Below are 114,481 nucleotides of genomic sequence, written 5' to 3' on the forward strand. Positions count from 1 at the left end.
CTTGGCGTCATCGGGCTTGGTCGCGGGTTCATGCTGACATTGCCAAGCATCAATGCAGATGATCGGGTGCAACTTGTTGCGGCATGCGCACCGCGGGAATCTTCACGTGCGGCGTTCGAGCAGGAGTTTGGCGGGCGCACCTATCAGAACGTCGAGGATATTTGCGCCGATCCGGACGTCGAAGCCGTCTATATCGCCACACCGCATCAAATGCATGTCGATCACGTGGAAATTGCTGCGAAAGCCGGAAAGCATGTTTTGGTTGAGAAGCCACTTGCGATCCATCTTGAAGACGGCATCAAAATGGTCGAAGCCTGTGAGAAAGCGGGCGTGCAACTGATTGTGGGCCCCAGCCACAGCTTTGATGGGGCTGTAATGTTGGCCCATAAGATCATTCAGTCTGGCGATGTCGGCAACGTCCGCATGATTCATGCAATGAACTATACCGACTTCCTATATCGTCCGCGTCGACCGGAGGAACTCGTCACAGAAGAAGGCGGCGGAGTGATTTTCAGTCAGGCTGTCCACCAGCTTGATATTGTTAGGCTTCTGGGTGGCGGCATGATGAAAACCATCACTGCGGCCACCGGGAACTGGGATCCGGCCCGCCCGACTGAAGGCGCATATAGCGCATTGGCTACATTTGAAGGCGGTGCCTTTGCCTCTTTGACCTATTCGGGCTACGCGCATTTTGATTCCGATGTATGGCAAGGCTGGGTTGGCGAACTTGGCTATCCGAAGGACCCTGAAAGCTACGGTCAAGCCCGCAAAGCCTTGACCAAGGTTTCAAGCCCGGAAGAAGAATCCGCCCTGAAATCCGGTCGAACATATGGCGAAACCCCGGCACGACCACCCGCGCCAAACCACGAACATTTTGGCCCGATCATTGTCTCGTGTGACGGCGGCGATCTGCGGATTACGCCCAACGGGGTTTGGCTGCACGGCCATTTCGAACAGAAATACATTCCTGCACCGCTGGAGATGGGCCCACGCGCCGGCGTTAACTCCGCCTTGATTAAAGCTGTCCGCTTTAACGCTCCGCCATCACAAACCGGGCGCTGGGGCCTTGCCACGCTTGAAGCGTGCCACGCGATTTTGCAATCCGCAGAAGCGGCAGCACCGGTCAAGCTGCTTCATCAAATACAGACACAAAAAACAAATATTGGAGGAAACTCGTGAGTAATCTGACACTTTCACTTGCCTACGGAGACTATGATCGCACCAGGCCGATTTTTGATGGACGCGTCAAAATTGATGGCGTAGATCCCGTATCAATGCTGCTGTCCCCGGAAGAAATGTTCTTCCGGGCATTCCGTAACGAAGATTTCGATGTCAGCGAGCTTTCATTTTCGTCCTACTGCGTAAAACTCGCACGAGAAGAATCTCACTATGTGGCAATTCCGGTCTTCCTGTCGCGCGCCTTCCGCCACACGTCGGTTTACATCCGGACGGACAAAGGCATCAATAGCCCCGAAGACCTCAAAGGACGCCGCATCGGTATTGCGGAATATCAGCTGACGGCAAATGTCTGGGTGAGAGGCATTCTTGAGGATGACTATGGGGTAAAACCATCCGACATCCATTGGGTACGTGGTGGCATGGACACGCCGGGTCGGCCGGAAAAGATCAAGGTTGATCTGCCCGATGATGTCAAAATGACCCAGGCGCCAGACGGTGCGACGCTTAATCAGATGCTGATGGACGGTGAGATTGATGGTTTCATTGGTCCGCGTTGGCCAAAATGCTTTAACGAAGGTCACCCGCATGTCGGGCGCCTGTTCACTGACAGCATTTCAGCGGCAGAAGACCACTATAAACGTACATCGATCTTCCCGATCATGCATGTGTTGGGTGTCCGCAAAAGCTTGGCTGAGCAGCATCCATGGCTTCCCGGGGCGCTGCTTAAGGCGTTCTCGCAATCAAAGAAGATGGCGCTTGATGCGCTGAGCGACACGTCCGCGACGAAGGTCACGATGCCGTTTGTCGAAGACACGCTTGATCGCGCGAAAAACCTTCTGGGTGATGATCTTTGGCCCTATGGCGTTGCGCCAAACCGCAAAGTCATCGAGACGTTCCTTGACTATCACTACCGCCAAGGACTTTCACCGCGCAAACTTTCGATCGACGAGCTTTTCCACCCCTCCACGCGTGAGGTCTTCAGCCTATGACCAATACCATCGCAAAAACATCTGCAGTCATGCCCTCCTTGCCGCACATTCTGATCGAGGAAGGCGTTCGCGCCGCCCTTAAGGAGGATCTTGGACGCGCCGGCGACCTGACCACGGATGCAACAATTGGTCCTGATCTCAGTGCAAAAGTATCTTTGGTCTCGCGTGAAGCCGGGCGTTTATGTGGTGTCGATTTCGCACGAAGTTCCTTTGCACTTGCCGGTGCGGGGCTGGCGTTTGAGGCATTCAAGAAGGATGGAGATGTTCTGGCCCCGGGTGATGAAATCGCCCGGGTGACCGGCAATGCACGTGCCATACTGTCATCGGAACGCGTTGCGCTAAACTACCTGTGCCATCTGTCAGGCATCGCAACGACAACCGCAAAGTTCGCAGATCTAATTGCTCATACAAAGGCACGCATTTGCTGTACGCGGAAAACCACACCGGGCCTGCGCGCATTTGAAAAGTATGCGGTGCGCTGTGGGGGCGGTGCCAACCATCGCTTTGGTCTTGATGATGCCGTCCTGATCAAAGACAACCACATTGCCGTTTGCGGATCTATCACCAACGCAATTGAAGCTGCCCGCAATTATGTCGGCCATCTTGTCGTAATCGAGATCGAAGTCGACACGCTGATACAGCTTGAAGAAGCCCTTGCAGCGGGCGCATCAACGGTGCTGGTTGATAATTTCGGCATCAACGGTCTGAAAGAGGCGGTTGCCCTTAATGCCGGCCGTGCGCGGATCGAAGCATCCGGTGGCATCAATATCGACACCATCAAGGACGTTGCTGAAACCGGGGTTGATTATATCTCAAGCTCGAAAATCACGATCTCGGCACCAACCCTTGATATTGGCCTCGACGTAACACTGGGATAGGAAAATGAAACAGTTTCAGCCAGGCGATGTGATTGAGGTCAAACTTCCGGGTGGTTTTGCCTATGTACAGATCACACATAATCACCCGGCCTATCCAGAAGTCATTCGTGCATTGCCGGGTTACTACAAAAAACCTCCGGAAAACATTCTCGAACTCGCATCAGGTCAATCAGTCTTCACGGTTATGCTGCCGTTATTTTCCGCAATCGAGCGAGGCATGCTTGAAGGGCGAAAAGTGACAAGCACGAAGGTCCCCTCCAGTGACAGCACCTTCCCGACATTCCGTATTCCCATCAGGGACCGACAAGGAAATGTTGTCTATTGGTGGTTCTGGGATGGTGAAGGACTGAATTATGATGCAAATCCAGATGCCGGAAGCGAAAACATGCCGCTTCGCGAAATAACCACGACCGATACCTTTATCGAGAGGCTTTCTGCGACCGCGCCGTGTTAAATACCTGAAAAAAACTTAAGTCGGAATGCGGGTAGGAGGGACCTTTCGCCCCTCTTCACCTGCTTTTCGCTCATCCTCTTCAAGATTATCCAGAATCAGAAGCATCCCCTTACGGATTATATCCAACTCGGAAGATGACAATCCTGCCAGCGCAACCTCGTTCACCTCTACGGCAAGCGGTTCAAGTTCGATGCGCAGTTCTTTGCCACGCTTGGTCAGAAACACATGCTGTTTTCGCTTGTTTCCGGCTAGCGTTCTTTTTTCAAGAAAACCAAGCGCTTCAAGCCGCTGCAGAGCCGTGTGGGTTGTGGGTTCAGTTAATCCGGCTTCTTCACTCAACTCACGTTGTGTCAGACCTTCCTGCTCCCACAGGATGCGTAAAAATATCCACTGCCCGAACGTAACATGATGAGAGGCCAAACGTATTTGCAAAGACCGGTTAAAACCCCGAGTTGCCAACCGGATAATATGAGCAAGACGCTCTCGCGAATTGGGAACTCTGTTTTCTTTATCGGTCATGAACAAAACGACGCCCTTAAAGCCAACTGAAATATTTTGCGTTTGACTGATACAGTCGTCGTATAGAGGAGTCAAACATGCTTGATACACAGCATATCAAGCATGGTTGACACATGCCATATTTACTCTGCTGTTTCATCCGCCGTGCGGGTCATTCCCGCAGACATTGCTTTGCTGTAACCCGGGGTGATGCGTGCATCGATAACGACAGCATTGCCCTGTCTGACATCCTCGAGTGCCACCTCAATTGCCGATTTCAAATCACGCGCATTGGTCACGGGACCAATGGCCTTTACCCCTTGCGCGCGGGCCATGGCGGCAAGATCGATATCAGGTCCTCCAATATGCTGACCGATCCATTTGTTTTCAACTGGACGTTCACGGCTGACGGCAACTTTTTCCTGATGGATTTCGTCATTATAGAAAGATCGATTATTGGCAATGATCGCGAGGAAAGGGATACCGTAACGGGCCGCGGTCCAGAAGGCCGAAACACCCATAAGGTAATCGCCATCCCCCAACACGGCAACGGGTAGCCGATCTGTACCCTTCAGTGCCAGTGCTGCCCCGACCAGCATACCCGGCCCTGAGGCAATACCTGCGCCACCGTCATAGCCAAGATAGTCAAGTGGATGACGGAAATGCCACAAATCCCCGCCCCAACTCAATGGCAGACGAACAAGAGACACAACCTCGTTTTTAAGCCCATCGCCGAGGGCCGCAGCAAGGGTATCTACATCCATAGGTCCCAAATCATCTGTCAACTTTCCGGTACTGAAAGCCGGCAAGTTCTGCGGTTTCAATTGGGGTGTTAAACCGACCTCTTTACATAGTGTACGTATGACGATGTCGGGCTCAGCCGCAATATGCAGATCAGCTCGAACCGCGGCCTGATGATCAAGGCTCCAGCCATTGTGAAGTTGGTGATCAACCGATAGCTGAACGAGTGGTGCATTCTCGGCCTGAGCGCCAGCCTGTTTGAGTGTGCCCGCAACGTCTACCCAGTCAAAACTGACAATCAAATCAGCTTCGTTGAGGACTTTTGCACCATCAGGGGAAAGGAAAAATCCTGGCGTTCCGGAATGAAGAGAATGGTCTGTCGGAAAGGCCGCACCCAGTTTGATATCGGTGAGAACGCGAGCATTGAAATGCTCTGCCAAAGCCACTCGGTATGCCCAGTCATCTGCAGACCGAGAAACTCGGCCCATAAGAAATACTGGGGACCGGGACTCTTTTAGCCGCGTGTGAAGTTCCGCAAGCGCGTCGGGCAATAATCCCTGTGACATAGGCAACTTAAAACGCCTTGGATCGGGTGTCTTGATCGGGGCTGTGACAGCCTCTTCCTGTACTGCAACATCAAAACAAATATACACAGGAGCCATGGGTGCTGTTTTTGCAATTAAAGCGCCGCGAATCATGGCCTCAAGCGAAGCAGATAACGATGCAGGTTGATCATCCCATTTGACATATGGCCGAACAATCGCCGCCTGATCGCGCGACGTGTGGATCCAATCTATCCAAGGTCGTCGTTCCGTCGCATCGACAGGACCGGTTGCCCCAAAGACCATAACAGGGACTCGGTCACACCAGGCATTGTAGATAGACATTGTCGCATGCATTAAACCGACATTTGCATGCACAATCGCGGCCATAGGCCGTCCGGTTACCTTCGCCCAGCCATGTGCAATTGCGACGGTATGTTCTTCATGAAGGCACAACAGCATTTGAGGATTTTCGTTGCCCAGATGATTAACAAGGCTGTCATGCAGCCCACGAAAACTGGAACCGGGATTAAGCGCTACATATTCGACATCGAGAGCACGCAGCATCTCCGCGATCAGATCGCTCCCCCACAAGCCTGTTGTCTCGGATATGACAGGCCGCTCGACCTTTTCCATCTCTTCCTCCCGATTTTTTACTTTAGTTGGTGTTCTTTATAGTCTCCCATTTAAGTACTTCGATATCTAATATCATGTCAAACGGGTTTTCCGATGCTATCTGCGGCTCTGATCCTCGTGACGGAGCAATCTGCTTCTGTTTTTCCGTCTGGGTAGCTAAGCGGGACTTCCTGCTTGTTTGGGAGCGGATGGTGAGGCCGTCGCCGGGCACTTGAATGTGCACTGGAAAGAGGTGGTCGATAAATGCGCGGTTCGTGATGTCACTGCGACGTGCTGCCCTAGACGATAAACAGACCTGCTCTTACACGCCGCAAAACCCTGTCCCTTTACTGGACCAATGGCGGCTCCACCCTTGACCAAACTCCGTATCCGCAATCGTGCTCAATGCTACGAATGCGTGGCACTGTTTGAGGAATAAACTCTAAGAGCAGTCTGACATGCAGGAGAGGGAGTCGACCAGCCAGTATCTCGGTTCGGAGAGTCATTTCGCCTCGATGGCAGATGACTCACCTTGGTCAACAGTTTCAAAGCAATCTTGGCTATTGCCGGTATCTGATCTGAAACCGATACGCGCTATCACTGTCCGTCCAGACAGTTGTCTAGATATTGCCGGGTTGTAAGCAGAGCTGGCAATCCATCTGCGATCATGACATCAAGGGGTTTCGCCCCAAGAAACAGCGGCCCCTGATTGGGCAGCAATATCCAGGAGCGGGCGATCGGCGTGTTAAAATACAGCTCAAGGCTGCGATAGATGCCGATCAGTGCGCTCAGCCTGAGCATCTGATCGACATTGATCCGGCCGCGATAATTCGGGCGGCGCGCGCCGCGCCATTTGCCCGGGGACATATCGGCAAGGGCTGCCGCCTGACGGGCGGACAATGCCCAGTTGTGTGCAATATTGCGATAGGCCTTGAGCGCGACCGCAGTCGCTCTGGGGTTCTGGCTGAAGTGCGCTGCCGTGGTCCGTGCCTCCCGTTTTATCTCTTCTGCCCGTCAACAAGCTGGAAATGTCGTCCCGTTTCGCCCATCATACAAGGGTGACATGGGTCGAGAGTTGGATGCATGACAAGGGAGGTCCCTATGGATTCCACCAGCATCAATCTTTTTCTCTTCGGCACCGGGGCCTTTTTCGTCCTGCTGCTCATTGGCATAAAGATCGGCGAATATCTGGAAAAGCACCCGAAGCCGGACTGACCCTTTTCCCTGGGCGAAAGATAGGCGGCGCGGTGCGGCCTGGCCTCTCGGCGAGCCGATCGTTTCGGAGAAGCCAAAGCCCGCCGGAGATTGGCGAGCTTTGGCCATTGTCTGTCGGGGGAGGCTTAGAGCCAAACGGTGCCGACAGCCCAGAATTGAGATGTTGGGTGGAGAGGATACCCTGTCAAGCAGGCGGGCAATCGTTTCGGCTGTGAATTTGTCCGTTAAGGTCTTTTAACGGACAAATTCATCTACTGTTCGGCCAAGAAGAAAAGGCAGATGGCAGGGCCCTGTTTCGATCATCGGTGGCGCAAATAGGTGAATAGTGTCTTTTGGTTGATTATTTTTAAGTGAAGATTCGCTGAAGTTGTTTTATTCTGTGCTTTCAGTAGATTTCCAAGGAGCTTGATGATGACCAAGATCAAAGGAAAGAACGACGGTCCCGGTGGGCGCAACGAGCACTACGACGTTGGACCTCGTAAGAATGTTCCGCGTAAGCAAATAGTGAACGAGATTAAAAAAGGTCAGCATCCTGACGCCCATGTTGTGAAGATCAATGGTCGGGAATACGCGCGCGACAATCCTGATCGCTCGAAAAAAGACAATGTGAACCGTTAAGTCTCATTGCACATTCTGACACGAGTACTAAAGGCGAAATTGCTGCCGTTTAAACTCTGCTATTCTTCCGAGATGTTGGCCGAATTGAGGGCAGGAGTGCTACCCATGACAAAATATGTAGTGGGATAACCCAGTTGAAGCGGATTTTGTGATACCAATAGTTTTGGCACTTTCCAGCAAACCATTAACCACCTTTGCATAGCCCCCCTACTCTTAATTGGGGCGTGGTTGATCAAGCATTGACGTTTGCTTCTGGTCTAGAATGGCTCCCATCAAATTGCACAAATCGATCTGGAAGGTTTTTTCATACCTTCTGATTGGGACGTTCCTTTGGCAAATGGGGGGAGAGATGAGATCAAAACTAGTAAGTATTTCCGTAAAGAATGTCGGATGTATTGGCAGCGAGACATTGACCGTTAAGCTGGACAATATTCTTTGCCTGGTTGGTGCAAACAACGCCGGAAAGACTACAATCCTGAGAGCCTACGAGCTGGCGCACACGCCGAGTTCATTCGATTATGCCAAGGATCGTTGCAATTGGGCTCCCGAAGGTGAAGCGTCGGAAATTCAACTTGATGTGCATATCCCTGAGGGTATGGGCAATGTTGACGAGAAATGGAAATTTGATGACGGCAACGGTCTGCGCATCGTACGAAGTCGCTGGATATGGCCTGCAGATCGTGAAGGCATTACGCGTGAGACTTGGGATCCAGAGGTCGAGGACTGGGCAAGTGATGGTAAGGCCGGCGGGGCCGACAATGTATTCAAGTCTCGTTTACCAAAGCCAATGCGTGTCGGTTCTCTAGATGACGCGATCAAAACGGAAGAAGTGCTCCTCACTTTGGCTTTGAGCCCCATCGTGACCGAGTTAAAGGCGTCCGCGAAGGACGAGAATTCGGATCTGTTTAAAGCAAGACTGGCACTTGCCGATACAGTGAATAAAGTGGCTGTACCGCACGAAGCACGGATAAATGAAATCTCAGAAAAAGTGATGGGGAGCTTGCAAGCTGTATTTCCTGATCTCGGGGTAAAGCTGCAAGTGGAAATGCCACCACCAGATTTGAAAATTGAGACCTTACTTAAACAGGGATCAGGAATAAGGATCGAGGAGGCAAGTGGAAAGTCTCAGCTTACCCAGCAAGGCACGGGAGCGCGCCGAGCACTTTTTTGGTCGATGCTACAGGTCCATAACGAGATGGAGCGTGACAAGGAGCGTCGTACCGCTGTTGAGAAGGCTTTGATCAGCGAAGAAAAGAAGAAAACAAGAGATGAGGCCAAAATAGAACAGTTAGCTGCGACACTTGCTGCCTTAGACGGTACCGGAGATTTTCCTGCCGACGCGGAAGACCCTGCATTGCCCGGCTATATATTGCTCATGGACGAGCCGGAAAATGCGTTGCATCCGATGGCGGCCCGTTTGGCTCAAACGCATCTCTATGCACTCGCCAATCATCCAGATTGGCAAGTGCTTATCACAACGCACTCGCCTTATTTCATCAACCCGTTGGAAGATCACACGACGATCGCAAGATTGGAGCGGTCTGTCGACGGAAAATCGATCTCGCCGCTTATCTATGTAGCAGACCAGGTGTCGTTCTCCCCTGATGAGAAAGAAAACCTGAAGGCACTGCAATTGACGGATGTCAGTTTGGCTGAAGTTTTTTTTGGCAGTTATCCTATCCTGGTGGAGGGAGATACCGAACAGGCTGCGTTCCTTGGCTCTGTTCAGAATGAAGACTCCAATTTGAAGCGGAGTGCCAGCATCATTCGAGCACGAGGCAAAGCGATACTGATACCGCTCATGAAGATCTTGCATCATTTCAAGACAGACTTTGGGATTGTTCATGATGTTGATTGGCCTTTCTCCAAGTCTGGCGAGAGCCACAACCCCATGTGGACAATTAACAACTCTATTCGCGAAGCTGTTATCGCGTGTCGTCAAGACGGTATCAATGTTCGACATCGTTGGAGTATTCCCGACTTTGAACGGTTTCTTGGTGGAGAGGAGCTTGGCAAAGACAAACCCTATGAAGCCTACAAGGCTGTGACATCTGACAAAGCAGTTGGCGAAATGGTTCTTGACCGAATGATTGAGTTATACGTTGAAGGCTCACCGGATCCAGATGGTTACGATTCGCAGAAACCACATCTTGACCAGTTGCTCGAGCAGTTGTCGGAGTGGGCAGCGCAACATGGGGAAGATGGGAATGTGAGATTAACGGGGAGTCCCCAAGCTCAATCAGCAGGGTGACACGATCAACAACTCTTCTAGTTTCTTGCAAACAAAATTGGTGACGACACAAGCCTTAGAGGCAATCTGATGACCGAAAATGATACGGAGAAAATGGGGGGCTTCATTGCCCGCGAGCATCATAAGCTCCGCTTTACCGAACTTTGTGAGACCTTCTTTGCACGGCTCGTTTTGATGAAATGCCCAGACCCTAAACTTGAGCGAACAATAACTGTTCAGCTATCTCTCTGCGATTTCTTTCGAAAGGTCAGCAAAGAAGCGTTGGTGTCTAGTCTCGCAGCTGAAACGATTAGGCATACGCATAAAATGTCAGAACTTGTCGGTGATGCTCTGTCAGCTCTGACTGGAGTTGAAATGAGCCCCACAGGAGAAGAGAAAACCCTTCTTGAGCATTACCAAGATCATATCGCAACTCGACTCAAATGGCTGGAAACAGGTAGCGAGGTTGATGAGCTTGCTCCGTGTGTAGAGCGTGTTTCATGTGCGGAAGTTGATGGACTGCAAGTCTTTGACATAGCGGTCTGCCCGAAAGTTCTATGTGAAGAGGTTTCCAAACGTATCCCTTTTGCTTTGGAGCTTTCTTCAAAACTCCTCATGCTCCTTGCGACAGCCCAGAATCGACCCGGAGATTCTGGGCCGCGTATAGATTTCAGAAAGCAGGTGGAGCTTCTCGTAAATCAATTAGACGAACGGTTTGATACGACGGGAGAAACGGAATTCACCCTGCTGTCTAATAGAATTCCCTTTAGGTGGGCGATCCAAGTTTTTGACAACATGGATTTAACAATGCTTGGAATTGGCACTTCGGGGTTAGAGGATAAAATTCTTCTACCATTGTTCCTAGAAGTGAACGGTTATCTTGATCTGATTGACCTTGATTTGGAGAGTGATCCCCGCGAGCGAAACGATGTTGTTGTTCGCTATTTTGTTCGGCGGCCAGCAAAACAAAATATCTTTGGTGCTGTGGATGCGGGACTTAGTCCCCAAACGAGATCTTTGCTGAATGAAACTGAGCTCGTTCTGTATCATCGTTTACATCAGCACGTACGTCAGGGATTAGTGTTTGGTGGGAAAGCCGAACTTGAGCAGTCGTTTGGTGCAATATGCTCAGGGCTTCTTCGAAGAGCCTCGTTTTGTATCGAAGAACCGAGTCTCATGAGAGAGCTAGCCGAAGTTTGGCTGGAGCAGCATAAAGACGAAAAAACTCTTCAGATTGAAGACAAGTTTTTTCTACCATTTATCTATGAGCGCCTGCGGAGTGAATTTGGCGCACGCGTCGTCAAAAAGCCGGAACGCTTCGGTGGAGAGGCAGACATACTGTTTGATGATTCAATCCCCATTGAACTGAAAGTACGTCGCGGACGCAAAAAACCAATAGATTTGGCCGATATTGAGAAAGCTTTCCCTCCAGGTGGGCAAGCTGCATCTTATGCCGCCATCTCGCGTTTGGGATTCGTCTTGGTTCTTGATCTCCCTGAGGAGGATGCATCGGTGGTAAGTTTGGAGAACTGCGTGACCACTCTTGAACGTCGATATCCCGAAGACGCTATGTATCCAACGTGTATCGTAGTGATTGTGTTTCGGTGTGTTGCACGAAGCCCGAGTAAATCACGTTAAAGAAGCCAACTGCTTAAATTGCGCGATCTCAAGGGATGCTGCAGAATGGCCGCGAGGACTCATGGCACCGACAGTCTTGGGATTATTCACGGGCCTTCCGCCTTTTCAATAACGTATGAAGCAGGCCAATTTCTTGGGCGTTCCTTTTCATTGTCTTTGAAGCGCTCGATGGCGGATATATGTATGAGGCTATCTGGTGGAATATGGCGGGGCTCCCCCCTAGGAAAATAAAACCGTTTCCACCAGATTTTTCGTTCATGCCATTCTTGGCGATGTGCGTTCTTGGGCAGAAATTCCAGAAGTCTCCAGCCGGTCGTGAGGGATGTGTGTAAAAGGCCATCAGCCGATGGTTTGGTGTATTGGCGCGCATTGACCCTTGGGTGGCCAAGTACGATATGGTTGACCATTTGTGTGCGAATTCTCAGGCCCCTGTTTCGTGCTTGCGCTAGCATCCATCGTAACGGGAACTTGGACAGCGCACTTTCTTCTTCGACAAAGCCGCCGCCGATATCTGAATGACAACCGTTGAACCAGACCTCGCGCAGGTCTTGCTTTGTGTGATTAGTGGCCTGTGAATATCGGTTCGGTTGGAACTTCTGACTGTTCGCCCAGTTTTTCAGGCGGAACATCCGGCGGTATTCATGAATAGCCACGGCATGGCGAACCACCTTGACTGCCGGATTTATCGAGGCGAATGGTAGTTCTTCAAGGTGGAACTTTGGAAAGATGCTGAGCCATACCGGAACGATGACTGAGGACACCGTATCCCAAACGCCAAGAAACTCGATCGGAACCTGAGCATAGGGACGCACGATCTCGCGAAACTCATGGGCGGTAGCATAATTACTATCCTCTTTGGCATTTTTGTAGGCTTTAAGCGCATAGCCTGCAAAATTAGCCTGATGTTGGCGTAACAAACCTACAAGATAGATCATGCCAGCCAATACGCGAACCGTATATGCGCCTCTGCTAAAGCCAAACAGATATATTCGGTCGCCCTCACGGTAGTTTTCTACCAGAAAGCGGTATGCTGCCAATACGTCGCGATCCAGACCTTTCCCGGTCGCCATTTCAAAAGTGGCATGGGCCTTTTGCCGCCACTTTCCCCAACTGTCTGGCATTGCAACAGTGCCAATTCCCGGTTGGTAAAAGACCAGCTGCTGTTCACTCTTTTCTGCGATCCGATAGAGCTTAAGCACATTGGAAAGCTGCTTGCCAATTTCGTTGGTGGTGCCATCGCAACAGACAACAAGATTCCTGCCTGGGCCGACGCTGGAGCGCGACATGCGCGTTTTGGATGGGGTATCTGTCATGGCCTAACCTGACGCTGTGGCGATTTTTCTGAAACGTGGGAGCTCCGATAGGATCTCGAACAGTTTCAAGTTGTTCCTATGTGTTAATTATGAAAGTATATTCTATCTTTGGTTGCAACTATTTATACTTCGGAATTCACATAAAACTTGCACTGAGCTGTGAAGATGCCGCACGACCTCTCGCAGAATTCTGACCACGAGATTCCCGAAGACCTAGAGTGGTTGTTGGGCGCATTCCGGTTGGTAGACTTGCATGACTCAGCGCATGCTGTGGGAGTACCTGCGCAAGATGTCGTACTAGCACGCCCTGGCCGTGAGTTGCGCGGACTTTGGCTTGATGTCGCATTAGAGCTCTTTAACTATTTAACCGTTTCAGATTTTGAATCGCCAGGGGCATTTATTCCGATAGATCCCTTCATTGATCAAATCCAGCAGCGCCATCCTGAACTCGGCGTGACGGATGTGCAGTATGTCGTAAGGGTCTTGGCACGACCGACAGAGGTGCATTTCCTCTCGGGGCGAGAGGAAGAAATCAATCCAAAATCATTCGTTACCAAAGATACCGCACTGTTGGAGCGTTCGAGGTCTGGCGGGCTCGTGAGGCTCAGTGCGCGAGGGCATCAAACTGTTCAGATCGCTAAGTCCGCCAAAGAATGGATTTATACTGGAGATCTTAGTGATGGTGTCGTCAAAGCGTTGAGGTTGGGCGATTTTGGTAAAATGATCGCCCTTTGCGGCCAGATGGTCCGTAGTATTAATCGTGAAGCTGAACAGCTGGTTGCAGCAACCGAGCAACCGGGTTTTGGGCAACTGCGGCGTTACTATCTTGAGAACCGAGGTGCCTATCAGGAAACCATAGAAGGAGCACTCAAGACGCTTCTTGAGGTGCGCGAACACCTTGCCACGACATCCTGCGCAGAACGATTTCAACAATATACCGAAAAATATGGCGAGGGTGCTGTGCTGTGGGACCAGATCCGTCGTGCACCGCGTGAACTGGCGCAGTCACTCGAGGGGTTCTTGAAGCGCTTTCTTGAATGTATTGACAGAATGCAAGACCGCGGCGCGGTTATTGCACGCCACGTTGACTTTTCAAGGCTGGCACTACGTTTTGCGTATGACCCTTTAAGCGAAGCAGAAATGATGGGCATGGTTGATTTGCTGATGCCGCAATTGCCGCGGACGGTTGCACCTCATCCGGTGGATTTTAGAAACTTTATCATCAGCCGGACAACCAAGACTGAATCCAACCGAGTTCTCCTACCGCCCGCAGACGAAAATCTCTCACTTAAAGAACTCAAGTGTATCGATGCTTATGCCAAGCGCTTCGAACAGCGACTTGCAGAAGGACCTCTGCCGTTATCCGAGATTATTATGAATGGTTGGGTTGAAGAGAGCTCGATACGCTTAGTTGAGGAGTTGATATCAGATTTTAGTGCTCCACCCTTCTTTCAAATTGGACAAGTTCGTGTAGCGGTAGCGCTTCATGATCAAGTGAAGTTGTCGCTCGTCGATGGTGATTTCAGAGGTAACGATATCGTTCTTGTAAAGTGCGAAGAGGTGCCGAGTGATCGATGATAACCTCGGGCATTTGCTGACATTTATGTTGCGTCACAGAGAGGCGCGTCTTGGCTCAGGAACACGGAAAAGCCACCCGGGGGAGCTGGATGTTGCAAAGGCGTTAGACGATCTGGACATTCAGCAATGGGATGTTCTTGGAAAACTCGCTGAGGCATTTGGGTTTAAACTTGAAATTGTTGAAGGTGGTCCGGGACGCCCGGAAATCGGCGAGCGTACATTCCTGTTCTTGCGCAACCCGCAATCAGGAATGCCGGAGTTTGGTGGGAGCCATAGCGCGCTGGAGGCGATGAAGCGTCAAAAGAACGAAACCCAACAGACGGCGAGGACGTGGTGGATATTCATTTGGTCGCATCACATGGCCCTACTTTATGATGGAAGATCTCTAACTGAGGTTTCCCGCTTTACCGGGGCGGATTTTAGAAGAGAGCATCTGGTTGGATTGGTTATGTCAGGCATTGACACTTTGTCGAGAATTGACGTCGCCCCGGACAAACGGGCGATCTTTGCACAAATACTCCTTGAGGTGGATCCGCATCGAGAAGTTCAGATCAGGGTCGACTCATTTTTAATGACCATGACGGAAGCGGGATTGCTAGAGCAAGTTGGTGATGATGTTTTTCGGCAAACTCTCCTTGCGGCTAAAGAAGCCGCACATTCTGTCGAAATCGGTTTGGGTGACTTGTTTGAAATCCCGCTAGAAGACCCAGTTGAAGGAACCCTGAACCTTGCGACAGTGCAGGATCCAAATGCCAATATTGTGGGCCAATCGGATTCCGAGGAGTTTGATTGATGGCTTTGATTGGTGCGTTTGAGACGTCAAATTTCCTGAATATCAAAAAGGCCGGGAAGCCATGGAGGCCAAGGTTTCGCGCAACGCGTTTTCGATTTGGAGGATTTAACACAGCCGTCCAGATGACAAACGGGAAAGGCAAGACCTCTATCGTGTCAAGTGTGCTGGGTATTCTCTCTTTGGACGCTCGTCTATGCAAACGCATGAAGGAACGGATGGCACCGGAAAGTGCGGGTGTCTGGAGCCATGTTCGTGTTGAATTCATTGAGGTGGATATTCATCAGCCGGTCTATATGCATCGCGCATTTGGAGAGGATTTACCGGGAAAAAGAGTCACATTTGGCGCGTGCGGGTATGCCAACGGAGACGTCATATACTACTACTACCCCCGTGATTTGGATGCGGTACCGATTTCTCGCCTGTTAGACGATGGGGCAGAAGAGCTATATGCAAATTCTGAAGTCGAGGCTGCGATAAAAGCTATCCCTGGCAGTAAATGGAATGTGCGCCCAAGGAAGGATCGCATTGAGTGGCGATCCCTAGTTTACGCTTATATGCCCAAAAATGTTCTCGAGCGAAACGTCAATCATATTTTGCGTGGAGCTGGCGATCATTCCGAGCCGTTATTTAAAACGGAAAGAGTTAAGGGCAGGGACTTTGGCACCAGCTTCTTCTGGCAAAATATAGCGCCCGAGCTCATGGCGGGTCCGCGCATTCGAGAAATCATCAATGGGGCAGACGGGGATTGGAGCCAAGAAAGCCCATACTTCGAAGATAACGTCAGTGCCTCGGGTAGAAAGCTCAGCCGTACAAAGCGACAGCAGCGGTTGCGCGAGACGGAACTAAAGGAGCAAGAGGCAACGCTCAAAGACTTACAGCCTCTGGCTGATATGGGGGACGCTCTACAAAAAGCGGAAAGACAGCTGAATGAACGTATGTCTGTTGTGGCGCAAACTGTAGTCTTGCTACGTGATCTCGTTGACGAAAATCCGCTGCCAGGTTTGTTGCGTTCACCAACAACGACTATTGAGAATGAACTGGTGCGAGAGGTACTCGCCAATGTCGTCTGGGTACCAGCCCTTGAGGGCTCAAATACCGAAGGTGCACCCGCCCTATGGGGAGCATATCTGTTTAAAAAGTTCGCCACCGATCCCGAATTTAATTATAGACGATTCCTAGAAAATGTGCTTGGCGTGAATTATGGGAAGAAGGCGCGGCAAGTTATTGAAAGTACACTGTACATTGGGGTCAACTCGGGAAAACCTGTCAAACATAGTGGCGGTAAAGAGCCGACATGGTTGGTTTTAGGTGATCTGCTCAAAGTGATAGAGCGACATGATAGCTGGAGCATTTCAAAAGCCGCACTGATCGAGGCGATCAATCATGCGTTTGATATTCTTTCCAGCCAGATGGACTCCAACCCTCTACGCAAACACAGATCTGAAATCGAAGCAGATGCACATCATCTGTCGGAAAAATCAATTCTGCTCGCGCAAGAGTTGGCAGACACCCAGCAGCGTCTCGATCGCCGAAAACTCGAACATAAAGAATCTGAGGATTTACGCCGGTCTTACAATGACATGGTTGAGCGAGGATTCTCTGCTGAAGAACTGTCTGCGCCGATCCGGACTGAAGAGAAAATCCTGAACGAAAATGATCGCCTGGACGCTGAAGTCGAAGATAAGGTCGGCAGAAAAGCAGAACTGTCCAAGTCTTTTGAGGCATTCCATCAGTTTGGAAGAAAACACGAAAAAGGTCTCTCTTGGTCTCCAATTGAACATGCGGATCAGATTCAAAAGAACTGTGATGCGGAGGGGAAAAGACTGGAGCAGTGCAAGCGCGATCTCAGCGAAAGCGAACAGTTGCTTAAGTCGAGCGAGGACAAATTAAATGCCTATAGGAAGCAGATCGACCAGCTTCATACTGAGTTGAAGAGGCTTGAAACTTTTGCGTCAGAAGACAGCGAATACACAGCTCTGTTTGGCGACCTTGAGCCCAATGACTCGTTTGAAGATCAACTACTTGACGCTTCGTTCAAGAGTAACAAAGCACTAGATGACGCACGGCGAAACCATCATGACCTTTCTGGTCTTAAACAATCGAGTTCGCTCTTTGAGATAGAATGCCCAGAGGCAGAGCCAGATACCTGGTTGGAATGGGCCCGTAACCAACGTGGCCAGTTGATCGTCGATATCGGTCACGAACAGGAAACTCAGACCACTTTACATCTCCAACTCAGAAGCCTCGAACACGCATGTGTGTCCCCATCTGGCGACGTTTTACGTGCGTTCTCGCTTCTAACTGAGGATCAAAGCTACAAATCGGTGAGCGATGTGATCCTTGAATGTATCTCCAGTGACACGGAACGCAAAAAGCTCGCGAGCCAATTCGGGGCGTTCCTTGCTGTTCCCGTTTTCAAGAATCCTAAAGATGCATTGGCTATGCGCCAGGCATTGGATAGAGAAGATTTGCAGGTTCCTGTTTTTCTTGAGGAAGGCCTCAAAGACTTTCTGAACAGGGAAACAAACGGGATATCCTGGGAAGGCGGTGTCTCGTCAGGTTTGATGTTGGGAGAGTATAACGATGTGATCGCAGCGCTCGTTGAACCGGAAGCACTTGAGCGTCGGAAAAAGCAATTGCGTGCAGACATTAAGTCAAGTGAAGCAAGGCTTGAGCATACTAGAGAAGAGCTTGAGCGCATAGGTGAGCAAAGCTCATTATCTTTGTCAGCAGTTGCTTTATCAGGTTTTAAAAACGCCGGTGGTGATCAAGCGATGGCCTCACTTGAGAGTTCCATCGTCGGTTTGGAAGAGGCGTCCGCTCTGGCAAAGCAGCGGATCACAAGACGAGCATTTACACTTATCTCCAATCGACGGGAATTCCTCAAAGCGGGCGGAGCTGAAAACCTGACGATCTTGAAGAGAGATTACCTATCACTTACGAATCAGATTGAAGAGTTAGAAGCCCAGCGTGAGCACCTGGGTGAAACCGTCGAACACAGGTCTGTCCAAAAGACTGCCGCTGAAGAGAAACTGTTAGGATTCACCTCACAGTTGGCAATGATTGAAGTTCTGAAAGAATGGCAGCGTTTACTTGATCAAGGGGAATTTGAGTGGCTCAAGCATGCTGAGGCTGAAATTGCAGCGCAAAAGGCGATTCTAAAGGAAAACCGAGATCGGTTGCGTGGCATTAATTTCGAAAAAGCCCAGAAATATGTAGATTGTCAACAGGACATTGAAAACATCAAGGACGAGCTTGAGGCAACGCAGGCAAAACACGAAGAACTGAGTGGTGCAGTTTCTCAGGCAAAAGGAGATGTAAACCTCCTGCGGGCAAAGATTGAGCGCGCGCTAGTTTTGGAAGGGCGGCTCGATCAGCTGGTGTCCGCAATCTGCTACCGTTATGTGGACGCCTATGGCTTCGTGCAGAATTTCAAGGACAAAGAAGGTGCATCAGATGGGAGGCTGGCACAGGACCCCTTGTTCCAGAGGTTCGAATTCATAAGAAGATACCTTGTTGATAAAGATAGATATTTTATCGAAGAAGAGGGCTTTATTGAGCATGTCAGCATGATTTGCGACGAGCTTGGAACTAAACGAAGTGAGGCCGAGCGTTTGGCTAGAGACGCGTTAAAGGCCGTGGAATCGGCACGTAAGGCTTTCATGACGGAAAAGGAAAAGCTCTCCAACACTGGTGAAGCAGATGACGATATCAAAGGTCCTATTTTTAGACGTATCGCACGCGCCGAACCATCTGATGTAAGGACTCTGGTTGACGAGATAAAGGGGAAAATCGATGATCAAAGGGAGCTTCTCGAAGCAATCCAGCGGGACGTCAAAAAGAATAAAGACAGCTTGATGAAGGTGTGGAAAACGCTTCTTGATGACGGCGTAAATGTACATCTTGGATATCTCAAAGAAGTCCTCGCAAAAACGCCAGATGCAACGTTCAAGATCGAGATTGAAACCGCTGCTCCCGAGCTATGGGAGAGTATTCTTGAGCAGGTTCTTGAAGAGATTGAGATAACCGAAGAGCGGGAAGCTAATACCAAGAGCGAACCAACTTCCGCGGAATTGACACGTAACAGAGCTCAAGCACGTGATCGAATTGCAAAAATCATTTATCCGCGGCTGTTTCCAGAAGCAAAAATTGCGGTGCAACACAACTCGATTGGGGGAAGGCCCTTTCCTTTTGACCGGGAGGGTGTGAGTGAAGGTCAATATGCGGCGTTGGAATTGTTGTGGACTGTAAAGCTCGCTGAATTTGCCTTTAAGAGAGACGCGTTAGAAAAGGGCTCGGCGCTAGGGCTGTCACCGATTTTAAGAAGGAAAGCTGAAAATGCGGCGCAGGGCATTTTGATAATTGATGGTCTGTTCTCCAATTTGTCAGATGAAAGCTTAATTGATCTGTCTCTCGGAGGTAGTCTGGAACTCCAAAGTAACCTTCAGATTATCGGCTTTATTCACCCTCCTCACTACCGGAACAATTTCGACATTTTCCCTCGTTTTATCGTTGGTAAGCCGGCAGGTGGCATCGGCGAGGACGGTGAGCACGTATGGACGAATGTCGATATTGAGCTCGGAAACGGGGCCAAATTGAAAATCAGGCCAGGGGAAGTGGTGATGGCAAATATGCAGGGCCAACGAAGACAGAAAGACGCTACGCAAAACAGGAATCAGGTTATCGACGACCTTTTCGATGATCAATCGGCAACGCATTAAACTCAATTCTTTGGGGCTTTAGGGCTGATATGAGTATTCTGTTGCAAGATGGTGATCTCGATATTGTGCGTGCCGCACTGCGATCAGGCACAAGAACCGGAACTATAAGGAAGTCGAGATTGTGGGTACTTCTCGAAGAGAGGTTACCTGAGCGCTTTGATACACCAATGATCATAAAGTCATTGCGAGAGCTCCAAGCGTTGGGTGAGCTTCGGGGCGTGTTCAGCCATGGTATGAGGCCCCTGCGCAACGTCCAACTTGATCTCAAACGAGAAGACATCCCTGCCGAGTATGCCCGATGGCAAGAGGTTATTGCGAAGTACCAAGATAAACTGAATGTTCCACAAAAAGCGGCACTACAGCGTGTCTCATCCTCAGTGTTGGAACTGTCCGAAGCTGATCAAATATCAATACTCGAAGGCTTGATTGCAATTTTCAACGATAAAGGGGTAAGTCACCGAGATCCATATATCACTTCGGCGAAACACTTGCTTGGCTCGTCCAAGGCTTTGGACACACTGGGTGCGCCAGTGGCTGAGGCCTTTGGGGTTGCCAAAGACGCCGGATATAATCGGGTTCAATATGTCCTGACAGCAGGTCCAAGACTAGAAGATGCAGATGCTATCGTTTTCATAGAAAATATGGCCGCATTTACTGCCTTTTCTCAGTCTCCGTCTAAACGTTCGATCATTGGAATCTGTTCATTCGGGTACGGCATCTCGTTGGAAAATCTTGGCGAGAGATTGCTGATGGGTAAGGTCGTGTCTTGTCCTGTGGACAATACGCGCCAAGAGTTGTCCACCCTCATCAAAAGCGATAAGACCAAACTATTCTGGGGGGACTTGGATCGAGAAGCGCTCAGAATCTTTGAGAAGCTTAGATACAGGATTCCCGAGCTGAGATTGTCTGCTGCTTACGGCTATATGATCGAGGAATTTGAGCGCCGTGGTGGTCACCCCTATGGAGCGTTCTCAGGAAAAAGCGGCCAGCAGCGGACCGCATCAGATGCCTCAGATAAGCTCCGTTTGATTATGGACCTTGTTAGATCTCGCGCATTTGATCAAGAAGCCGTGTGTGATCCTTGGTTAGGGGACATTGTTGGTGACGTTTGGGAATGAGCCGACAGGTTTCCGAGAAAAGAATTTATCCTTCAACAAGATCTAGTTGGCAGTTGCCCCCGCATGGAGGAAACAGTCTTGTGTTTGGCACATAGCTATTATCAAATGTCAGTAGCAAATGCCCAAGTTGAGTGGGAGAGCGTTTACGCGCTTCAGCAGTCTCCAGCTTGTGATCCCAATCTTCATCTTTATGGCGGTCGATAGTGATTTGTCGCGGATGATAAAAAGTGTTTTGGGGACCATAAGAATAAACAATGCGATTAAAGCCGCAGTAGTCTGGGCCTGGAACTCGCCTAAATCGCATATCTGCACCGTGATGTGGTGCTACAAGTGCAGTAAAAGCTGTAATAGCTCTACTCAGACAATTGGGTATAACGTTGTATCTGGCATCGCCCGGGAGCAATATACGCCTATCCAGAATTTGATGAGTTGCGATCAAAGCTAGCCCAGAATGATTCCGTCCTCGCCCCTGGCATTTGATCAATTCTACAGAACCTACACGTATGCTTCCTATATTATTTGGATAAATCAGTAATTTTCCTTTGCTGTCTATGTTGGCGGCTAATGTGCGATGCACAGCTCCTAATGTTTGGCGTGGTACAATCCAAGTATGTTGAAGAATGCCTGAGTCTCTCTGAGCCGATGACCAGTGATCCCAATCCCAGTGAGATAGAATTACTGGCTGCTTAAGTGATTTGCAGAAGTGACGCAGTTTGGTCGGAAAGGTCGATTGGTTAGCCAGAGCTCCTCCTCCAAAGTCAAAGTACAATGTTGGAGCTGGGGAATACACGTTTCTAAGCAGTGCATTACAGTTACCCTGACCAACATCGTAGACCGCTACACCTTCAACCGAGTTGCACGAGGGATTGAGGGTCTTCTTTATATCACTCACCGTCGCATCTTTAATGTCATCGAGGTCAAAGCAGTCTCCGAGACTTTTTTCAAACTCAGCAGATACTCTTTGAGGTGACGCTATCACCCTTGAAACTGGAGGAGAGAACAGGCCAAAATATTGATCAACAGGGATGCCATCGTTCGCAAATTCTAGAAGATACCAGTTACCTCTCTCCTCTATTTCATCTGTTGGGGCATCTATTTCATGTCTCAGTGAATCTAGCTCATCTGTTGAGACATATTTTCCAAAGAGCAGGCTTCTTTTTCCCACAATGATCGATATGGGCGCTACCTTAAACCAGTTTATTGAAGCATCTTGGTGTTTTCGTTCAGAACGATATTTTTTCCAAGTACGGTTGAACCAGTCTGCGTCAACAGTATCAAAATATACATATGAGTCGGATTGTGAGCCTACCCCGTCGAGAGACTCAATTTTATCGAGTTTTGCGTAAACGGCTCTCGGTTTTTCAATAACCGGATCCCCTGAAAAAAAGTTGTTGAACACGGTTAGCCTCCCAACCTTGGATACGGTTGTTAATTTGATGCATCTAATTTAATTATGCAACTATTGGTGTATATTTTGTAACAGGATAATAGATCAATGAGGACATAAAGTCTGACGTCATTGGTCAGAGTTCATAAACAGATTATCGTTTCATTTTCCCATTGAAGTTTTGATTTTAGGTCAAAAATTATCAATTGTTCTTGGTTTGTTTTTTCTGTTACCGTCTTTTTCTAACGATTTGCTCTTAATACAGGATTCGGAACGATCGAATCAGGTAACTCCTTTCTCGAACTCGCCAACCGGGCGGGACGCATTATGGATCAGGCGCTGGCACCTTCAACGCGCACACGGTATCTCGCATCCTGGCGACGATACGAAGCCTGGTGTGCGGCCAAGGGCATTGAAAAGCCAAATTCCGACCCTAAGACGATTACGCTCTTTCTGACAGAGCGCTCAGCCAAAGTGGGACAAAGTGCTCTCGAACAAGATCTCGCGGCCATCCACTTTATGTGTGCGATGAACGGTCTGGAGTTTAAGGATCCTCGAAACTATTTGCGTCGTTTCATGCGAGGTATTCGCCGGGAGCGAGGTCATGATCCCAAACGCAAACGCATGATCGCTCCCGTGTTATTGGGGCAAATGCTGGATCATTTGCCAGAGAACGGTCCAAAGGCGTCCCGGGATAGGGCCGCTTTGCTGATCGGATTCTCTCTGGCATTAAGGCGCTCCGAGATTGTTGCAATCGGTTGGGATGACATTGTTTTTGAAGATGCTCACCTGATCGTACGTCTGAAGCCATCAAAGAACCACAGCGATGCCGTCTTCCAGTGGATACCCAAAGTGCCGTCGTCGCTTTGCGCCTTTAATGCGATGGAACACTGGTACCAGTTGAGTAACAGACCCATTGATGGTCCCTGTTTTCCTGCAATCCGCGATGGAAAAATTCAAAAAAGAGCGGTTTCTGACCGCTACATAAATCGTCTGGTAAAGCGATTGCTGTTGTTGTGTGACAAGGTTCCCCAAGAGTTCGGCGCACACTCACTACGAAGCGGAATAGCAACAACTGCGCATTGGGAGGGTCTCTCGGATGCGGATATCCGCAAGATTACCCGCCACAAAAGTACCGGTGGCCTTTTACCTTATCTGCAGCCCAAAGATGGCCTGTTGCATGAACAGATTTTTCGATCTTTCGATAATGAAGGAGGACGCGCAGGATCGAGAAAATAGTTTGTTAAGCGCACAATATATTCTGTCGTCTGGTGTTGCTTTCAGACACGGGACACCTGATGAATTTGGTAAAACACACATGTTGGGGGTCCATGTCTGATCGCATCCCGTCTATTGAAACACCGCAACTGCGTACTGCTCCTTTTAGAACCCCCCACATTCTTCTCGATGTCGTCGGTTTCACACATGATCCCATAGAATCTCCAAATCTTGGCTATCGTGCAGACCAGATTTGGGGTCTCGCCAAATTTGCGCCTTGTGAGGACGTTTTTCCGACATCGAAGAATAAATCGGGAATTGATGTTGTTACGTATCTGGCTGCTCGGGCGCAAACCGAGAGCTGGGTTTACCGCAAGTTTCCAGTGCGAGAATTCGGATTGATGAGAGAGGGGCGTGTTTGGAATAATCGCATTCACTCACCTATTCCTGATCTGGAAGTCTTCCATGCGACTCTTGATCCCAAGACTGCGCGGCTTGAGTGGCTCACCCATAGTATAGACCACTATCAGTGGATCAATATTCCAGACAATCTGGAGAAGTTTGGTCCATTAGAACTTCCCTCTCCCCGATTACTCGTTTCCGGTCGGCTAAAGGGGGCAGATCACCAAACACAATTCATTATGAGTTGTGCAGATTTTCTCTGGTATCTGACTGGATATTGTTCTGAGCTGTTAGTTGGCCTGATGAACGGGAAAACGCAGCCCGTTGTCGAACGGTTTTACCGTGAGCCATTTGAGCTTGAGCATGGGCATATTCGAATCTATCCAAAAAACTACAACGCTGGCGCCAAATTTGCGGCGGCGATTGAGTTGGCTAACATTTTATCAATGGGAAAGAATGCGGAAGCATTTTTGGGGCAATGTGGTTCGCTGATTTTGAAGGGGTTAAGCCCGTATCGTTGGCCAATTTGTCCACCAAGATTGATTTTGCCATTTAGCGATCCGTTTGAAATCAAGTTCGCGGGCTTCTCAGCAGGCCTTACATCTGACATTCGCCTACCTCTGGAATATGACATCACCGAAAGCTCCCATGCGATTAACGTTCTTCAAATTCAGAGAATTAGAGCGTTGCGCTTGGCATCTACGATTCAGGTCGTTGTTCCGGCAAAGCCTGAGAAAATGGCGTTTGAAACGGAAGATGGAGTATTTTCAGTCACGAGAGCCGGTGGGCAAGAGATCATCGGTGTAACGTCCGAGCCGGCTGATCTGGGGTTTGATGGGGAAACTCTGAATCTGGAAGCCAGTGACTTTGTTCCGCCAAACGCAGACATTCGCATTGAAAAGCACTTGGAAGAGCTGGAGCAAAACCAGATAGGTCCAAAATACCAGTTTGTTGAGGGTGATGTTGCAAGCGGGTCATTTGCGGAGCCCTTCTCGAGCGGGACTTTGCACTCAACACTGGAGTTTTCTCCAGATGTAGACATCGAAATAGCGCAGCAGTTACGCAAACGAAAAGCGACGGTCGCGCGTGACCTGTTCGGTTGTTCACCGAAAATCCCTTTACCTTTTCACCTCGTTGAATTGGTGGACGATGGTCAAAGTGAAGAGCTGCGGCCAGAGCCAGGTGGGGATCCGATCGATTACCCGTTACCTGATTTGGCAAGAGCTTTGGCAACTCTCCAGAGAAAAACCGGAAATCGAATCGCAACACTCGGAGATGATTGGATTCCTGTAGCTGACGGTAAATTTGCTGTAATTGAGTTTCCGAGTACACGCGAATGGCCGGGATGTATTCCACTCAGAAAGGCTGGCAACGGCCGAAATTTACTGGTGATGGTCTGTCGGGTGCCCAACCGCGGAAAATTTAGTTATTTGATGTTTATTGAGCGAAGATTGCGCAACGGCCTCTATGAAGGACGCCCAGCATTTGTCGCTCATCCAGTCACTTTGTTGAAGCTTCCTGTCCGTTTGATTAGGGATATTCTGTATTTCACGATGCGGGCGGACCACGAAGTAGACGGGATGAACGGTTGGCCTACCACGTTAGATTTGTTGAGTACCGTGAACTGCTACGCCAAAAGATTGGAACGTGACGATCCCAAGCCTGAAAACATGCCCCTGATCATTGAAGAACTTTTGCAGCTATCCTAGTTTGGAGAAAATGTCAGGTAACGTGTGGCGGTTTCGCTAAGTGCCGGATGCGGATTTTTTAAATCTTTAAGCAGGAACGAATGCCAGCAATCTGCACGCATCGCATATGCAATAAGCCGCCATGGCCAGTCTTGAAGTGCCCGGCCGACGATGGCCATGAGTTTGTGTCTATCTTCACAACTGAGGCTCTCCAGCCTTTGCGATTTTTGTTCCCCTTCAAAGCTAAATTCGGGGCCGCCTGACATTTCTCGTATGACTTCCCGTAACCTTGCGACACGAGGTGCTCGATGATGCAATATGCTCATGAGGTCATAAACGAGTTTGGCATACGATTGAGGGGATGGCATCGGTACATCCCAGAAAAGTGTTCCTGTACGAAAACCCTGTTCGAGCCTTTTCTGCAGTCTTTCTGCATGACTGTCTATTGGTAAAGCTTCAGCTTCCCGGCGATCAAACCCGCAAGAATGACAGGTATGCCAAGGACTGCGATGAAGACATACAGGCTCGCCGCACTGCCAACATCGATCATGCAGTCTTTGAGAATGGATTGTGCATTGAGTAATGAACACAAGCCGCCACGACAATCGGTAGTAACCCTCATCAGCCAAACATTGAGGGCAGAAGGCTTGGCCATATTTACGATGGGTTCTGTGATAAACTCCCAGAACTGTAATCATCTGCTGCACATTGTTCGGCTTCAGCATGGGAAACACGCGTCGTTCCAAAAGATGGATGGTTGTTTCGGCGGCCGCTGAAATTGGCGTGCCTGTCAGACGGGCAAGGTCGCAGACAATCTGTTTATCTGTTGGTCGGTCAGTATCCCGTGTAAAAAAATGCTGATGCTTTGACAGGAAATGGCAGAAGGTACCGACAGGTATGCCGTTTGCGTTCGCGACGCGGATCAGCCAGCTTGTGAAAGACTCATCGACTTGAGGCTTTGGGCGAACCGGTAACATGGTCATTTACCCGGCAATTTGTTCGGCTTCTGCTTTGCGGCGTGAAGGTGATGTATAGTCCGCAATTTCAAAATGATGTGGTTTGAGATGAGCGGAACTTTCATCAAGCGCAATGAAAGTCGCTTCTTTCACATACGAAACCATCTCTCCAACGGTCCGTTCTGAAATTGTTAGAATGGTCCTCGCCAGTTCAGATTTATGCAGGTTCGATGGCTCTGGAAGTGGCAAAGTAGATTCGAGAAAATAGAGAAACCTTCGATAATCCTTTCCGTCTTTCCATTCAGGAAGGTTATATGGCTTGAAGCGATTAGCCAGCTGATCATCGGTTTGGATGGTCCGGATGGCTTTCTTGGTGCCGGCACAGATAAAGGAAAGCCTAAGCTCATTGCTCAGAAAGCGCAGCATATTGAGGAACTGACGCTGCTGGGTAAATTTGCCCTCCGAGATGTTATGAAGTTCATCAATAATGATGAGGCGCGTACCGACGCCCTTAAGAACGTGCAGTACCTGGCTTTCGAGATTTGCTGTTGTATCGCTGGGTCGGTGAACAGCTCCAACTTTATCGAGGACCTGTTTGTAGAATCGTCGAAGTTCAGGCCCTGGTGGCATCGTGATAAAAATAACCGGGATTTGGTCAGCTTCTTCCTCTGGAATTGAGCGACGCGGATGACGGCTCAGAGCTTCCTCCAAAATCATGGTTTTCCCATTATTGGTTTCGCCGACCAGCATCATGGATGGCATGCGGTGCGTTGGCGGGTGCTTGATCATTGCTTCGATCTTTTCAAGCATTCGATTGCCAGTATCGTAAGGGAACCATTTAGGGGTGTTCAGCCAATGAATCTGTTCGTCCCGTGATGCCTCCAGATATTTTGCCGCTTCACTATGAAGGTGCTCAGTCATCGAATTTTGATCTCCGATTCAATCATTGAGGGATCGAATTCAAATTCCAGATCGTCATCGGATAGCGTCTCCCGAGGCTCGGTCGGAGCAGGCTTGGCCGCGTGCGTTTGCGACGCATGAGGATTCATGCGGCGCTTTTCGGTTCTACGCTGCTTTTTTGCCTTCTGAGTGGAAGCCACTGACTCTGCGATGCGGTTCTGCATAGCTTCATAACCGGCAAAAATACGCCCTTCATCGACCTGGTCTTTACCCTCTCGCCGCATCCTATCCTTGATATGTCTGAGCTCCCAAATGCTCATGGGAGGCTGGCTCGGGTCGCGATAGGGAAGCTCATAGTATGTCTTGTCTTCTGGGTGATAGAGATACAGCGTCGAAATATCTCTAGGGTCGCGTCGAAGTTCAAACTTCCGCTTGTCCCCATCAAACAATATCTGTCCCAGAATGTCAGAATAGTAGTTGATGCCGTCAACACGTACGCCATATCGCTGAACGGTGCGTGTCATGACAGGTAGAAAATCGATCAGGAATGTTTTTTGATTGCTGGGCAAACGTGGGCGCCGGACAATTGAACGGGGATCATTTTCACCAAAACCCTGTTCGAACTTTGCAGCGGGAGGCATGCCAATACCTTGGTGGAGCCTCTGATTGTAGACGTTAACAATAAACTCCAGAAGGTAACCTTCCAACTCCTTGAGGGTCATACAGGCTCGTCCCTGGGAGTCGTACTCGCCCCGATGATGACTGCTGGAGAAAGTCGTACCGGGAATATTATGGGATCTATGGTTCAGCGTTTTGATGAAACGCTCAATCACAGCACCAAATTGCGGTGCTCCTTTAGGACGATAGTCAAGGGAAATACCGTGTTGATCGCAGCCTCGTTTGAAGGCTGCGCTATGGAAATCTGAGCCGTTATCGACGAAAATTTTCTCCGGAAGTCCCTGCATTGACCAATTGCCCGAGATTTTATGTTCACGCAGCAGTTGCTCTTTGGGTAGGACAGCTTGTGTCAGACAGAGGGCGGTAGATAGTGAGCTTGGCGCTCCGAAAGAAAGATAAAAGCCCGTGCAGGCGCGGCTGTATGAATCGACGGCCGACGTGATCCAGGCTCTATCAATTCCTTCGCGTTCATTAGGGTCAACAAGAGTAATATCGGTCGGGGTGTGGTCGATTTGGGCTTGTTCGAGAGGACGAGTTGCCGTGGTTGCAGAACCCTTGTGTGGCTCAAAAAGATGTTTCGCTTTCTTTTTAGAATAGCGATGTTCTGTCGCTATGAAAGCCGGGACGTCTGCAATTCGACGATAAATGGTAGGTTTTGAAGGAGGTGAAAGTTTGGCTTTGAAACACTGCAACTCGACTTCTTCGACAACACGTGCCCGTATCGGACGCTCTTTTGTCAGATAAAGGTTTTTAATTACATCAGAGATAATTTTTTCGACGTCGGGATGGAGGCGTTGTTTGGTCTTGTTGCCTCTGTTAAGGCCAACCACAAGACTCGAAGTCTGATGATCCTTCCTGAAATTTTTTACCCAGCGGTAAAACGTCGGGACACTGCAATTCAATTTAGCAGCAAAATCTGCAGCCAGTTCTTTGGTCGGGCTGGCAATTTCAAGCCATCGTTCAATAACTTGCCGACGTTCGAGCGCGCTATCCCAACGCTCGTCGTCAATTTTGTCTGGCTGAGTGTTTTGGAATGTCAAATTCCTAGCCTACGCAAAAGAAACATAACGATATCGAAACTATAATAAATAGATCGATAAATCAGCATCTAATCTACTTTCATCATCGGCAAAAAGCTGATGTGTCGCAAGCATCTTGAGAACTTCTGTGTGAACTTGTTCCTCAGAAAAATTGTGAAGAGCATCTGTGATTTGCCGGATTGTCGCAACTTTGTGCTGCTGGACAAACAGGTCAATTGCAGATTCTACCGGAGTATCAGAATCCAGAAAGCGATAGGGCAGGAGCTCACGAGCACGTTCAAGTTCTGATGTTCGGATTTCTTTTTCGGTGAAGACGCTAAAGGACCAGCCTTTGAACTCGGTCCATTGTTTTGCGTGCTTGAATTTTTGCAAAAGGGTTGGCTGATTTTTACCATCAAGGTCGGAAGTGTATTTGATTTCCACCAGCATGGTGTGCAGGCCAGATTCCGGCCGCTCCAACTCATGACGATAACGCGTGATTAGAAAGTCGGGCGTGTAGGTTCGTTCTTTGCCCAGGTCATCCAGATATCTGATGGTGACCGGCTGAGCTTCGATTGAAAAAACACCCCTTCTTCCGGTCATCAAGATAGCAAAATCGCGTTCCAGTGACGATTCGAAGGGTATTTGTGGTTGGTCAGGGGCTACTTTTAGTAAACCCGTTATTGATCGGTCGGTTGGCCGAATTTCACGTGCGCCGCGTGTTTCAGCGGAGATGTCATCAAGGATTTCAAAAAGACTCTCAGCAAGGCTGTAATTTTTGCCGAGTCTCATATTTTGTGTTTCAGTCTCATATTTAGTGAGCCAATCCACCCATAAGCCTTTGTTTTTACTCATACCTGTAAGTCTCATATTTTATGTTTCTTTACAGGTGGCCATCGGGTCAAGCCGGGTGAGATTTCATTGGCCCATAATGGTGTGTTGTTTTTGGATGAATTGCCGGAATTTCAGCGCAATGTGCTTGATGCCCTGCGTCAGCCGCTTGAAACCGGGCAGGTATCGGTTGCGCGCGCCAATGCCCATGTGACGTATCCCGCACGTGTACAACTGGTCGCGGCGATGAACCCCTGTCGTTGCGGGTATCTTGGCGATAACGAACTTGCCTGCACCCGCGCCCCGCGCTGTGGCGAGGATTATCAGGCAAGGCTTTCCGGCCCGCTTCTGGATCGGTTTGACATTCAGATCGATGTGCCGGCCGTCAAACCCGAAGAACTGGACCTTCCGGCCAATGGTGAGACCAGCAGCGTGATCCGCGAACGTGTCTTTCTGGCCCGCGAGTTACAAATGTTGCGATATAAAAATGAACGTATTTCAACGAATGCCCTGGCCGATGGCGAAGTTCTTCAGGATGCGGCTGCCCTTGATGCGGATGGTCGTGGCTTGCTTCAGGATGCCGCCCGGCAGATGAAGCTTTCCGCACGCGGCTATCACCGGATCCTGCGCGTTGCGCGCACCATTGCCGATCTGGCCGGAAGTGGCGGCGTTAAACGTGCCCATATCGCCGAGGCATTGAACTACCGGCAGATGGTTTATCGCCGCTAGTTGGTGTGCTGTTTGACTTCGACCATCCCTGAAAGGTTGATGATCTGGTCTGCACCAGAAATCGCATGGCCAAGCTCATAAAGACCCGATGCCGATCCAAAGCCCTTGTAAAACATCACGACATCGCCCCAAGGCGCGTAATAGGCAAGCGTGCCCATATTGGCCTTTTTGACCAGCGGCGTATCATCGGTGGCGAGTTTGTTTGGCGGATAGAAGATCTTCTCAAGCCCGCCATAATCCTCAACCTCAAGGGTCATGGGCAGCTGAGCATAAAGCGCTTTGGCGGCCGTGCTGTCATTGAGCGCATAGGTGACAATTCGGCCATCTGCCGTGACAGTAATCTGCATTGTTGCTTCTTTCATGGGTGTTTCATCGGCTTGCGCTGGTTCGGATAGCCAAACAAGGCAGGTCATCAGAACGATAAGCTTTTGGCAGATGCGCGTAATTGACGTCATGGTCGGGCTTCCAAGCTGTGGCGATATGGCAAATCCCGGAAGTTCCCCCGGCTCATGCTGGGTTTCCACCGGGATTTGCGGTTCTGAGCGGACTTATTGGCTGCGTGCGCCAAGGACCTCGTTCAGAAGATCAGATGCGTCACTGGCAACAGATGATCCGACTTCTGATCCAAGAACCAGGATGAAGTCACGCATCTGCGCTTCGGTGAGCCCAGTATTCATTGCGGCACCGAGATGATATCGCAACTGACCTGCCGTACCGGGCATATTGGCAAGGGCCGCGATGGTTGCCAATTCGCGTTGCTGATGATCAAGCACATCGCGCACAAAGATATCGGCAAACAGATGTTCTTTGAGGAAGACATCAATGATTGGCGAAAACTCCTGCCATGCGGCTGGCGGCGGGATATCTTCAAGTCCCGACAGATCGGCGCGTATGCGAGCGCCATAAGCATCACGGTCGAAGTTTTCCGGAGCCGGGCTGGCATCGCGGCCTTCGGCATCGACAATGCCCTTTGCCTTGCGGTCTTCAAGGATGCCCATCAGGGCAAACATTGCATTCAGGCTGCGCGGGAAGCCGGCATAGGCATACATCTGGACCAGCACTTCCTTGACCTCATTGACGGTCAAACCGGCATCAAGCCCGGTGTTGAGTGCCGGTGTCAGGCGATCCATATCACCACTGGCGGTGAAGGCGGCGATGGTAATGATGCTTTGCTGTTGGGCATCAAGCGATTTGACGTCACTTATTGCCTTGGCATCTGGTGCGGTCAGAAAACCGGTTATCACGGCAAACATGCCAAGCAATCTGGTCATGGTTTTGATCATGGCCTTACTCCGTATGGTACTGATCGTCAGAAACATGCTCTTCCCAGACGACGTTGCTGCCATCCTTCGAACCGGTAACGACCAAATGGGTCATTGCGGTTTCCGGGGCGGCGCCATGCCAGTGTTTGACGCCGGGCGGGCACCAGATCACGTCGCCTGCCTTGATGACCTCGACCTCACCGTCCCATGTGCCGGTTAAGCCAACGCCGGATGTCACGATGATGTGCTGACCGGCCGGATGTTGATGCCATGCCGAACGTGCGCCCGGCTCAAAGGTCACATAGGCACCGGAATAGCTTGTGATGTCGTTTTCCGGGAAAAGCGGGTCAATGCGGGCATCACCGGTAAAGAAATCCGATGGTCCCTTGATCGATGCCTGGCTTCCGGCCGGAGCGATGTTTTGATCGGGTTTGGCGCCCTCGGCAAGGGCGGCTTCGCCAGCCAACATACCGGTCAGCGCGAGTGCCGTCAGGGAAGGAAGACGGGGGGATAACTTCTTCATAACCTGTTCCTTTTAAGACTTTGGGGGATCGTCTGGTGAACGTGGCCGTGGCCAAAAAGCGCGATGCCCCGTTCACCATCTTTGCCAGGCTGGGCCGATTGGGCCTGCCTCAATGCCCGCGAATTGCGAGTGAGTTGTTTATTCGCGAAAGCCGGTTATTGGGCCTGAACCGTCGGGCGGAACAGGATTTCGTTTATGGCAAGGTCTTCGGGTTGCGAAATCGCGAAGGCGACCATGCGCGACATGGTGCTTGCCGGAACGCCGATATCATTCACGATGTCGGTAACTGCTTCGCCAAGACCCGGTTCAGTGATGTGGCTGGTAAGTTCTGTGGCAACTGCGCCGGGCGAGATCGTCGTGACACGGATAATGTAATCCTTCACTTCCTGACGCAGTCCTTCGGAGATCGAGCGCACGGCATGTTTGGTCGCGCAATAGACTGCACCGGTCGCAACCGTGATATGGCCATAGACCGAAGACACATTGATGATCTGGCCCGATTTCTGTTCCTTCATGTAAGGCAGGGCGGCGGCGATGCCATAGAGCGTGCCCTTCATGTTCACATCAATCATCTGATCCCATTCATCAACCCGAAGGCTTTCGAGGGGGGATAGAGGCATCAGACCGGCATTGTTAAACAGCACATCAATCCGGCCAAAGGTTTCAACGGCCTTATCGACCAGATTTTGCACATCAGCGCGTTTGGTAACATCGGTTGCAACGGCAATGGCTTCGCCACCGGAATCGGTGATTTCCTTGACCAGTGCATCAAGACGATCGGCGCGACGCGCACCCAAAACCACCTTTGCGCCCTGGGCTGCCAGATCACGCGCGGTGGCGGCACCCATGCCGCTTGATGCGCCGGTAATGACAAGAACCTTGCCTGCGATATTGTTGCTCATTTTACGACTCCATGTATTGGAATGTGCCAGCGCAACGCATTGATGATCCGTTGGTGGCAGTTCCGAAAATTGGCGGTAAATACCCCGCGTTCCATGGGGTCGGATTGTATGGGCATTTGCAAAACCGCGTTAAACCGATCCTGCGTGATTCTTGCCTAATCCTGTTTGAAGGCGTAGTTTTGTATTGCCGTTTTATGAAGCGCTGCGATAGATGAGCAGACCAGCGATAAACGGAAATGGCGTCAGGTAGCCTAGGAAAACCAATGAATATCAACGCATCTGTTCAGGAAAAGACCGGATCGACCGGCGGCTTTACACAATCCGCATTGGCAAGCCGAATTGCCAAATGGACCACAGGTGTGAATGCGGTCAGCGATCTGGTGCCGGGTTTGACACTTCATCGCTGGGAAACGCCAACGGAACAGACCAGCTATATGCTGGCACCGAGCATTTGCCTGATTGGTCAGGGGCGCAAACGGGTGATGCTGGGCGAGGACATCTTTGAATATGATGCGCACCGGTTCCTGATCACATCGATTGACCTTCCGGTGGTGTCCAACATCATCGAAGCAACGCCTGATCAGCCCTATCTTGGCCTGACGCTTGATCTTGATATCCGATCAATGGCGCAGATGATCCTTAATACCGAAATGCCATCACCGCGTCCGCTAAGTGACCGGCGTGGCATTGCGGTCAGCCAGGTTACCGATCCGTTGCTTGATGCCTTCAAGCGATTGCTTGATCTGATTGACAGCCCAAATGACGTGGCGGCGTTAACACCCCTGATCAAACAGGAAATCCTTTATCGGCTTTTGATGGGGGAACAGGGACCGCGCCTGCGTCAGATCACCTCGTCTGAAAGTCACAGCTACCAGATTGCCAAGGCAATTGACTGGCTCAAGAACAATTTCCAGCAACCCTGTAAGGTCGAAGACCTCGCCAAGCGCGCCGGGCTGAGCAGTTCAGCCTTTCACAATCATTTCCGCAACATGACAGCAATGAGCCCGCTTCAATTCCAAAAACGCATGCGCCTGAACGAAGCCAGACGGTTGATGCTGATCGAACGCATGGATGCAGGATCGGCGGCCTTTGAAGTCGGCTATGAAAGCCCGTCACAGTTCAGCCGCGAATATGCTCGCCATTTTGGTATGCCACCAGCGCGCGATATCAAGGGCTTGCAAAAGGCTGGGTAAGCAACGCGCTGCTTACCCGTTACAACGCCTTCGATGGTCACGCCGCATCCTGCTGCTGCAGGCCGGTGATCATGCCGATAATTTCGTTTTTGTCGGTCTTGGCGGTTTCGCGGATGCCGATCTGCTGGCCGCGGCGCAGCACGCAGATGCGATCAGCCAGGCGGAAGACCTGATCAAGGCTGTGACTGATGATCAAAACACCGATATTGCGGGCTTTGAGCGATTCAACGATTTCCTCGACCTTGGCGGTTTCGGCCACACCGAGGGCGGCGGTCGGTTCATCAAGCAGGATGACCTTCTTGGCCCAGCGCGTTGCACGTGCAATGGCGACACCCTGACGCTGACCACCGGAAAGATCGCGGATGGTGGCGTGCGGGCTTGGAATGCGCACATCAAGCTCATCGACCAGTTTCTGGGTCTCAGAGATCATGGTCTTGCGATCCAGAAGCCCGAAACGATTGGTGATCTCGCGGCCCAGAAACATGTTCATATAAACACTTTGCTGATCGGCAAGGGCAAGATCCTGATAGACAACTTCAATCCCGTGGGCACGGGCGATTTCCGCACTGGCCATGGAAACGGTTTCATCCTCGATGGTGATGGTGCCCGAACTTGGTGCGTAAACGCCCGAGATGATCTTGATCAGGGTCGATTTGCCCGCACCATTATCCCCGACAAGAGCGACGATCTCGCCCGGGTGAATGTCCAATGAGAAATTCTCGATTGCCGTTACGGCACCGAAATGCTTTTGAATGTCTTTGAGGCTCAGGACCGGTTTTTGGCTGCTCATCATCAAACTCCTATACCGGCCAGGCGGCTGTTTCGCCAAAGCTGTTTTCGATGGTTTCAACAACCGGGTTTCCAGTCGAAATGCCTGAAACACCAACAACATAGGCGCGCGTTACAAAGGCTTGCCCACGGAAGCCAAACACGGCCGTATCGCCCGGTTTGGGGGCCTTTGGCCCGGTCGCATCAATCATCGCGTAGTAATCGATCATGGAGGGCGGCGGGACTTCAACTGAACGAAGCGCGCTGCTTGCGGTGGTTGGTTCATCGCCAACAAGTGCCTGTACGTCATAATCAGGGAAGATCGGATCAATATAGAACCCGCCGCCAAAGCAATAAGCCTTGCCACCCGACAGGTGGGAAACCTCGGTCAGATACAAGACTGCTGGCAGTTCCGGCAAATCTTCCACCACATGAAGGGCGGTGGTGCCATGAATGCCATTGCCTGGTTCGCATTGGGTTGCCCCGGCTTCGGCAAGGCCTGCCAGCAGCACCGATGATGTGGTGCCCGGTGCATTAATTTCGATATCAGAACGACCATGCTTTGCCAAAATCTCGGCTGCCTTGGCAAGGGTGCCGAGGTTCTGGGTCGGAAGGACCTTACGGCTGTCATGTTCAAACAGAAGGGCCGGGAATGTGGTGATTCCGGCAAAGCGACTGCCATCCAATCCATCAAGGAAATCAGCAACTTCGGCGATGTTTGCGGCATCAAAGCCGCCTTCATGACCACGATAGAATGTATCCCCCTCGGCATGGATGCGGGCCAGAAGGTTTTGAACATAGCCTGCCTTTTTGGCCGCAGTCGCTGCCTCGGTGGCCTTGGTATCGTTAAAGACGGTCCAGTAATCGGGTTGGAAACGTGCGGCTGCGGCGTCTGCCTCGAACTTTGCGACCTGCTGGAGATGACCCAGATGACCCACGCGAAGTCCGGCATTATGGGTTGCGCGTGCGCAGGCCATGTCGACCGCGACCGATCGATCAATCCCGCCGCGCATGACAGCATGGGAGAACGAGCTTGCCCGGCCGACCTGCTTGGTCATGGCAAAGATTTTAAGGCCATGTTTGTCGGCCTCGCTCTTAAGCGTGCGTGCATTGGCCTCAACCGCATCAAGATCAAGGATATAGGCATTGGCTGGCACCTTGCCTTCGCGGTGAAGCGCCATGGCGGCTTCGATGAATTTCGGATTACGACGGCGCAAGACATCAAGAAACATGTGACGGGTTCCTTCTTAGCGGGCTTTTTCGCGCAATGAGACGGCAACAGCGGCAAGAATGATCAGGCCACGGACAATCATCTGATCAGACACTGAAAGCCCCATCAGGATCAGTCCGTTATTAAGCATTCCCATCATCAGAGACCCGATCAGCGCACCAATGATGGTGCCCTTGCCGCCATGAAGCAGCGTGCCACCGACAATGACAGCGGCAATCACAGTCATCAGATCAGACTCACCAAGGGTGTATTTCGCGGCCTGCAAACGTCCGGCATATAAAAGCCCGGCAAGGCCCGCCAACGCACCTGAAAGGGTCAGAACATAAAGGCGAATGCGCGCAACCTTGATCCCGGAAACGCTTGCCGCACGCGGGTTATCGCCCGTCGCCAGCACATGGGCGCCAAAGCGTGTTTCGCGGTAAATGAAATGGCCAACCGCCGCAGCCAGAACCGTCCACCAGATTAGCGACGGAATGCCGAGAAAACTGCCCGATCCAAAGAACCCGGCAAACTCCAGATCAAGCACCGGGATCGAGCGCAGATCGGTCATGGAACGTGCAATACCAGCAAACAGCCCCATGGTGGCAAGGGTAACAAGGAAGGACGGCAAACGAATGAAGGCAACAACCGCACCATTAAGCGCACCGGCCAGAATGCCAGCCCCCATTCCGGCAAGAATACCGGCCGTCATGCCATATTCATTCATGACAACCGCCGCCGAAAGCGCGGAAATGGCAACGATGGAGCCAAAGGAAAGATCAATCTCGCCCGCGGAAAGAACAAACACCAAACCAATGGCAAGGATGGTTGCCGGGGCAGTTTGCAGCACGATATTTGATAGGTTTCTGACCGACAGGAACCCGTTATCGCCAAGGGTGATGGCAAAGAACAGGAAGATCGCAAGAAAGCCAAAATAAACGACATATTGCTGCAGGTTCATCTTGCCCATGATCTGGCCAATTGGGTTGCCTGCGGCGGGTTTGGCCGATGGCACGGTGCCGGTTTTTGATTGGGACATATCAGTCACTTCCTTGGGCGGAGCGGCAAAGCAAAGTTCGAAACGCGGTGGTGCGAGGCGGATCGATGCGGGGCGATCAAGCCGCCCCGCATGATGGATGTTAGTTCAGTGTCTTGATGACAGAGGCCGGGGCTTCGCGGTTAAGCGACTCTTTCCAGCCTTCAAGAACGTTGGCCTTTTCCACGGTCAGCGCCGGGGCAACGATGAATGCAGGGGTTTCTTCGCCCAGAAGGGCTTTCAAGCCGGTCGCTGCCATTGCACGGCCCAGCTCATAAGCCTTATCGGCGACGATGGCGGTGACATTGCCATCGCGCACCATGTCGAGTGCGACCGGTTCAGACAGATCAAGGGTCACGATCTTGGTGTGTTTGTTGCCACTTGCACGAAGGGCGGCCAAAACGCCATCGGCCGGTTCGGCCCAGGTGACGTAAATGCCATCAAGATCGGGGTTTTGAAGCAGCATGGCAGATGCCAGTTCTTCGGCGCGCGCCGGATCGGTAATGCCCTGTTCGGCAACGATTTCGATGTCCGGATAGCTGTTTTCAATCGTGGTTTTGAAGGCATTGTCACGCTGATTGGTGACGTAATAGGTCGCATCATGGAAGATCCAGCCGACCTTGCCCTTGCCACCGATATCAGCAGCCAGCGCATCGGCCGCCTGCTTGCCCATTTCAAACAGATCGTCGGTAACGATGGCGGCATAGTCACTGCCATGTTTGTAATCGGATGGTAGGTTCGACAGGAAGACAAGCTTGGTGTCATTGGCGACCGCTTCGCGGAAGGCCGCCGCCGAGGTGACCGGATCAAGCGGCAGGGCCAGAATGACATCAGGCTCGGCCGTCAGGGTTGTTTCAATATCGCTGCGCTGGCGCGCCGCATCAAAACCGGCATCGGTGGTCACCGCAATCGAAACGCCTGCCTTGGCAAACTCGTCGGTGGCACCGGCAGATACCGCATTGATGAAGTCAGACGAGGTATGCCAAAGAAGTGCTGCCTTCAGGCCCTTTTCCTTCAGGCTGGCGAATTCGGCATCCGACAGGGTGATTTCCGCACTTGGTGTTGCGGTTTCGCCATTCGGGCCAACGGTCTGGGCATGGGCGAGTGCGCTACTCATCATGATACCGGCGACCAGGCCGGTTTTAAGCAATCCCTTGATCAACATGAGCCATTCCTCTGATAGATGATGTGTTTTTGTTGTGTTGTTTTGGTCTTGGTTTTGGTGGTTTTAAGCTGTCGCCCGTGGGTTAGTCTGCGATCCCGCAATAGCGGGCCATAAAGCAGGCAAAGGCGACGATGCCTGCAAAATATTCTTCGATATCAACGCGTTCTTCGAATGTGTGGCAGTTACGGATATCGCCCGGCGCGCAATAGACCGCCGGTGTGCCAAGCTCGTTTACAAAGAACGGCGTTTCCGACCAGAAAGGCGCACCCTCAATCGCGCCACGTCCGGCCATCGCACCGGAAACGGCATCCGAAAGGGCGCGAACTTCTGGCAATTCCGGGTCAATTTCGGCTGCTGATCCGCCAAGCGCATGATCGCGCCCGGCCGGATAGGTGATCGAAACGCTGATATCGGGATCTGCTATCGCGCCGCGAATGACTTCTTCCATCTCACGTGCTGCTTCATCAAGGCTTTCGCCTGGCAGAAGCTTTCGGATCAGCGATAAATTACATTCTTCCGGAACCGCAATGAACCCGCCACCGGTCAGGCCCGTGATCAGCAAGAACCCCTCGCCGATCAGATCGTGCGATCCACGCGATTTCAAATCATCGGAATGGGCCCAAAGGGCGGACATCACAGAATGTGCTGCTTTGAGCGCATCCTTGCCCAGTTCCGGCACGCCGAAATAGGCCGATTTTCCAGTGATTTTGATATCTGCAATGTAAAAGCCGATCTGGGCCGGATAGACCGCCAGGCGGGTCGGTTCGACATAAACCGTGAAATCGGGTCTGGCGATGTCGCCGGCCTGAATGCGTCTGGTGTAATCCTTGATCCCCGCAGAAATGCCAGAGCCTGGCTGACCGCTTTCCTCATCGCCGACATAGGCAAAGCCAAGATCGCCCTTAAGCTTGATCCCGGCGGCATCCAGAAGGCTGAGGGCGGCGAGTGATGCGCAAATTCCGGCCTTAAGGTCGCCGGACCCACGACCCCAGATTTCGCCATCAATCAACGGGGCTGCAAATGGGTTTTCGCGCTCCGTGCCCTTCCAATGGTCTTCCCAGCCATCGACATGGACTGTGTCGGTATGGCCGATAAAAAGAAGTCGTTTCGATTTCGAACTATTGCCGTTTTCCGATCCCTTGCGTTCCCCCCAGATGTTGGGGCGACCCGGTTCGAATTCCGCTGTTTCGATGGACTCAACGCCGCGCTTTTCCATCTGTTTGGCGAGATAGGCGACGAAATTGGCCTCATTGCCGGTGATGCTGTGTGCGCCAATCGCACCACGAAACAGATCAAGCGCATCTTCGCGATCAAGAAGGGCAGCCAATTTGGCATGAAGATCGTTGGAATTGGTCATTTTCCAGCCCCTTGCAGCGAAACACTGCTGGCCGGTGGCAAGGAAATGCGACCATCGGGCGCATCCGCGCCAAAGAAGGTATTGTGCAAATGGCCAAGGCCGATGGCAGCTGCGCCGACGATGGCAGCACGCTGATGCAGGCTGCTTGGGACGATATCAACCGATTGCGGCATGATCTGCGGTAGGAAACGTTTGGTGCGTTCGATCATTTCCGGGCGATCGCCAATTGATCCGCCAATAATGATCTTTTCCGGGTTGGCGATCGCCGCAATGGCCCCAACGCCAAAGGCCAGATAGCGCGCGGTTTCATCCAAAACCTGGCTTGCGGCTTCTTCACCGCCATTTGCCGCGTCAAAGATCGCAGGTACTTCAACGTCACGACCAGTTAACGCCTTATAGCGCTGGGCCATGCCGACCGAGGCAACCACGCGTTCATAGGCACCCGCGCGAATGGATTCCGTATCAAACGGATCGGCGCCAAAGGGCAAGAAGCCAAGTTCGCCTGCGGCATTGCCGGCCCCACGGACCAGCTCGCCATTGACCATCAACCCACTGCCGATCCCGGTGCCAAGGGCGATGAAGGCAAGGTTATCGATCCCCTGACCTTCGCCAAGCCAGTTTTCACCCAGCACCGCCAGATTGACGTCATTTTCAAGCATAACATCAAAGCCGAATGTCTTTTCGAACGCGGCAAAGACGTTCATCTCGGCAAAACCGGCAATATTGGGTGCAAGTAGAACTTTGCCGGTTTTGGGATCGGGTGCGCCAGGTACACCGATCACGGCGATGCGGATGCGGTTGCGATCAATCTTCTGATTTTTCGCAGCCTGCCAGCACAGTTCGACAATCTGATCAATCAGGTGCTGCCCGCCACGCGGGTCGGTGGCAGCGACTTCTTCGGCAAAGACCTGACAGGCGAGATCGGCAATCGCGACACGGACCTTGGTTCCGCCCAGGTCAACAGCGGCGATATAGGCCGCATCGGGGATCAGCTCATAGGTCACAGCGGTACGGCCAATATGGCCCGCCGTGCGGCCGGTTTCCTGTACCCATCTGGCTTCTTCAAGCTGGCGGACGATTTCGGAAATCGTTTGTTTGGACAGTCCGGTTTGCTTGGCAATCGATGCGCGCGAAATCGGGCCATTCTGGACTATGGCCTCCATCACTGCACGTTGGGAAAACTTCCGGGAAATGCGCAAAGTTTCGCTCACCGGCCTCTCCTGATGATCTGATTTTTGTCGGTTTATTTAATTCGTTCAGTTACCGAACTATCTATATCAGAAGAAACTATGTCAAGCGCCATATGCACGCCAAATGCGCGAAGATGGGATATCTACGCGTTTAGAAGGTGTTGGAAACGCTGGTTAAGATATTGAAATATAATGTTTATGCAGGCTTACGGTCCGTTGCGCGATTTTGTCGTTCGATCTTGTAGACCGACGAAGGTGGCATGTTGCGCACTGTGGTTCCGATGCGGGTGGCCCGCAAATCAAGACGCGACAGGATGGCTGATGGCACCGGGCAGCGCGGGCCATAGGTGAACTGATAAAACGCCCCGTCTTCGCGCAAATAGCCAAAGGTTCCGCGCAGGATTCCGATGATTTTACGCGGGCTCATGGATAAAAGCGGCAGGCCACTAATGGCATTTGACAGGGATCCGGGCTGGAAAAGTTGGGCGTTTCCCAATCGGCTGGCATCCATTTCAACGATTCGCACGCCAGGATAACGATCGGCCAGAAGTTTGGAAAATTGCGGGCCGGCTTCAATCAGTGTCAGGTCATCCGGGCGAACACCACGATCAAGAAGCGCACGGGTAAACACACCCGTTCCCGGACCCAGTTCAAGAACCGGAGTTTGGTTGGCGGTGACTTCAGAAGTGATCAGGCGTGCTAAGGCCGGGCTTGAGGGCGAAATCGCCGAGACCTTTTTGGGGTCGGTGACCCAAGCGCGAAAAAACGGCAAAAGATCCGACATGAATGAGATGCCTCATGTTGCGAAGGATATCGGAACAAGGTGCCTGCCTTTTATGTCGCTACAGGTGCATGTTTGTGTTCATTTTACGAATTTCCAGCCAACAGCCGGGGCGATTGTGGGCGGTGTCACATCAGAGAAAACGTTCATTTCCCTAGGATGCCGCGCGGTTACGACGCAGTTCGTCAATGATGCGGGCCTTGTGCGGGTCGGCATGAAAGGCATCGGCAATGATCATCACACCCTTGGTGCCGTCATTGGCCTCGATCATGAAAAGGGTGGCGTCATCGCCGGGATCCGTCCCGTGATCGGTGCTGTTGGAATGGACCAGGCGCAATTCATCCGGCGTGTAAAGATGACCTGTCCCGTCACTGCGCACACCATCCTTTTCACACATGAAGTGATGATCAAAGCCGTGTTGCTTTGCGTTTGCCTGAAGATCAGCCAAGGTCATGTTCCATCTCCGAGGTGATTGTACTCGGATATAAAACGTCTGCCTGACGGCTTTGTTCCAGAAAGTGTCCCCGCCAATGAACCAGAAGATCGACCGCTGATCAGTCTAGGCGCATTTTCATGCCTTCGTGGCTGGCCTCGAAACCGAGCCGTTCATAGAAGCGATGGGCATCCTTGCGGGTCTTGTCGGTGGTGAATTGCACAAGCACTGCGCCAAGTGATTTCGAAATCGAAATGGAGTGGGTGATCAGCTTTTCACCGATCTTCTGACCGCGCACCTTGCTTGATACCCGAACCCCTTCGATTTGTGCGCGAAGCTGACCGCGCCTTGATAGCCCGGCAATCAGGGTCAGCTGCAAACAGCCGACAATATCAGCATCTTGGACGGCCAGAAGGTACTTGTTCGGCAATGCTTCGGTCGATTGGGATTGCATCGCATCAAACGCCTGATAATAGGCATCCGGCAACGGATCGGTGAATTCTTCGCGTGTTTTGCCCTTCTCGTCATCGGCCAGAAGGGCAACGATAGAAGGCAAATCTTCGCGGGTGGCATAGCGAAACGTGATCTCGGTGGTCGTTGGCATGTGGCATCCTTTTGGTGGGGCGAAGCCAGGTTCGGAGTGCCAGTTAAAGTGCCAGCGTCCAGTTTTGTCCAATCAAATCATGGCCAAAGCTGTGATGGGGCTCCTCGTGCACCAAAACAAATCCACCCTTTTGATAAATCTTGCGCGCCGCATGCAGGTTGGCATTGGTCCAAAGCGTGATTTCGCCATATCCGGCCCGTCTGGCAAAGGCGATGCAATGATCAACCAGATGTTTGCCAATACCAAGACCGCGCGCATCGGGTTCAACAAACAGAATACGAAGCTTTGCCACACTATCACTTTCACGCACCAGCATGATTGATCCAACCGGTTTGCCATCATGTTCGGCAATCCAGCAGCCTTCGCGCTTTGGGTCATGCTCGGCCAGGAAGTTTGCCGCGATTTCGGCGACCAATCCTTCAAACCGGCCATCCCATTGATATTCGCGGGCATAAAGATCGCCATGACGATGCACGATCCAGCCAAGATCACCCGGACGATGATCGCGGATCAGGACCGGCTTTGGGGGCGCTTTATCACTTTGCGCGGGCTCTGACCCCAGCAAAGTCTGGATGGTTTTCATCGCGGATGCCAGCTCATCGCGCTGCGCGTCGGAAAGCGGGGTGATCAGCGATGTTACCTCGTTGCGTGATGCCGATTGCAGCCCGCTATAGGTTTCCCGGCCGAGATCAGTAAGCTCTGCCACGCGGACCCGGCGGTCTTTGCTGTCGGTTTCAAGTGTTATCAACCCGGCTTTTCTAAACCGGGTCAGAATGCGGCTGAGATAGGCCGGATCAAGATCAAGTGTGCTGGCAAGCTTACCCACCACCTGCGCGCCACTGGCATCAAGTTCAAACAGAACCCGGGCCTCGGTCAGGGAGAAAGCGCTTTTATGCAGGCTTTCGCTCAGAAGGCCGATCTGACGGGTATAGAAACGGTTGAAGGCTCGGATATCGTCAACTTGGGTGATGTTCATCTGGCTTTTCTGGGTGGTGGCGGTCAAGATATATGACTTTGTCCGATAAATAATGGACGGAGTCAAATAAATAGACATGAAAAAGGGATGCGACCGTTTGATCGCATCCCGAAACTGGCGGATAGCTTGGGGTTGGGGATCGGAAAGTTAAGCCAGCCCGCCATTGGCACGGATCGTTTGGCCATCAACCCAACCCGAATCCGGACCGGCCAGGAAGGACACAACGCCGGCGATATCATCAGGCTGACCCAGGCGTTCAAGCGGCGGCATCTTGGCGAAGTTCGCCACCTGCTCGTCGGTTTTTCCGCTCAGGAAAAGTTCGGTCGCAACCGGGCCCGGGGCAACGGCATTGACCGTGATCTGACGCCCGCGCAGTTCCTTAGCATAGACGGCGGTCATCGCCTCAACCGCGGCCTTGGTTGCGTTATAAACCGCGTAACCCGGCAGTTTCAGATGAAGGGCGGTGGTGGAAAAATTGATCACCCGGCCATGATCGCGCAGATGTTTGGCCCCTTCGCGCAGCATGTTGAATGTGCCGCGCACATTGATATCCATCATCGCGTCATAGGTGGCGTCATCCATTTCGGCAATTGGCTGGGTCGTCATGACACCGGCATTATTCACAATGACATCCACACCACCGAACTCGGTAATGGTCTTGTCAAACAGGGCGGTGACCGCATCCGGGCGGGCGATATCGGCTTTTACGGCCAACGCCTTGTGACCTTGTGATGTCAGCTCACCCGCCAGGTCTTCGGCCGCACTGGCCGAATTGGCATAATTGATGACAACGGCCAAGCCATCTGCGGCCAGACGTTTGGCAAGGGCAACGCCGATCCCGCGCGATGCACCAGTGATGATGGCGGTTCTGTTTTGATTGGCGGACATAAAGCATCTCCTTGGGCAGGGGGCGGTGCGGTATGGGCACCGCGACGAATTGCGATGGGCCTACTATGCCCCGGATGACTTTTCGGATAATTGGCCTATATTTGAAATGACTGTTCGAAATTCATAAACAATAGAGGCGCGCTTGGACCGGTTTGACGATATGCGCAACTTTGTCCGCGTGGTGGAGCGCAAAAGCTTTACCAAGGCGGCAGCCGATCTTTTGATCCCGCGCGCAACCATGACCAATTCGATCCAGCGCCTTGAAGACCGGCTGGGCACACGGTTGTTGGAGCGCACCACGCGCACCGTAAATCCGACCCATGACGGGGATGCCTATTACCGGCGTTGTGTGCGGATATTGGCCGAGCTTGAAGAAGCTGACAGCATCTTTACCAACCCTGATCCCAAGGGGCTTTTGCGGGTGAATTTGCAAGGCACGCTGGCGCGCACCTTTGTCATCCCGGCCCTTGGCGAGTTTACCAAGCGTTATCCCGGGATCGAGCTTTTGCTGTCGGATGGCGATCGTTATGTCGATCTTGTGCATGAAGGCTTTGATTGCGTGTTGCGCAGTGGCGGGCTTGCCAGCTCATCCATGATTGGCAAACGCATCGCCCTTCTACATGAGGCAACCGTGGCAAGCCCGGCCTATATCGAACGCATCGGGATGCCCGAAAGCCTTGAGGATCTCGAAGCCCAAGGCCATCAGATGGTCAGTTTCCTGTCGGGTGCGGATGACAAACCCATCGCGCTTGATTTCGTGGTGGATGGCAAAGTGCGCGAAGTGATGATTCCTAGCAGCATTTCCGTCACCGGGGCAGATACCTATGCCGCCTGCGCGGCCGCCGGACTTGGCATCATCCAAGTGCCGCGCTACCGTGTGGCGGATGATTTGAAATCGGGCAAGCTGATTGAAATCCTGCCGGATAGTCCGCCTGATCCCATGCCAGTCTCGATCCTGTATCCGCAAAATCGGCAGCTTTCCGCACGTGTGCGGGTATTTGTCGACTGGCTCAGTACCCTTTTGGGGCGGATCGAGTTTTAGCGATCAGTCGGCCTGATTGGCGTTTAAATGCATGTTGATCCGGTTTCGCAATGAAACCATATGCGCCTGCCAATAATGGGTCATCATCGGCTTGAACCGGTTGTCATTAAGCCCGTTACGCGCTGGATGGGCGTTTGAGAGCTTTTCCAATCCCAGATGTTCGAGCGTGATGCGGGTATAATTGCCTGCCGGGGCAAAGCGGATATCAACGATGGTAACGGGTTCTTTCGGATCCGCCATTGGCCAGCGCCATTCAAAGGACAATCGTTTGCCCGGCTCCCACTTGGTGACTTTGCCAGCCTTAACAATGAAATCCGGGCGGCGCTTGTCGACTTCCTGAAGGTATGTAACCCCATCCTTCTCGCCAAATTCCATGATGCCGGGGCGATTGCCGATCAAACGGTTGCGCGGACCTTGCTTCCACCAGTGATCGATATCCTTGGTGAAAAGATCAAAGGCGGTTTGGGCATCGCATTCAACGCGAAGGGCAACAAAGGTCTTGGCCGTCATCTGAAATCCTGCGTGATCGGGTAGCCGCATTCATGCGGGCAACGCTTGTTCTTTTCAGAAACCACGCTGCCCGACAAGCGAAACCCGATAGGGGCTTGCTTAATAACCGTTTTGGCGATCCACCAGACCGCGCGGGGTTTCGCCGCGTGCGAGGCGATCAAGGTTATCGGCAATTTGATCAACCGATTCTTCAAACCGGGTGGCGGCCGCAATATGCGGGGTGATGCGGATTTTCGCATGATCCCAGAACGGATGGCTTTCGGGCAGCGGTTCGGTCACGGCGACATCCAAAAACGCACCGCGCAGATGCCCGGTATCAAGCGCGCGCAGAAGATCGGCTTCATTGATCATGGCCCCGCGCGCGGCATTAATGATCGCCGCCCCCTTGGGCAGGAAGGAAAGTGTTGAGCTATTAAGCACATTTTCCGTTTCCGGCGTGCGCGGCAAAAGGCAGATCAGGATATCGGACTGCCCCAGGAACTCGGCCAGCGTTTCCTTGCCGGCATAGGTCGTAATGCCATCAATCGCCTTCATCGAGCGGCTCCAGCCCGAAACGGCAAAGCCAAGATTGGCAAGCGATGTGGCAACGGCCGCACCCAATGCACCAAGCCCCATCACACCGACCCGGCATTTTGAAATGCGCGCGACATCATGCTGGGTCCAGTCGGCCTTGGCCTGCTGGGCGCTATAGATGTCAAAATCACGCATGAAATGAAGGGCGGCATAAAGATGATATTGCACCATCTGATCGGCCATCCCGGCATCTTCAAGGCGAATAACCGGAAGATCGGCCGGAAGGGTCGGCGACGACACCACATGATCGACCCCGGCACCGAGCGAAAAGATCGCCTTAAGGTTTGTCAGCGTCTTGATCATGCCCTGGGGCTGTTTCCAGAACAGGGCATAGTCAATCGTTGCGGGATCGTAATTTTCATCGCCCGTGACGATATTGGCCTCGGGCAGACGGTCGACCATCACGCTTTTCCATTTCTCATCATCGCCAGCGGCAGAAATCAGAATATTAAGCGGGGCGTTTGCGGTCGACATCGGGTTCTCCTTGGTGTGTGGGGCAGTGTCACGTGCTGCGGTAGCTGGTTTCCGGGCGCAATGGTGGTCTTGGCCATTGGAAACAAAACGCGCCAGAGCGCAAAGCGTTCCGGCGCGATGGGTTTGATCTTGTCATGGACGCTGTCCGCGGGACAAGGCCAATGGGTCGATATCAGTGGGCGAAAATCATCGCCGGGTCGCGGAAGGTCTTGAATTCAAGACCATTTCCTGCCGGATCCTCGACAAAGAACGTACCCTGCTCGCCCGGCTCACCCTTAAAGCGGATCTTCGGTTCAAGCAGGAATTTTACCCCGGCATCCTTGAGACGATCGGCCAGATCATGCCATTTTGCCCATTCAAGAACCGCGCCGAAATGCGGGATCGGAACCGCGTCACCATCAACATTACCGGCACCCTTGTTCTGGCCGGCTTCGGGGCGGACATGGGCAGACAGCTGATGACCAAAGAAATCAAAATCAATCCAGGCTTCGGTCGAACGGCCTTCGTCACAGCCAAGGATATCGATATAGAACGCGCGCGTATCTGCAATCGATTTGATCGGGAAAGCCAGATGGAACGGGGGCAGAGACATGATAGGTTTCCTAGATAATCTAATGCTTGGTTGTTAGAGACAGTCTAAATCAGCATAATACCAGCGACAAAATCAGAAGTTCTGTATTTATCATCAGGAAATCTATTGTTATGGCGCTGCGCCCGACTACCCCGCCGCTCAATTCCTTGCGCGCTTTTGAGGCCGCTGCACGTCTGGGCAGTTTTGCCCGTGCCGCGGACGAGCTTTCGGTGACATCAGGGGCGATAAGCCAGCAGGTCGCAAATCTGGAAGCCAGCCTTGGCATGGTTCTGTTTGATCGCAACGGGCCAAAACTAAGCTTACGCGAAGCAGGCCGCGCCTATTTACCCAGCCTGCGCCGCGCCTTGGACGAGATCGAGGCCGCCACCCTTGATCTGGTGACCCATGGGGCGGGTGAACGCAAATTGGTGATTGGCGCACTTCATACGCTGGCCAGCTCTTGGCTCATTCCCAGATTAAATCGATTTCAAAACGAATATCCTGATATCCGCCCGGTGATCGAAACCCTGGCGCTCAATTTTGCGACCCCGGAACGCAGCCCGGATCTGGGGGGCAGGCTTGTCGATGTCGGGCTTTATTTTGGTGATGGTAGTTGGTCGGGCGTGCGCGCGGACAGGCTTTTTGATGAAATCCAAGTGGTTGTCGCCAAACCGGGCTATGTGTCGAAGTGCGATACAGCCGACCTTGGTGGCCTATTATCACGTTATCCCCGACTGGTGCACACCACCCGGCCCAAGGCATGGCATGATTGGGCACAGGCCAATGGCGTTGCGGTTGGCGGGGCACCCGGACCGGGGTTTGAGCATTTCTTCATGCTGATCGAGGCCGCCAAGGTCGGAATGGGCATCGCCCTTCTGCCACGGGTTCTGATTGAAGGACCGCTGGCGGAAGGCAGTCTTGAGATCATCAGCGATGCAGAGCTTCAAAGCCCCGGCGGCTATTACCTGATTACGCCGGAAAGCCGGATGGATGTTGCTGAAGTCAGGGCGTTTTGCGATTGGGTGCTGACAGAGGCAGCGCAGACCCGCGATGTAACGCAGTAACCTAGTGATTTGATATCTCTATTGAAATTAGTGAGGTTTGCGTCGATTACACAGCCTGCTTGCGGCGATAGATGCTGTGCAGCAGGTGATCTTTTTTCGGGCCTGTGATTTTTATTTTTGTTTCGAAATGATCTTCATCCTGCCAGATCATGCAGTGATGATAAAAATCCTCACCACAAGGATGAATGTCGCGCGCACAAAGCCCTTCATGGGCGTCTTCGCCAAATTGCAGCATCACATAGCGATTGCCGAAGCTGAGCGGATCGCGAAACAGAAGCTCGATCGCGGCCGGATTTTCATGCAGGACAAAGTCATATTCCCGATAGCCATCAAAGCGTTGGCCATCGCGGCGGGTCAGAAACCCTTCTTCGCGATAGCGCAGCAGGTTTGGCTTATCGGGTTCGGCCACGTGGAAGCTGACATCACCGACAAAACGCCCGACCTCGCCCAGATCGCGTTCAAGCGACCAGTTCCCGGCAAGGGCGGCAAAGATTTCAGCGGCGGTTGGTTTGGTTGATGTCATGGATGCTTTGATGTTTTGCATTTGGTGTGGGGGATAAAAAAGGCAGGGTCGCGATGCGGTGCCCTGCCTTTTGTAATATATTTCAGATGCTTAGTCTTTTGGCAGCATCAGCGGCAATTTGGTGCCACCCAGAATGTGCACATGCAGATGCGGCACGTCCTGGCGACCATGTTCGCGGGTATTGGCGATCAGGCGGTAGCCGTCTTCGACAACGCCCGCTTCCTTGGAAATTTTGCCAATCGCGCGGGTATAGGCGACGATTTCGGCGTCCGATGCATTCAGGGCAAAGTCGTCATAGGACGTATAGGCACCCTTCGGGATCACCAGAACATGGGTCGGGGCCTGCGGCGCGATATCGTTAAACGCCAGCACATGGTCATCTTCATAGACCTTGGTGCACGGGATGTCGCCGCGCAGGATTTTGGCAAAGATGTTTTCCGGATCGTATGCTTTGATCGCCATGTCGATGCTCCTGATACCTTGTCGGGACGTTGCCCGGATTGTTGAGGCTGTTGGCCTTAATCTTTGCTGCGCGATGCTTTTTCGGCAATACCTGAAATGCCTTGGCGTTCGGCCAAGGTGTTCCAGACGTCTTCGGGCTTAACGCCCTGATCAGCCCACAGAACCATCAGATGGTAGAGCAGATCAGCACTCTCCGATGCGACCTTCTCTGGCGTTTCGGCAAGGGCGGCGATCACGGTTTCAACACCCTCTTCGCCGACTTTCTGGGCGATTTTCGCCGTGCCCTTGGAAAACAGCTTTGCGGTATAGCTGGTATCCGGATCCGCACCCTTGCGGGCGGCAACGGTGGCGTAAAGCGCATCAAGGATGTGTTGATCAGCCATGTGATTACTCCTCACGCACTGGAATGCCAGCCGCCTTCATGTGGTCTTTGACCTCGCGAATGCGATAGGTGCCGAAATGGAAGATCGATGCGGCGAGAACGGCTGATGCATGGCCCTCGGTCACGCCTTCGACCATATGATCAAGGGTGCCAACGCCGCCCGATGCAATCACCGGAACGTGGACGGAATCAGCGATCGTGCGTGTCAGCGGAATGTTAAAGCCCGACTTGGTGCCATCGCGATCCATCGAGGTGACAAGGAGCTCGCCCGCGCCATACTCGGTCATTTGTTTTGCAAACGAAACGGCATCAATGCCGGTCGGTTCGCGACCACCGTGTGTGAAGATTTCAAACTTGTCCGGACCAACCGATTTGGCGTCGATGGACACAACAATGCATTGCGATCCAAACTTGCGTGCCGCTTCACGCACGAAATCGGGGTTTTTGACCGCAGCGGTATTGATCGAAACCTTGTCCGCACCGGCCAGCAAAAGTTTGCGGATATCTTCAAGCGACCGCACACCGCCACCGACCGTAACCGGCATAAAGCAGGCCTCAGCCGTTCGGGCAACCACATCAAAGATGGTATCGCGGTTATCCGATGATGCGGTGATATCAAGGAAGCAGAGCTCGTCCGCGCCCTCGGCGTCATAAATACGCGCTTGCTCAACAGGGTCGCCAGCGTCAATCAGATCAACGAAATTGACCCCTTTGACGACACGGCCGTCTTTGACATCAAGACAGGGAATAACACGGGTTTTTAACATGGTCGTTTTCCTGTTTGTCCCGGTTACGAAAGGGCTGCGATGGCTTCGGCCAGATCAATGCGCCCGTCATAGAGTGCTCTACCCGAAATCGCGCCATCAATCCCGGCGTCGGTGTGTTTCTTGACTGCAATCAGATCATCAAGCGATGAAACCCCGCCCGATACGATGACCGGGGTAGAGATTTCAGATGCCAGTGCGACGGTGGACTTAATATTGGGGCCGCCCATCGCACCATCACGGTCGATATCGGTAAAGATGATCGCAGCAACACCGCAATCCTCAAACTTTTTGGCAAGCTCAAGGGCGGTGACTTCGGATGTTTCTGCCCAGCCTTCAACCGCGACATAGCCATCGCGTGCATCAATGCCAACCGCAACGCGGCCCGGCCATTTCGCGCAGGCTTCCTTGACGAACTCCGGATTGCGGAGCGCCACGGTCCCAAGGATCACGCGCGTGATGCCTTTGTTCAGCCAATAATCAACCGTTTCCATGGTGCGGATACCGCCACCAAGCTGGGTCTGGGCTTTGCCATCAACGGTGGCCAGGATCGAGTCAACTGCGGCCCCATTGACCGGCTCGCCGGCAAAAGCACCGTTCAGATCAACGATATGAACCCAATGGCAGCCTGCGTCGACAAACTCGCCGGCCTGTGCGCCGGGATCGTTGTTAAACACGGTGGCCTTGTCCATGTCGCCGCGCAAAAGGCGAACGCAAGCACCGTCCTTGAGGTCAATTGCCGGATAGAGGTTCACTGTTCGGGATCCTGTAATTTCTTGGTGTAGTAATAACCTTCGACCATTTTGCCGTCGATCATCGCGTAATAGGGATTGATGCCCCAACGGACATATCCCAGCCCGTTATAAAGTGCGATGGCGGCCTTCTGGGTTTCGCGAAGGTCGAGTTTCAAGACGCTATAGCCCGATTCACGGGCGAAATATTCAATTGAACGCACAATCGCCTTGCCGTTCCCGCGCCCGCGCGCCCAAGGGGCAACGAAATGGCCGGTAATCTGGGCGGAATGACGCTGTGCTTCAAGGTTGGCGGGCGTTTCAATCAACTGGGCCGCACCGGAAATCACGCCGTCAACGCGCGAGACAAACAAATGGCGACCTGGCATCAGCAATACACCGCGCCAGTATTTTTCCATATCCGGACGATCCGGCGGGGTCAGCCAGCCAAAGCCGCCCCCTTCGACGATGGCCTGGGTGCAGGCATCAACAATATCGGAAAGCTCGCCTGCCGAAAGTTCGGTTACGCGTTCGGCATCAACACCGGGCTGGATGGTATCACTTGGCGCGATCATGGTTTCCACCCCAGGAAGTTACCAATGATGGTAAGTCCGGTTTTCTGGCTTTTTTCCGGGTGGAACTGGGTGCCAACCATGTTGTCACGGCCAATCATCGCGGTCAGGTCCCCGCCATAGGAAACCGATGCCAGGCGCTGATCAGGATGGGTGACATGCATGTGATAGCTGTGCACGAAATAGGCGTGATCGCCGTCAGAAATCCCTTTCATCACCGGGTGGGACTTGCCCGCCGGATCAAGCACCAGCTCGTTCCAGCCCATATGCGGGATTTTCAGGGTCGGGTCGCTGGGCTCAATCGCAACAACTTCGCCCGAAATCCAGTCAAGGCCAGCAGTATCGGCAAATTCCCGTCCGACAGAGGACATCAGCTGCATGCCAACGCAAATGCCAAAGAACGGCTTGCCGCCGTTAATCACCTGTTCGGTCAAAACATCAACCATGCCTGTCACGGCATCAAGTCCGGCCCGGCAATCGGCATAGGCGCCAACACCTGGCAGGACGATATGGCTGGCGTTGCGGACCTTTTCCGGGTCATCGGTGACAATGATCTCGTCAGAAAAGCCGGTTTCGCGGGCGGCACGCTCAAACGCCTTGGCGCACGAACGCAGATTGCCTGAACCGTAATCAATAATCGCAACACTCATGGGTAGGATGGGCTCCCGGTTGAGGGGGTGGATAGCGCGGTCTGCATCGATTGTGGGACGCGCAAAGATTGTTTCTTTAAACGATCAAAACACCGGTGTTCCGCGTCACTTTCATTGTGACCGGCAACAATATCGACAAGCTTCCAGCCCTGTGCCGCAAGCTTGCGCCGACGCAGGTCATTGGCAATCAGGCCAAAGCCGATCCCGGTCACAAGGGCCAGGGCAAAGTCCATTTCCGGACCGCCGTCAAAGGCCATGACAATAAAGCTGCACAGGAATGAAACGGCCAAAAGCCCGAAGAATCCCAGCCAAAGACGATGATACAACGCCCAAAGCCCCGACAGCAGAAAGGCCCAGAAATTGAACCCTTCGCGGATCAGGATGGCGTTTTCCATCGGTTCGGCATCGCCGGGATGGGTATGGACTGTGTAAACCTTCATCGAAAACCGATCTTCTGGTCCCGGCGGTACCGAAATACCGCCGGTGCATTTTCGATCAAATCAAGCTGATCCGCTTAGAGCGACCCGCCAAGGGTTCCCTTGGTCGACGGAATGGCATCGGATTTGCGCGGATCGATTTCGATCGCAACGCGCAAGGACCGTGCAAGCGCCTTAAAGGCACTTTCGATGATATGGTGGTTGTTATCACCATACAGGTTCTCGACATGAAGGGTAATGCCGGCCGCCTGGGAAAATCCCTGGAACCACTCACGGAACAGCTCGGTATCCATATCGCCGACTTTGTCGCGGGTGAATTCGACATTCCAGATCAGATAGGGGCGGCTTGAAATATCAAGCGCCACACGGGTCAGTGCTTCATCCATCGGAAGCAGGCAGCTGCCGTAACGCGTGATGCCTTTTTTATCGCCCAGTGCCTGTGCAAAGGCTTGACCGATGGCGATGCCGCTATCTTCTGTCGTGTGGTGGAAATCAATATGCAGGTCACCTTTGGCCCGGACTTTAAGGTCCATCAGGCTGTGGCGCGAAAGCTGTTCGAGCATGTGATCAAGGAACCCAACCCCGGTCTCGACGTCATAAACGCCTGTCCCGTCAAGGTTCAGTTCGACCATGATCTGGGTTTCGGTTGTATTGCGCTCAACGCGGGCCTTGCGCATGCAAAGCTCCTTTCCTGCAGATATTGATGCATATGATGGACCGTATGTAGCAATAAAGTCCGACAAAAGCCAGTTCTACAGGCTAAGTAATGGCCGCAAAACTTCATCTGCCTTTGTTACTCTGCTCTTGCTTATCGAGTTGACAAAGTCACTTCATTTTTTTAGTCTACAAGTAGGTTAAAAAAATGAAGTGAGCAAACTGTGAAGCCAAATTTTGTATACTCAGAAGATGATGATGTTGAGGATCAACTTGCTCAGTTGGGCATTCCTCGGGAAGTGCTTATCAGAGCGGCACAAGCTGGATTTGTTCAGCGGTCTTTTAGCCTTCCAGCGGATCCTGTGACTGCTGCTGGTACCGACGCTTGGAGATATGCGGTACGTAGCTTGCGAACAGAGCTACAACATCAAGGTTGGCGGCTTGATGACCCTAAAAATCTGCCATTGATCATTAGTGACAAATCAAGAGTCAACGTGACAGTAAGCAGCGGAGATGAAGCTACTGGCATCTCGTTTCGAGTGCCTAGGACTAAAAATCCAAAAGGCTCATTACTAGAGGCTGCAGTAGCTAGGAATGTTCGACAGTTTGAGCTTTTCCCGGGCATGTTAACGGAAGCTGAACAGAAGTTTGATAAAACCATCAAATATCCGACGTGGGTTTTTTTGGTTTATATCACTGACGATGAAATCCGGGCGGAACTCTCACTGCCAAACTCCTTCGGTGAAAATGATCATTTGGATGGCTGGGCAAAGAGAATAATTGTTGATATTCCATTGCCGGACGAGGAATTGTTCACGCAACCGGACGATCATTTCGGCCCAGAAATAACACCTGTAGTGACTTCAAAGATATAAGAGATGTTCAACGGAGACAGACTTCGAGTAGCTCGACAACGCCGGGCGCTGACCAAAAAGAGTCTCGCGGCTTCGCTAGACGTGACACCGCGCACGATTACAGGGTGGGAAGCAGACGAATACCCGCCTGAGGAAGATAATCTTCGAGCTTTGGCGGAGTTACTCAAGTTTCCAGTTGGATTCTTCTCACTTGACGATTCTGACAAAACGAAAACTGATGCTGTCAGTTTTCGTTCTTTGTCTTCTAAAACTGCTGGTCAACGTGACGCAACGTTAGCGATGTGCGACATCGCAAAGGACTTCGCAATTTGGCTTGAGGACAAGTTTAACTTACCAATGGTTGATGTCCCTGATTTAAGGCATGAATCTCCCAGAACTGCAGCTATGATCCTGCGGCATCAATGGGGGTTGGGTAACAAGCCAATTAGGAACTTGCTGCACTTGCTTGAAGCAAAGGGTATTAGAGTTTTTGCTTTGTCAGAGAACTGTCGAGAAATCGATGCGTGCTCATTTTGGTCGAACTACACCCCGTTCATTATGCAAAATACAACTGTAAATAATGAGCGTGCACGTTTTGACTTGGCTCATGAGCTTGGCCATTTGGTACTACATCGAGATGCGGCTCCCTCCGGCCGTCAAGCTGAAAACGAAGCAAACCAGTTTGCAGCAGAGTTCTTGATGCCAGAGGATAGCGTTCGTTCAATCATCGTGCGTTACTGGTCTATGGAAGCATTGATAGATAAAAAGAAAGTATGGACTGTTTCCTTGGCCGCGCTGGCTTATCGGCTACATAAATTAGGTTTAATATCAGACTGGCATTTTAAATCTTTGAACATCGAGATGGTTAACCGGGGTTACAAGAAAGATGAACCAAACCCCTCGCCTAAAGAACAATCCAAGGTACTTCAGGTGGTTGCTGACCGGTTAAGGGAAATTGGAATGCCGTTCTCCTATATCGCAAATCAAATGTGTATCCCGGAAGCCGAGGTTAAAGGGTTTTTTGACGGCATGACTTTAATTCCCGTTGAAGGTAAATCCGGTTCAGTGGTGAACGGCGGTATGTCGCACCTACGAGTGGTGCAATAGGCCCTAAACGAAGTCGAATTTATCGACGTCAAACAGGCCGCGATCCGTCATTTTCAGATGTGGGATGACCGGCAGGGCAAGGAAGGCGACCTGAAGGAAGGGTTCGGGCAAAACGCAGCCCAGATCCTTGGCCGCCGCACGCAGTTTGATCAGGTCTTTTTCAACCACTTCAAACGGCTCCGTGCTCATGAGGCCTGCGACCGGGAGCGGCAGTTCGGCGGTGACTTCGCCGTCATTGGCAACGGCAAAGCCGCCACCCATTTCAATCAGGCGGTTCACAGCGGCGGCCATATCGGCATCGCTTGCACCGACCACGGTGATGTTGTGGCTGTCATGGCCGACCGATGATGCAATTGCCCCGCGTTTCAGGCCAAAACCGCGCACAAAGCTGCGTCCGATATTGCCGTTGATGCCGTGGCGTTCCACCACCGCGACCTTGATCACGTCATTATCGAGATCGGGTTTCAGGCCATTATCGCCAATCTCAAGCGTTGCTTCATCGCGGAAGGTTAGGATCAAGCCCGGCTTGACCTTGATCACCGGGGTCTGGTTTTGACCCGGCTTGGGATCGCAGGCAAAGGCGTCGGCCGTTACCGGCGTTGCCTTCATCGAGCTCAGGCCGACCGGGGCGATGGTTTTGCGTTTGGCAAACAGATCATCGGTGACCAAGCGACCACCGGCAATCACATCAACCACATCACAATTTTCCAGATCGCTTAGAATGGCGATATCAGCCCGCCAGCCCGGCCCGATCAAGCCACGATCACGCAGGCCAAAGATGCGGGCGGCAGAATGCGATGCGGCGCGATAGGCATGGTGGATCGGGCAGTTGCGTGCCTTCAGATGGCCGATCAGACGGCGTACCAAGCTATCAAGATGGCCTTCTTCGCCGATATCAAGCGGATTGCGATCATCGGTGCAAAGGGCGACAAAGCTTGAGCTGTTTTCATCCAAAATTTCGGCCAGGGCCTCAAGATCCTTGGAAACCGAACCTTCGCGGATCAGGATCGCCATGCCCTTGGCGAGTTTTTCGCGGGCTTCTTCGGCCGAGGTGGCTTCGTGATCGGTGCGAATGCCTGCGGCCATATAGCCGTTCAGGTCCGTGCCGCGCACAAGTGGCGCGTGGCCATCGATATGGCCATCCTGAAAGGCTTCAAGCTTGGCCATGATGCCCGGATCAAGGTTCAGAACACCGGGATAGTTCATCATTTCCGCCAGACCGACGACCTTTTCATGGGATCGGAACGGCAAAAGGTCTTCGATCTCAAGCCGGGCACCGGCGGTTTCAAACGCGGTGGCGGGCACACAGGATGACAGATTAACCCGCACATCCATGACGGTCTGTTCGGCACTATCAAGGAAGTACTTGATGCCGTCTGCCCCCAGCACATTGGCGATTTCATGCGGGTCGCACAGGACTGTGGTGACACCATGCGGCAAAACGCAGCGATCAAATTCAAGCGGGGTGACGAGCGAGCTTTCGATATGAAGGTGGGTGTCGATGAAGCCCGGCACGGCGAATTTGCCGGTGCTGTCAATCTCGGTCTCGCCAGCATAACTGTCATGGGTGCCGACAATCCGGTCGCCGATAATGGCAATATCGGTTTCGGTCACCTTGCCGGTGATGACATCAAGCAGCCCGATATTTTTCAGGACCAGATCCGCCTTGATTTTGCCCTGACCGGCAAGGATGCATTTGCCAAGATGGGTTTGGGTAAGATCGGTGCTGCTCATGGGTTCTAGTCCTGTCATTCTTGAAATTCTTTTGCGTGCTTAAGGGTAAAGCATGTAGGGGCTGTGCGCCTTGAATTTTTTATGCATCGCTGCGTTGAAACTGTGTTTGCGTCACAGCAAAGGTTCGATGGGGGCCGTCTGATGGCTTCTGCCCTTGACCGGGGCGTCTGCCGTGCTAACTCTTGGTCGAAGCAATCGATGAGATTCAAGGATAGTTTATGAGCGAACAACAAAGCTGGCATGGCACGACAATCCTGTCTGTGCGTAAGGGCAATGAAGTCGTCGTGGCCGGTGATGGTCAGGTATCGCTTGGCCCGACCGTGATCAAGGGCAATGCGCGCAAGGTGCGCCGGATCGGTCAAAAGGGTGAAATCATGGTTGGTTTTGCCGGGGCGACGGCAGATGCCTTTACCCTGCTTGAACGGCTTGAAGCCAAGCTTGATCGCCATCCGGGCCAGACCATGCGCGCGTGCGTTGAACTTGCCAAGGACTGGCGCACCGATCGTTATCTGCGCAAGCTTGAAGCGATGATGGCAGTGGCCGACAAGGATGTGTCGCTGGTTCTGACCGGGCAGGGCGATGTGCTTGAACCCGAAGATGGCATCATTGCCATTGGATCGGGTGGTAATTATGCGCTTTCAGCGGCCCGTGCATTGATTGATATGGACCTGACGGCCGAGGAAATTGCCCGCAAGGCGATGGCAATTGCCGGTGAGATTTGTGTCTATACCAACGGCAATGTCCTGCTTGAGAAAATCGAACTCGAGGATGCGAAATAAGCAAGGTGCCAAATAGGGCCTTGCCGCTGTGTCCGTCGCAATAATTTACGGAATAAATCATGACCCAACATTTCAGCCCGCGTGAAATTGTCTCCGAACTGGACCGCCACATCGTCGGTCAGAAGGATGCGAAGCGCGCGGTCGCCATTGCGCTGCGCAACCGTTGGCGCCGTCAGCAGCTTGACGACGATATGCGCAATGAAGTCCTGCCAAAAAACATCCTGATGATCGGCCCGACCGGTGTCGGTAAAACCGAAATCGCGCGCCGTCTGGCAAAGCTTGCCGATGCGCCGTTCATCAAGATCGAGGCCACAAAATTTACCGAAGTCGGCTATGTCGGGCGTGACGTTGAACAGATCGTTCGTGATCTGCTTGAAGTTTCCATCGATCTGACGCGTGAAAGCATGCGCAAGAAGGTCCGCGCCAAGGCAGAAATGCAGGCCGAGGAACGCATTCTCGATGGTCTGGTGGGCGAAACCGCATCACCTGATACCCGTCAGAAGTTCCGCAAGATGCTGCGTGAAGGTGAACTTCAGCAAAAAGAGATCGAAATCAACGTTCAGGAAAGCAGCTCGGCCTCGATGCCGACCATTGATATTCCGGGGATGCCCGGTGCACAGATGGGGATGCTGAACCTGAACGATATGTTCGGCAAGGCGTTTGGCGGCAATACCAAGCCAAAACGCATGACCGTCGAAGAAGCCTTTGACCGCCTGATCGATGAAGAAGGCGACAAGCTGCTTGATAATGACAAGGTCACGGCCGAGGCGATCGAAAATGTCGAACAAAACGGCATCGTGTTCCTTGATGAGATCGACAAAATCACCGCTCGTTCCGAACGCGGTGGCGATGTATCGCGCGAAGGTGTGCAGCGTGACCTGCTGCCGCTGATCGAGGGTACCAACGTCTCGACCAAACATGGCACGGTTAAAACCGATCACATCCTGTTCATCTGCTCGGGCGCGTTCCATCTGGCAAAGCCGTCGGATCTTTTGCCGGAACTTCAGGGTCGTTTGCCGATCCGGGTTGAGTTGAAAGCGCTGACCGAAGGTGATTTCCGCCGCATCCTGATGGAGCCGGAAGCATCCCTGATCAAGCAGTATGTAGCACTCCTGAAAACCGAAGAAGTCACGCTGGACTTTACCGATGATGCGATTGATGAAATCGCCCGGATTTCGGCCAATGTGAACGAAACGGTCGAAAATATCGGCGCGCGTCGTCTGCATACGGTTCTGGAAAAGCTGCTGGATGATATCAGCTTTACTGCAACGGATCGTGGCGGCGAGACGTTCAAGGTCGATGCCAATTATGTCCGCGAACAGGTCGAAGACCTGTCAAAGGATGCCGATCTTTCGAAGTTTATTCTGTAATCGAAACATTCGATCGATCCAGATACACAAAAGGCCAGCACGATGTTGCTGGCCTTTTTGTTTTGCGTGATCTGATGTTTGTTAAGCCGAGTGCAGCTTACGGACATTGTCGCCGGTTTTGGCCGGAAGATAGACCGTAAAGACCGATCCAATACCCTGTTCACTTTCGATCTGCATGGTGCCGCGATGGCGTTGCACAAGGTGTTTGACGATCGCCAGGCCAAGGCCGGTACCGCCAACCGCGCGCGAGCGTGCGGTATCAACGCGATAAAACCGTTCGGTCAGGCGCGGCAGGTGTTCGCGGGCAATCCCGTCGGAATGATCGCGGATGGCAACGGCCATGATGCGATCATGGCGGAAACGGGCCAGAGCGCCGGGCGGGTTTTTAACCAGGCTGATGGTGACTTCGACATCGGTTTTGGCATGGCCATACTTAATGGCATTTTCCACCAGATTGACGAAGACCTGCGTCAGTTCCTTTTCCTCGCCGATCATGTCGGTATTTTCAAGCTGGCTGGTGACCCGGATATTCATATCCTTGGCATTGGCCTTCATCGTAAGGCTTTCAGCGACCTTGTTGATGATTTTGCCGACATTGCATTCTTCAGAAGGCGGGGTGTGTTCATTAAGCTCGATCCGGGCCAATGACAGCAGATCTTCGATCAGATGCTGCATACGTTGGGCCTGATCACGCATCACCGGCAGGAACTGGTTGAGTGCGTCCGGGTCATCCTTTGCCGGGCCTTCAAGGGTTTCAATGAAGCCCAGAAGTACCGATAGCGGTGTGCGGAGCTCATGACCGGCATCCGTGGCAAAGTCAGCACGCATCTGTTCAAGCTTACGAAGCTCGGTCAGGTCAGAGAAGGACAGAACGAAGTTGCGGTCGCCGGTGGCTGCAGGCAGGCGCGCAGTCAGTACGTCAAAATGACGGTGCGCGTCAGCCGCCAGCACGAATTCGGCATGTTTCATGGTTTCGCGCGCATTGGCGACATCATCAAACGCATCAAGAAGGATCGGGTCACGGATAAAGCGCGTCAGATCACGGCCAGTTTCAAGGTTATGAAACAGCCCCTGTGCCGCCTGGTTAAAGCCGGTCACAACCCGATGGCGGTTAACCATCACAACCGGGTTCGGCAGATGATCAAGAATTTCCGCATCTGTGCTGGTTTGCGCTTCGAGCAGGGCAATACGGTCGCGGAAGGCCGCGGCAATCTGGGTATAAAGCGATGACAACTCGGATGCGGCACCAAAACTGATATGTTGTGGCGGGGTGCCCTTGAAGCGGTCGCGCAGATCAGTGGCGTACCGTGCCACACGGCGCAGATCACCGAAATAAACCCGCAGGATTGCCACCGTCCCAAGCCATGACACAGTCGCAGACAGGATCGCCGTGCCCCAGCCAAGCAGCTCCATCGCAGCAAGCACGACAAAGACGATGCCTGCCGGGAAGGCAATGGCCAAAGCTGTAAGTATCAATTGGCTGAAACCCAATTAACGCTCCTGTTTACGAGGGAGTGGCGGTTCGGTACGCGCGTATTTAAAAGTGGACCTAAAATGGTTATGGGCCAGTAAAGATCAAATAAAAGTTTGATGACAGTTTTCAAGCCACTCACCCGATTGAAAAAATCCGTCGTTTTGGGTGACGGGCTGTGCTCTATCAGAAAACCACGGGAATTGAATATAAAAAAGGCCCCCCGACGTCGGAGGCCTTTTGCATTGTTGCCTGATGATGCCTGAATGTCAGAGGATTTCAGCGCCCTGATCAAATGCCAGACGCGGGCTTCGGGCGTGAAGCTTGGCGCGGTCGCCATAGCCAATATTGATCAGGAAGTTGCTTTTGACCGGCGTGCCCGCGAAGAAATCTGCATCAAGCTTGGCATTGTCAAAGCCCGACATCGGCCCGCAATCAAGCCCCTGCGCGCGCAAGGCCAGAATGAAATAGCCCGCCTGTAGGGAGCTGTTGCGAAACGCGGTTGTTTTAATCGCGTCTTCCTTGCCGGCAAACCAAGAACGCGCATCGGTATGCGGGTAAAGATCGGGGAGCTTTTCGTAAAATTCCAGATCTTGCGCGACAATGGCGGTCACAGGGGCGGCCATGGTTTTATCGACATTGCCTTCGGCGAGATAGGGTTTCAGACGTGCTTTTGCCTCGGCCGATTCGATAAACGTCACCCGCATCGGTTCGCAATTCGCACTGGTCGGTCCCAGAACAGCCAGATCCCAGGCCTGTTTGAGCAGGTTGATATCGACATCGCGATCCTGCCAGGCGGAAAAGGTACGTCCATTATGGAAAAGAAGGTCGAGTGCGTCGGAATTAAGCATGGGGCCTCGTCTGATTGCAATTATTGGTCTCTTTCAAAAGTAGTCCCATCACGACAATTGGCAACCATCCATATGAAATATGGAAAAACAAACGCTTCACTGGTATTTTCATAACCGAAACGATCCCGGCAAACGGGACGCGGTCCAAAGGGAATGACAAAAATGCATTGCCTTGGACTTGGGGCAATAACCGGGCTTTGAGCCGGTTTGGTCCCACACGGAGTGGTTGGTAGAGGACTGGAATCCAAAATGAAATTTATGGCCAAAGGTCAAAAACCGTCAGCGACGGGCAATTTCGTGGAACCCGGCACCATGTTGCGCAGCATGGTTTTCGGCACTGCATTTGCCATCGGTCTGACATTCAGTACCAGTCCGGGCATTGCCCAGTCTGAGGCGACTGACGCGGGTGTGGAAGCACCCACGCAAGAAAATATGAATGAAAACGCTGCGACGACTGAACCGATGGCACAATCTGATGTCAGCGAACCGGCGCGCGTAGAGGTCAGTGGTGATGCGACGTCATCGGTTGTTTTCATGTATCACCGCTTTGGCGAGGATGAATATCCATCCACCAACATCAAGATTGATCAGTTCAAGGAACATGTCGCCGAACTGACCAATGGCAGTTACACGGTTCTTGGCGTTCCGCAGATCGTTAGCGCCCTTGAAAAGGGCGAAGGCCTGCCCGATCGGACCGTGGGCATCACGATTGATGATGCGTATCGTTCTGTCTATGAAATTGCCTGGCCGATTTTCCGTGAAAACAACATGCCCTTTACGGTGTTTGTTTCCACCGAACAGCTTGATGACGGCTTTTCCAATTATATGACCTGGGACATGGTTCGTGAAATGGCCAAGGCCGGGGTGACAATTGGTGGCCATAGCCAGCATCATTCCCACCTGCCCGATCTTGAGATCGAGGCGGTCAAAGCCGAGCTTGCCCATTCAGCCGATCGGTTTAAGCAGGAACTGGGTTATGTCCCCGACATCTTTGCTTATCCCTATGGCGAAGCCAATGATGCGGTTATCGCAGCCGTTAAGGAAGCCGGTTACAAGGCAGCGTTTGGCCAGCAAAGTGGCGCGATGAGCGTTGATTTAGATTTCATGTATCTGCCGCGCTTTGCGCTTAATGAACATTATGGATCGATGGATCGCTTTACCTTGGCGGCCAATTCCTTGCCGCTTGCGGTTACCGATATCACGCCAGCCAACTATACGCTTACCCGCAACCCACCGGCCTTTGGCTTTACGTTAAAAGAAGCCGCACCAAACGTTGCCTGTTATCCGTCTGATGGTGACGCGACCATGACCCGCCTTGGGGATGAGCGCGTTGAAATCCGTCTGGATGGTCCGGTGGCATCCGGGCGCTGGCGGATCAATTGCACGTCGATGGGCCCGAATTCCCGGTGGCAGTGGTTTGGTATGTTGTACACCGTGCCATGATCAATAAGGGCTGATTGACCAATCAAGTCCTTTGAAAGATTGAATAATTCAAACGCCGCACCCGGTACCGGGATGCGGCGTTTTTCAATTCATCTTTGGGTGCTTGCACCGCGATAGGTGACAATGTAGGTTAACCACACTCATTAACCGTAATTAATTGGTAATCACAGTGGCGGCAGGCAAAAATCTTCTTTTGATCATCTCGGGTGGCATTGCCGCCTATAAGGTTCTTGAGGTGATCAGAAGGCTTAGAGATCGCGATATCAATATCCGCGCGATCCTGACCAAGGGCGGTGCCGAGTTTGTCACCCCACTGTCTGTCGCAGCGCTTACCGAGAACAAAGTCTATCAGGATCTGTTTTCTCTGACCGACGAAGCCGAAATGGGCCATATCCGCCTATCGCGTGAGGCTGACCTTGTTCTGGTCGCCCCGGCAAGCGCCGATATTCTGGCGAAGATGGCGACCGGACAGGCCGGTGATCTGGCGACCACAGCGCTTCTTGCGACGGACAAGCCCGTGATGATCGCGCCTGCCATGAATGTCGAGATGTGGAACCACCCGGCAACGCAGGCCAATATCGCAACCCTTGACAGCCGTGGCGTGATCCGGGTTGGCCCGTCGGCCGGTGATCTCGCCTGTGGCGAGGTTGGCTCGGGCCGATTGGCCGAACCGGCCGAGATTATAGCCAGTGTGCTTGATTTCCTTGATGCTCAGGACGCACCCAAACCATTGGCGGGTAAAAAGGCCGTGGTCACCAGCGGCCCGACCCATGAGCCGATTGATCCGGTGCGCTATATCGCCAACCGGTCATCGGGCAAGCAGGGTCATGCAATTGCGCAGGCGCTGGTGGATGCAGGTGCGGATGTGACGTTGGTATCGGGGCCGGTAACTTTGCCTGACCCGGCTGGTGTGACTGTTGTGCGGGTTGAAACCGCGCGAGAGATGCTTGGTGCGGTTCAAGCCGCCCTTCCGGCTGATATTGCAATCTGTGCTGCGGCGGTGGCCGATTGGCGGACAGCCGATGAAGCCGGTCAGAAGCTTAAGAAAGATGGATCGGGCGTGATCCCTGATCTCAAGCTTTCGGAAAATCCCGATATTTTGGCAACCATTTCCAAGGCAGGACCATCGCGCCCGGCTTTGGTGATCGGCTTTGCCGCGGAAACGGAAAATGTCACCGAACATGCGCGCGCCAAACGCGATCGCAAAGGATGTGACTGGATCCTTGCCAATGATGTTGCCCCGGATACGGGGACCTTTGGCGGGGATCAAAATGAAATCTGCCTGATTTCGGGCAGTGATGCGAACAGTGATGAACGTTGGGAACGCCAAAGCAAAACCGGTGTTGCCCGGGCCTTGGCCGCACGGATCATCAAACATTTTTCCTGATGCGATTGCGCACGGATTGATTTCAGACCCGGATGTTACCGGGACAGGTTTTAAGGATAAAAAGTGACGATGTCGGCTTTGAGCGTTGATTTGAAACAGCTTCCCCATGGTGCGGATTTGCCGTTGCCCGAATATGCAACCGCGCAATCAGCAGCGGTTGATTTGCAGGCAGCCATTGACGGGAAACTGGTTCTGGAACCGGGCAAGCGTGCCATGGTCGAGACCGGCATTGCCATTGCCCTTCCGGCCGGATTTGAAGCGCAGGTGCGCCCGCGTTCCGGTCTTGCAGCCAAGAATGGTGTCACGGTGCTCAATAGCCCGGGCACGATTGATGCCGATTACCGTGGTGAGATCAAAGTCATTCTGATCAATCACGGTGACGTTGCCTTTGAAATTGAACGCGGCATGCGTATTGCCCAGCTGGTGGTTGCTCCGGTGACCCAGGTGTCTTGGAATGCAGTTGCCGATCTTGATGAAACCGCGCGCGGTGCGGGCGGGTTTGGTTCGACCGGCACAGCAAGCCCGGTCAAATAGGTCTGTTGTGCCGCCTTCTGGATCGGGGCGTGGCACGACAAATGGTTGCTCTGACGAAATCAGGTTCGAACACCATCTGGGGGGATGGCCGAACCGCAAGGGGAGTAAAGTGAGACGATGTTAAAACTATCGAAAAAGATGCTGTTTGCGATCGAGGCGGTCGTCGACATTGCCTACAACGCCGCGGGTGAACCGGTTCAAAGCCGTGACATCACCGCGCGTCAGGGCATTCCGAAACGCTATCTCGAACAGACATTGCAGCAGCTGGTCCGGGCCGACATTCTGGTTGGTGTGCGTGGTCCGCGTGGCGGGTACCGCCTGGCGCGTGAACGTCGTCGCATCACGCTTGCCGATATTGTTTCGGTGATCCGTGCAATGGAAACGTCCGATGACCCGATCGAAGATCCGGCAGGATCGCCGCTTGGCAAGGAAGTTGTCCGTCCGCTGTGGCGCGAATTGCAGGACGAAATGATGAAGCAGCTTGAGAAAATCACGGTCGAAGACTTGTGCAATCGTGCGCGTGACGCGGGCTTGCGCAGCGGGATCGAAGAATCCCCGGATTTCATCATTTAATCTTCTGGAACAGTTGCGGATTGCTGTATCGTTAAACAACAGGATTCCGCTGCAGTTCACTTTAAACTACAGGCATCAGGTAAGCCGTCCGGTACAGAAAATGTAAAAATTCTTTCTACCCGTTTGACTTGGCGGGATGGCGGGATAAATACAATATAATCATGTGCTTGATGGCAAAAATACAGAAACGTGCGAGGAAAACATGACTGAGTTTCGCGGCAAGATTTACGACAGCATCATCGACACCATTGGCGCAACGCCGCTGGTGCGCCTTTCACGTTTGGCAGAAGCCGAAGGTGTAAAAGCCGACCTGGTTGGCAAGCTCGAATTCTTCAACCCGCTGGCATCTGTCAAGGACCGTATTGGTCTGGCGATGATCGAAAATGCCGAGAAAACCGGCAAGCTTTCCCCGGGTGCAACCCTTGTTGAGCCGACCTCGGGCAATACCGGTATTGCGCTGGCATTCGTTGCCGCGGCCAAGGGTTACAAGCTGATCCTGACCATGCCGGAAAGCATGTCGCTTGAACGCCGCAAGATGCTGATGCTTCTGGGCGCGCAGATTGATCTGACCCCGGCGGCCAAGGGCATGAAGGGTGCGGTTGCGCGTGCTGAAGAACTGGTTTCGGAAATTGACGGTGCGGTCATGCTTCAGCAGTTTGACAACCCGGCAAACCCGGAAATCCACCGCAATACGACGGCCGAGGAAATCCTTAAGGATACCGCGGGCCAAGTGGACATCTTTGTTTCTGGTGTTGGTACCGGCGGTACCCTGACCGGTGTTGGCGAAGTTCTGAAAAAGCATAACCCGAATATCCAGATCGTCGCGGTCGAGCCGGAAGACAGCCCGGTCATTTCCGGTGGTGCACCGGGTCCGCATAAAATCCAGGGTATTGGTGCCGGCTTCATTCCGGGCAACCTCAATACCGATGTGATTGACACCGTCATGACCATTGGCAACGAAACCGCCTTTGCAACCGCACGCAAACTGGCATCGATCGAAGGTCTTCCGACCGGTATTTCGTCGGGTGCTGCGGTTGCAGCAGGCATCGAGCTTGGTCAGAAGCCGGAAAATGCTGGCAAGCGCATCGTTGTGATCATTCCGAGCTTTGCTGAACGTTACCTGTCTACTGCCCTGTTCGAAGGTCTGCAGTAAGTCAGGTTGCGACAAGCTATTTGATCAAAGGCCCGGTGTTTCGCATCGGGCCTTTTTTCTGTCTGGATCGGCGCAAACACTGGATGTGGCGTTCAATCATCCCAATCTGAAAGACTTCAAAACCATGGGATTGTTGAATGAAGCAACCGCACGCAAGAACCGAAATTGATGCTCTGTTCCGCTGGATCGGGATGGGGATCGTGGTTGTTGTTGCTATTTGTTTTGATATCAAAACGTCCCATGCGGATCATGGTGAACATAATATCCGCATCGTTGTCGCCGATGATGTTTTGGATGACTATCACCTGTTTCTTGATGGTCGTGACCCGCTGGCGATTACGTCATTTGACGGCAAACACAGCCGCCGTGACGTTGTTGAAGTCGTCCTGATACAGCAGGCCTTGTATCGTGGTGGATGGCTGGGTGAGGTCAATCTTCTGCCGGGTGGTAATTATGCCCGGATGATGCAGCTGATTGCCGAAGGCGAAGCCGACATTACCGGATCATCAACCTGGTTTCGCGATATCAGCCATAATGGCCAGCTTATTTCGGCCTCCGAGGCTGTTATTCCCCTTGGCGCATTCGAAGCCGGTTTTTACATGCTGGCAGACAATCCCAATCGACTGAAAACCCATAATTTGCGTGGCATTCGTTTGATGCGGGGTGCATCAAACCGCAATTGGAAACCCGATTGGCAGGCATTGGGCAAGCTTGGTCTGGCCGATCTTATTCATGTGCCGGCGTGGGAGCTGATGGTGCAATTCGTGGCCGACGGTCGGGCTGATTTCCTGTTGGCACCGTTCCAGCCGGGACAGGAGATGGAGCTTGTCGTTAATGATGTGCGCATGTTGCCGATCCCCGGGTTTAAGATCGCTCTTGATGGCAGTCGCCATTTTGCGGTTACCAAGGAGCGCGATTACAGCGCGGACCTTATTGTCGCGGTCAATCAGGGGATTGCCGAGCTAAGCGCGATTGGCCGGATTGAGCAGGCCTATCGTGAGTCCGGTTTCTTCCACCCGGCTGTGCGGGACTGGACCCTGATCGGGGCGGAAACATTTGGTCAATCGGGCAAGTTTCGGCCGCAAAAACCAAAGCCAAGGCAGGAAAATCAAATCTTTTCCTTGAGGGATGCGGTCGGCAGGCTATATCCAGAAGCTGGGTAGCAAAAGCCCAGCATATTTAAGTCCGATTTTTAGTGCGTTCTGAGCAGGATATCCCGATCCGGTGACCGATTTCGATTTCAGCGAAAATGAAGTGCAACGCTATGCCCGCCATATCGTCCTTAAGGATGTTGGTGGCACTGGCCAGATGAAACTCAAACGTGGCCGGGTGCTGATTGTCGGGGCTGGCGGGCTTGGATCGCCGCTTGCGATGTATCTGGCGGCGGCAGGTGTTGGCACCATTGGTATTGTTGATGCCGACACGGTCGAGCTTTCCAATCTGCAGCGCCAGATTGCCCATGGCATGAAGGATATCGGAACACCCAAGGTCGACAGTGCCAAGGCAACCATGACGGATATGAACCCCGAAGTGACGGTTCATGCACATAATACCCGCCTTGATGCATCCAATGTCCTGGATCTGATTGCCGATTACGATGTAATTGCCGACGGATCGGATAATTTCGATACACGGTTTTTGCTGAATGACGCCTGCTATCTGGCGGGTAAGACGCTGGTATCGGGTGCGGCCCTTCGCTTTGACGGGCAAGTCTCGACCTTTAAGGCGCATCTGGGCGCACCAAACCCGTGCTATCGTTGCATTTATCATGCACCACCGCCCGAAGATGCCATTCCATCCTGCGCACAGGGCGGCGTTTTGGGATCCGTTGTTGGCATGACCGGTGGCATTCAGGCGACCGAGGTGCTGAAAGAGCTGATGGGCATTGGTGATGGTCTTTCGGGGCAATTGTTGATTATTGATGCCCTGTCGGCATCTTTCCGCAAGATCAAGGTGCCACGCGATCCGGGCTGCCCGACCTGTTCAGAAAACGCCACAATCAAGGACCTTTCCATCCATGAGCACTGAGAACCAAAGTCCCAAGAAACTCTCACTGGTGGTGTTTTCCGGAAGCTTTGAGAAAGTTCATTACGCACTCGTAATGGCATCGGCTGCCTTGGCATCCGGGCGCGAAGTCACCCTGTTTTTCACCATGGATGCGTCGCGTGCGTTGTTTGCACCATCAGGATGGCGTCATTTGCGCACCGAGGTGGATGGTGCTACCGCGACGTCGATCGATCTTAGCTACTCCACACGCGGTATTGGCAGCTTTGAAGAACTTCTGTCGGCTTGCGCGTCGCTTGGGGCGAAATTCATGGTCTGCGAGATGGGCCTGCGTGCGCTTGGTCTGGAAAATGAAACCACCCGTGACGAGCTTTCGATTGAAACGGGTGGCGTCGTGACCTTCCTGAACGATGCCAAGCAAAATGGTGAGATGCTGTTTATCTAGGTCCTGACCCTAAGCGTTTGGCCGATTAGCTTGCCAAAAGCTTGATCCCCAATCCGGCAAGGCAGAGCCCGACGGCGCGTTCGATCCATGATTTGATTGCGGCAATCCGGGCCTGCACGGATGGCAAGGTCAGTGCCAGTGCGACCAGCGCAAACCAGATCATGTGGCAGGCCGCGATATAGATCCCGTAACCGATTTCCTGCCACACTGCGGTTTGCGGTGAGATCACCTGACTGAACAGCGATACGATAAACAGCATGGTTTTCGGGTTGAGCGCGTTGCAGGCAAACCCGATCCAGAAGGCCGATCTGCTGTTGTGAACCTCTCCGTTCCGGTTTTGATCCGGCCCCGGCGCATCGGTGACTGCGTTGTACGCATTAGCGCTATTTTTCTTGCCAACCAGGGCACGGATATCAGGCCAAAGGGCCGATAAACCAAGCCAGATCAAATAGGCCGCGCCAAGATAGCGCAAGGCGGTTAAAACCCAGACATTGCTGGCAAACACAACCCCAAGCCCGATCAGGGTATAGGCCAGATGCACCGATACCCCCGATCCAATCCCGATGGCGCAAAACACGCCTGCCCGCCGCCCGCGTGCCAAGGCAATACGGGTGACCATGGCAAAGTCCGGGCCCGGGCTGATCACGGCCAGAACGGTGATGATGCCAACGGCAATGATTTCCATTGATAAGAGGCCGCCTGTGAATTCCGGCATGGTGTGATCCTTGTGGATATAGAAACGGGTTGATCTGTGAGCTGATTGAGTATCAAACTGGATGGATCACCAGAAAATCGAAAAATTCCGGAAAATATTGTGAGTAATTTTCACAGAAAACGCAGCCTGCCACCCTTGGCCACCCTGCCCGCCTTTGAGGCAGCCGCACGCCATCAAAGCTTTTCACGCGCTGCAGATGAATTGCATCTGACCCACGGGGCGATCAGCCGTGCGGTGGCCCAGATCGAGGAACGATTGGGCGTTAAGTTGTTTGTCCGGCGCAATCGGCGGGTTTGGTTGACGGCGGCGGGCGAAAGGTTGCTAAAGGCCACATCCGGGGCGCTTGATGGTCTTGATCAGGCGGTTGAGGATATTCACCGTCATGATGGCACCTCGCCAATCCTGACCGTATCGTGTGAGCCCAGCCTTGCCATGCGCTGGCTGATGCCGCGTCTAGGGGATTTCCGGGCGGAAAACCCGGATTTGAATATCGATCTCAGGCTTGAGGGCGGGCCGGTTGATTTGCTGGCAGATGGCTGTGATGTTGCCATTCGGCGTGCGGATTACGGTATTTCCGAACATTACATCACCACCCGTCTTTGGGCCGAATATGCCGGGCCGGTTTGCGATCCCGAATGTTGGAACACCATACTTGTTCAGGATTTGTCCAACGCCCGGTGGCTGCACACCCGAACCCGCCCGGATGCCTGGGATGACTGGAAACGCGCAAGCGGGATCGAGGCATCACCTGCCAGCGAGCAGTATTTTGATCATTTCTTTTTTGCCCTGCAGGCCGCCGTAAACCGGTTGGGAACGGCAATCGGTCCCTTGCCGCTTGTGGCCGATGATTTGGCGGCCGGTCGCCTGATTGCGCCGCATGGCATGGCACCAACCGGGTATGATTATGTGCTGATCACCCTTGATCCGCCCAAACGTGACCCGCGCATTGCCCGGTTCTTTGAATGGTTGATGACCAAAGCGAGGGACATGGAATTGGCGATAACGTCAGAGTGATCTCATACTCGCTTCACGGGTGCCATTTTCCCGGGGTCGGAACATTGGTCGAACATCATGCGTTTTAGGACTCTTTGCACGGCAGGGGTTTGACACATGCTGACCGACCTTCCCTATTTCGCGACGGCGGAAAAATATTTCGATATCGGAATAATTGATATGGTTTTGCGCCTGTGTGCCGCGACCATAATCGGCATGATGATAGGGCTTAACCGTGATGTGAATGGCAAGCCAACCGGAATGCGGACCTTGGCACTTGTCGCACTGGGTGCGGCTGTTGTGTCGGTGGTTGCTGTGCATTTTCAGGATTTGATTGATCATCCCGATGCGCTGTCGCGCGTTGTGCAGGGCATCTTGCAGGGTGTTTTGACCGGGATTGGTTTTATCGGGGCTGGTGTGATTATGCGTCAGCCAAAATCCAACTCGGTTTCCGGTCTGACGACAGCGGCAACGGTCTGGATTACCGCCGCCCTTGGCATCGCGTGCGCCTTGGCCGCATGGCATATTGTTGTGATTGCCTCGGTCCTGACCTTCATCGTTCTGATCGCGCTAAAGCCGGTCGAAGTAATGCTGGTGCGCTTGCTGGGCAGCGAAGAAAACGCTGCCCAATGTGAAAAGAACTAGGGTCGGGTGCGATCAGCGCATCATGGATTGCGCGAGCGAGCTATCGGAATAAAGCGCGTATTTGGCCCGGGCATTGGGCAGCTGATAATGCCACCATTCATGGTCGTAATGCTCAAACCCGGCGCTGACCATGATGCCAAGCAGCAAGAATCGGTTGGCTTCGGCTTCTTTGGAGATCAAATCAGACCCGTGATAGGACCTGATATGCATTTCATCAAACCCTGCCCCCATATCCAGTTCCTTGCCGTTTTGATCAATCAGCGTTAGATCAATGGCCACACCACGACCATGTGGCGATCCGAAATCCGGATTGGCGACGAAATCGGGGTTGGGCGAATGGTTCCAAAGCGCACGTTGTGCTTCTTGGGGACGAAACGCATCAAGAATGCGCAATTTCACCCCCTGACGCTTTGCCATGGCAACTGCCTTTTTAAGGCAGGCAGCCGCATCCGCGTGAAGATAGCAGGCAGGTCGTGTATAAATCGGTGCCCCGGTGAAATTCCGATCCGTGGCATAGACGATATCAATTTCGACATCATATTCTTGAGGCGTAATTTCGACCAGCGCCATCGCCGGAGGCTCCCTGTTCTTGTCGTTCACCGATTACATAAAGAAGATGCTGACTGGACAGTCGCGATCATCAGATAGCGCAGAGCTTAGCGCATCGCAAACCACATCATCAAAGACGGAAAAGTCCGGACCGACGATTTTGGCGATTGATACCGCCTCAACGTCGCTGTCGACGGCTGTTCTGATCAATGGTGAGGTCAAAGGCGAGCTTTATGAAGATATGGAACGCGGTCAGGCCGAACATCTGATGAGCTTCATTTCCCAAAGCCTTGAGGCAGCTGGTATCGAATTTGACGCGGTCGATGGTATCGCCGTTACGGTCGGGCCGGGTGCCTTTACCGGGATGCGCATTGGTCTTTCGACCGCACGCGCACTTGGTCTTGCGCGCAAGATTCCTGTTGTTGGTGTCAGTTCGCTTGAAGCGGTTGCTTATGGCGTATCCGAACGCGATCAGCAGGGCCGCAATATCCTTGTCGCCCTTGATAGCAAACGAAACGAGATTTTTGCCCAGGCCTTTGATGGCCGCAAACGTCCGCTAAGCGCTCCGGAATGTGTTGCCCCGCGTCAGGCGCTTATGATTGCACCACCCGGTGATACGCTTTTGGCAGGCGACGCGACCCCGCGTCTTTTGACCGCAGCCGCCCATGCGCCAGATGCCTTTTACGATACGACTGCACCGGGCTTGCCACGCGCAGGCAATGTTGCGCGTATCGCAGCATCACGTTGGGACAGTGGTGAAAACCTGGCCCCGGTTCCGATGTATTTGCGTGCGCCCGATGCCAAACGCATCGAGGATCAGGGGCCCAAGAAAGACAAATGACCCAAACTGGCGCCAGTGATCCGGTAACGGATCAAACCCCAAAGATCGAGCTGGTGCCATTAACCGCGGCCTTTGCCCCGGTGGCAAGTGCCCTTCATGCGCAGGGGTTTGATGACCCATGGGATGCGGATGCGATCATTCGATTGCTTGATGTGCCCGGCGCCTTTGGCATTCTGGCCTATCAGCCCGGTGATCCGGCGCAAAACAGCGAAGATCTGCCGCTTGGCTTTGTTCTGATGCAGACCGTCCTTGATGAGGCGGAAATCAACACCATCACGGTTGCACCCGCTGCGCGCCGTATGGGCGTTGGCAAAAAGCTTCTTGGGGTTGTTGAAGAACGTCTTCGGGCAAGTGATGTCACCCGCATGTTGCTTGAGGTTGCCGTTGATAATGATCCGGCGATTGCCCTTTATACCCAGAACGGGTTTAGCGAAGTGGGGCGGCGTAAGGGCTATTATGCGCGGCGTAACAGTGCGCCGGTCGATGCGTTGGTACTTGAACGCCTGCTTTGATTGGCGTTACGCCCGCAGCAATCTGCTGTGAAATTGCCCTTACGGAAAAGATTGTTTTACGTCCATCGACTTACGCAAGTTGGACGCATTTTAATATTGTATATCCACATAAATAGTGTGGTTTTGCAGGGCAAGCTGTTGTAGTGTAAGCCTGCATCGGAACCGGAGATGTTGCTAACCCTTGCGGATAGTCAGCTTAAAGGTTCCCGGTGTATCGGCGATTTCGACCAGTTCGATGACTTCGTCGCCCATCTCGGTGACCGAGCGCGGGACGTTTTTCAACGGTTCACCTGCGCCCAAGGTGACTTCCAGAACCTGGCCTTGCGTCATGGTTTCGAGTTTCAGACGGGTACGGACAAACGTCATCGGGCAGACATCATTGGTGATGTCGATTTTCTGGTCGGGGGTTTTGACGTCCATATCGGTCTCCTGAAGGGTAGCGCCTTTGTGAAGTAGCGCCCTTCATGGCAGGTGGCAAGTGGGCAGATCGAACAGCTGATATATGCGATGACCAGCGGTTTCGTTGGGGTAATCGCAAGATACAGAATTAATCGCGAATTGAACCTTGCGATATGTGGCGGATTTTTCAATATTTAGCCACAAGAGAGCAAAGCCTGGGGTTGAGTCCTGGCTTGGGGACAGGCGGAACCGGAAACGAGAAACAAGACAATGCTTGCAGAATCAACTATCGAGCAGAAATGCATCGACGCGGGCCTTAAAATGACAGGCCAACGCCGGGTTATCGCCCGCGTACTGTCAGAGTCCGAAGACCACCCCGATGTTGAGCTGGTCTATCGTCGGGCGACCGACATCGACCCGAAAATCTCGATTGCGACTGTTTATCGTACCGTGCGTCTCTTTGAAGAGGCGGATATTCTCGAGAAACATGATTTCGGCGATGGTCGCGCGCGCTACGAGGAACTCACCGAAGAGCATCACGATCATCTGATCGACATGCGTTCGGGCGACGTAATCGAGTTCTCGAACGAGAAAATCGAGAAGCTCCAGGAAGAGATCGCGAACGAACTCGGATACAAACTTGTTGGCCACCGTCTTGAACTTTACGGTGTTCCTTTGAAAGACAAGAAGTAAAACCGAAGCTCGAACGAGCCTTCTACTTACGAATTCCAAGGCCACTTGCTCATTTAGGCAAGTGGCCTTCATATTTTTGTTACGCGTTCTTCACAAACCCTTCACTCGCCCTTCACGCAATTCACGCGCAAAATCCGGGCAGTTGAACGAAAGGGTGTTGTCATGCGTGACGAAAGATCGGTTCAGCGGCTTGAGGTTCGCCTCGCCGAGAATCAGGACGAAATTCTCGCCAGCCAGAAGCTCCGTTACAAAGTATTTTATGAAGAGCGCGGCGCAAAGCCGACGGCAGAGATGGCGGCTGAAAAGCGCGACTTCGATCATTACGATCCGCTCTGCGATCATCTTCTGGTTCTTGATCACGGCCGTGGTGCCGGTGCTGATGCGGTTGTCGGCACCTATCGCCTGCTGCGTCAGTCCGTTGCCAATGAACATGGCGGCTTCTACAGTGCTGATGAATATCACATCGAAAGCATGCTGAACGCGGTAAAGGAAACCGGCGAAATCATGGAACTTGGCCGTTCCTGCGTTGAAGCCGATTACCGCACCATGCCGACCCTGCAGCTTCTGTGGCAGGGGATTGCTGCATATGTGTTCAAATACGACATCAAATTGATGTTTGGTTGCGCATCATTCCACGGCACCGACCCGGATGCCTTCAAGGATGTGCTGACCTATCTGCATCACAACCACTTGGCCCCCGAAGACATGCGTCCGCGTGCGATCGAAGAACGTTACGAGCCGATGCTGCGTGCTGAAATTGATGGCATCGATCAGCGTCAGGCACTTCGTGATCTGCCGCCGCTGATCAAGGGGTATCTGCGTCTGGGTGGTTTTGTCGGTGACGGGGCTGTTGTTGATCATCAGTTCAATACCACTGACATCTGCATCGTGTTACCGACTGAAAAGGTAACTGATCGCTATTACAAGCATTACGAACGGACCGCGAGGGTATCGTGAACTGCTATGTGTGTGCCGCTATCCGGCTGACGGCTTATGTGCTTTTGACATTGGCATTACTGCCAGTGCAGCTGGTGGCCATCGCATTTCGTTTGAAGTTGGCCGATGAATTGCCGCGCTTCTATCACGCGCTTTGCTTGCGCATCCTGCATATCGAAGTTCGTGTTTCGGGCGTTGATTTGCTTGATGGGCCGGGTGTGATTGTTGCCAATCATGCGTCATATCTTGATATCCCGGTTCTGGGTGCACTGACACGCGGCAGTTTCATTGCCAAAACCGAAGTCGCAAGTTGGCCGGTATTTGGCTTCCTTGCGAAACTTTCGCGCACCACCTTTGTTGAACGTCGTGCGGTTCGTTCGCGTGAACAAAATGATCAGCTGAGCCAGCGTTTGCAAAACGGTGACAAGTTGATCCTGTTCCCGGAAGGGACCAGCAATGATGGCAACCGCGTACTTCCGTTCAAATCAACTTTGTTTGCTTCTGCCGAACGGGCAATGCCAGATGGATCGCCGGTGAAATTCCAGCCGGTATCGATTGCCGCCACCCGTCTTGACGGGGCGCCGATTGGCCGTGATTTGCGGGCGTTTTATTCCTGGTACGGGGATATGGACTTGGCCCCGCATTTGTGGCAGTTTCTCGCGCTCGGCAAAGTGACGGTTGAAATTGTTGTTCACCCGGCTGTGACGCTGGCGGATGCCGCTGGCTCGCGCAAGGAACTTGCCAGAATGTGCGAAGCCCGGGTTGCCGAAGGACATCAGGCAGCATTGCGTGGCTTGCACCGTGGTGTGCCTGTCCAGTTGATTGATAGTGACCTGTCAGGTGAACTGGTCGGTTGTTCGCCGCTGGCAATCATTTCAGAAGATTTTCGACTGTTTGGTCCTGATCGACAGTTCGGCTCCTGATCGTTTTGCCGTATAATGCACCGGTTGAAGTGAAATTTGGTTTCACCTGACCGGAAATTCAGATAACGAGATGTCCGGTTAGTGCGGTGTGAGGAATCACACCGCTTTTCGGCGTTTTGAGAGAGAGCGAAACGGATCTTACGTGACTGAACCGAAGAAACTTTTTGTAAAAACCTATGGCTGTCAGATGAATGTCTATGACAGCCAGCGCATGCAGGATGTCTTGGCGCCACTGGGTTACCAGTCGGTCGACAGTGCCGAAGGCGCAGATATGGTGATCCTCAATACCTGTCACATCCGTGAAAAGGCCGCCGAAAAGGTGTTTTCCGATCTGGGCCGTGTGCGCAAGCACAAGGAAGCCAAGGAAGCAAACGGCGGTGACAAGATGATTGTCGCGGTGGCAGGTTGTGTTGCCCAGGCCGAAGGTGCCGAGCTTATGAAGCGCGAACCGATGGTCGATATGGTGTTTGGCCCGCAGACCTATCACCGCCTGCCGGAAATGGTTGCACGCGCCAACCGCGCGATTGGTCGTGATCGCATCATCGACACCGACTTCCCGGCCGAAGAGAAATTTGATCACCTGCCTGAGCAGGTCTCAAGCCAAGGCTATTCGGCGTTTCTTGCCATTCAGGAAGGCTGCGACAAGTTCTGCACCTTCTGTGTGGTGCCCTATACTCGTGGCGCGGAATATTCGCGTCCGGGTGCGGACGTTATCCGCGAAGCCAAACAGCTTGTTGCCCATGGCACGCGTGAGCTGACCCTGCTTGGTCAGAACGTCAATGCCTATCACGGCGAGGCCCCCAATGGCGGGGAATGGACGCTGGGACGGTTGTTGCGTGAACTGGCCGAGATCGATGGTCTGGATCGTATTCGCTACACCACGTCGCATCCGCGCGATGTGGATGATGACCTGATTTCAGCACATCGCGATATCAAAAAACTGATGCCGTTCCTGCATCTGCCGGTTCAGGCGGGCGGCGACCGTGTTTTGCAGGCGATGAACCGCAAGCACACCAATGCAGATTATCGCGAGATTGCCAAACGCCTGAAGGACGCCTGTCCTGATCTGGCGCTGTCTTCTGACTTTATCGTCGGCTTCCCCGGTGAATTGGATAAGGATTTCGAAGACACGATGGAAATCGTGCGCGATATCACCTTCATTCAGGCATTCAGCTTCAAATACAGCCCGCGCCCGGGAACCCCGGCATCGGCGATGGAGCTTCAGGTGCCGGAAAAAGTCAAAACCGAACGGATCATGCGCCTGCAGGCGCTTTTGGCGGAACAGCAGCTTGAATTCAACCGCAATTCTGTGGGCAAGGAAATGGATGTCTTGCTTGAGCGTCGCGGCAAGTATGAAGGACAGCTTGTTGGCAAGAGCCCCTATATGCAGCCGGTCCATGTCAGCGGCCTGCCCGAAACGGCGCTGGGGTCGATCGTGCGGTTGAAAATTACGGAAGCGCTGCCTAATTCCCTTGGCGGCGAACTGGTCGATGCCACCAATAACGGCCAGAAATCGGAAAGGAACGTTGCGTGAGCGGCACCCCGACAAAAAACAAGACAGCACCAAAAGTAAAACACGCCCCCAAGGATTCCGATCAAATCGAATTTCAGGATAACGCGCTTGCCCAGCTTTTATATGGGCCGCAGGCGGAAAACCTGACCAGGCTTTCTGAACGCACTGGTGTTCAGGTTTCAAGCCGCGGCCTTGTTGTGATGCTTAATGGTGAACCGGCCAAGGTTGCCCAGGCCAAAAAGGTTCTCTCGCAGCTTTATGCGCGTTTGCGCGACAAGGAAATCGACCATATCGATGTCGAAACGGTTGATGGTGCCATTCGCCTGTCCGAACCAGACGATGCCGATCCATGGAACGGTCAGACCAAGGACATGTTTGGTGGATCGCGCCTGACCATCCAGACCAAGAAGCGCCGTATTTCCCCGCGTTCGAAACGTCAGAAAGACTATGTCGAGGCGATCCTTGATAACGAGCTGATCTTTGGCATTGGCCCGGCGGGTACCGGCAAGACCTATCTTGCGGTGGCGATGGCGGTTCAGGCCTTTATCCTTGGCCAGGTGGATCGCATCATCCTGTCGCGTCCGGCCGTTGAAGCCGGCGAACGTCTTGGCTTCTTGCCGGGTGACCTTAAGGACAAGGTCGATCCTTACTTGCGTCCACTTTATGACGCGCTGCATGACACGCTTCCGGGTGATGTCGTGATCAAGCGCATGGAAAGTGGCGAGATCGAAGTCGCCCCGCTTGCCTTCATGCGTGGTCGTACGCTTTCACATGCCTTTGTTATTCTCGACGAAGCCCAGAACACCACGCCCATGCAGATGAAAATGTTCCTGACCCGTCTGGGTGAAGGATCGCGCATGGTTGTGACGGGCGACTTGACCCAGATCGATTTGCCCGATGGCACCAAATCGGGTCTGCGTGATGCGCTTGAAACCATTGGTGATGTCAAAGGTGTTGCGACGATCAAGTTTGATCAGCGCGACGTTGTTCGCCACCATCTTGTGACCAAGATTGTTCAGGCATACGACGCGGCAGATGCGCTGCGTGATCGCCTGAAAAAGGGGTATCGCGGCGAGAAAGACGTCGTAGCCAAGGATACGGACAATGACGGCACCGCTTGATCTGGATCTTGAGGTCGAAGCAGGCGATTGGCAAAAGGCCGAGATCGAGGCGATTGAAGCAGCCGTGATCGCAGCACTTGATGGTGCGCTTGATGACGGTGCGCTTTGGGATGATGAAGGTGTTCCAACCGATGGCACGCCCGATGAAGGCGACGGTGCGTCACTTCTATCCATCGCCCCGGTGATCGAAATTGGCGTGCGTCTGTCTGATGATGCATCGGTTCAGATCCTTAATCGCGACTATCGCGACAAGGACAAGCCAACCAATGTTTTGTCCTTTGCCGCCCTTGAAAGTTCGGATGATGCGGATGCCTTCATGATGGCGCCCGATATGCCATTGATGTTGGGGGATATCGTGATTGCGCGCGAAACATGTGCGCGTGAAGCGGTTGAACAAAACAAGTCCCTGAAAAATCATCTTGTTCATCTTGCCGTTCATGGCACGCTGCATCTTGTCGGTTACGATCATATGGTTGATGATGAAGCCGAAGAGATGGAAGAACTTGAACGTCAAATTCTTGCCGGTCTCGGGATTGATGATCCCTATGAGCCGATTGAAGATGAGCCGAACTAGCAAACGGTTTGTTTGAATTAAAGGATGTCGAAACCGACCCATGAACGACACTAGTCAACGCGACGACGACCACGACAGTATGCGCCCTCGCACCGGCGAGGAAGCAAATCAGGATGCCGAAGGTGGCTCCTTATGGGATAAGGTGGCCTCAGCCCTGGGGCTTAGGCGCGGAAAATCGCGTAACGGCGAAGCTTCACTGAGTGACACACTCGAAGAGCTTGCCGAGCGGACCGAAGAAGATGACGAGCCGGTCTCGCTGCATGAACGTTCCCTGTTTGAAAACATCATTGCACTTCGCGACATGACAGCAGAAGACGTCATGATCCCGCGTGCGGACATTGTCGCGGTTCCCAAAACGATCGAGCTTGAAGCGCTGGTCGAAGTGATGGTCAAGAAGGCCCATTCACGTCTGCCGGTTTATGGCGATACGCTTGATGACATCGCCGGGATGGTTCACATCAAGGATGTGTTGGGCTGTGTTGCCGCGGGGCGTGAATTTAGCCTGCAGTCGTTGTTGCGCCGGGTTCTGTTTGTCTCACCCGCGATCCGTGTTCTTGATCTTCTGTCGGAAATGCGTTTGTCACGCACACACATGGCGTTGGTCGTTGACGAGTTTGGCGGCATTGATGGCTTGATCACGATTGAAGACCTGGTTGAAGAAATCGTTGGCGAGATTGATGACGAACATGACATTGATCAGACGCCAAAACTGATCCGTCTTTCTGATGGTTGCTATATTGCTGATGCGCGTTTTGAGGTCGAAGACCTTGAAGAAAAGCTGTCCTTTGGCTTGCTTGATGAAGACGAGGACGAAGATATCGATACGCTTGGCGGTCTTGTCTTCTCGCTCGCCGGGCGCGTTCCGGCACGTGGCGAACTGATCGAGCATCCAAGTGGCATTCAGTTCGAAGTTCTTGATGCCGATCCAAGGCGTATTCGCCGGTTGCGCATTCATATGGTGCGTCGTGAGGATCAGGCCGCGCTGGAAGACGCCAAAAATCAGGAAAAAGTGGATGATTGATGCTGTGGCGACACGCCTTGCCAGCCTTTCGGGCTGGCGCAGGCGTTTTGTCTGGTTGCTATCGGGGGCGGCTGCGGTTTTGGCGCTGCCGCCTTTCTTTTTCATCCCGGTTCTGCCGATCTGCTTTGCCATAATGCTTTGGAGCCTTGAGGGTGTTCGCTGCAACAAGGGTGCGCTTTCAGCCGGTTGGTGGTTTGGCACCGGGCATTTTGCTGCAGGATTTTATTGGATAAGCCATGCTTTCCTTGTTCAGCCGGAAATTTATGGCTGGATGATCCCGTTTGCTTTGCTGGGTCTGGGCGGTGGGCTTGCGATTTTCCCGATGCTGGCGGTTTGGGCCAGTTGGCGTTTGACCGATGGTTTGATCCGGCGCGCGGTTCTATTGGCTGTTTTTTGGTCGGTGGCAGAATTCCTGCGTGGGCATATCCTGACCGGCTTTCCCTGGAACCTTTTGGGTCATATCTGGGCGATTGATGCTGCGCCAATGCAGTTTGCCTCGGTTGTCGGTGTATATGGTCTATCCTTCGTGACAGCCCTTTTTGCGACCCTGCCCGCAGCAATGGTTGGCGGTAAGCGTGGTCGGCTAGCAGCCCTTGGCGGGGTTCTTATTGCCGGGCTTTTGTGGGGTGGTGGTGCCGTGCGCTTGGCCCTTGTTGGCGCGGATAGCTCCGATATCGCCCTTTCAGACATTTCACCCGAAACACCCGTCGTGCAGATCGTTCAGCCTAATATCCCACAGCGCGATAAATGGCGACCGGAACTTCAGCGTGAGCATTTTACCAAACTGGTGGAGATGTCGCGCAGGCCAGCGGACATGAACCCAGCGCAAAAGCGCATCGTGATCTGGCCGGAAACAGCCGCGACCTTCTTTGTCGAAACCCAGACGACCGCAAGAATGCAAATGGCTGAGATGTTGGGGCCGGATGACATTCTGATCACTGGCGCGCCCAGAACCTATCCGCGTGATACCGACGAATACAAGGTTTGGAACTCGATCCAGGTCATCGATGCCACTGGCGACATCATTGGCACATTCGATAAATTCCATCTTGTACCGTTTGGTGAATATGTGCCTTTCCGCTCGATCCTGCCTTTCCCGAAATTAACAGCGGGCCGGACGGATTTCTCCGCCGGACCGGGGCCGCAGACCCTATCCGTTGGGGGCATGCCAAGCTTTTCACCCCTGATTTGTTATGAGGTAATTTTCCCGGGTGTGGTGACAGATCCGGAAAATCGGCCGGACTGGCTGTTAAATGTCACCAATGACGGTTGGTTTGGCCACAGTGCGGGCCCATATCAACATATGGCAGCAGCCCGTTTCAGAAGTGTTGAAGAAGGCCTCCCGCTGATCCGTGCGGCCTATACTGGCGTATCGGTTTTCTTTGATGCATATGGCCGTAAACTGAAATCCCTGCCCTTAAGTGCAAGTAATATCTTGGTTCACCCACTTTCGAGTGATAAAAACCATACTACTGTATATTATTTGTGGCGTAATATTCTATTTTACGGTATTGTAACCTTCTTCGCCGTTCTCGTTATGGGATATAACCGGTTTTCAAAATCCCTTTAGGCGGCTGTAAAACGCACCGAACCGTCCAGAAGTAGTCTTTTTTAAAATAAGGACGGGTAGGTCGGAGTGAGAGAAGGAACAACCTTATGTCGCCTAAGGATGAAAGCACGATGGTGAAAAACACACGTGGTCGGGGGCGTGGCCGGACTGCCAGTGGTAAACCAAATCCAGTAGATATTCATGTTGGCGCGCGTGTTCGCCTGCGCAGGACCCTGCTTGGCATGAGCCAGGAAAAACTGGGTGAGGCGATTGGGCTGACATTCCAACAGGTTCAGAAATATGAACGCGGTGCAAACCGTGTTGGTGCGTCGCGCCTTTATGATTTGTCGCGTGTTCTTGAAGTGCCGGTATCATTCTTCTTTGATGATATGCCTGACGAAATCTCGTCGAAATCGGTCCATGAACGCCGCGAAATGTCGGAAAGCCCGGATCCGTTTGACAATGATCCGATGAACCGTCGCGAGACGCTTGAGCTGGTTCGCGCCTATTACCGCATCACCGATCCCAACCAGCGCAAGAAGATCTTTGAGCTGGTCAAGTCCATGGGTGCGCTTCAGGCCAACGACTAAGAGCCTCCAGGCCTGCTAAGGTTTTGAGTTTATAAAGGCGCATCGGGATGATGCGCCTTTTCCTTTGCGTAGAATGTGCTGTCAGCTATGCAATTTGACGGTTACGCTTTTGCGTCAATGATGCTTGACCTGCCAAAGGTGATCAGGCAAAAGCGTCATGCAGTTCAGAAATGAACGCACGACATGTGGACGGATTTGGACCGCTTGCCACCACACAAAAAAAGGCTAAGTGGGCGCTAACGATACAAACCAATGTGTTGTGAGCCCTCCGGTCCAGTTTTGGAAACCCATTACCGGAGAAGGTCTTAATGTCTCTTTCCGAATATCTTTTTACCAGTGAATCCGTCTCGGAAGGTCATCCGGACAAAGTCTGTGACCGCATTTCCAATTCCATCGTTGATGCCTTCCTTGCGGCTGACGAAGATTCGCGCGTTGCTGTTGAAACCCTTGCAACCACCAACCGTGTGGTTCTCGCAGGTGAGGTTCGCGGCCCTGAAAGCGTGACCAAAGAAGTCATGATCGAAAAGGCGCGTGAAGCCATTCGCGCAATTGGTTACGAGCAAGACGGCTTCCACTGGAAGACGGCTGAAATCGAATGCCACGTGCATGAGCAGTCTGCCGATATCGCGCAGGGCGTTGATTCCGCTGGTGAAAAAGACCTCGGCGCAGGCGACCAGGGCATCATGTTCGGTTATGCTTGCAACGAAACTGACGAGCTGATGCCTGCTCCGATCCAGTTCTCGCACCGTATCCTGCGTGCGATGGCCGAAGATCGTCATTCGGGCAAAGCCGCACAGTTCGGTCCGGATGCAAAAAGCCAGGTAACGCTTCGCTATGTTGATGGCAAGCCGGTTGGCGCGACCTCGGTCGTTGTTTCGACCCAGCATGCTGACGGACTGTCGCAGGCTGACGTTCGTGCACTGGTTCTGCCCTATATCGAAGCAGCGCTGCCGTCTGGTTGGATGCCGTCTGATGACGAGATCTACATCAACCCGACCGGCCGTTTCGTCATCGGTGGTCCGGATGGTGATGCCGGCCTGACTGGTCGTAAGATCATTGTTGATACCTATGGCGGTGCCGCACCGCACGGTGGTGGCGCATTCTCTGGTAAAGACCCGACCAAGGTTGACCGTTCGGCTGCTTATGCTGCGCGTTACCTTGCGAAAAACGTGGTTGCTGCTGGCCTTGCAGAACGTTGCACCATTCAGTTGGCTTATGCGATTGGCGTTTCCAAGCCGCTGGCACTGTATGTCAACAATCACGGCACCGGTAACGTTGATGAGCTCAAGCTTGGCGCGACCCTGCGTCAGCTTATGGATCTCAGCCCGCGTGGTATCCGTGAACATCTTTCGCTTTGCCGTCCGATTTACACCCCGTCTTCTGCTTATGGTCACTTTGGTCGTCAGCCGACCGAAGATGGTGGCTTCTCGTGGGAGCGCACCGATCTGGTGGGTGAACTGAAATCGGCATTCGGCGCCTGATCATAAGGCACCAGCATTGCAAAAGTGCGATTTGCCAAATTCGCACGACGTGATATGAGGCGGGCGGCCCGGAAATAACGGGCCGCCCGCTTTGATTTTGGCTTTGTCGGTGTTATTTCGACGAAGCAATTTGAACGACTTTGTCCTGACCCTGATCGACTGATACGACCATGCGCAACAAAGAACGCCCGATACCGACCCCTGATCGCCCGAATTTCTATGGCCGCCGCGGAAGCCGCCCATTGAAAGATTCCCGCAAGGCGCTGGTCGATACCATGCTGCCCAAGATCGGTATCAGCTATCCCGAAGCTACTGGCGTTGATCCGAACAGCTATTTCGACGGTAATCCGGATCAGCTTTGGCTTGAGATCGGCTTTGGCGGTGGTGAGCATCTCGCAGGTCAGGCCGAGGCAAATCCGAATATCGGCATCATTGGCGCAGAACCGTTCATGGATGGGGTCGGCAGCCTTTTGCGCCATCTTGATGAGCGCAACCTTGGCAACGTTCGCGTGGTTGCCGATGATTCGCGCCCGCTTCTTTATAAGCTGGTCGATGCATGCTTTGACCGCGCGTTCCTGTTGTTCCCCGATCCCTGGCCCAAGAAGCGACATGCCGAGCGCCGTTTTATTGGTCCCAAAAACCTTGCCCTTCTGGCGCGTCTTTTAAAAGACGGTGCCGAATTCCGGGTGGCCAGCGACGATATGCAATATATCTCCTGGACGTTGCAGCATATGCACAACCATCCTGATTTCGAATGGTTGGCAGAAGGCCCGGATGACTGGCGTACGCCGCCGGCAGATTGGGTTAAAACCCGTTACGAGCAAAAAGCCCTTCGCCAGGGCAAGAAATGCAACTATCTGCGTTTCCGTCGCAAGGCACGCGCCGCCTAAACACTATCCCAAGGCCTTCGCCGTGGGGGAGTCGGCCGGAACGACTACCTTGGTGGTCTGACAAGCTCAGATCAGGGCTGCCGTGCAGGTGGCTCATGGCTTGGCTGCTGCTGTGATTGTTCCTTGATCGTTTTGTGACGCTAGCTGTTTCGGGCTGTTGGGTTGAAGCTGTTTGCGCTGGCATCCCTGTGAACGTGTCAGGATTGGCGGAAATAGTATCGGCAAACCAATGTCTTGAGCATATGCGTCAGCAAGTTGATCGTGGATTTCTGACGGATGCGCATCAGGGATATCGCAGGTGAAATGGCCCATTTGCTGATAGCGGCAGAATCCTTGGGTTGAATGGCTTTGGGGGCCTGTATCCTCACTTGATTTCTGCGCAAACCGGCTGTATAAAGCGGCCAAGCTTTTTGTAAATTCTGACAAAGAGTGGGCCTCGCGCCCGCTCTTTTGTGCTTTTTGGGGTATGGCATCGCTTTATGGCTGAGCTGATTGGACAACAGTTAAAAGATCCGTTGATGGCGAAAATCACGGCAATTATCGAGCCGTCGATCAACGCGCTTGGATTTGAGCTGGTCCGTGTTTCCATGACGGGACAGGACCACAATATCCTGCAGATCATGGCAGATCGCCCGGATGCGTCAGGCAGCATCAATGTAGAAGATTGCGCCCAGATCAGCCGTACGGTTTCTGCCCTTATGGATGTCGAGGATCCGATTTCAGGTGCCTATCACCTTGAAGTCAGCTCCCCGGGTATCGACCGCCCACTTACCCGTGCTCCGCATTTCGAAGTGTGGAAAGGGTTTGAGGCAAAGGTCGAACTGGTGATGGCTATTAATGGTCGTCGCCGTTTCAGCGGTTTGCTGGATGGGATTGAAGATAATGCGGTCGCCCTGATTGTCGATGGCGAACGTGTCTTGTTGCCGTTAGCCGATATCGCCAAGTCGAAATTGGTGCTGACGGATGAATTGATCGCGCATGTCACCGGCAAAGGCCGGTCCGACAACAACGCAGAATAGAGGTTGGATATGGAAGCAACTTCGGGAATGCCGCGGCCGGAACTTTTGCAGGTCGCTGATGCCGTTGCCCGTGAAAAGGGCATTGATCGTGACGAGGTTCTTGGTGCAATGGAACAGGCCATCCAGAAGGCTGGTCGTTCCAGATATGGCCATGAGCATGACATTCGTGCCCATATCGACCGCAAAACCGGCGAAATCAAACTGGCTCGTTTCATCGAAGTAACCGATGACATCGAGAACGATTTCACCCAGATGTCGCTCGAGCAGGCGCGTATTCGTGACGAAAACATCAATCTTGGTGAATTCCTGATTGATCCGCTGCCGCCGATTGACTTTGGTCGTATCGCTGCTCAGACCGCAAAGCAGGTCATCGTTCAGAAGGTTCGCGACGCAGAGCGTGAACGTCAGTTCGAAGAATATAAAGACCGCTCTGACGAGGTTATTAACGGTGTCGTCAAGCGTGTCGAGTTCGGCAACGTTCTGGTCGATATCGGCCGTGCAGAAGCAATCCTGCGACGCGAAGAACTGATCCCGCGTGAAACCGTCCGTCAGGGCGATCGCGTTCGTGCGTTGATCCTTGATGTTCGTCGTGAACAGCGTGGCCCGCAGATCTTCCTGTCACGTACCCACCCGACCTTCATGGCAAAACTATTTGCCCAAGAAGTTCCGGAAATTTATGACGGCATCATCGAGATCAAATCGGTTGCCCGTGATCCGGGTTCGCGCGCGAAAATCTCGGTTCTGTCCTCGGATAGCTCGATCGACCCGGTCGGCGCTTGCGTAGGTATGCGTGGCTCGCGTGTTCAGGCTGTTGTTGCCGAACTGCAGGGCGAAAAAATCGACATCATCCAGTGGTCGGAAGACCCGGCAACCTTCGTGGTTAACGCCCTGGCTCCGGCCGAAGTGACCAAGGTTGTTCTTGATGAAGAAACCAACCGTATCGAAGTTGTCGTTCCGGACGATCAGCTGAGCCTGGCGATTGGCCGTCGTGGTCAGAACGTTCGCCTTGCATCGCAGCTGACCGGTTGGGATATCGACATTCTGACCGAAGAAGACGAAAGCGAACGTCGTCAGGAAGAAGCACGCAAGCGTGCAGATATGTTCATCAAGGCACTTGATGTTGATGAAGTTATCGCCCATCTCCTCGTCGCCGAAGGCTTTACCTCGATCGAGGAAGTCGGTTACGTGCCGCTGGCAGAACTGGCTGAGATCGAAGGCTTCGAAGAGGAAATTGCTGAAGAACTGCGCAACCGCGCACGCAGCTTCCTGTCCGAAGAAGCCGAACGTCTTCAGAAGCGTCGTGAAGAGCTGAAGGTTGCTGACGATCTGGTCGAATTCAATGGCCTGTCGCTGGCAGTTGTCGTTCGCCTTGGCGAAAACGAAGTCAAAAATCTTGAAGACTTCGCTGATCTGGCAAGTGACGAGCTGATCGAGTATGTCGGCGATGCCGACAGCATGACCATGGACCAGGCAAATGACCTGATCATGGAAGCACGTCGTCAGCTCGGCTGGTTCGAAGGTCTTGAAGAAGAGACCGAAGAAACCGCCGAAGGCGAAGAGGCTTAAGGCCAATCGGAGGATGCCATGTCGCATCGTAAAGGCGGCAAGGTAGCCGAGGTTCCGGAACGCCGGTGCATTGTCACCGGCGAAGTCCGGAACAAGGAAGATCTTCTCAGGGTTGTGATCGGGCCGGATGGCTCGGTCGTTCCCGATCTTGAGGAACGGCTACCGGGACGGGGATTATGGTTGTGCCCGTCGCGGGATGTGATAAATACCGCCTGTGCAAAAAACGCTTTTGCCAAGGCGGCACGGCAGAAAGTCGTGATCGACCCAGCGCTTGCTGACCGGATTGAACAGCTGCTGACGCAGAAATGTCTCGATCTGCTGTCGCTGGCGCGACGTGCTGGTCAGGCCGTTGCCGGGTTCGAAAAAGCCCGTGCCCAGATTGCTGAGGGGGCGGCTTTGATATTGGCAGCACGCGATGGTGCTGCAGACGGAAAATCCAAGATCGAGGCCAAGGCCCGGGATCTGCCGATTTATTCCGTTCTGGATGCTGCTGAAATCGGCGCGGCGTTTGGTCGCGAAAAAGCAGTGCATGTGGCCGTTGCGCCAGGGGGCCTTGCCAAACGGCTGGGTCGTTCTCTGAAACGGCTTGAAGGATTTCGCGCAGTCTGAGATCAGGCATGCGCCGGACGGACAGGACAGGATCGGCATATGTGACCGATCCCGCAGGAAATGAGGAAGTTGGACGGATTATGAGTGATCGCGATCAGGAGAAGAAACCGCTGAGCCTCAACAGATCGAAGCTTGAATTGAGCAAGACGGTCGAGGCTGGTCAGGTGCGTCAAAACTTCTCGCATGGACGGTCAAAATCAGTGACCGTCGAAGTGCGTAAGAAGCGTACATTCGAAAAGAACGAATCCGGCCGCTTCCGTGAAGTGAAGAAGGATATCGTGGCGGAACAGGCACCGGCGGAAACCCCGGCACCAGAAGCCAAGAAAGAACCGGTTGAAGAGCCGAAATCACGTCCGGTGGTTGAAGATCACGGCAACCTGACCGATGGCGAGCGCGCTGCGCGTATGGCTGCTTTGAAGGCTGCTGAAGAGCGCCGCAAGCAGGACGAAGCAGAAGCTGCCGATCGTGCACGTATCGAAGCCGAACGCAAAAAGGCTGAAGAAGCCCAGCGTGCAGAAGAAGAAGCCAAAGCCAAGGAAGCTGCTGCTGCAGCTCCTGAGCAGGCTTCGGAAGATGCTCCGGCCAAGGAAGAAAGCATTTCTGTTGAAGATGTCGAGAAATCGATCGCTGCTTCAACGGCAAAAGGCAAAACTTCCAAGCCGAAGCCGGCTGCTACGCCGAAAGCCAAGGAAGAGGAAGTCATCATGGGTGAGCCGGCCGAGCCGCTGGTCCCAGAAGAGCGCCGCCGCGCTGCTCCGTCTACGGTTAAACCGAAAAGCCGTAAAGAGCAGGACGAGGAAGATGCGCGCAAGGCAGCTCGCAAGCGCGCCGAAGAGGAAGCTCAGGGCCGCGCAGCACGTGGCAAGGGTGACGATGGCCGCCGTCGTGGCAAGCTTTCGATCAACAATGCAATGAGTGGTGACGAGGGCGGTCGCCGTCGTTCCATGGCATCGATCAAGCGCCAGCAGGCCAAAGCCAAAGCCCGCGCACAGGGCCCGCAGAAGCCGAAAGAGAAAATCGTACGTGATGTGATCATTCCGGACGTTATCACGGTCCAGGAACTCGCCAACCGTATGGCTGAACGTGCAGCAGACGTGATCAAGACTCTGATGAGCATGGGCGTTATGGCGACCATCAACCAGAGCCTTGATCCAGATACCGCACAGCTCGTGGTCGAAGAATTCGGCCATAACATGCGCCGCGTATCGGATGCAGACGTTGAGGAAGCATTGGTTTCCGCAGATGACAGCGAAGAGCAGCTGGTTGGTCGTCCGCCGGTCGTGACCGTCATGGGCCACGTTGACCACGGTAAAACCTCCCTGCTTGATGCCCTGCGCTCAACCGACGTTGCAGGAGGTGAAGCCGGTGGCATTACCCAGCATATCGGTGCGTATCAGGTCACCATGGCAACCGGTTCGAAGATCACCTTCATCGATACTCCGGGCCACGCTGCATTTACCGAAATGCGTTCGCGCGGTGCCAAGGTAACCGACATCGTTGTTCTGGTTGTTGCTGCTGATGACTCGGTCATGCCGCAGACGATCGAAGCGATCAGCCACGCGAAAGCGGCTGGTGTTCCGATGATCGTCGCGATCAACAAGATCGATAAGCCGGGTGCCAATCCGACCAAAGTTAAGACCGAACTGCTTCAGCACGAAGTCGTGGTCGAGGAAATGGGCGGTGACGTCCAGGCTGTTGAGGTTTCGGCCAAACAGCGTACCGGCCTGACCGAACTTGAAGAAGCGATCCTGCTTCAGGCAGAGGTTCTTGATCTTAAAGCCAACCCGAAACGCGTTGCGGACGGTGTTGTTGTTGAAGCCCGTATGGAAAAAGGCCGTGGTCCGGTCGCAACCGTACTGGTTCAGCGCGGCACCCTGCGTACCGGTGACATCTTTGTGACGGGTCCTGAATGGGGTCGTGTTCGTGCGCTGGTCGATGACCACGGCGCACGTGTGAACGAAGCCATCCCGGGTATGCCGGTCGAGGTAACCGGCCTGAACGGTGTTCCATCTGCTGGTGATGACTTCGTGGTTGTTGAAAACGAAGCCAAGGCACGTGAAGTTGCTGACTTCCGTCAGCGTCGCATCCGTGAAACCCAGGCTGCTGCGATGAAGAAATCAGCGCTTGAGAACATGTTCTCGCAGAGCGGTGAAGTCAAAGAACTCCCGATCGTCATCAAGGGTGACGTGCAGGGTTCTGTCGAAGCACTTATCGGTACGCTTCAGAAGCTTGGCAACGAGGAAGTCTCGGTACGCGTCCTGCACAGCGGTGTGGGTGGTATCAACGAATCCGACGTTACGCTTGCACGCGCATCCAATGCTCTGATCATTGGCTTTAACGTTCGTGCAAACCAGCAGGCCCGTGAACAGGCCCGCCGCGATAACGTTGATATTCGCTACTACTCGATCATTTACGATGTTGCTGACGACATCAAAAAGATGCTGTCTGGCATGCTGTCTCCGGAAGTTCGCGAGAAGTTCCTGGGTTACGCAGAAATCCGCGACATCTTCACCATCTCTGGCAACAAGATCGCCGGTTGTATGGTCACCGAGGGTATCGTCAAACGCGGCGCGGGTGTCCGCCTGCTGCGCGACGATGTCGTTATCCACTCTGGCGAACTGTCCACGCTCCGTCGCTTCAAGGACGAAGTTAAAGAAGTCCGTGAGGGCTATGAATGTGGCATGTCCTTCGCCAAATATAACGATCTCCAGGTTGGCGATATGATCGAGTGCTTCGAAAACGAGGAAATCGCCGTCGAACTGTAAGGCGGTGAGGAACTGAAATGGCGAAGCAACCAGCCAAAGCACCAAGTCAGCGACAGCTCCGAGTGGCGGAAGAAATCCGTCAGGCGCTGTCGCAGGCGTTGGAACGCGGAGATATTTACGATCCGGACCTGACACGTCGCCCGGTAACGATCACGGGTGTCAATCTTTCGCCGGATATGCGCAATGCTATGGTATCTTTCACACCGCTTGGTGGCGGTGAGGCGGAAACGTCGCTTAAGGCGTTGACACGTCAGAAAGGCCATCTGCGTAATCATGTGGCCCACACGGTTCACATGAAATATGTGCCTGCATTGCGTTTTGTCGAAGACAAAAGTTTTGATGTCGCTGACCATCTGAGTGCCCTTCTGCGTGACCCGCATGTTGCACAGGATCTTGTGGCCGATCGGTCCGGCGACCAGGAAGATGAGGACGACTGATGGCGCGTCGCCGTCGCGGTAAAAGCATTAATGGCTGGCTGGCGGTCGACAAGCCCCTGGAGATCACGTCATCAACCGTGGTCAATCAGGTGCGCCGTCTTCTTGATGCCAACAAGGCCGGACATGGCGGGACTTTGGACCCGTTGGCATCCGGTGTTCTGCCAATTGCCTTTGGCGAAGCAACCAAAACGGTTGCATATGTCATGGATGGCAGCAAAAGTTATCGTGTGACGCTGAAATTCGGCGAAGCACGCAGCACGGATGATGCAGAAGGCGAGGTGATTGAAACCTCCGACCATCGTCCGTCTGTAGACGAAATCAAGGCAGTGCTGGGTGAATTCATCGGTGAAATCCAGCAAGTGCCGCCAAAGTTTTCGGCGATCAAGGTCAATGGCAAGCGTGCCTATGATCTTGCGCGTCGCGATGAAGATGTGGTGCTTAAGCCACGTCCGATTCTGATCAAGGATCTTCGACTGGTCGATATGCCAGATCGCGATCACGCCGTGTTCGATGTTGTGTCGGGCAAAGGTGCTTATATGCGATCTTTGGCGCGCGATATTGCGCTGCGCCTTGGTACTGTCGGCTATATCGCCGCGCTGCGCCGGACTTCGGCGGGGCCGTTTTCGGAAGTGACCTCCATCCCCCTGCAGGAACTGCTGGAGATGGACCCGGAAGAGGTGATGAAGAAAATGCTTCCGGTTGAGACCGCGCTGGACGACATCCCGGCGCTGGCCCTGACCGAAGTCGAAGCGCAACGCCTTTCCTCTGGCCAACCTGTCGGGTTGTTGCCAGTGGCCAAGCGCAATGCGCTCGAAAACCCCGTCGTGCAGGATGAGATCGTCTGTGCCATGCTCCATGACCGCGCAGTAGCGTTGGCGGAGATTAATGGTGGCGAAATCCGGCCTGTGCGTGTTTTTAATCTCTAAAGGCGAAAGGAAGCCTGATGTCGATTACTGCTGAACGCAAAGCTGAGCTGATCAAAGAATACGCTCAGAAAGATGGTGACACCGGTTCCCCCGAAGTTCAGGTTGCAATCCTGAGCGAGCGTATCAAGAACCTCACCGAGCACATGAAAGAACATAACCACGACTTCCATAGCCGTCGTGGTCTTCTCATGATGGTTGGTCAGCGTCGCCGCCTGCTGAAGTATCTGCAGCGCAAAGACCAGTCGCGTTACGAGACCGTTATCGAACGTCTCGGTATTCGCCGCTGATATTAAACTGCGGCGGAGGGTGACCTCCGCCGTCGTTTTTTTTATTGTTCCGGTGGATCGGGACACGAGAAGCAGGGTCGGATGGGCCGACCCAATGCTTACGCCGGACCCATTAATCATGACGCTGTTATGAAAGCCTCATGATTAATGTGTTCGGAACTCGTGTAGCATTCCGGGTCCGCCAGAGGTTTGTAAGAGGAAGAGAAAATAATGTTTAATGTCGTCCGTAAGGAAATGCAGTGGGGCAATGCAAAACTGGTTCTCGAAACCGGTAAAATTGCTCGTCAGGCCGATGGTGCCGTCAAGGTTACCTATGGTGAAACCGTTGTTCTGTGTACTGCAGTTGGCGCCAAACAGCCGCGCCCGGATGTCGACTTTTTCCCGCTGACCGTTAACTACCAGGAAAAAGCATTTGCCGCTGGCAAAATCCCGGGTGGTTTCTTCAAACGTGAAGGTCGTCCGTCGGAAAAAGAAACCCTTGTTTCACGTCTGATCGACCGTCCGATCCGCCCGCTGTTCCACCCGCAGTACCGCAACGACACCCAGATCGTTTGTACCGTTCTGTCCCATGACATGGAAAACGACCCGGACGTGGTTGCCATGATCGGTACCTCGGCGGCCCTGACCATTTCCGGTCTGCCGTTCCTCGGCCCGATTGGTGCAGCACGCGTTGGTTACAAAGACGGTGAGTACATCCTCAACCCGTCGACCGAAGCGGTTAAAGAAAGCGACCTCGACCTCGTTGTTGCCGGTACCCGTGACGGCGTGATGATGGTTGAATCCGAAGCATCCGAGCTTTCCGAAGAAATCATGCTCGGTGCTGTTAAATTCGGCCACGAACAGTTCCAGGGCGTTCTCGACCTGATCATTGATCTGGCTGAAGAAGCTGCCAAAGAGCCGCGCGAAGTTGCAGAACTTCCGGAAGGCTATGACGCACTGGTCGAAAAAATCGGCGCCCTTGGCACCGACGGTCTGACCGCAGCATACGCACATGTTGTCAAGCAGGAGCGTTCGGCGGCTGTTTCCGCAGCGAAAGCTGACATCGTCGAGAAACTCGGTGATGAAGTTCCGGATGCGCTTAAAGGCAAAGTTTCCTCGATCATCAAAGATCTGGAAAAAGACATCGTTCGTGGCGCGATCCTGAAAACCGGCAAGCGTATCGATGGCCGTACCGGCGCAGACGTTCGCCCGATCCTTGGCGAAGTTTCGGTTCTGCCGCGTTCGCACGGTTCTTCGATCTTCACCCGTGGTGAAACCCAGGCACTGGCAGTTGTTACCCTTGGTACCGGTCAGGACGAGCAGATCGTTGATGCGCTTGACGGTGAATACCGTGAAAGCTTCATGCTGCATTACAACTTCCCGCCGTACTCGGTTGGTGAAGCTGGCCGTATGGGGTCGCCGGGCCGTCGTGAAATCGGTCACGGTAAACTGGCATGGCGTGCTCTGCACCCGCTGATACCGGGCAAAGACGCCTTCCCTTACACCACCCGTATCGTTTCCGAAGTCACCGAATCGAACGGTTCTTCGTCGATGGCAACCGTTTGCGCAAGCTCGCTTGCAATGATGGATGCAGGCGTTCCGCTGGCACGTCCGGTTGCAGGTATCGCAATGGGCCTGATCAAGGAAGCTGACGATTTTGCAGTTCTGTCCGACATCATGGGTGACGAAGATCACCTTGGCGACATGGACTTCAAAGTTGCTGGTACCGAGAACGGCATCACCTCGCTTCAGATGGATATCAAGATCACTTCGGTAACCCCGGATATCATGCAGATCGCTCTGAAACAGGCACGTGATGGCCGTCTGCACATTCTTGGTGAAATGGCGAAAGCCCTTCCGGAAGCACGTGGTGAAGTTTCGGGCAATGCTCCGACCATCACCCAGTTCTCGATCCCGAAAGACAAAATTCGTGATGTCATCGGTTCGGGCGGTAAGGTCATTCGTGAAATCTGCGAAGAGACCGGCGCAAAAGTCGATATCGAAGACGATGGTTCGATCACTGTCGCACATACCGATGGTGCAAAAGGCAAGCAGGCAGTGGATTGGATCAAATCCATCGTTGCGGAACCTGAATTGAATCATATCTATGATGGTAAGGTTGTTAAGGCTGTCGATTTCGGTGCGTTCGTTAACTTCTTCGGCGCACGTGATGGTCTTGTTCACATCTCCGAGCTGGCACCTGAGCGTGTCAAACAGGTTTCGGACATCGTGAAAGAAGGCGACCAGGTTAAAGTCAAAGTCATCGGTTTCGATGATCGCGGCAAAATCAAACTGTCGATGAAACGTGTCGATCAGGAAACCGGTGCCGACCTCGAAGCAGGCGACGCCGAATAAGCAAAACGGGATGCCGGGCGACGATAAAAACAAGACGTCGCCCGGCAATCTCAGCGATGCAGGGGTGTCGCTGGCAATTGCCGAATGGGAGAGACGAACTTGAAAGCCCTTAATCCGCTCGTCATGTCGGGAAAAGAAGTCTTGCCGGTTATCGAAGGTGGCAAAGGCGTCGCTGTATCGACGGGCAAAAGTTCCGGCGCATGGGCTGCTGCCGGCGGTATCGGGACTTTTTCCGCTGTTAATGCCGACTCGTATGACGAGAACGGCAACCTGGTCCCGATCGAATATGAAGGAAAAACCCGCGGTGACCGCCATCAGGAACTGATTGCGTACGGTATCCGCGGCGGTATTGCACAGGCGCAGATTGCGCACGAAATGCGCAACGGCGAAGGCCGCCTGCACATGAACGTTCTGTGGGAAATGGGTGGTGCTGAACCGATCCTCCATGGCGTTCTTGAAGGTGCCAAAGGCCTGATCCACGGGGTGACCTGCGGTGCAGGCATGCCTTATAAAATTGCCCAGATTTCCGCACAATATGGCGTTCACTATTATCCGATCGTGTCTTCGGCCCGTGCATTCCGCGCATTGTGGCTGCGTGCATACAAGAAGACCCCGGAATGGCTGGGCGGTGTGGTCTATGAAGACCCGTGGCGCGCAGGTGGCCATAACGGCCTTTCGAATTCCGAAGACCCGCTGGTGCCCGAAGATCCGTTCCCGCGTGTTGCGGCCCTGCGTGAATACATGAATTCTGTTGGCCTGAACCATGTGCCGATCATTATGGCCGGCGGTGTTTGGTTCCTGCGTGATTTCGAAGACTGGATCGACAATCCGGAAGTTGCCCCGGTGGCCTTCCAGTTTGGTACCCGTCCGCTTCTGACCAAGGAAAGCGAGATTTCCGATGAATGGAAATCGCGTCTGACCAACCTTCAGAACGGCGACGTCTCGCTGCATAAATTCAGCCCGACCGGCTTCTATAGCTCGGCTGTGCGCAACGCGTTCCTCGAAGATCTGCATCAGCGTTCTGACCGTCAGGTTCGGTATTCCCGTACCGCGGAAGCAGACCTGCATGTTGGCATTCCGCTGGGCCGTCGTGGACGTCCGATCTATGTGCGTGAAGACGATGCCGACAAGGTTAAGGCATGGCTTGAAGCCGGCTATACCGAAGGCATGCCGACCCCGGATGACACCATGGTGTTTGTTACCCCGGACAGCGCATTGACGATCAAAAAAGACCAGATCGACTGCATGGGTTGTCTGTCACAGTGCCAGTTCTCCAACTGGGAACAGCATGAAGGCACCACTGGCAAACGTGCTGATCCGCGTTCCTTCTGCATTCAGAAGACGCTTCAGAACATTGCGCACGGTGCAAAGGTCGAAAACGAACTGATGTTTGCCGGTCACAATGCCTACAAGTTTGGCGAAGACCCGTTCTATGCCAATGGCAATATCCCGACCGTCAAGGAACTCGTCGACCGCATCATGACGGGCGACTGATCCGACGATCAGATACGATCTTATGATCTGCAAAAAGGGCCGGTTTGACCGGCCCTTTTTGTTTGGTTTAACTTTGATTTCATCTTCTGATTTGAGTTGATCAAAATCAAAGAACCTTGCGCGCGTGTTTACTAATCTAAGCCTCGGGTACATCGGGGCCATCGGGATTTTGGCCTCATCAAGTGAAAAGGGGCTCAGCCATGGGAAATACATCCCGTCCATATACCAACGCGCTTAATCGTCTCAAGGATGCCAATCTGCGCCCGACGCGGCAGCGCATGGCACTGGCGCGTTTGCTGTTTGACGATGGTCATCGTCATGTGACCGCCGAACAGCTTCATTCCGAAGCCATGGGCAACAATATCAAGGTGTCGCTGGCGACCGTTTACAACACGCTGCATCAATTCACGGATGCGCGGCTTCTCAATGAAATCGTGATTGATTCCGGTCGGTCCTATTTCGATACCAACACCGCACCGCATTACCATTTCTATTGCGAAGAAGACGGCATGCTGTCCGATATTCCGGCCGAAGACGTCAAGATCACCAACATCCCGAACATGCCAAGCGGCACCGAGCTTGAGTCGGTTGATCTGGTGTTTCGTCTGCGCCGCAACAGCGCCAAACAGGATGCTGCCTAAGCATCTGTTTGATGACGCTTTCGCAAGTCGATTGCGGGTAACAGAGAAATGAAATCTGCCATCGGAGCCCGGCAAATGCCCCTGCTTCGCTTGACGGTGACCGATTTCAGGACAAATAAGAAGGCGGCAGGACCTTATGGTTCTGCCGCCTGATTTTTTGACGTCTTTTGCCGCGATCAGCCAAAGCCTGTGCGGCGAACAATAATAAAGGACAGCGCACATGGCGCTTAAGGGAACACGTACCGAGGCAAACCTTCGGGCGGCATTTGCGGCCGAAGCGCAAACCAATCGCCGCTATCTTTATTTCGCCCAGCAGGCCGATATCGAAGGTCAGGTCGAAGCAGCTGAATTGTTTCGAACTGCAGCCGAAGCTGAAACCGGTCATGCCTTTGGCCATCTGGAATTCCTCGAAGCATTGGGCGATGCAACAACTGGCAAGCCATTGGGTACCACGCGCCTTAACCTTGAAGCAGCCCTTGCACAGGAAAAGGATGAGGCGGAGGCAAGCTATCCTGAAATGGCCCGGATCGCGCGCGAAGAAGGGCTTGATGACGTTGCCGCATGGTTTGAAAGCCTGGCCCGCGTCGAAGCAGCCCATGCCGACCGAATCGAACGGTTGTTGACCCGGATTGGCGGGGGCGAGCGCTAGAAATGTGCAAACATGATCGCTAAAACGTGATTTGTGATTGCGACCAAAACGTCAGATTTTGACGCCGAACCAAATACTTACCAGATACAGGAAGCCCCGGATGTATGTTGTTTCGCTGACCTATAAAGTTCCGCTTGAGCAGGTTGATGCCCATATCGAAGGCCATATTGAATGGTTGAAGGGCGCCTATGCCAAGGGGATGTTTCTGGCATCCGGGCGCAAGGTTCCGCGTGATGGCGGGGTGATCCTTGCCAAGGGTGATCGCGCCGCACTTGAAGATGAGCTGACCCGCGATCCGTTCAAGCAACATGATCTGGCTGATTACACCATCACCGAATTTGTCCCGGTCATGGTCGCAGACGGGCTTGAAGCGCTGCAGGACTGATCCGTTCCGTGTATGACGATAAAAGGGGGCCGATGGCCCCCTTCTTCAATCTGCGTTGATGGCCTAGGCTTATTGTGCAGCAAGCTGTGACGCAGCCCGTGGATTACGCAGGATCGCAGTGTTGTGGCGGCTATCGGTCTCATCACTTGGACCACGCAGGACGATATGCGGATGACCGAGTGAGTTGCGTTCAACGTGGCCGTCAACCTGATAGACATCGCGCAAAAGATCGCTGTCGATTACGTCTGCACAGGGGCCAAATGCCACCATACGACCATCGCGGATCGCCATCGCCTGATCGCAGTATTGCAGGGCATGGTTCAGATCGTGTATCGCGATCAGAACGATGATGTTCTGGCCTTTGGCAACATCGCGCATGAAGGACAGAACCTCCATCTGGCGATGCAGATCAAGGGCGGATGTCGGTTCATCCATCAAAAGGATTTCCGGATCACGCACCAGCGTCTGAGCAATGGCGACAAGCTGACGCTGACCACCACTAAGCTCGCCCAGATTGCGACCAGCCAGATCAGAAATGCGCAGGGCACCCAAAATCTCGTCAATGCGGGCCAACTCATCGGCCCGCACGCGCAGGCTTGATCCCTGCTTGGCGGCCAGAATAACCGATTCATACACCGTCAAAACCGCGGTCGAACCGGTATCCTGGGGCATGTAGCAGATGGTATTGCGATGCTTGGTCGCAGATCCAAGATCAACCTTGCCATCGCCCTTTGCCAGACCGGCAATGCGTTTAAACAGGCTTGATTTACCCGCCGCATTCGGGCCGATGACCGCTGTCACGGTGCCCGGCTGGATAACCGGGGTGGTGACACCTGAAACCACCTGCACCTTGCCATAGCGGGTGCCGATATCTTCAAGACGCAGTGTTACCATGATTTCCTCCGACTTGCGAAAATCAGCGAGAAGAAGAAGGGCACGCCAACAAGGGCCGTGATCACCCCGATGGGCAGGATGGCACCCGGGATCAGCAGTTTGGACAGAACCGAGGTTGCCGAAAGGATCAGCGCGCCACACAGGATTGATGCCGGCAGGAAGAAGCGTTGATCTTCACCGACCAGCATGCGCGCAATATGCGGTCCAACCAGACCGATAAAGCCGATGGTGCCAACAAATGAAACCGGAATTGCCGCCAAAAGACTGACAATCAGCATGGTACGTAGACGAAGCCCCTGCACATTGACCCCAAAGCTTTCAGCTTTTGCATCACCCAGGCGAAGGGCGGTCAGTGCCCAAGCCTGCCGGACAAACAGCGGAATGGCGATGACAACGGCAATGGCGGTTACCGCAACCTTGGTCCAGGTCGCCTTAACAAGGCTTCCCATGGTCCAGAACACAACGGCAGCCAATGCCTGTTCGCTGGCAAGATATTGCAGCAAGGCCAGAAGCGCGTTGAAGGTAAAGACCAGTGCGATACCCAGCAGAACGATGGTTTCCACCGTTACCCCGCGCAGGCGGCTAAAGAAATGAATGATAAGGGCCGTGCCCATCGCCATGACAAAGGCGTTGATCGGGATGATGAAATCAACAAATGCCGGCAGCAATGCCACACCCAGAACCAATGCCAAGGCCGCGCCAAAACCGGCGGCGGCCGAAATGCCCAGCGTAAAGGGACTTGCAAGCGGGTTGGCCAGAATAGTCTGCATCTGTGCGCCCGCGGTCGAAAGCGCAGCCCCAACTGTCAGTGCCATCAGCGCAATCGGCATGCGGATTTCCCAGATCACCACGCGCAGCTGGTCGCTGGCCGACCATGGATCAAGCAGGGTGGCAATCACATCAGACAGGGGATAGTTCGCAGGGCCGGTCGCCAGATCGACAGCAAACGACAAGAACAAGGCCCCGCTCATCGCAAGCAGGACCAGAAAACGACGCAAGGAGCGTGCCTTGTAGTGCACGCTCCCTGCTTCGACTGATATCGATTTGGTCGACATTAGTTTGTGACGCTGTCGCTGATCGAAATGAAGTAACCCGGCTGGTAATCCAGCGGCAGGAACCGTTCATGAAGTTCCTTGAAGGTTGCTTCAGCATCGATGTCGGCAAACAGATCCGGGTGGAACCATTTGGCCATCTGTTCGATGACAACAAACTGGTACGGGCTGTTATAGAACTGGTGCCAAACCGCATGAACCTGGCCGTTCTCGACGGCTTTCACGCCAGTGAATGCCGGACGTTCCATCAGGCCAACCAGCTTGCGCCGGGCTTCAACCATGTCCGCATCCGGACCAAGGCCAACCCATGCGCCACCGGGCGAATAAGCTTCCCAGCTTGCACCGGTACCAACGAACTGATCGGGGTTGGATGCGACAACCTGTTCCGGGTTGATGGTGCCAAAGGTGCCCGGAATGATTGCTGCTGCGATGTTTACGCCGCCTGCCATTTCAACCATGGTGCCGAAGTTTTCGTTACCAAAGGACATGCAGCATTCATCGGAATAACCGGCAGCACGTTCAATAAAGACCTGCGGCTTTTCCGGGTTTGCCTTGGCAATACGGTCGGTGACCGCCTTGATGCTGTCGGTACGGAACTTGATGAATTCTTCTGCGCGATCGGATTTTCCGGTCAGCTGGCCGAGGATTTTCATACTGGTGTCGGTGTTTTTCATCGGCGATTCGCGGAAGTCGATATAAACCAGCGGAATACCAACCGCTGCCAGTTTCTCATCATAGCCGCCATCTTCGGTGGCACCCTTGGCTTCAAGGTTCATGATGACAACGTCCGGGTTCAGCGAGATCGCCTGTTCGACGTCAAAGGTTCCATCCTTCATGCCGCCGAAGGTCGGGATATCGTCAATGCGCGGATATTTCGCAGCATAGATGTCATAGGTCTGCGGATCGGCTTTTTTCAGATCGTCTTTCCAGCCGACAACGCGCTGGAACGGATCTTCGCTATCAAGGGTCGCCAGACCATAAATCAGGCGGCCTTCACCCAGAATAACGCGCTCGACCGGCAGATTGACCGATACTTCACGACCGGTAACGTCCGTGACGGTTACCTGTTCTGCTGCCTGTGCGGTCCCCGCGACCAGCATCGTCAGCGCAGCAAATGCACCCAGAAATTTCATTCCCGTTCCCTCAAATTAGGATTGCCTGTTGTGGGGATTATCAGTTATTGAGAATGCAAATCAATATGTTTCGCAGTGAAAATGCAAATCATTTGTTTTTAGTGATCGCATACATGCATTGTGAGCTGTAACAAACCCGCAGAAATCTGCGCTTTACGCCAAGAGAGCATCGAGACCATGAATCAGGCCAGCAACTACAACCTGCGTGACGAGATCAAGGAATATTGGTCAATGCGCGCGGCAACCTTTGACGAGCAGCCCGGTCACGAGATTTTCTCAGAAACCGAACGTGCTGCCTGGCACGCCCTTTTTGAACGCCATTTTGGCAAGGGCGAAGGCCGCAAGGCGCTTGATCTGGCCAGTGGTACCGGAGTCATCAGCCATCTGATGCATGATCTTGGTTTTGACGTGACGGGTATGGATTGGTCCGAGGCGATGCTTGAAAAGGCACGCACAAAGTCAAAGCTGCGTGGTTCAAACATCACCTTCTTGCTGGGCGATGCCGAAAATACGCTTGAAGCAGACAACAGCTATGACGTGATTGTCACCCGCCATCTGGTCTGGACCCTTGTTGATCCGGCAGCAGCCTTTGCCGAATGGTTCCGGGTTCTGAAACCGGGCGGCAAGCTTTTGGTGGTGGATGGTGATTTTGTCTCCCCGACCTGGGCGACGAAGTTCAATAAGGCGATGGCCGGTTTCCTTGAAACGCTGGGTCTTCGCAAACCGGTCGAAACAATCCCGCAGCTTCAGACCCATCGCGACATTCTGGCACGTGTGCATTTCTCGGGCGGTGCGCGGTCCGACGAAGTTTCAGGCATGCTGTCGACTGCGGGATTTGATCCGATCAAGGTTGATTTCGATCTGAAGCAAATCCACGCAGCACAGAAGAAACATATCAGCTTCGCCAAGGGGCTGGAGCGCGGGGCGCAGCATCGCTACGCTATCTGTGCGCAAAAGCCATTTGAGGCTTAAGTTTTCGTTGGGTTAGCGAACCGGCTCGGTCACGACGTCGGTCTTGACCGAGTTGGCCAAAAAGCAGGCTTCGTGCGCGCGGTGATGCAGGTCATCTTCCAGTGCCATATCAGGCGCCTTGCCGCCATAGGTGACCTTGGGCTTCAAGGTCACCTTGGTGATCATGGTTTTGCCATCAATGGTTTCCATGACCCCTGTGGCCGCATCAAAATACTGATCAATCACAAGCCCCTCGTCGGATGCGAAATGCAGGAAGAACAGCATATGGCAGCTTGAAAGCGTTGCGACAAAGGCCTCTTCCGGGTCGACATTTTCTTCGACGGAATAGGGCAGTGGCACCACATGCGGGGATGAAGATGCCTGGACTTCGGCCCCACCGTCAAACCGCCATGTATGACCCCGCGAATAGCGCCGGTCGGTGAATTTTTCGGTTTCCTGGCGGTTCCAGACGACTTCCGCGCCAAAGCTGCTCATGTGGGGCTCCGTGAGTTTCAGGTTTTATCGGGCTGATCAATCGGGATCAGGGTTCCCGCCGTAACACCGATATGGGTGGCAAGGATGTCGCAGGCGGTTTTGATATCTTGGGTGCTGAGAGCATCCAAAATCTGGCTGTGTTCGTCAAAAAATGCGGTGCGCGGGCGTGATCCCTTTGGCTGCAGGGCATAGGCGCGTTTAGCCTCACCCCGTAGGCTTTCAATCATCGCCAGCAGTCGCGCATTGCCGGATGCGCCATACAGTACGGCGTGAAAATCACGATCCAGTTCGGCCAGTATTCCCGGATCATCTTCTTCGTAGAGGTCTTCATTGATCCGGCGTGCCTTGCGAAGGGCACTGGCAGTCAAATTTGGTGCAGAAAGCTGAAGGGCTGTGACTTCGAGCGAGATGCGAATCTGGCAAAGCTCGCGCACGTCATTTGCGCGAAGGCCTGTTACCGCAAGGCTCCTATCCGGGCGCTTTTCCAAAAGACCCGATTCGCGAAGGCGCTCCAGCGCATGACGGACCGGCTGGCGGCTGACGCCAAAACGTTCGGCGAGTTCTTCCTGCTTAAGCACTGTGCCGGGCAGTAAGCTACCGGCTTCGATTTCATCGCGCAGGGTTTGTGTGATCATGTTTGTATCCATGGATCCAAACTATGACGTGGTTTGTTTCTCGTCAAGCGGATGGTGTGTTGGTGAGCTTGATTTTGAGTACCAGTTACGCAGGCGTATCCGTGGTTCCGGGAGGGCATTGCAAGGAATTGTTTGGATTTTTACTCGGCCGGGATGGCATCGGCGAAGTCGACAGGATCGGCGCAGTGGTCTTTGACAAAGCCAATGATCCGGTCATGCGCACCGTCAATATCCTCATTCACGATGCCATGGCGGGTGGATGCGAGCATCTGGACATCCATCTCGCTGACATTGGTCGCGATGCGCCGGATCATGTTTGCACTGGCCGGATCAACAACCTGATCACCATCGCCCTGCAAGATCAGGGTAGGGCATGTAAGGTCGTGCAAGCGCTTCTGCATTTCCGCCACAGCTTGGCGAAGCTGATGAAGTCCGCCAATCGGAATGTTGCGATAATTGATGTCGGGATGCTCGGATTCGTTTAAGCGGAAGCTCAGCATTTCCTGTGCCGATGGCATCCAGCCCATCAATTTGTTGGCCCCATAAAGCAGTGGGACAAACATCAGATTGCGATTCCGGAATTTAAGCGGCGTTCCAGCCAGAACCAGACCGCGCAGCTTTTCGGGTTGATCTGCCGCGTGAATCGCGGAAAGAGCACCACCGGTCGAAAAGCCGACAATGATCACCTGTTCGCAGAACGGTGCCAAAATCTCATATCCGCGGCGAACCGATGCCAGCCAATCGGTCCATTTGCGCTTTTGCAGCTCATGGGGTGATGTGCCATGTCCGGCAAGGCGAACGCCCATCACCGCATAGCCAAGGGCAGCAAACTTTTCGCCCAATTCGCGAAGTTCCGCCGGGGATGCGAGGAAGCCGTGCACCAACAAAACGCCGCAGGCAAAACGTGTCTGCCCATTGGGCAGCAGCAAATAGGGGCGGCTGTCGGCGGTGGCGGTTTCCTGGCTATTTATCGCATCGTATTTGGGTTTTTGGAATTTCGTATGGTTCCACTGCCAGGCACGGATTTCGTCATCAAACCGGCGATGGGCGATATCAATCTGGCTTAGGTGATCGACCTCGATCCGGGCGCGTTCAAGCGCCTGCCAGGCCGCATGAATTGGTGCCATTTCATTGGCATAGACCATGATCGGATTGTCCATGCGGATTTGATCAAAGCTTGCCGCATCCTGCAATTTGGGCAGGAAGCAATATTTGCGATCCTTGCGTTCAATCAGGCCAAGTTGAACAGCACTATCGATAAAGAACCGGATTTGCGGGCAGTTGAGTTCAAAGATGCCGATATAGTCAGCTGGATTGCGCATGCCGCGATGCAGATGAACGTTTTCGGCCTGCTGGATGTTTTTGATCGCCAGATAAAGCGTGCGGTCGAAATGGCTGATATCGACTTCGGTCACGCCGTCTTCCAGCCACATCATGATCAACCGTGATGCCAGATGGCTGACATTGATCGTCAGGTTCGAATACATCACCGACATGCAATGATCGCGAAGCGGGCTGATATGCCGGGTGATGGCATATTGGGTTGCCCGTTCGGTGATCTTTTCCAATGTCCGTGCCGGACGGAACAGATCATCGATGCTTTCGGCCTGCTCGACCCTTTTGGCGAGCAATCGACGGTCGAGCCAGTTGAATTGCTGGCGCGGATCGACCGGATCACCAAGGCGGATGTCCATATCGGTCTTTTTGAACATCAGATTGCCTTCGATGATCATTTCTTCGGCCATCTTGGGGCTTAGACCGCCGGTAAACATATCGGCCGCACGTGCCAGAATGTTTTGATCAACGCGGAGCGGATGAAACGTGATATTGGCCGGAAACATTAGCGTCGGCTTGGCTAGGGTCGCGTGCAGATCATCTTCTTCGCGCTCAAGAATTGTGGCCCAGCGGGTCAATTGATCATGGTTGCCCTTTTCAAGAAGGGTGGATAGGCCAATTTTGAACCCGTCAATGCAAAGCGCCAGCAACGCCGATCCGGTATGATGAGCACGTCTGGTATCAGCGGTTCGGGAATAAATGCTGTAATCCGGACGTTTGGGATGTGGGCGATCGTCATTCATCACGCGCCGGTCTTTGACCATCCCGCCTTCGGGGAAAACAACGACCTTGCCACCGCGCAGGATTTCCTCGGCCAGAAAGGGCAGCAGGCGTTCGTAATCATTGGGCACCCCGCCCAAGGCGCGCAGATAACGCGAAAAGGTATTGTCTTGGGCAAAGAACTCGCCCGATGCGATGGACCGGCAATAGACGCCTGTTTCAAGTGCGATCAGGAATTGCGGGATGAATGTTTCAAACCGGGCGAAATGGTTGAACATGAAAATATCGCCATCGGCCAGATGTTCGCGCGACCCATGCATCTTGATATTGATGTCGATATTGGCGCGCAGTGCAGTCATCGCGCGAATGGTCCACTCGCACGTTTTCTGATTGATCGCGAACTTCTCACGTTCGATATCGCGGAAAGTCTCATTCATGCGATGCGATACCCCGGCCTGGTCTAAGCATCTGGTTTCTAGGACGTTTTATCGGTTAAGGTCCGATTGTTTGCTTAGTTTCTATATGTGTCGCGCGCAGCGATTTGAGAAGGCCCAAACGTCCTGATCGACGAAGATTTAATGCAAACAGGTGCGCAGTTTCCTATACTGGCACACAAGCATGATGAGATTTCGTGCACCTTCCTTTCCCGGTTTGTATTGCTGCCACCCGCCTTCGAACCGGTATCCTAAATGATCAATCCACCTTCCAGTGATTGGAGCCCGCGTGCCTGACCTCGCCCCGGAAAATTCGGCGCAATCGCCAGAGAATGGCGACAATGACCGCACACAATCGATCTTTTCGGATCGTAATTTTCTGCTGTTTCTGGTCGGGCAATGCATCACGACGCAGGGCTTGTGGATACAAAAAATCGCTATGTCCTGGCTGGCATGGTCGCTTACCGGATCGGCATTCTGGACCGGGGTGATTGCTGCGCTTAATTTCGCGCCGGCGTTTTTTCTTGGTCCCATTTTTGGCGTGATGGCCGATCGCGTGGATCTGAGACGCACGGCGATGTTGCTTAACCTTGCGCAGGCTGGCGTATCATTTGTTCTGATGGGGCTGTCTTATGCCGGTCTGCTGAGTTTGCCGTGGATGGTCGTTTTGTCTGCGGCCATTGGCATCTTGGGCAGCGCCTTTACCCCCATTCGATTGTCGCTTGTACCCGTCATCGTAAAGCGCGAATTCATGAGCCGTGCAGTGGCTTATGCGGCAATGAATTTCAATATCTCGCGCCTTGTCGGTCCGGCGGTGGGCGGGGTGGTGATTGCCACATGGGGCACAGGTGTGGCCTTCATGATCAATGCGCTTAGCTACCTTCCGATGGTCGTGGTGATATCCATCGTCACCATTCATATGGAACGCGCGCCGGATGCCAAAAGCAGACGCATCTGGGCGTCCCTTGTCGATGGGGCACGCTATGCGCTGAACCATCACATGATCCGGTCGGTTTTGGCACTATCCTGCTTTGTCTCGCTGGTTGGAACCGGCATGGTTGAGCTGATGCCGGTCTTTGCCGAGGCGGTCTATGATCGCGGGGTGACGGGGCTTGGCATGCTGTCATCGGCGGCCGGGATCGGTGCGGTAACCTCAAGCTTTATTCTGTCGCGCATCAAGTCAGATGCGGGTGCCTATCAGCGCGTTGCAATCATTGGTGCCTTTATGGCCGCAAGCGGGATGATGGGGCTTGGCTTTGCGCCCTGGTATGAAATGGCGGTCGTTTTGGTTGCCTTGACGGGGGGTGGTTTGACCCTTGTTGGTGTCGGGTCGCAAACCGCTCTTCAATTGGCTGTGGATAACAAATTGCGGGGGCGCGTGATGAGTTTCTGGAGTGCCACCACCTTTGGCGGTATTGCCCTTGGCGGGACGCTTTTGGGTGCGATATCGGAGGCCGGGAATATTCAGTTTACCGCGCGCGGTTCGGCGATTCTGATCCTGTGCGCTGCGGCGGTTGCACTCGTTCGTCTTCGGCAAATCAAGGCCTTATGAAAAGCGATTGCCAGCCTTTCAATTGCAGTGCAGTAAAGGATTATTAAGGCCTGCCCCGATAAGGTGGCCCATCGTGAGCTTATTGGGGAACTCCAGATGCGTTTGGTTGGTATTGTCGGACTGTGTTTGTTGCTTTCGGCGTGCTTTAGCACAGGCAATACTGCAAACCGCCCCAGTGGCCCGATGCCAAGTGATACGGTTCAGACAATCAGTGTCAGCGTTCCGACATCGCGCCTTAATCCCTTTGCCCCGACCGACAAGTTCCTGCAATGCGTGCCCTATGCCCGTGAAGTTTCCGGCATCGAGATTTATGGCGATGCCTGGACCTGGTGGGGACAGGCCGGCAAAAAACACTTCAAACGTGGTAATCAGCCCCAGGTCGGCTCTGTTCTGGCCCTTCGCAAGACATCACGCCTGAAGCTTGGTCACGTTGCAGTGGTCTCAGCGATCCTTGATAGCCGCAAGATCCTTGTGAACCATGCCAATTGGGGCAGCGATTTGCGCACCCGCGGCAAGGTCCACTACCGCCAGCCGGTCGTTGACGTATCGCCCAATAATGATTGGTCCGAAGTCCGCATGATGAACACGCAAGGCACCTTTGGCAGCGTGTATCCGGCCCATGGTTTCATCTATCAGCCGCAAGAAACGGCTGAAGCCAACTGATCTACTGATCAACGCACTGATCACCAAAATCAATCGACATCCCTGAAAAGAAAAGTGGCGAAGCCCCCAACGGATAGAGAGCTTCGCCAATTAAACCCGTGCGGGCGGCACGGGTTCGGGGTTGAACTTTGTGTGCCTGATGATCAGGCGGCAATCGGCCCAAGGGCTGCGAACAGTGCGCTGTCACTGTCTTCGAGCGGATTGGGCGTGGTCAGAAGTTTTTCACCGTAAAATACCGAATTGGCACCCGCCATCAGGCACATGATCTGTGCTTCGCGGTTAAGCTCGGTGCGGCCGGCTGACAAGCGAACCATCGATTTCGGCATGGTGATGCGCGCGGTTGCGACCATGCGCACCAGCTCCAGCGGATCAACCGGTGTTCGGTGGGCAAGCGGGGTGCCTTCGACCGGGACCAATGCATTTATCGGCACACTTTCCGGATGTGGATCAAAGCCAGCCAGGACCTGAAGCATCGATGCGCGATCGCGGATGCTTTCGCCCATGCCAATAATCCCGCCACAACACAGATCAATACCCTGCGACCGAACGGATGCCAGCGTATCAAGCCGATCCTGATAGGTTCGGGTTGTGATGATCTGGCTATAGAATTCCGGGCTGGTATCGAGATTGTGGTTATAGGCGGTCAGCCCGGCGTCTTTGAGTTGCTCAGCATGATGGGGCTCAAGCATGCCAAGGGTTACGCAGGCTTCCATGCCAAGATCATTGACCCCGCGCACCATTTCCAGCACCGCATCAAAAGCCGCCCCATCGCGCACACGGCGCCAGGCAGCGCCCATGCAGAACCGGTCTGCTCCTGCATCCTTGGCACGTTCGGCCATTTCAATGACGGAGGCCGGATCAAGGATTTGCTCCTTGCCAAGCTTTACCTCGCGGTGATGGGCCGATTGCGGGCAATAGGCGCAATCTTCCGGGCAGCCACCGGTTTTGATCGAGAGCAGGCTGGCCTTCTGGATGCGGGCGGGATCGTGGTGGGTGCGATGCACCGCACTTGCCCGACCCAGAAGTTCCAAAAGCGGGCTTCGATAGATCGCCTCGATCTCATCGACGCTCCAGTCATGGCGGATATCGCCATCCTGTGCGTCGATCAGGTCAGTTTGGGTGTGATGCTGGCTCATCTGATTAGCCCGCATTGCTCAGGTCAGATGATTTGCGCGATTTGAAGCGGTCAAATGCCGCATAGCCAAGCGCAACCAAGGCAATCTTGATGGTGTCGCCAAGAATGAAGGGTGTGAAACCAAGCGCAAGGACCTTTTCAGACGGTACAAAGGCCGAAAGACCGGCCAGACCCAGAAGATAAACCGGCACCATCCCGCCCATCATGACGATAAAGCGTCCAAGCGCGCCGCGACCACGCGCCAGTGCACCCACCAGTCCGGCAGCGACAAGGTAACCTGCCAGATATCCACCGGTCGGGCCCATCATGTAAGAAATGCCAATGCCGCGTTCCGGGGTGCCAGCAAAGACCGGAAGGCCCACAGCACCCGCCGCCAGATAGGCCAGCATCGTCGCAAGGGCCATGCGCGGGCCGGTGGCAATGGCAATCGCCATGATCGACATGGTTTGAAGCGTCATCGGCACAGGCCAGAACGGAACGGTGATTTTTGCACTTGCCGTAATCAGGGCGACACCGGCCAGAACCATCAGGCTGTATTTCGCACCTGTCAGGATCGGGTTTTCGGTTTGTGCGGTGGTTTCGTTGCTGGCGAGATTGGCCATGGTGACGGGCTCCTTGTGACCGGAATTCAAAATTATCTATAAAAATGAATCTGATCTATTAATTACGCCGTTATCGGCAGACGAAATCAATCCCAAAAATCACGGATAGGCGCTTTTGAGTAGAAGAAGCGTTCCAGTTGCCAATAACTCATTGAAATATCGCAGTAAAAATTATCTATAAAATTGGAAAATTTGCATGTGAGGATGCTGTGGCGAAGCTGTCAAGGCAAGCTCACCTAATCATCAGACCAGAAATTAGGGGTGGTTAGCGTCGAAATCAGCCGCGTGGGCGACCGTTTTTTCCCGGCTTGGTGCCGATCCATTTTACGTGACGGGCAAGGGTTGCGGCCGCCACATCAAATTGATGTTCACGCAGGGCCCGCAGGATCGCGCGGTGGTCCTGATCGGTCGGGGCTTCCCATTCCATGCGGAAACCTGAAAACAGGAACCGGGCACTGGCAGCATGAAGATCATCAATGGTCGTCATCAGGCGTGGCATATTGCACGGCTCAAGGATGATGCGATGAAATGCCTTGTTGGCATCTTCCCATTCCCGGACATCGCGGGCGTTTTCGCCTGCCTTGTTGATGTCTTCGGCGTCATCAAGGATCGCACTGGTCAGATGCGGGGCAGCATGGCGAAGAGCCAGGACCTCAAGGGAGGCGCGCATTTCCGCAACTTCGCGGACTTCTTCGATGTCAAAGCTTGCAACACGGACCCCACGACGCGGTTCACTGATCACCAAACCTTGCGCCTCAAGACGGCGGAAAGCTTCGCGTACAGGGACGTGGCTTGCACCAAATTCTTCGGCGAAATGATCCTGACGCAGTTTGGTGCCCGGCGCGATATCGCCAGCAATGATGCGGTCAGCCAAGGCACGCGTGATGCGACCTGTGATGGTGGTGTCGGTCTGCTTTGTCATGATTTTATAGATAATTTGCTAAAGGCCATTTGTCACTGGAAAGTTAGATATTTGAGTGATCTAGGTCGCCGCAATAGCCCATGAAAAAAGCCGACCCAGAAGGATCGGCTTTGTTTTGTGTTATCGGTATGTGCGGGCCGGCGGTTATTCGGCAGCAGCCACATCGCAATGTTCGTCGGGCATATCTGCAAATGCATCGCGGAGAGCATTTGACCAGGCATCCGACAGGGCGCGGAAGCCCTTGTCATCGGCCTCAATCCGGCGCAGTTCGGAGAACTTGCAGGCATCATCTGGCAGAACCGCCAGATCAAGCGGCATGCCAACCGACAGGTTGGAGCGCAAGGTTGAATCCATCGACAACAGCACGGCTTTGACCCCGTCCTGAATCGAGGTTTTCGGCGTAATCACCCGATCAAGGATCGGCTTGCCGTATTTATGCTCGCCAATCTGAAGGTAGGGCGTATCAGCGGTTGCTTCGATGAAGTTACCGGCTGCATAAACCAGAAACAGGCGCTGCTCGCCACCTTTGCGCTGACCACCCACCATGATCGAGGCCGCACTGCTTTCATGATGCTGTTCGAGCGTATCATGATATTTGTGCTGAACCTTTTGCATGGCTTCGCCAAACAGTTCGGCAACGCGGAACATGCTGGGTGCGCTCAGAATGCAGTCGCCCGGTTTGGTTTCCGGATCGTCGATGGCCTCAAAAAGGGTGCTCATCACGGCTTGGGTAATGGCAAGGTTGCCAGCTGACAAGGCAACAATCGCGCGATCGCCCGGTACTTCCCAGGTAAACATCTTGCGATAGCGCGAAATGTTATCCAGACCAGCATTGGTCCGTGTGTCGGACAGGAAGACCAGTCCGTCATTCAGCATCAAACCGACACAATAGGTCATCTTCTCGAAGTCCGGTTATTGTTGTGATTGCGCAATGACGACTGTTACATCCAAATTTTCGTTTGCGCCACCAGTATGTACTCCCCGTATAGGTGTTGCCACCTGCCCATCAAGTCCAGCCCCCAGCCGAATATAATAATCAGTCGGGCAGCACTTGTTGGCCGGGTCAAAACCAACCCAGCCGAACTCTGGCAAATGCAGCTCCGCCCAGGCATGGGATGCCTCATGCGGTTTGCCGTCCTGATCGGCAAACAGATAGCCCGACACATAACGCGCCGGGATACCCAGATGGCGGGCAGCGGAAATCAGAACATGCGCATGGTCTTGGCAAACACCCTTGCCATCGGCAAGCGCATCTGCAGCCGTGGTATGAACATGCGTCGTGCCCGGCGCATATTCAATCGCATCGGCAACCGCGCCGGCCAAGGCATGTGCACATTCAAGAATTGGTGCATCCTTGGTTTTCTTCGCAACCTTGTCGGCCAGTTTGCGGATTGCCGCGCTGGATTTGGTCATCGGCGTGGTGCGCAGGAAAACAGCAGGAAAGGCACGTTCCTTGTGACCACGAAGTACCCCGGCCGTGTCTGTTGTTTCGACTTCGCCCGTCACAACGATTTCAATGCCTTCGACCGGACCGTTGGCGGTCAGCGTGCTGATGACATCGCCATTGCCATCGGTGAATTCCGATCCGATGGTGCAGCCCTCAGCCGTGATGGACCAGTTCAGGATTTTTTGGCCATCAAACTGTGCCGGGGTCATTTTCAGGCTTTGGACGACATGGCGTGCCGATGATTTATAACGGTAACTGGTTCTGTGTTCGACGGTGAGGCGCATTTTATTGTCCTCCGAAATAATAAGCATCGGCAATCGCGCTTGAAAGTTCGCGGTTGCGGGCCTGGAAGTCATTGAGGAACTCGTGCAAACCGTTGGAGAAGATTTCTTCCATCTCGCTTTGGGTCAGCAACGAATACATTTCGACTGCCTGGCCATGCACCGGATGGCGTTGGCCATAGTGCCGCGCAAGCCGTTCCAGATGCTGGGTGATTTGCTCGGCACAGTGGGCGAGTGATCGCGGGCTGAACGGATTAAGGATCAGGAAATGTGCAATCCGGTGCGGTGAATAGTCATCACGATAGACCCAATGGAAAGCACGCAGAGACGATGCCGCACGCAACACCGTGGTCCATTGATAGTTATCAACCCCGTCGCCGACCATGCTGGTTTCGGGCAACAGAACGTAATATTTCACGTCCAGAAGACGCGCGGTGTTGTCGGCGCGCTCGATAAAGGTGCCCAGACGGATAAAGTCATAGCCGTCATTGCGCAAAATCGTTGAGTTGGTTGTCCCTCTGAACAGGGATCCTTGTTTCTTCACCCAATCAATGAATTCCGGCAGTTCGTTCTTGGCCAGATTGTGCATCGATGGTCGGCGAAGCTCCATCAGGGCATTGTTCAATGCTTCCCACATTTCTGCGGTGATGGCGGTACGCATTGCACGCGCATTGGCGCGCGCATATTCAAAACAATTTATGATGGATGACGGGTTATCCCGATTGAAAATCAGGAAATTGGCGACTTCTTCCTGACGCAGGGGTGCATTCGGATCATATCCGGCTTGGCAGCCAGATGCGGACAAAACCGATTCCCATTCCGATCGGTTACCATCACCCACAG

The 114,481-nt window shown here is 53.3% G+C and carries 113 protein-coding genes and 1 pseudogene (2 of these 114 running past the window's edge); 59 read left to right on the forward strand and 55 right to left on the reverse strand.

The features are described from left to right. The 4 genes in view from ACMZ66_RS02015 to ACMZ66_RS02030 are tightly spaced (at most 4 nt apart) and all read left to right on the forward strand, a layout consistent with a single transcriptional unit that may run on beyond the window. Nucleotides 1–1,179, forward strand: partial view of a Gfo/Idh/MocA family oxidoreductase gene (locus ACMZ66_RS02015; protein WP_223304935.1) — the 3' portion only. It extends 45 nt beyond the left edge of the window; the window shows 1,179 of its 1,224 coding nt (coding positions 46–1,224); its start codon lies off the left edge, out of view; it ends in the stop codon at nt 1,177–1,179. Beyond that, entirely contained in the window at nt 1,176–2,168 is a 993-nt protein-coding gene (locus ACMZ66_RS02020) for an ABC transporter substrate-binding protein (protein WP_175494872.1), read from the forward strand. Before ACMZ66_RS02015 ends, ACMZ66_RS02020 begins: the two co-directional genes overlap by 4 nt. Beyond that, nucleotides 2,165–3,046, forward strand: coding sequence for a carboxylating nicotinate-nucleotide diphosphorylase (nadC, locus tag ACMZ66_RS02025; RefSeq protein WP_063086232.1), 882 nt, complete (start codon nt 2,165–2,167; stop codon nt 3,044–3,046). The genes ACMZ66_RS02020 and nadC overlap by 4 nt, the downstream gene beginning before the upstream one ends. A 4-nt stretch (nt 3,047–3,050) precedes the next feature. Beyond that, nucleotides 3,051–3,500, forward strand: coding sequence for a hypothetical protein (locus tag ACMZ66_RS02030; RefSeq protein ID WP_063086230.1), 450 nt, complete (start codon nt 3,051–3,053; stop codon nt 3,498–3,500). A gap of 15 nt (nt 3,501–3,515) precedes the next feature. On the opposite strand, the gene ACMZ66_RS02035 is transcribed toward ACMZ66_RS02030, so the two are convergent. The 3 genes from ACMZ66_RS02035 to ACMZ66_RS02045 all read right to left on the reverse strand — a co-directional run bounded on the left by ACMZ66_RS02035 (nt 3,516) and on the right by ACMZ66_RS02045 (nt 6,796). After that, nucleotides 3,516–4,019 carry a MarR family winged helix-turn-helix transcriptional regulator gene (locus tag ACMZ66_RS02035; RefSeq protein WP_063086228.1) on the reverse strand — a complete coding sequence of 168 codons (504 nt, stop codon included), beginning with the start codon at nt 4,017–4,019 and terminating at the stop codon, nt 3,516–3,518. Between the two features lie 122 nt (nt 4,020–4,141). Continuing rightward, nucleotides 4,142–5,917, reverse strand: a complete 1,776-nt coding sequence (locus ACMZ66_RS02040; RefSeq protein WP_063086225.1) for a thiamine pyrophosphate-binding protein — start codon at nt 5,915–5,917, stop codon at nt 4,142–4,144. Nucleotides 5,918–6,493: 576 nt separating this feature from the next. Then, nucleotides 6,494–6,796 (reverse strand): hypothetical protein, encoded by a 303-nt coding sequence (locus ACMZ66_RS02045; protein WP_198155600.1) that lies wholly within the window; start codon nt 6,794–6,796, stop codon nt 6,494–6,496. A gap of 726 nt (nt 6,797–7,522) precedes the next feature. On the opposite strand from ACMZ66_RS02045, the gene ACMZ66_RS02050 reads away from it, so the two are divergent. The 3 genes from ACMZ66_RS02050 (at nt 7,523) to ACMZ66_RS02060 (ending at nt 11,597) form a co-directional block, all read left to right on the forward strand. Next, entirely contained in the window at nt 7,523–7,729 is a 207-nt protein-coding gene (locus ACMZ66_RS02050; protein WP_063086221.1) for a DUF3892 domain-containing protein, read from the forward strand. 409 nt (nt 7,730–8,138) lie between these two features. Then, nucleotides 8,139–9,980: an ATP-dependent nuclease gene (locus ACMZ66_RS02055; protein WP_416933946.1), complete on the forward strand. Its 1,842-nt coding sequence runs from the start codon at nt 8,139–8,141 to the stop codon at nt 9,978–9,980. Nucleotides 9,981–10,049: 69 nt separating this feature from the next. Next, complete coding sequence (locus ACMZ66_RS02060) at nt 10,050–11,597, forward strand: hypothetical protein (protein ID WP_063086220.1); 1,548 nt, start codon at nt 10,050–10,052, stop codon at nt 11,595–11,597. An 86-nt stretch (nt 11,598–11,683) separates the two neighbouring features. Here the strand turns inward: ACMZ66_RS02060 and ACMZ66_RS02065 are convergent, their stop codons facing one another. Continuing rightward, a complete protein-coding gene (locus tag ACMZ66_RS02065) occupies nt 11,684–12,910 on the reverse strand; it encodes a DUF2235 domain-containing protein (protein ID WP_083952713.1) in 1,227 nt (408 codons plus the stop codon). A 165-nt stretch (nt 12,911–13,075) separates the two neighbouring features. Here ACMZ66_RS02065 and ACMZ66_RS02070 point away from each other — a divergent pair, with 165 nt between their 5' ends. The 4 genes from ACMZ66_RS02070 to ACMZ66_RS02085 are packed head-to-tail and all read left to right on the forward strand — an operon-like array spanning nt 13,076 to nt 21,120. After that, nucleotides 13,076–14,488: a hypothetical protein gene (locus ACMZ66_RS02070; RefSeq protein ID WP_063086219.1), complete on the forward strand. Its 1,413-nt coding sequence runs from the start codon at nt 13,076–13,078 to the stop codon at nt 14,486–14,488. Beyond that, nucleotides 14,478–15,281, forward strand: a complete 804-nt coding sequence (locus ACMZ66_RS02075; RefSeq protein ID WP_063086218.1) for a hypothetical protein — start codon at nt 14,478–14,480, stop codon at nt 15,279–15,281. The genes ACMZ66_RS02070 and ACMZ66_RS02075 overlap by 11 nt, the downstream gene beginning before the upstream one ends. Next, nucleotides 15,281–20,002 carry a hypothetical protein gene (locus tag ACMZ66_RS02080; protein WP_416933949.1) on the forward strand — a complete coding sequence of 1,574 codons (4,722 nt, stop codon included), beginning with the start codon at nt 15,281–15,283 and terminating at the stop codon, nt 20,000–20,002. Before ACMZ66_RS02075 ends, ACMZ66_RS02080 begins: the two co-directional genes overlap by 1 nt. A gap of 29 nt (nt 20,003–20,031) precedes the next feature. Then, nucleotides 20,032–21,120: a Wadjet anti-phage system protein JetD domain-containing protein gene (locus tag ACMZ66_RS02085; protein ID WP_416933951.1), complete on the forward strand. Its 1,089-nt coding sequence runs from the start codon at nt 20,032–20,034 to the stop codon at nt 21,118–21,120. 25 nt (nt 21,121–21,145) lie between these two features. On the opposite strand, the gene ACMZ66_RS02090 is transcribed toward ACMZ66_RS02085, so the two are convergent. Further along, nucleotides 21,146–22,519 (reverse strand): hypothetical protein, encoded by a 1,374-nt coding sequence (locus ACMZ66_RS02090; RefSeq protein WP_143588683.1) that lies wholly within the window; start codon nt 22,517–22,519, stop codon nt 21,146–21,148. Between the two features lie 315 nt (nt 22,520–22,834). Here ACMZ66_RS02090 and ACMZ66_RS02095 point away from each other — a divergent pair, with 315 nt between their 5' ends. Next, nucleotides 22,835–23,746 carry a tyrosine-type recombinase/integrase gene (locus ACMZ66_RS02095; protein ID WP_063086209.1) on the forward strand — a complete coding sequence of 304 codons (912 nt, stop codon included), beginning with the start codon at nt 22,835–22,837 and terminating at the stop codon, nt 23,744–23,746. Between the two features lie 92 nt (nt 23,747–23,838). Next, the gene (locus tag ACMZ66_RS02100; RefSeq protein WP_143588684.1) at nt 23,839–25,836 is read left to right on the forward strand and encodes a hypothetical protein; all 1,998 of its coding nucleotides are present in this window, start codon (nt 23,839–23,841) and stop codon (nt 25,834–25,836) included. Here the strand turns inward: ACMZ66_RS02100 and ACMZ66_RS02105 are convergent. From ACMZ66_RS02105 to ACMZ66_RS02120, 4 genes are read right to left on the reverse strand one after another with little or no spacing between them, the layout of a single operon-like run. Further along, complete coding sequence (locus tag ACMZ66_RS02105) at nt 25,833–26,792, reverse strand: TniQ family protein (RefSeq protein ID WP_168173391.1); 960 nt, start codon at nt 26,790–26,792, stop codon at nt 25,833–25,835. The two genes, ACMZ66_RS02100 and ACMZ66_RS02105, sit on opposite strands and share 4 nt — an antisense overlap. A gap of 6 nt (nt 26,793–26,798) precedes the next feature. Next, a complete protein-coding gene (locus ACMZ66_RS02110) occupies nt 26,799–27,692 on the reverse strand; it encodes a TniB family NTP-binding protein (protein ID WP_083952717.1) in 894 nt (297 codons plus the stop codon). Beyond that, a complete protein-coding gene (locus ACMZ66_RS02115) occupies nt 27,689–29,389 on the reverse strand; it encodes a Mu transposase C-terminal domain-containing protein (protein WP_083952718.1) in 1,701 nt (566 codons plus the stop codon). Before ACMZ66_RS02115 ends, ACMZ66_RS02110 begins: the two co-directional genes overlap by 4 nt. Before the next feature lie 39 nt (nt 29,390–29,428). Continuing rightward, on the reverse strand, nt 29,429–30,223 hold the full coding sequence (locus tag ACMZ66_RS02120) for a TnsA endonuclease N-terminal domain-containing protein (protein WP_168173392.1): 795 nt from the start codon (nt 30,221–30,223) through the stop codon (nt 29,429–29,431). 33 nt (nt 30,224–30,256) lie between these two features. Between ACMZ66_RS02120 and ACMZ66_RS02125 the strand changes: the two are divergent. Then, nucleotides 30,257–30,928: pseudogene (locus tag ACMZ66_RS02125) on the forward strand (ATP-binding protein); the annotation flags it as partial. On the opposite strand, the gene ACMZ66_RS02130 reads toward ACMZ66_RS02125, so the two are convergent. From ACMZ66_RS02130 to ACMZ66_RS02145, 4 genes are all read right to left on the reverse strand, one after another. After that, entirely contained in the window at nt 30,925–31,452 is a 528-nt protein-coding gene (locus ACMZ66_RS02130; RefSeq protein ID WP_416933956.1) for a cyclophilin-like fold protein, read from the reverse strand. The pseudogene ACMZ66_RS02125 and the gene ACMZ66_RS02130 overlap by 4 nt on opposite strands. A 24-nt stretch (nt 31,453–31,476) precedes the next feature. Further along, nucleotides 31,477–32,211, reverse strand: coding sequence for a carboxymuconolactone decarboxylase family protein (locus tag ACMZ66_RS02135; RefSeq protein ID WP_416933957.1), 735 nt, complete (start codon nt 32,209–32,211; stop codon nt 31,477–31,479). A 4-nt stretch (nt 32,212–32,215) separates the two neighbouring features. Then, nucleotides 32,216–32,713 (reverse strand): cupin domain-containing protein, encoded by a 498-nt coding sequence (locus tag ACMZ66_RS02140; RefSeq protein ID WP_416933959.1) that lies wholly within the window; start codon nt 32,711–32,713, stop codon nt 32,216–32,218. A 155-nt stretch (nt 32,714–32,868) separates the two neighbouring features. Then, a complete protein-coding gene (locus tag ACMZ66_RS02145) occupies nt 32,869–33,615 on the reverse strand; it encodes an SDR family oxidoreductase (protein ID WP_416933961.1) in 747 nt (248 codons plus the stop codon). 263 nt (nt 33,616–33,878) lie between these two features. Between ACMZ66_RS02145 and ACMZ66_RS02150 the strand changes: the two genes are divergently transcribed. Next, on the forward strand, nt 33,879–34,808 hold the full coding sequence (locus ACMZ66_RS02150) for an AraC family transcriptional regulator (RefSeq protein ID WP_416933963.1): 930 nt from the start codon (nt 33,879–33,881) through the stop codon (nt 34,806–34,808). 37 nt (nt 34,809–34,845) lie between these two features. Here the strand turns inward: ACMZ66_RS02150 and ACMZ66_RS02155 are convergent, their stop codons facing one another. From ACMZ66_RS02155 to ACMZ66_RS02205, 11 genes are all read right to left on the reverse strand, one after another. Beyond that, the gene (locus ACMZ66_RS02155) at nt 34,846–35,598 is read right to left on the reverse strand and encodes an ATP-binding cassette domain-containing protein (RefSeq protein ID WP_416933964.1); all 753 of its coding nucleotides are present in this window, start codon (nt 35,596–35,598) and stop codon (nt 34,846–34,848) included. 10 nt (nt 35,599–35,608) lie between these two features. Beyond that, a complete protein-coding gene (locus ACMZ66_RS02160) occupies nt 35,609–36,808 on the reverse strand; it encodes an alanine racemase (RefSeq protein ID WP_416933966.1) in 1,200 nt (399 codons plus the stop codon). A 15-nt stretch (nt 36,809–36,823) separates the two neighbouring features. Beyond that, nucleotides 36,824–37,825 (reverse strand): ABC transporter permease, encoded by a 1,002-nt coding sequence (locus tag ACMZ66_RS02165; RefSeq protein ID WP_416933968.1) that lies wholly within the window; start codon nt 37,823–37,825, stop codon nt 36,824–36,826. Between the two features lie 100 nt (nt 37,826–37,925). Further along, a complete protein-coding gene (locus tag ACMZ66_RS02170; RefSeq protein ID WP_416933970.1) occupies nt 37,926–38,987 on the reverse strand; it encodes a substrate-binding domain-containing protein in 1,062 nt (353 codons plus the stop codon). Between the two features lie 82 nt (nt 38,988–39,069). Then, nucleotides 39,070–40,344, reverse strand: a complete 1,275-nt coding sequence (locus tag ACMZ66_RS02175) for a M20 family metallopeptidase (RefSeq protein WP_416933972.1) — start codon at nt 40,342–40,344, stop codon at nt 39,070–39,072. Beyond that, on the reverse strand, nt 40,341–41,555 hold the full coding sequence (locus ACMZ66_RS02180) for an ROK family transcriptional regulator (RefSeq protein ID WP_416933974.1): 1,215 nt from the start codon (nt 41,553–41,555) through the stop codon (nt 40,341–40,343). Before ACMZ66_RS02180 ends, ACMZ66_RS02175 begins: the two co-directional genes overlap by 4 nt. 175 nt (nt 41,556–41,730) lie before the next feature. Next, nucleotides 41,731–42,318, reverse strand: coding sequence for a class I SAM-dependent methyltransferase (locus ACMZ66_RS02185; RefSeq protein WP_416933976.1), 588 nt, complete (start codon nt 42,316–42,318; stop codon nt 41,731–41,733). A 151-nt stretch (nt 42,319–42,469) separates the two neighbouring features. Then, nucleotides 42,470–42,769, reverse strand: coding sequence for a phosphoribosylpyrophosphate synthetase (locus ACMZ66_RS02190; protein WP_416933978.1), 300 nt, complete (start codon nt 42,767–42,769; stop codon nt 42,470–42,472). Between the two features lie 100 nt (nt 42,770–42,869). Further along, nucleotides 42,870–43,352, reverse strand: coding sequence for a GNAT family N-acetyltransferase (locus ACMZ66_RS02195; protein WP_416933980.1), 483 nt, complete (start codon nt 43,350–43,352; stop codon nt 42,870–42,872). Between the two features lie 43 nt (nt 43,353–43,395). Continuing rightward, on the reverse strand, nt 43,396–44,328 hold the full coding sequence (locus ACMZ66_RS02200) for a bifunctional helix-turn-helix transcriptional regulator/GNAT family N-acetyltransferase (RefSeq protein ID WP_416933982.1): 933 nt from the start codon (nt 44,326–44,328) through the stop codon (nt 43,396–43,398). Between the two features lie 147 nt (nt 44,329–44,475). Next, nucleotides 44,476–45,216, reverse strand: a complete 741-nt coding sequence (locus tag ACMZ66_RS02205) for an SDR family oxidoreductase (protein ID WP_416933984.1) — start codon at nt 45,214–45,216, stop codon at nt 44,476–44,478. 142 nt (nt 45,217–45,358) lie between these two features. Here ACMZ66_RS02205 and ACMZ66_RS02210 point away from each other — a divergent pair, with 142 nt between their 5' ends. Further along, entirely contained in the window at nt 45,359–46,258 is a 900-nt protein-coding gene (locus ACMZ66_RS02210) for a LysR family transcriptional regulator (RefSeq protein WP_416933986.1), read from the forward strand. A 3-nt stretch (nt 46,259–46,261) separates the two neighbouring features. On the opposite strand, the gene ACMZ66_RS02215 is transcribed toward ACMZ66_RS02210, so the two are convergent. From ACMZ66_RS02215 to ACMZ66_RS02225, 3 genes are all read right to left on the reverse strand, one after another. Further along, the gene (locus tag ACMZ66_RS02215; protein ID WP_416933988.1) at nt 46,262–46,768 is read right to left on the reverse strand and encodes an SRPBCC domain-containing protein; all 507 of its coding nucleotides are present in this window, start codon (nt 46,766–46,768) and stop codon (nt 46,262–46,264) included. Nucleotides 46,769–46,867: 99 nt separating this feature from the next. After that, nucleotides 46,868–47,815, reverse strand: a complete 948-nt coding sequence (locus tag ACMZ66_RS02220; RefSeq protein ID WP_416933990.1) for a 2-hydroxyacid dehydrogenase — start codon at nt 47,813–47,815, stop codon at nt 46,868–46,870. A 172-nt stretch (nt 47,816–47,987) separates the two neighbouring features. Further along, nucleotides 47,988–48,407 (reverse strand): VOC family protein, encoded by a 420-nt coding sequence (locus ACMZ66_RS02225; protein WP_416933992.1) that lies wholly within the window; start codon nt 48,405–48,407, stop codon nt 47,988–47,990. Between the two features lie 110 nt (nt 48,408–48,517). Here ACMZ66_RS02225 and ACMZ66_RS02230 point away from each other — a divergent pair, with 110 nt between their 5' ends. Then, nucleotides 48,518–49,450, forward strand: a complete 933-nt coding sequence (locus ACMZ66_RS02230) for a LysR substrate-binding domain-containing protein (RefSeq protein WP_416933994.1) — start codon at nt 48,518–48,520, stop codon at nt 49,448–49,450. Nucleotides 49,451–49,496: 46 nt separating this feature from the next. On the opposite strand, the gene ACMZ66_RS02235 is transcribed toward ACMZ66_RS02230, so the two are convergent. The 9 genes from ACMZ66_RS02235 to hisB all read right to left on the reverse strand — a co-directional run bounded on the left by ACMZ66_RS02235 (nt 49,497) and on the right by hisB (nt 54,648). Further along, nucleotides 49,497–49,973 carry a DUF6314 family protein gene (locus ACMZ66_RS02235; RefSeq protein ID WP_416933996.1) on the reverse strand — a complete coding sequence of 159 codons (477 nt, stop codon included), beginning with the start codon at nt 49,971–49,973 and terminating at the stop codon, nt 49,497–49,499. Between the two features lie 90 nt (nt 49,974–50,063). Further along, entirely contained in the window at nt 50,064–50,435 is a 372-nt protein-coding gene (locus ACMZ66_RS02240; RefSeq protein WP_416933998.1) for a histidine triad nucleotide-binding protein, read from the reverse strand. Between the two features lie 56 nt (nt 50,436–50,491). Next, entirely contained in the window at nt 50,492–50,818 is a 327-nt protein-coding gene (locus ACMZ66_RS02245) for a phosphoribosyl-ATP diphosphatase (protein WP_416933999.1), read from the reverse strand. Nucleotides 50,819–50,822: 4 nt separating this feature from the next. Beyond that, the gene (gene hisF / locus ACMZ66_RS02250) at nt 50,823–51,584 is read right to left on the reverse strand and encodes an imidazole glycerol phosphate synthase subunit HisF (protein WP_114100438.1); all 762 of its coding nucleotides are present in this window, start codon (nt 51,582–51,584) and stop codon (nt 50,823–50,825) included. A gap of 23 nt (nt 51,585–51,607) precedes the next feature. Then, nucleotides 51,608–52,336: a 1-(5-phosphoribosyl)-5-[(5-phosphoribosylamino)methylideneamino]imidazole-4-carboxamide isomerase gene (hisA, locus tag ACMZ66_RS02255; protein WP_416934001.1), complete on the reverse strand. Its 729-nt coding sequence runs from the start codon at nt 52,334–52,336 to the stop codon at nt 51,608–51,610. Next, nucleotides 52,333–52,887, reverse strand: coding sequence for a GNAT family N-acetyltransferase (locus ACMZ66_RS02260; protein ID WP_416934003.1), 555 nt, complete (start codon nt 52,885–52,887; stop codon nt 52,333–52,335). Before ACMZ66_RS02260 ends, hisA begins: the two co-directional genes overlap by 4 nt. Next, entirely contained in the window at nt 52,884–53,534 is a 651-nt protein-coding gene (hisH, locus tag ACMZ66_RS02265) for an imidazole glycerol phosphate synthase subunit HisH (RefSeq protein WP_416934005.1), read from the reverse strand. Before hisH ends, ACMZ66_RS02260 begins: the two co-directional genes overlap by 4 nt. After that, nucleotides 53,531–53,974, reverse strand: coding sequence for a DUF2628 domain-containing protein (locus ACMZ66_RS02270; protein ID WP_416934007.1), 444 nt, complete (start codon nt 53,972–53,974; stop codon nt 53,531–53,533). Before ACMZ66_RS02270 ends, hisH begins: the two co-directional genes overlap by 4 nt. A 74-nt stretch (nt 53,975–54,048) precedes the next feature. Continuing rightward, the gene (gene hisB, locus ACMZ66_RS02275) at nt 54,049–54,648 is read right to left on the reverse strand and encodes an imidazoleglycerol-phosphate dehydratase HisB (RefSeq protein WP_416934009.1); all 600 of its coding nucleotides are present in this window, start codon (nt 54,646–54,648) and stop codon (nt 54,049–54,051) included. Nucleotides 54,649–54,849: 201 nt separating this feature from the next. On the opposite strand from hisB, the gene ACMZ66_RS02280 reads away from it, so the two are divergent. Together ACMZ66_RS02280 and ACMZ66_RS02285 are read left to right on the forward strand one after the other, a co-directional pair. Next, nucleotides 54,850–55,500: a hypothetical protein gene (locus ACMZ66_RS02280; protein ID WP_416934012.1), complete on the forward strand. Its 651-nt coding sequence runs from the start codon at nt 54,850–54,852 to the stop codon at nt 55,498–55,500. Nucleotides 55,501–55,503: 3 nt separating this feature from the next. Then, on the forward strand, nt 55,504–56,586 hold the full coding sequence (locus ACMZ66_RS02285) for an ImmA/IrrE family metallo-endopeptidase (protein WP_416934014.1): 1,083 nt from the start codon (nt 55,504–55,506) through the stop codon (nt 56,584–56,586). Nucleotides 56,587–56,589: 3 nt separating this feature from the next. On the opposite strand, the gene ade is transcribed toward ACMZ66_RS02285, so the two are convergent. After that, a complete protein-coding gene (gene ade / locus ACMZ66_RS02290) occupies nt 56,590–58,320 on the reverse strand; it encodes an adenine deaminase (RefSeq protein WP_416934016.1) in 1,731 nt (576 codons plus the stop codon). Between the two features lie 218 nt (nt 58,321–58,538). On the opposite strand from ade, the gene hslV reads away from it, so the two are divergent. Further along, entirely contained in the window at nt 58,539–59,099 is a 561-nt protein-coding gene (gene hslV / locus ACMZ66_RS02295; protein WP_416934018.1) for an ATP-dependent protease subunit HslV, read from the forward strand. Between the two features lie 59 nt (nt 59,100–59,158). Beyond that, entirely contained in the window at nt 59,159–60,469 is a 1,311-nt protein-coding gene (gene hslU / locus ACMZ66_RS02300) for an ATP-dependent protease ATPase subunit HslU (protein WP_416934020.1), read from the forward strand. An 81-nt stretch (nt 60,470–60,550) separates the two neighbouring features. Here the strand turns inward: hslU and ACMZ66_RS02305 are convergent, their stop codons facing one another. Then, nucleotides 60,551–61,960, reverse strand: a complete 1,410-nt coding sequence (locus ACMZ66_RS02305) for an ATP-binding protein (protein ID WP_416934022.1) — start codon at nt 61,958–61,960, stop codon at nt 60,551–60,553. A 249-nt stretch (nt 61,961–62,209) separates the two neighbouring features. Then, a complete protein-coding gene (locus ACMZ66_RS02310; RefSeq protein ID WP_416934024.1) occupies nt 62,210–62,791 on the reverse strand; it encodes a malonic semialdehyde reductase in 582 nt (193 codons plus the stop codon). A 249-nt stretch (nt 62,792–63,040) separates the two neighbouring features. Here ACMZ66_RS02310 and ACMZ66_RS02315 point away from each other — a divergent pair, with 249 nt between their 5' ends. From ACMZ66_RS02315 to ACMZ66_RS02350, 8 genes are all read left to right on the forward strand, one after another. Beyond that, nucleotides 63,041–64,234, forward strand: coding sequence for a polysaccharide deacetylase family protein (locus ACMZ66_RS02315; protein ID WP_416934026.1), 1,194 nt, complete (start codon nt 63,041–63,043; stop codon nt 64,232–64,234). 169 nt (nt 64,235–64,403) lie between these two features. Beyond that, nucleotides 64,404–65,621, forward strand: a complete 1,218-nt coding sequence (gene coaBC / locus ACMZ66_RS02320) for a bifunctional phosphopantothenoylcysteine decarboxylase/phosphopantothenate--cysteine ligase CoaBC (RefSeq protein WP_416934028.1) — start codon at nt 64,404–64,406, stop codon at nt 65,619–65,621. Between the two features lie 69 nt (nt 65,622–65,690). Continuing rightward, a complete protein-coding gene (dut, locus tag ACMZ66_RS02325; RefSeq protein ID WP_416934030.1) occupies nt 65,691–66,155 on the forward strand; it encodes a dUTP diphosphatase in 465 nt (154 codons plus the stop codon). Between the two features lie 117 nt (nt 66,156–66,272). Then, entirely contained in the window at nt 66,273–66,728 is a 456-nt protein-coding gene (locus tag ACMZ66_RS02330) for an RrF2 family transcriptional regulator (RefSeq protein ID WP_416934032.1), read from the forward strand. A 202-nt stretch (nt 66,729–66,930) separates the two neighbouring features. Continuing rightward, nucleotides 66,931–67,881, forward strand: coding sequence for a cysteine synthase A (gene cysK / locus ACMZ66_RS02335; protein ID WP_416934034.1), 951 nt, complete (start codon nt 66,931–66,933; stop codon nt 67,879–67,881). A gap of 137 nt (nt 67,882–68,018) precedes the next feature. Beyond that, a complete protein-coding gene (locus ACMZ66_RS02340; RefSeq protein ID WP_416934036.1) occupies nt 68,019–69,044 on the forward strand; it encodes a hypothetical protein in 1,026 nt (341 codons plus the stop codon). A 61-nt stretch (nt 69,045–69,105) separates the two neighbouring features. Continuing rightward, entirely contained in the window at nt 69,106–69,909 is an 804-nt protein-coding gene (locus tag ACMZ66_RS02345) for a HesA/MoeB/ThiF family protein (protein WP_416934038.1), read from the forward strand. Then, nucleotides 69,899–70,330, forward strand: a complete 432-nt coding sequence (locus tag ACMZ66_RS02350; protein WP_416934040.1) for a DsrE/DsrF/DrsH-like family protein — start codon at nt 69,899–69,901, stop codon at nt 70,328–70,330. Before ACMZ66_RS02345 ends, ACMZ66_RS02350 begins: the two co-directional genes overlap by 11 nt. Nucleotides 70,331–70,355: 25 nt before the next feature. Here the strand turns inward: ACMZ66_RS02350 and ACMZ66_RS02355 are convergent, their stop codons facing one another. Beyond that, nucleotides 70,356–71,045 (reverse strand): LysE family translocator, encoded by a 690-nt coding sequence (locus tag ACMZ66_RS02355; RefSeq protein WP_416934042.1) that lies wholly within the window; start codon nt 71,043–71,045, stop codon nt 70,356–70,358. A gap of 99 nt (nt 71,046–71,144) precedes the next feature. Here ACMZ66_RS02355 and ACMZ66_RS02360 point away from each other — a divergent pair, with 99 nt between their 5' ends. Then, nucleotides 71,145–72,059, forward strand: a complete 915-nt coding sequence (locus ACMZ66_RS02360; protein ID WP_416934044.1) for a LysR substrate-binding domain-containing protein — start codon at nt 71,145–71,147, stop codon at nt 72,057–72,059. Between the two features lie 96 nt (nt 72,060–72,155). Beyond that, nucleotides 72,156–72,683, forward strand: coding sequence for an MgtC/SapB family protein (locus ACMZ66_RS02365; RefSeq protein WP_416934046.1), 528 nt, complete (start codon nt 72,156–72,158; stop codon nt 72,681–72,683). Between the two features lie 12 nt (nt 72,684–72,695). On the opposite strand, the gene ddpX is transcribed toward ACMZ66_RS02365, so the two are convergent. After that, the gene (gene ddpX / locus ACMZ66_RS02370) at nt 72,696–73,253 is read right to left on the reverse strand and encodes a D-alanyl-D-alanine dipeptidase (RefSeq protein ID WP_416934048.1); all 558 of its coding nucleotides are present in this window, start codon (nt 73,251–73,253) and stop codon (nt 72,696–72,698) included. 19 nt (nt 73,254–73,272) lie between these two features. On the opposite strand from ddpX, the gene tsaB reads away from it, so the two are divergent. Together tsaB and ACMZ66_RS02380 are read left to right on the forward strand one after the other, a co-directional pair. After that, nucleotides 73,273–74,073, forward strand: a complete 801-nt coding sequence (gene tsaB / locus ACMZ66_RS02375) for a tRNA (adenosine(37)-N6)-threonylcarbamoyltransferase complex dimerization subunit type 1 TsaB (protein ID WP_416934049.1) — start codon at nt 73,273–73,275, stop codon at nt 74,071–74,073. Beyond that, nucleotides 74,070–74,585 (forward strand): GNAT family N-acetyltransferase, encoded by a 516-nt coding sequence (locus ACMZ66_RS02380; RefSeq protein ID WP_416934051.1) that lies wholly within the window; start codon nt 74,070–74,072, stop codon nt 74,583–74,585. The genes tsaB and ACMZ66_RS02380 overlap by 4 nt, the downstream gene beginning before the upstream one ends. A gap of 174 nt (nt 74,586–74,759) precedes the next feature. Here ACMZ66_RS02380 and ACMZ66_RS02385 read toward each other — a convergent pair whose 3' ends face one another. Continuing rightward, nucleotides 74,760–75,005, reverse strand: coding sequence for a sulfurtransferase TusA family protein (locus tag ACMZ66_RS02385; RefSeq protein ID WP_416934053.1), 246 nt, complete (start codon nt 75,003–75,005; stop codon nt 74,760–74,762). Nucleotides 75,006–75,254: 249 nt separating this feature from the next. Here ACMZ66_RS02385 and ACMZ66_RS02390 point away from each other — a divergent pair, with 249 nt between their 5' ends. From ACMZ66_RS02390 to trmB, 11 genes are all read left to right on the forward strand, one after another. Continuing rightward, the gene (locus ACMZ66_RS02390) at nt 75,255–75,677 is read left to right on the forward strand and encodes a Fur family transcriptional regulator (protein WP_416934055.1); all 423 of its coding nucleotides are present in this window, start codon (nt 75,255–75,257) and stop codon (nt 75,675–75,677) included. 162 nt (nt 75,678–75,839) lie between these two features. Further along, nucleotides 75,840–76,634 (forward strand): GNAT family N-acetyltransferase, encoded by a 795-nt coding sequence (locus ACMZ66_RS02395; protein ID WP_416934057.1) that lies wholly within the window; start codon nt 75,840–75,842, stop codon nt 76,632–76,634. Further along, on the forward strand, nt 76,631–77,536 hold the full coding sequence (locus ACMZ66_RS02400; RefSeq protein WP_416934059.1) for a lysophospholipid acyltransferase family protein: 906 nt from the start codon (nt 76,631–76,633) through the stop codon (nt 77,534–77,536). The genes ACMZ66_RS02395 and ACMZ66_RS02400 overlap by 4 nt, the downstream gene beginning before the upstream one ends. 142 nt (nt 77,537–77,678) lie before the next feature. Next, entirely contained in the window at nt 77,679–79,070 is a 1,392-nt protein-coding gene (gene miaB / locus ACMZ66_RS02405) for a tRNA (N6-isopentenyl adenosine(37)-C2)-methylthiotransferase MiaB (protein ID WP_416934061.1), read from the forward strand. Then, nucleotides 79,067–80,170 carry a PhoH family protein gene (locus ACMZ66_RS02410; protein ID WP_416934063.1) on the forward strand — a complete coding sequence of 368 codons (1,104 nt, stop codon included), beginning with the start codon at nt 79,067–79,069 and terminating at the stop codon, nt 80,168–80,170. The genes miaB and ACMZ66_RS02410 overlap by 4 nt, the downstream gene beginning before the upstream one ends. Next, the gene (gene ybeY / locus ACMZ66_RS02415) at nt 80,154–80,744 is read left to right on the forward strand and encodes an rRNA maturation RNase YbeY (protein ID WP_416934065.1); all 591 of its coding nucleotides are present in this window, start codon (nt 80,154–80,156) and stop codon (nt 80,742–80,744) included. Before ACMZ66_RS02410 ends, ybeY begins: the two co-directional genes overlap by 17 nt. Before the next feature lie 79 nt (nt 80,745–80,823). Beyond that, nucleotides 80,824–81,765 (forward strand): hemolysin family protein, encoded by a 942-nt coding sequence (locus tag ACMZ66_RS02420; RefSeq protein WP_416934596.1) that lies wholly within the window; start codon nt 80,824–80,826, stop codon nt 81,763–81,765. Continuing rightward, nucleotides 81,758–83,335 carry an apolipoprotein N-acyltransferase gene (lnt, locus tag ACMZ66_RS02425; protein ID WP_416934067.1) on the forward strand — a complete coding sequence of 526 codons (1,578 nt, stop codon included), beginning with the start codon at nt 81,758–81,760 and terminating at the stop codon, nt 83,333–83,335. Before ACMZ66_RS02420 ends, lnt begins: the two co-directional genes overlap by 8 nt. Before the next feature lie 86 nt (nt 83,336–83,421). Next, nucleotides 83,422–83,904 carry a helix-turn-helix domain-containing protein gene (locus ACMZ66_RS02430; protein ID WP_416934069.1) on the forward strand — a complete coding sequence of 161 codons (483 nt, stop codon included), beginning with the start codon at nt 83,422–83,424 and terminating at the stop codon, nt 83,902–83,904. Nucleotides 83,905–84,212: 308 nt separating this feature from the next. Next, nucleotides 84,213–85,385, forward strand: coding sequence for a methionine adenosyltransferase (metK, locus tag ACMZ66_RS02435; protein ID WP_416934071.1), 1,173 nt, complete (start codon nt 84,213–84,215; stop codon nt 85,383–85,385). A 170-nt stretch (nt 85,386–85,555) separates the two neighbouring features. Next, nucleotides 85,556–86,275 carry a tRNA (guanine(46)-N(7))-methyltransferase TrmB gene (gene trmB, locus ACMZ66_RS02440; RefSeq protein ID WP_416934073.1) on the forward strand — a complete coding sequence of 240 codons (720 nt, stop codon included), beginning with the start codon at nt 85,556–85,558 and terminating at the stop codon, nt 86,273–86,275. 93 nt (nt 86,276–86,368) lie between these two features. On the opposite strand, the gene ACMZ66_RS02445 is transcribed toward trmB, so the two are convergent. Continuing rightward, complete coding sequence (locus ACMZ66_RS02445) at nt 86,369–86,701, reverse strand: hypothetical protein (protein ID WP_416934075.1); 333 nt, start codon at nt 86,699–86,701, stop codon at nt 86,369–86,371. A gap of 53 nt (nt 86,702–86,754) precedes the next feature. Here ACMZ66_RS02445 and rimP point away from each other — a divergent pair, with 53 nt between their 5' ends. The 12 genes from rimP (at nt 86,755) to ACMZ66_RS02505 (ending at nt 99,387) form a co-directional block, all read left to right on the forward strand. After that, nucleotides 86,755–87,294, forward strand: a complete 540-nt coding sequence (gene rimP / locus ACMZ66_RS02450; protein WP_416934076.1) for a ribosome maturation factor RimP — start codon at nt 86,755–86,757, stop codon at nt 87,292–87,294. Between the two features lie 9 nt (nt 87,295–87,303). Further along, a complete protein-coding gene (gene nusA / locus ACMZ66_RS02455) occupies nt 87,304–88,860 on the forward strand; it encodes a transcription termination factor NusA (protein WP_416934078.1) in 1,557 nt (518 codons plus the stop codon). A gap of 18 nt (nt 88,861–88,878) precedes the next feature. After that, a complete protein-coding gene (locus tag ACMZ66_RS02460) occupies nt 88,879–89,469 on the forward strand; it encodes an RNA-binding protein (RefSeq protein WP_416934080.1) in 591 nt (196 codons plus the stop codon). A gap of 80 nt (nt 89,470–89,549) precedes the next feature. Continuing rightward, nucleotides 89,550–92,234 carry a translation initiation factor IF-2 gene (gene infB / locus ACMZ66_RS02465; RefSeq protein ID WP_416934598.1) on the forward strand — a complete coding sequence of 895 codons (2,685 nt, stop codon included), beginning with the start codon at nt 89,550–89,552 and terminating at the stop codon, nt 92,232–92,234. 17 nt (nt 92,235–92,251) lie between these two features. Next, nucleotides 92,252–92,671, forward strand: a complete 420-nt coding sequence (rbfA, locus tag ACMZ66_RS02470; RefSeq protein WP_416934082.1) for a 30S ribosome-binding factor RbfA — start codon at nt 92,252–92,254, stop codon at nt 92,669–92,671. Next, nucleotides 92,671–93,597: a tRNA pseudouridine(55) synthase TruB gene (truB, locus tag ACMZ66_RS02475; RefSeq protein ID WP_416934084.1), complete on the forward strand. Its 927-nt coding sequence runs from the start codon at nt 92,671–92,673 to the stop codon at nt 93,595–93,597. The genes rbfA and truB overlap by 1 nt, the downstream gene beginning before the upstream one ends. 17 nt (nt 93,598–93,614) lie before the next feature. After that, a complete protein-coding gene (gene rpsO / locus ACMZ66_RS02480) occupies nt 93,615–93,884 on the forward strand; it encodes a 30S ribosomal protein S15 (RefSeq protein WP_416934086.1) in 270 nt (89 codons plus the stop codon). A gap of 210 nt (nt 93,885–94,094) precedes the next feature. Next, complete coding sequence (gene pnp / locus ACMZ66_RS02485) at nt 94,095–96,218, forward strand: polyribonucleotide nucleotidyltransferase (protein WP_416934088.1); 2,124 nt, start codon at nt 94,095–94,097, stop codon at nt 96,216–96,218. 99 nt (nt 96,219–96,317) lie between these two features. Next, nucleotides 96,318–97,712, forward strand: a complete 1,395-nt coding sequence (locus tag ACMZ66_RS02490) for an NAD(P)H-dependent flavin oxidoreductase (protein ID WP_416934600.1) — start codon at nt 96,318–96,320, stop codon at nt 97,710–97,712. Between the two features lie 200 nt (nt 97,713–97,912). Further along, complete coding sequence (gene irrA / locus ACMZ66_RS02495; protein WP_416934090.1) at nt 97,913–98,353, forward strand: iron response transcriptional regulator IrrA; 441 nt, start codon at nt 97,913–97,915, stop codon at nt 98,351–98,353. A gap of 220 nt (nt 98,354–98,573) precedes the next feature. After that, nucleotides 98,574–99,002, forward strand: a complete 429-nt coding sequence (locus tag ACMZ66_RS02500; RefSeq protein ID WP_416934092.1) for a rubrerythrin family protein — start codon at nt 98,574–98,576, stop codon at nt 99,000–99,002. Nucleotides 99,003–99,102: 100 nt separating this feature from the next. Next, the gene (locus ACMZ66_RS02505; RefSeq protein WP_416934094.1) at nt 99,103–99,387 is read left to right on the forward strand and encodes a YciI family protein; all 285 of its coding nucleotides are present in this window, start codon (nt 99,103–99,105) and stop codon (nt 99,385–99,387) included. A 69-nt stretch (nt 99,388–99,456) separates the two neighbouring features. On the opposite strand, the gene ACMZ66_RS02510 is transcribed toward ACMZ66_RS02505, so the two are convergent. From ACMZ66_RS02510 to ACMZ66_RS02520, 3 genes are read right to left on the reverse strand one after another with little or no spacing between them, the layout of a single operon-like run. Next, complete coding sequence (locus ACMZ66_RS02510) at nt 99,457–100,281, reverse strand: ABC transporter ATP-binding protein (protein ID WP_416934096.1); 825 nt, start codon at nt 100,279–100,281, stop codon at nt 99,457–99,459. Then, complete coding sequence (locus ACMZ66_RS02515) at nt 100,275–101,279, reverse strand: FecCD family ABC transporter permease (RefSeq protein ID WP_416934098.1); 1,005 nt, start codon at nt 101,277–101,279, stop codon at nt 100,275–100,277. The genes ACMZ66_RS02510 and ACMZ66_RS02515 overlap by 7 nt, the downstream gene beginning before the upstream one ends. A gap of 56 nt (nt 101,280–101,335) precedes the next feature. Further along, a complete protein-coding gene (locus ACMZ66_RS02520; RefSeq protein WP_416934100.1) occupies nt 101,336–102,466 on the reverse strand; it encodes an ABC transporter substrate-binding protein in 1,131 nt (376 codons plus the stop codon). A 177-nt stretch (nt 102,467–102,643) separates the two neighbouring features. Here ACMZ66_RS02520 and ACMZ66_RS02525 point away from each other — a divergent pair, with 177 nt between their 5' ends. Next, a complete protein-coding gene (locus ACMZ66_RS02525) occupies nt 102,644–103,438 on the forward strand; it encodes a class I SAM-dependent methyltransferase (RefSeq protein WP_416934102.1) in 795 nt (264 codons plus the stop codon). Nucleotides 103,439–103,450: 12 nt separating this feature from the next. On the opposite strand, the gene ACMZ66_RS02530 is transcribed toward ACMZ66_RS02525, so the two are convergent. From ACMZ66_RS02530 to ACMZ66_RS02540, 3 genes are all read right to left on the reverse strand, one after another. Beyond that, nucleotides 103,451–103,912 (reverse strand): OsmC family protein, encoded by a 462-nt coding sequence (locus ACMZ66_RS02530; protein WP_416934104.1) that lies wholly within the window; start codon nt 103,910–103,912, stop codon nt 103,451–103,453. A 17-nt stretch (nt 103,913–103,929) separates the two neighbouring features. Continuing rightward, a complete protein-coding gene (locus tag ACMZ66_RS02535) occupies nt 103,930–104,547 on the reverse strand; it encodes a GntR family transcriptional regulator (protein ID WP_416934106.1) in 618 nt (205 codons plus the stop codon). 140 nt (nt 104,548–104,687) lie between these two features. Beyond that, nucleotides 104,688–107,039, reverse strand: a complete 2,352-nt coding sequence (locus ACMZ66_RS02540) for an alpha/beta fold hydrolase (protein ID WP_416934107.1) — start codon at nt 107,037–107,039, stop codon at nt 104,688–104,690. A 286-nt stretch (nt 107,040–107,325) separates the two neighbouring features. Between ACMZ66_RS02540 and ACMZ66_RS02545 the strand changes: the two genes are divergently transcribed. Both ACMZ66_RS02545 and ACMZ66_RS02550 read left to right on the forward strand, forming a co-directional pair. After that, the gene (locus tag ACMZ66_RS02545) at nt 107,326–108,588 is read left to right on the forward strand and encodes an MFS transporter (RefSeq protein ID WP_416934109.1); all 1,263 of its coding nucleotides are present in this window, start codon (nt 107,326–107,328) and stop codon (nt 108,586–108,588) included. A 96-nt stretch (nt 108,589–108,684) separates the two neighbouring features. Beyond that, nucleotides 108,685–109,251 carry a CHAP domain-containing protein gene (locus tag ACMZ66_RS02550; protein WP_416934111.1) on the forward strand — a complete coding sequence of 189 codons (567 nt, stop codon included), beginning with the start codon at nt 108,685–108,687 and terminating at the stop codon, nt 109,249–109,251. Between the two features lie 143 nt (nt 109,252–109,394). On the opposite strand, the gene bioB is transcribed toward ACMZ66_RS02550, so the two are convergent. From bioB to ACMZ66_RS02580, 6 genes are all read right to left on the reverse strand, one after another. Further along, the gene (gene bioB / locus ACMZ66_RS02555; RefSeq protein WP_416934113.1) at nt 109,395–110,387 is read right to left on the reverse strand and encodes a biotin synthase BioB; all 993 of its coding nucleotides are present in this window, start codon (nt 110,385–110,387) and stop codon (nt 109,395–109,397) included. 4 nt (nt 110,388–110,391) lie between these two features. Then, entirely contained in the window at nt 110,392–110,988 is a 597-nt protein-coding gene (locus ACMZ66_RS02560) for a biotin transporter BioY (RefSeq protein WP_416934115.1), read from the reverse strand. Nucleotides 110,989–111,265: 277 nt separating this feature from the next. After that, nucleotides 111,266–111,910 carry a GntR family transcriptional regulator gene (locus ACMZ66_RS02565; protein WP_416934117.1) on the reverse strand — a complete coding sequence of 215 codons (645 nt, stop codon included), beginning with the start codon at nt 111,908–111,910 and terminating at the stop codon, nt 111,266–111,268. 144 nt (nt 111,911–112,054) lie between these two features. Continuing rightward, nucleotides 112,055–112,807: a peptidase gene (locus ACMZ66_RS02570; protein ID WP_416934119.1), complete on the reverse strand. Its 753-nt coding sequence runs from the start codon at nt 112,805–112,807 to the stop codon at nt 112,055–112,057. A 15-nt stretch (nt 112,808–112,822) separates the two neighbouring features. Continuing rightward, entirely contained in the window at nt 112,823–113,641 is an 819-nt protein-coding gene (locus tag ACMZ66_RS02575) for a transglutaminase family protein (RefSeq protein ID WP_416934121.1), read from the reverse strand. A 1-nt stretch (nt 113,642) separates the two neighbouring features. Beyond that, nucleotides 113,643–114,481: the 3' portion of an alpha-E domain-containing protein gene (locus ACMZ66_RS02580; RefSeq protein WP_416934123.1), read on the reverse strand. Its footprint extends 109 nt past the window's final position; only the last 839 of its 948 coding nucleotides appear in the window; its start codon lies beyond the right edge, outside the window; the stop codon is at nt 113,643–113,645.

Source organism: Thalassospira sp., assembly GCF_048059015.1.
Lineage (GTDB): Bacteria > Pseudomonadota > Alphaproteobacteria > Rhodospirillales > Thalassospiraceae > Thalassospira.

Excerpts from the sequence above, each read along its gene's own strand:
- ACMZ66_RS02170 (WP_416933970.1), bottom strand. The coding sequence starts at position 38,987 with ATGTTGATCAAGGGATTGCTTAAAACCGGCCTGGTCGCCGGTATCATG.
- ACMZ66_RS02040 (WP_063086225.1), bottom strand. The coding sequence starts at position 5,917 with ATGGAAAAGGTCGAGCGGCCTGTCATATCCGAGACAACAGGCTTGTGG.
- ACMZ66_RS02190 (WP_416933978.1), bottom strand. The coding sequence starts at position 42,769 with ATGACCTTGGCTGATCTTCAGGCAAACGCAAAGCAACACGGCTTTGAT.
- metK (WP_416934071.1), top strand. The coding sequence starts at position 84,213 with ATGTCTCTTTCCGAATATCTTTTTACCAGTGAATCCGTCTCGGAAGGT.
- ACMZ66_RS02230 (WP_416933994.1), top strand. The coding sequence starts at position 48,518 with ATGGCGCTGCGCCCGACTACCCCGCCGCTCAATTCCTTGCGCGCTTTT.
- ACMZ66_RS02240 (WP_416933998.1), bottom strand. The coding sequence starts at position 50,435 with ATGGCGATCAAAGCATACGATCCGGAAAACATCTTTGCCAAAATCCTG.
- ACMZ66_RS02185 (WP_416933976.1), bottom strand. The coding sequence starts at position 42,318 with ATGTCGGATCTTTTGCCGTTTTTTCGCGCTTGGGTCACCGACCCCAAA.
- ACMZ66_RS02315 (WP_416934026.1), top strand. The coding sequence starts at position 63,041 with ATGAAATTTATGGCCAAAGGTCAAAAACCGTCAGCGACGGGCAATTTC.
- ACMZ66_RS02500 (WP_416934092.1), top strand. The coding sequence starts at position 98,574 with ATGGCGCTTAAGGGAACACGTACCGAGGCAAACCTTCGGGCGGCATTT.
- ACMZ66_RS02560 (WP_416934115.1), bottom strand. The coding sequence starts at position 110,988 with ATGGCCAATCTCGCCAGCAACGAAACCACCGCACAAACCGAAAACCCG.
- ACMZ66_RS02530 (WP_416934104.1), bottom strand. The coding sequence starts at position 103,912 with ATGAGCAGCTTTGGCGCGGAAGTCGTCTGGAACCGCCAGGAAACCGAA.
- hisF (WP_114100438.1), bottom strand. The coding sequence starts at position 51,584 with ATGTTAAAAACCCGTGTTATTCCCTGTCTTGATGTCAAAGACGGCCGT.
- ACMZ66_RS02540 (WP_416934107.1), bottom strand. The coding sequence starts at position 107,039 with ATGAATGAGACTTTCCGCGATATCGAACGTGAGAAGTTCGCGATCAAT.
- ACMZ66_RS02525 (WP_416934102.1), top strand. The coding sequence starts at position 102,644 with ATGAATCAGGCCAGCAACTACAACCTGCGTGACGAGATCAAGGAATAT.
- rbfA (WP_416934082.1), top strand. The coding sequence starts at position 92,252 with ATGGCGAAGCAACCAGCCAAAGCACCAAGTCAGCGACAGCTCCGAGTG.
- trmB (WP_416934073.1), top strand. The coding sequence starts at position 85,556 with ATGCGCAACAAAGAACGCCCGATACCGACCCCTGATCGCCCGAATTTC.
- ACMZ66_RS02105 (WP_168173391.1), bottom strand. The coding sequence starts at position 26,792 with ATGTTACCGGTTCGCCCAAAGCCTCAAGTCGATGAGTCTTTCACAAGC.
- ACMZ66_RS02575 (WP_416934121.1), bottom strand. The coding sequence starts at position 113,641 with ATGCGCCTCACCGTCGAACACAGAACCAGTTACCGTTATAAATCATCG.
- ACMZ66_RS02520 (WP_416934100.1), bottom strand. The coding sequence starts at position 102,466 with ATGAAATTTCTGGGTGCATTTGCTGCGCTGACGATGCTGGTCGCGGGG.
- dut (WP_416934030.1), top strand. The coding sequence starts at position 65,691 with ATGTCGGCTTTGAGCGTTGATTTGAAACAGCTTCCCCATGGTGCGGAT.
- ACMZ66_RS02150 (WP_416933963.1), top strand. The coding sequence starts at position 33,879 with ATGAATATCAACGCATCTGTTCAGGAAAAGACCGGATCGACCGGCGGC.
- truB (WP_416934084.1), top strand. The coding sequence starts at position 92,671 with ATGGCGCGTCGCCGTCGCGGTAAAAGCATTAATGGCTGGCTGGCGGTC.
- ACMZ66_RS02120 (WP_168173392.1), bottom strand. The coding sequence starts at position 30,223 with ATGAGTAAAAACAAAGGCTTATGGGTGGATTGGCTCACTAAATATGAG.
- ACMZ66_RS02205 (WP_416933984.1), bottom strand. The coding sequence starts at position 45,216 with ATGTCCGCCAATCAAAACAGAACCGCCATCATCACTGGTGCATCGCGC.
- ACMZ66_RS02080 (WP_416933949.1), top strand. The coding sequence starts at position 15,281 with ATGGCTTTGATTGGTGCGTTTGAGACGTCAAATTTCCTGAATATCAAA.
- ACMZ66_RS02460 (WP_416934080.1), top strand. The coding sequence starts at position 88,879 with ATGTCGCATCGTAAAGGCGGCAAGGTAGCCGAGGTTCCGGAACGCCGG.
- ACMZ66_RS02160 (WP_416933966.1), bottom strand. The coding sequence starts at position 36,808 with ATGTTTCTTGATGTCTTGCGCCGTCGTAATCCGAAATTCATCGAAGCC.
- ACMZ66_RS02100 (WP_143588684.1), top strand. The coding sequence starts at position 23,839 with ATGTCTGATCGCATCCCGTCTATTGAAACACCGCAACTGCGTACTGCT.
- ACMZ66_RS02165 (WP_416933968.1), bottom strand. The coding sequence starts at position 37,825 with ATGTCCCAATCAAAAACCGGCACCGTGCCATCGGCCAAACCCGCCGCA.
- ACMZ66_RS02420 (WP_416934596.1), top strand. The coding sequence starts at position 80,824 with ATGCGCCCTCGCACCGGCGAGGAAGCAAATCAGGATGCCGAAGGTGGC.
- ACMZ66_RS02510 (WP_416934096.1), bottom strand. The coding sequence starts at position 100,281 with ATGGTAACACTGCGTCTTGAAGATATCGGCACCCGCTATGGCAAGGTG.
- ACMZ66_RS02065 (WP_083952713.1), bottom strand. The coding sequence starts at position 12,910 with ATGACAGATACCCCATCCAAAACGCGCATGTCGCGCTCCAGCGTCGGC.
- ACMZ66_RS02270 (WP_416934007.1), bottom strand. The coding sequence starts at position 53,974 with ATGAAGGTTTACACAGTCCATACCCATCCCGGCGATGCCGAACCGATG.
- nadC (WP_063086232.1), top strand. The coding sequence starts at position 2,165 with ATGACCAATACCATCGCAAAAACATCTGCAGTCATGCCCTCCTTGCCG.
- ACMZ66_RS02330 (WP_416934032.1), top strand. The coding sequence starts at position 66,273 with ATGTTAAAACTATCGAAAAAGATGCTGTTTGCGATCGAGGCGGTCGTC.
- ACMZ66_RS02095 (WP_063086209.1), top strand. The coding sequence starts at position 22,835 with ATGGATCAGGCGCTGGCACCTTCAACGCGCACACGGTATCTCGCATCC.
- rimP (WP_416934076.1), top strand. The coding sequence starts at position 86,755 with ATGGCTGAGCTGATTGGACAACAGTTAAAAGATCCGTTGATGGCGAAA.
- ACMZ66_RS02550 (WP_416934111.1), top strand. The coding sequence starts at position 108,685 with ATGCGTTTGGTTGGTATTGTCGGACTGTGTTTGTTGCTTTCGGCGTGC.
- ACMZ66_RS02355 (WP_416934042.1), bottom strand. The coding sequence starts at position 71,045 with ATGCCGGAATTCACAGGCGGCCTCTTATCAATGGAAATCATTGCCGTT.
- ACMZ66_RS02385 (WP_416934053.1), bottom strand. The coding sequence starts at position 75,005 with ATGGACGTCAAAACCCCCGACCAGAAAATCGACATCACCAATGATGTC.
- ybeY (WP_416934065.1), top strand. The coding sequence starts at position 80,154 with ATGACGGCACCGCTTGATCTGGATCTTGAGGTCGAAGCAGGCGATTGG.
- infB (WP_416934598.1), top strand. The coding sequence starts at position 89,550 with ATGAGTGATCGCGATCAGGAGAAGAAACCGCTGAGCCTCAACAGATCG.
- ACMZ66_RS02195 (WP_416933980.1), bottom strand. The coding sequence starts at position 43,352 with ATGCCAACGACCACCGAGATCACGTTTCGCTATGCCACCCGCGAAGAT.
- ACMZ66_RS02050 (WP_063086221.1), top strand. The coding sequence starts at position 7,523 with ATGACCAAGATCAAAGGAAAGAACGACGGTCCCGGTGGGCGCAACGAG.
- ACMZ66_RS02030 (WP_063086230.1), top strand. The coding sequence starts at position 3,051 with ATGAAACAGTTTCAGCCAGGCGATGTGATTGAGGTCAAACTTCCGGGT.
- ACMZ66_RS02505 (WP_416934094.1), top strand. The coding sequence starts at position 99,103 with ATGTATGTTGTTTCGCTGACCTATAAAGTTCCGCTTGAGCAGGTTGAT.
- lnt (WP_416934067.1), top strand. The coding sequence starts at position 81,758 with ATGATTGATGCTGTGGCGACACGCCTTGCCAGCCTTTCGGGCTGGCGC.
- pnp (WP_416934088.1), top strand. The coding sequence starts at position 94,095 with ATGTTTAATGTCGTCCGTAAGGAAATGCAGTGGGGCAATGCAAAACTG.
- rpsO (WP_416934086.1), top strand. The coding sequence starts at position 93,615 with ATGTCGATTACTGCTGAACGCAAAGCTGAGCTGATCAAAGAATACGCT.
- ACMZ66_RS02285 (WP_416934014.1), top strand. The coding sequence starts at position 55,504 with ATGTTCAACGGAGACAGACTTCGAGTAGCTCGACAACGCCGGGCGCTG.
- ACMZ66_RS02395 (WP_416934057.1), top strand. The coding sequence starts at position 75,840 with ATGCGTGACGAAAGATCGGTTCAGCGGCTTGAGGTTCGCCTCGCCGAG.
- ACMZ66_RS02110 (WP_083952717.1), bottom strand. The coding sequence starts at position 27,692 with ATGACTGAGCACCTTCATAGTGAAGCGGCAAAATATCTGGAGGCATCA.
- ACMZ66_RS02260 (WP_416934003.1), bottom strand. The coding sequence starts at position 52,887 with ATGATCGCGCCAAGTGATACCATCCAGCCCGGTGTTGATGCCGAACGC.
- nusA (WP_416934078.1), top strand. The coding sequence starts at position 87,304 with ATGGAAGCAACTTCGGGAATGCCGCGGCCGGAACTTTTGCAGGTCGCT.
- ACMZ66_RS02215 (WP_416933988.1), bottom strand. The coding sequence starts at position 46,768 with ATGACGGCCAAGACCTTTGTTGCCCTTCGCGTTGAATGCGATGCCCAA.
- ACMZ66_RS02245 (WP_416933999.1), bottom strand. The coding sequence starts at position 50,818 with ATGGCTGATCAACACATCCTTGATGCGCTTTACGCCACCGTTGCCGCC.
- ACMZ66_RS02430 (WP_416934069.1), top strand. The coding sequence starts at position 83,422 with ATGTCGCCTAAGGATGAAAGCACGATGGTGAAAAACACACGTGGTCGG.
- ACMZ66_RS02380 (WP_416934051.1), top strand. The coding sequence starts at position 74,070 with ATGACCCAAACTGGCGCCAGTGATCCGGTAACGGATCAAACCCCAAAG.
- cysK (WP_416934034.1), top strand. The coding sequence starts at position 66,931 with ATGACTGAGTTTCGCGGCAAGATTTACGACAGCATCATCGACACCATT.
- ACMZ66_RS02570 (WP_416934119.1), bottom strand. The coding sequence starts at position 112,807 with ATGACCTATTGTGTCGGTTTGATGCTGAATGACGGACTGGTCTTCCTG.
- ACMZ66_RS02175 (WP_416933972.1), bottom strand. The coding sequence starts at position 40,344 with ATGACCAATTCCAACGATCTTCATGCCAAATTGGCTGCCCTTCTTGAT.
- ACMZ66_RS02085 (WP_416933951.1), top strand. The coding sequence starts at position 20,032 with ATGAGTATTCTGTTGCAAGATGGTGATCTCGATATTGTGCGTGCCGCA.
- ACMZ66_RS02135 (WP_416933957.1), bottom strand. The coding sequence starts at position 32,211 with ATGATCAAAACCATGACCAGATTGCTTGGCATGTTTGCCGTGATAACC.
- ACMZ66_RS02340 (WP_416934036.1), top strand. The coding sequence starts at position 68,019 with ATGAAGCAACCGCACGCAAGAACCGAAATTGATGCTCTGTTCCGCTGG.
- ACMZ66_RS02310 (WP_416934024.1), bottom strand. The coding sequence starts at position 62,791 with ATGCTTAATTCCGACGCACTCGACCTTCTTTTCCATAATGGACGTACC.
- ACMZ66_RS02200 (WP_416933982.1), bottom strand. The coding sequence starts at position 44,328 with ATGAACATCACCCAAGTTGACGATATCCGAGCCTTCAACCGTTTCTAT.
- ACMZ66_RS02535 (WP_416934106.1), bottom strand. The coding sequence starts at position 104,547 with ATGATCACACAAACCCTGCGCGATGAAATCGAAGCCGGTAGCTTACTG.
- ACMZ66_RS02235 (WP_416933996.1), bottom strand. The coding sequence starts at position 49,973 with ATGACATCAACCAAACCAACCGCCGCTGAAATCTTTGCCGCCCTTGCC.
- ACMZ66_RS02225 (WP_416933992.1), bottom strand. The coding sequence starts at position 48,407 with ATGTCTCTGCCCCCGTTCCATCTGGCTTTCCCGATCAAATCGATTGCA.
- ACMZ66_RS02140 (WP_416933959.1), bottom strand. The coding sequence starts at position 32,713 with ATGAAGAAGTTATCCCCCCGTCTTCCTTCCCTGACGGCACTCGCGCTG.
- hisH (WP_416934005.1), bottom strand. The coding sequence starts at position 53,534 with ATGAGTGTTGCGATTATTGATTACGGTTCAGGCAATCTGCGTTCGTGC.
- ACMZ66_RS02220 (WP_416933990.1), bottom strand. The coding sequence starts at position 47,815 with ATGTCGACCGCAAACGCCCCGCTTAATATTCTGATTTCTGCCGCTGGC.
- ACMZ66_RS02070 (WP_063086219.1), top strand. The coding sequence starts at position 13,076 with ATGCCGCACGACCTCTCGCAGAATTCTGACCACGAGATTCCCGAAGAC.
- bioB (WP_416934113.1), bottom strand. The coding sequence starts at position 110,387 with ATGAGCCAGCATCACACCCAAACTGACCTGATCGACGCACAGGATGGC.
- hslU (WP_416934020.1), top strand. The coding sequence starts at position 59,159 with ATGACCCAACATTTCAGCCCGCGTGAAATTGTCTCCGAACTGGACCGC.
- ACMZ66_RS02155 (WP_416933964.1), bottom strand. The coding sequence starts at position 35,598 with ATGAGCAGCCAAAAACCGGTCCTGAGCCTCAAAGACATTCAAAAGCAT.
- ACMZ66_RS02035 (WP_063086228.1), bottom strand. The coding sequence starts at position 4,019 with ATGACCGATAAAGAAAACAGAGTTCCCAATTCGCGAGAGCGTCTTGCT.
- ACMZ66_RS02060 (WP_063086220.1), top strand. The coding sequence starts at position 10,050 with ATGACCGAAAATGATACGGAGAAAATGGGGGGCTTCATTGCCCGCGAG.
- ade (WP_416934016.1), bottom strand. The coding sequence starts at position 58,320 with ATGAGCAGCACCGATCTTACCCAAACCCATCTTGGCAAATGCATCCTT.
- hisB (WP_416934009.1), bottom strand. The coding sequence starts at position 54,648 with ATGCGCAAGGCCCGCGTTGAGCGCAATACAACCGAAACCCAGATCATG.
- ACMZ66_RS02565 (WP_416934117.1), bottom strand. The coding sequence starts at position 111,910 with ATGACAAAGCAGACCGACACCACCATCACAGGTCGCATCACGCGTGCC.
- irrA (WP_416934090.1), top strand. The coding sequence starts at position 97,913 with ATGGGAAATACATCCCGTCCATATACCAACGCGCTTAATCGTCTCAAG.
- ddpX (WP_416934048.1), bottom strand. The coding sequence starts at position 73,253 with ATGGCGCTGGTCGAAATTACGCCTCAAGAATATGATGTCGAAATTGAT.
- ACMZ66_RS02145 (WP_416933961.1), bottom strand. The coding sequence starts at position 33,615 with ATGAGCAACAATATCGCAGGCAAGGTTCTTGTCATTACCGGCGCATCA.
- hslV (WP_416934018.1), top strand. The coding sequence starts at position 58,539 with ATGAGCGAACAACAAAGCTGGCATGGCACGACAATCCTGTCTGTGCGT.
- ACMZ66_RS02365 (WP_416934046.1), top strand. The coding sequence starts at position 72,156 with ATGCTGACCGACCTTCCCTATTTCGCGACGGCGGAAAAATATTTCGAT.
- ACMZ66_RS02350 (WP_416934040.1), top strand. The coding sequence starts at position 69,899 with ATGAGCACTGAGAACCAAAGTCCCAAGAAACTCTCACTGGTGGTGTTT.
- ACMZ66_RS02390 (WP_416934055.1), top strand. The coding sequence starts at position 75,255 with ATGCTTGCAGAATCAACTATCGAGCAGAAATGCATCGACGCGGGCCTT.